This is a genomic window from Streptomyces sp. PTL18, assembly GCF_059510295.1.
Window position 1 is genome coordinate 1 of record NZ_JCAJZO010000023.1, and the last position, 112,501, is coordinate 112,501.

A 112,501-nucleotide genomic window follows, 5' to 3' on the forward strand; every position below is an offset into this window, starting at 1 on the left:
CGGGCCGATCCGTCCGGGCCGATCCGTCCGGGCCGATCCGTCCGGGCCGATCCGTCCGGGCCGTGCCGCCGGACGCGACCGGGCGGGCGGCCCCCTGCAGCGTTCTCGCGACGCAACGCTGTGAGACGGCGCACCCGGCTCACGTTTCGCTCCTGTCCTGTGGCCCCTACTCCGCCGGCTGCACCCCGGCCCGCAGCAGGCCGTACGTGTACGCGTCCTCCAGGGCCTGCCACGACGCCGCGATCACGTTGTCCGCCACGCCCACCGTGGACCATTCGCCCTTGCCGTCCGATGTGGAGATCAGGACGCGGGTCGTGGACTGGGTGCCGTGCTTGCCCTCCAGGATGCGGACCTTGTAGTCGACCAGGTCCAGGGCGGCCAGCTGCGGATAGATCTTCTCCAAGGCCACGCGCAGGGCGCGGTCCAGGGCGTTGACCGGGCCGTTGCCCTCCGCCGTGGCCACGATCCGCTCGCTCTTCGCCCACAGCTTCACGGTGGCCTCGTTGGCGTGCGTGCCGTCCGGGCGGTCCTCCACGATCGCCCGCCAGGACTCCGTGCGGAAGTAGCGCAGCGGCTTGCCCGCCACCTCCTCGCGCAGCAGGATTTCGAACGACGCGTCCGCCGCCTCGTAGGTGTATCCCTTGAGTTCGCGTTCCTTGACGCGCTCGACCACCCGGCCCACCAGCTCGCGGTCGCCGCCCAGGTCGATGCCCAGTTCCTTGCCCTTGAGCTCCACCGACGCCCGGCCCGCCATGTCGGAGACCAGCATCCGCATGGTGTTGCCCACCAGTTCCGGGTCGATGTGCTGGTACAGGTCCGGGTCGACCTTGATGGCCGAGGCGTGCAGGCCCGCCTTGTGGGCGAAGGCCGAGACGCCCACGTACGGCTGGTGGGTGGAGGGGGTGAGGTTCACGACCTCCGCGATCGCGTGCGAGATCCGCGTCATCTCGCGCAGTCTGCCCTCCGGCAGGACCTTCTTGCCGTACTTCAGCTCCAGCGCCGCCACCACCGGGAACAGGTTGGCGTTGCCCACCCGCTCGCCGTACCCGTTCGCCGTGCACTGCACGTGTGTGGCGCCCGCGTCCACCGCCGCGAGGGTGTTCGCGACCGCGCAGCCCGTGTCGTCCTGGGCGTGGATGCCGAGGCGGGCGCCCGTGTCCGCGAGGACCGTCGAGACCACGGCGTGGACCTGGGCCGGAAGCATGCCGCCGTTGGTGTCGCAGAGGATGACCACGTCCGCGCCCGCCTCGGCCGCCGTACGCACCACCGACTTGGCGTACCCGGCGTTCGCCCGGTAGCCGTCGAAGAAGTGCTCGCAGTCGACGAAGACCCGCCGACCCTGCGCCCGCAGGTGGGACACCGTGTCGCGGATCATCTCCAGGTTCTCGTCGAGCGTCGTGCGCAGTGCCAGTTCGACATGGCGGTCGTGGGACTTCGCGACCAGCGTGATCACCGGAGCCCCCGAGTCCAGCAGCGCCTTGACCTGCGGGTCCTCCGCGGCCTTGCCGCCCGCACGGCGCGTCGCGCCGAAGGCGACCAGTTGGGCGTGCCGGAAGTCGATCTCCTGCCGGGCGCGCGCGAAGAACTCGGTGTCCCGCGGGTTCGCGCCGGGCCAGCCGCCCTCGATGAAGCCCACGCCGAAGTCGTCCAGGTGCCGTGCGATGGCCAGCTTGTCCGCGACGGTGAGGTTGATCCCCTCGCGCTGCGCGCCGTCGCGCAGCGTCGTGTCGAAGACGTGGAACGAGTCGTCGAGCTCGCTGGTTGCCGTCTCGGTCATGGTCTCAAGGCTCCTGTTTTGGATCTCGGTCTTACCGGATAGACCGGTTCCACCGTCCCCCCATACTCCCTCGCGCTCCGCGCCCGGCTGCAGGTGGGCCAGGAAACGAAAAAACCCCTCGCGGGTGCGAGAGGTCTGCGCGCGGGTCGAGGACGACGATGGCCACCCGTACCTGGTCGTACGTGGCGGTCACTGCGGACCGGCGCGCCTGCTGCCAATAATCATGGCGAACGAGAGCACGGGGGCAGTCTGGCACAATCCGCCCCCACGCTCACCGCTGTCTCAGGATGCGGTCGTCAGGGAGGAGGACTCCGCGCCGGCCGCCGTCCTGTCCATGGCGAGAGAGCCGCACCGGACGCGCGGTCCGGGGCGGCTCCTGGCACCTGAGAGATGGGGTGGGTGTCAGCCCAGCTTGTGCATCCAGCCGTGCGCGTCCTTGCGCGTGCCCCGCTGGATGTCGAGCAGCGCCTCGCGGAGCTTCAGCGTGACCTCGCCCGGCTCGCCGCCCGACTGCTTCCACTCGGCGGTGGCGCGCTTGACCGTGCCGACCGGGGTGATGACCGCGGCGGTGCCGCAGGCGAACACCTCGGTGAGGGTGCCGCTCTCGGAGTCGGCCTGCCACTGGTCGATGGAGATCCGGCCCTCCTCGGCCTCGTAGCCGAGGTCCCGGGCGACCGTCAGCAGGGAGTCACGGGTGACGCCCTCCAGGATGGAGCCGGTCAGCTTCGGAGTGACGATCTTGTTGCCGTACACGAAGTACAGGTTCATGCCGCCGAGCTCCTCGACCCACTTGTGCTCCACGGCATCGAGGTAGCAGACCTGGTCGCAGCCCTTGGCGGCGGCCTCGGCCTGGGCGAGCAGCGAGGCCGCGTAGTTGCCGCCGGTCTTGGCGTCGCCCATACCGCCGGGGACGGCGCGGACCCGGTCCTCGGAGGCCCAGATGGAGACGGGCTTCACACCGCCCGGGAAGTAGGCGCCGGCCGGGGAGGCGATCACCAGGAACAGGTACTCGTTGGCGGGCTTGACGCCCAGGCCGACCTCGGTGGCGATCATGAAGGGACGCAGGTAGAGGGACTCCTCGCCACCGTGCGCCGGCACCCACGCCTTGTCCTGCCGGACGAGGACGTCGCACGCCTCGATGAAGGTCTCGACCGGCAGCTCGGGCATCGCGAGGCGCTTGGCGGAACGCTGGAAGCGCAGGGCGTTCATCTCCGGCCGGAAGGTGGCGACGGAGCCGTCGGGCTGGCGGTAGGCCTTGAGACCCTCGAAGATCTCCTGCGCGTAGTGCAGGACGTTGGTGGCCGGGTCGAGGGAGATCGGCGCGTACGGGACGAGCTGGCCGTCGTGCCAGCCCCGCCCCTCGGTCCACCTGATCGTCACCATGTGGTCGGTGAAGTGGCGGCCGAACCCGGGGTGGGCCAGCATCGCCTCGCGCTCCGCGTCGGAGAGCGGGTTGGAGGAGGGCTTCAGCTCGATGGTGGGCGTCGTCATGTGTGGTTGTCCTTCACCGGTTGTCGTGACGGGCCGCGCTCACCCCGCACCGGCAGTGGCCGGTGCTAGGACGTCCGAGCATTCCCTCAATCCGCGGCTCCGCGTTCGATTATGGCAAGCGGGCGAGGGATGGGGGCACCCCCACGCTTTTCAGGCCGCGGGGGAGAAACGGGGTGAATACGGCTCCAGGGGTGGCCCAGGAGTGGGTTCGATGGTGGCACCCGGCGGGGGCATGCGAAAGCCGCCGGGTGCGGTGGCGACCCGGCGGCCTTGACTCAGGGGTGTGAGTGGCGGCGGGTCAGCCGGCTACTCGTGCGGCGAGCGCGTCGCCGATCTCGTCGGTGCTGCGGGCGGGCCTGCCCGCGCGCTCGGCGAGGTCGGCGGAGACGGCCTCCTCGATGCGGGCGGCCTCGGTCTCGTAGCCGAGGTGACGCAGCAGGAGGGCGACCGACACGACGGTGGCCGAGGGATCGGCCTTGCCCTGGCCCGCGATGTCGGGCGCGGAGCCGTGCACAGGCTCGAACATCGACGGGAACTCGCCGGACGGGTTGATGTTGCCGGAGGCGGCGACCCCGATGCCGCCGGAGATGGCGGCGGCGAGGTCGGTGATGATGTCGCCGAAGAGGTTGTCGGTGACGATCACGTCGAAGCGCTCGGGTTGGGTGACCAGGTAGATCGTCGCCGCGTCGACGTGCATGTACTCGGTGGTGACCTCGGGGAACTCCTCGGCCACCTTGTTGAAGATGTTCGTCCACAGGTGACCCGCGAACGTGAGCACGTTGTTCTTGTGGACCAGGGCCAGCTTCTTGCGCGGGCGCGCCTGGGCGCGGGCGAAGGCGTCCCGGACCACGCGCTCGACACCGAAGGCGGTGTTCACGGACACCTCGGTGGCGACCTCGTGGGGGGTGCCCTTGCGGATGGTGCCGCCGTTGCCCGTGTAGGGGCCCTCGGTACCCTCGCGGACGACGACGAAGTCGATCTCGGGCTGGCCGGCCAGCGGGGTCGCGACGCCCGGGAGCAGCTTGGAGGGCCGCAGGTTGACGTGGTGGTCGAAGGCGAAGCGGAGCCTGAGCAGGAAGCCGCGCTCCAGTACGCCGGACGGCACCGACGGGTCGCCGATGGCGCCGAGCAGGATCGCGTCGTGCTGCTTGAGCTGCTCCAGGTCGGCCTCGGTGAGGGTTTCGCCGGTGGCGTGGTAGCGCCGGGCGCCGAAGTCGTACTCCTTGGTCTCCAGCTTCACGTCCTGCGGAAGGACGGCGGAGAGGACCTTCAGTCCCTGGGTCACGACCTCCTGGCCGATGCCGTCACCGGGAATCACTGCGAGACTCATGCTGCGAGACATGACGGCACCGTACTCCTTGTCCCATGTGATGACACGGGGCGTCCGGGATACGGACACCGCCAACGTCGAGATGCGGCGCGGCAGATGGCGCGGGGCGCACGGCCGCGCCGCATCTCGTGCGGGTGCGGCTCCCGGCCCATGGGTGCGGCCTCATGGGTGAGGGTGCGGACCGTCCGAGTGAGGGGCTTCGGGGGCGCGGGGCGGCTCAGTGTCCGGTCGCGCCGCCGTTGTCCCTGCGGTCGAGGGCGCGCTGGAGCGCGGCGGCTGCGTTCTTGCGGTCGGAATCGCTCGTACGGGAAAGGTGACGGACTCGGCGGCGGGCGGTCGTCTCGGCCATGGGGGATCGACTCCTTCGTGATCCGGGAGTGCGGAAAAGGGGTTACGAGACGCCGGGGGGCGGGGAGCGGTGCCGCAGGGGTTGCCTGCACGGGGCCCGGCTCACGACCGCCATTCGCTTGATCGAGCGAGACGTTCGGCTCCTACAAAAGTAAGTGAGGAAGGGGCGTCTGTCTCCACAATTACTCGGACTTCCTACTATCTGAGACGGCGTACCCGGTCCCACGGTGGCGACCTGCGGAGACCGCCGACGGGAGGCAGAGCGTCAGATCACGTCCCCCTCGCGGCCTCAGAGCACGTCCCCCTCCCGCCAGTCGAAGACCAGCTTGCGCTTGAAGTCCAGGTCGCCCCCGGCGGCGGGGCGCACATAGGTGCAGTCCTCGTCGTCACGCAGGCGGACGACACCGCGGGGTCCGAGGCCGCACAGACGGCCGCGCCACAGCCGCCAGCCGCGCGCGGCGTAGAGGGGGGCGCCGTCGTCGCTGGCGGAGAGCGCGCCTAGGTCGTAGGCGCGGTCGACGATCCGCTCGACCTCGGCCATGACCCGCCCGCCCAGCCCCTGGCGCCGCACATCGGCGCGGACGCCGACGCCCTCGACGTACCCGACGCGCAGCCAGCGCTTGCGGTAGCGGGCGCGCCGCTGGATGACGGACCCGTGCGCGGCGAGCCCCCGCTCGTCGGTGACGAGCACGTGCATCCCGCCGAGTGCGTGCTCCCAGTCGTCATCGTCGTAGTCGCCGTCGAACGCGGCATCGAGCAGCGCGCGCACGGCCCGGAGCTCGACGGGGTCGAGGTCGGCGGTATGGGCGGTACGGACTCCGGCTGTCACGGGGTCAGTATCACTCCTCCCCTCGCGTTCTCCTGGCCGACGCCCCTTGCGGCTCGGCGCTCGTCGGCCGGCTGACCGGTGCGGCCCGGGACACACGCGAACGGGCCGGGTCCGTACGGGGACCCGGCCCGGTGCGGCCGTCGCGGGCGTCAGCCCATGTGGGGGTACGTGTAGTCCGTCGGCGGGACCAGCGTCTCCTTGATCGCGCGGGTCAGGGTCCAGCGCAGCAGGTTCTGCGGGGCGCCCGCCTTGTCGTTGGTGCCGGAGGCGCGGCCGCCGCCGAAGGGCTGCTGGCCGACCACGGCGCCGGTCGACTTGTCGTTGATGTAGAAGTTGCCGGCCGCGTAGCGCAGCTTCTCGGCCGTGCGGGCCGCCGCCGCGCGGTCGTTCGCGATGACCGAGCCGGTCAGCGCGTAGTCCGAGACCGACTCCATCTGGGTCAGCATCTCGTCGTACTTGTCGTCCTCATAGACGTGGACCGCGAGGATCGGGCCGAAGTACTCGGTGCGGAACACCTCGTTCTCCGGGTCGCTGCACTCGATGACGGTCGGGCGCACGAAGTAGCCGACCGAGTCGTCGTAGGAGCCGCCCGCGACGATCGTGCAGGCCGGGTCCTGCTTGGCGCGGTCGATCGCGGCCTTGTTCTTCGCGAAGGCGCGCTCGTCGATGACGGCGCCGATGAAGTGCGACAGGTCGGTGACGTCACCCATGCTGATGCTGTCGACCTCGGCCGCGAACCGCTCCTTGAAGCCGTCGTTCCAGATCGACGCCGGGATGTAGGCGCGGGAGGTGGCGCTGCACTTCTGGCCCTGGTACTCGAAGGCGCCCCGGGTGAGCGCCGTCTTCAGCACCGCCCGGTCGGCCGACGGGTGGGCCACGACGAAGTCCTTGCCGCCGGTCTCACCGACCAGGCGCGGGTAGGAGCGGTACTTCTCGATGTTGTCGCCGACCGTCTTCCACAGGTACTGGAACGTCTTGGTGGACCCGGTGAAGTGGATGCCCGCGAGGTCCCGGTGCTCCAGGGCGACCTTGGAGACCTCGACGCCGTCGCCGGTGAGGAGGTTGATGACACCCTTGGGCAGGCCCGCCTCCTCCAGGAGCTGCATGAGCAGGACGGCCGCGTGGGTCTGGGTCGGGGACGGCTTCCACACCACGACGTTGCCCATCAGCGCCGGGGCCGTCGGCAGGTTGCCCGCGATCGCGGAGAAGTTGAACGGGGTGATCGCGTAGACGAAGCCCTCCAGCGGGCGGTGGTCGAGGCGGTTCCACACGCCCGGGGAGTTGGCCGGGGGCTGCTCGGCCAGGATCCGGCGCGCGTAGTGGACGTTGAAGCGCCAGAAGTCGACCAGTTCGCACGGGGTGTCGATCTCGGCCTGCTGGGCGGTCTTGGACTGGCCGAGCATGGTGGAGGCGGCCAGCGTCTCGCGCCACGGGCCGGCCAGCAGCTCGGCGGCGCGCAGGATGATCGCCGCGCGGTCGTCGAAGGACATCGCGCGCCACGCGGGCGCGGCGGCGAGAGCCGCGTCGACGGCGTCCTGGGCGTCCGCCTGCGTGGCGTTGCGGTAGGTGCCGAGGACGGCCTTGTGGTTGTGCGGCTGCACGACCTGGAACTCCTCGCCGCCGCCCATGCGCCGGACGCCGCCGATGGTGCAGGGCAGGTCGATCGGGTTCTCGGCCAGCTCCTTGAGCTTGGCCTCCAGGCGGGCGCGCTCGGGCGAGCCGGGGACGTAGCCGTGCACCGGCTCGTTGACGGGGGTGGGGACCTGGGTCACAGCGTCCATGGGTTCCGTAACTCCTTGACGTGAGCGGTGTTGCGAGCGGGGTGCGGGCTCAGCCCTTGGTGACCATCGAGCGGACGAAGAAGCGCAGGTTCGCCGGCTTCTCCGCCAGGCGGCGCATGAAGTAGCCGTACCAGTCGGTGCCGTACGCGGTGTAGACGCGCATGCGGTGGCCCTCGGCGGCCAGGCGCAGGTGCTCCTCGCTGCGGATGCCGTACAGCATCTGGAACTCGTACTCGCCCGTCTTGCGCCCGGCGCGGTGGGCCAGTTCCTGGGCGATGGAGATCAGGCGCGGGTCGTGGGAGCCGATCATCGGGTATCCCTCGCCCTCCATGAGGGTCTTCAGGATGCGGACGTACGCCTTGTCGGTCTCGTGCTTGTCCTGGTACGCGACCGACGCGGGCTCCTTGTACGCCCCCTTCACGATACGGACGCGGCTGCCGCTCGCGGCAAGGCGGCGGGCGTCTGCCTCGGTGCGGTAGAGGTAGGCCTGGATCACACAGCCCGTCTGCGGGAAGTCCTTCCGCAGCTCCTCGTGGATGGCGAACATCGAGTCGAGGGTGGTGTGGTCCTCCGCGTCCAGCGTGACCGTCGTACCGATCGAGGCGGCCGCCTCGACGACCGGGCGGACGTTCTTGAGGGCCAGCTCGTGTCCGTCCTCCAGCGCCTGGCCGAACATCGACAGCTTCACCGACATCTCGGCGCGGGTGCCCAGCTCCAGGGGCTCCAGTCGGTCGATCAGCCGCAGGTAGGCGTCGCGCGCGGCCGCGGCCTGCTCGGGGGTCGTGATGTCCTCGCCGACGACGTCCATCGTCAGCTCCAGTCCCCTGCCGGTGAGGTCCTGGATGATCGGCACGACCTCGTCGACCGTCTCGCCCGGGATGAAGCGGTCGACGACCTGCTTGGTCACCGGGGCCGCCGAGATCAGGCGTCGCATCCGGTCGCTGCGCGACGCGGCGAGAATCACGGGACCCAGCACGGGGCACCTCCACAGAGCGGACAGGAGGCCGCGACCCGACCATGCGGGTACGGCACGGAGAACCACCGTGAAACCTAAGGATCCCTCCGATCGTCGGCCATCGACAGCTGTCACGCATCCGCGCCCTGGATCTCAGACAGATGTATGAGCCGGGTGGGAAAATGGGGGAGAATGCCCGTGTGGCGGACGTTTTCAAGGCAGGGCGCGGCGAGTACCAGGAGCTCGTCGACGAGATCTCCGCACTGCTCGGCGCCCCGGCGACCCTGGAGAACCGGGACTTCGAGCTGATCGCGTTCGCCGTGTACGACAGCGAGGGCGACTTCGACGAGGCCTCCCTCGACCCCGTGCGCACCCGCTCCATCCTCACGCGCCGCTCCACGGCGGCGGTGCGGAAGTGGTTCGAGGGCTTCGGCATCGCGCGCGCCGCCGGGCCGGTGCGGATTCCGCCCACTCCGGAGGCGGGCGTGTACCGGGGAAGGATCTGCCTTCCGGTACGCCATCGGGGTGTCGTCCTGGGCTATGTGTGGCTGCTGGCCGACGAGCCGGGCCCGTCCGAGGCGCAGCTCTCGGCCGCGATGGAGATCGCGGCGCGGATCGGCGACCTGCTCGCGGAGGAGGCGCAGGCGGGCGCGGAGGTGACGCGTGAGCTGCGCGCGGTGCTGACCGCGGAGCGCGGCTGGCCGCAGGACATGGCGGTGGCCGAGCTGCGGACGGCACTGGGCGCGCGCGGCGAGGGCCTGCACACGGTGGTCTGCATCGCGCCCTGGCCCTCGGCCGACCCGGACGACGCACCCTCGGCCCGGACGATCCCGGCGGCGACCGCGCTGTCCACGGTGCCGTGGGGCAGCACCGGTCAGAGCCTGGCGCTGCTGGTGCGGCTGCGCTCGGCGGACGTACTGGCCCCGGCGCTGACGGCGGCCACCCGGCTGCTGCGGGAGGCGGGAGCCGGGGGCGCGGGCTCCGCGGCAGGTGTGGCAGGCGCCCGGCACGGCCTCGCCGAGCTGGGCGCGGCCTGGCAGGAGGCCGCGGGTGCGGCCCGCGCGGCCCTGGCGGAGCCCCGGCTCGGCCCGGTCGCCCGGTGGTCGGCCATCGGACCCTACCGCCTGCTGACGTCCCTCCCGGCACAGGCGGCCCACGACCCCGCCGTCAGCGTCCTGCTGACCCCCGCCCACCGCGAACTGGCCCGCACGGCCGAGGTGTTCCTGGACTGCGCCGGCCAGGCGGGCCGCACGGCCGCCGAACTGGGCATCCACCGGCAGACCCTCTACTACCGCCTCTCCCGCGTCGAACAGCTCACCGGCCTGGACCTGGACGACGGGGAGGACCGGCTGTTGCTGCACATGGCGCTCAAGGGCGCGCGACTCTAGGTCCTCCAGGTCACGCCGATCCCGTCCCGTCAGTTCTCCGCCGCCCCCGCGATCAACCGGCGCAGCCCCTCGGTGAGCCTTCTGCATCGGTCGCCGTCTCCGGGGTCGAAGAGCCGCTGCACCATGAGTCCCTGCAGGAGGGTCCGGTAGAAGCGGCCCTCGGTGTCGAGGGTCTCCTGGTCGAGGTCCACCGGCTCCGGCCCACGAAACGCTGGACGGCGCACTCCCGGTGGCCCGCGGGTGCCGGGCCGGACGGAAGCGGAGCCGCCCGCCGCGGCACGGGAGGCGTTCGGCACCGGGATGCACGAAGCGGCGATCGCCGGGGCGGTGGACCTGGTGGGGGGCGGCGGCACTGGCGGCGCCGAGCCTGCGCCGGATCCACGTCCGCGACGCCGAGGAGTGATCGCGGCGCGAATCGGGCAGGTCGCCCGGCCCTCCTCCCACGCCACCGGACATGCGGGTCACGCATCCGGCGGTGCACCGAAGCAATCGCCCATGCCGGGCGCACGACGAGTCGGGGCCGGCCACCGTGGGTGGCCGGCCCCGACAGTCGTGTGCGCCGGTCTCAGGCCAGGTTCACCGAGCGGGCGGACGTCGCGCCGATCTCCTCGGCCACCTCCGTCAGCACGTTCTGCGGCACCGTGTCGTCGACCGTGAGGACCGCGAGGGCCTCGCCACCGGCGATGTCGCGGGCCACCTGCATGCCCGCGATGTTGATGCCGGCCTCGCCGAGGATGCGGCCCAGGGTGCCGACGACGCCCGGGCGGTCGGTGTAGCGCAGGACGATCATGTGGTCCGCCAGTGCCAGGTCCACGTCGTAGTCGCCCACCGCCACGATCTTCTGGTGGTGCTTGGGGCCGGCCAGCGTGCCGGACACGGAGACCTCCTCACCGTCGGCGAGGGTGCCGCGGACGGTGACCACGTTGCGGTGGTCCGTGGCCTCGGAGCTGGTGGTCAGACGCACCTCGACACCCCGCTCCTGGGCGAACAGCGGGGCGTTGACGTACGACACCGTCTCGTCCACGACGTCCTCGAAGACGCCCTTGAGCGCGGACAGTTCGAGCACCTTGACGTCGTGCTGGGTGATCTCGCCGTACACCTCGACGTCGAGCCGGACCGCGACCTCGCCCGCGAGCGCGGTGAAGATGCGGCCGAGCTTCTCGGCGAGCGGCAGACCCGGCTTGACGTCCTCGGCGATGACACCGCCCTGGACGTTCACCGCGTCCGGCACCAGCTCACCGGCGAGCGCGAGGCGCACCGACTTGGCGACCGCGATGCCCGCCTTCTCCTGCGCCTCGTCGGTGGAGGCGCCGAGGTGCGGGGTGCAGACGACCTGGTCGAGCTCGAACAGCGGGGAGTCCGTGCACGGCTCCTTCGCGTACACGTCCAGGCCCGCACCCGCGACACGGCCCTCCTTGAGCGCCGAGTACAGCGCCTCCTCGTCGACGATCCCGCCGCGCGCGGCGTTGATGACGCGCACGCTCGGCTTGACCTTGTGCAGCGCCTCGGCGCCGATCAGGCCGACCGTCTCGGGGGTCTTCGGCAGGTGGACGGTGATGAAGTCGGAGACCTCGAGCAGCTCGTCCAGGGTCAGCACCTTCACGCCCATCTGCGCGGCCCGGGCAGGCTGGACGTACGGGTCGTAGGCGACGACCTTCATGCCGAACGCGGACATGCGCTGCGCGACCAGCGCACCGATGCGGCCGAGGCCGACGACGCCCAGCGTCTTCTCGGCCAGCTCGACGCCGGTGTACTTGCTGCGCTTCCACTCGCCGTTCTTCAGCGCGGCGTTGGCCTGCGGGATGTTGCGGGCGGTGGAGACGATCAGGCCGCAGGCCAGCTCGGCCGCCGTCACGATGTTCGAGGTGGGCGCGTTGACGACCATCACGCCGGCCTTGGTGGCGGCGGAGACGTCCACGTTGTCCAGGCCGACGCCGGCTCGCGCGACGACCTTCAGCTTCCTCGCGGCGGCGATGGCCTCGGCGTCGACCTTCGTCGCGGAGCGGATCAGGATGGCGTCGACGTCGGCGATCGCGGGCAGCAGCTCCGCGCGGTCGGCGCCGTTGCAGTGGCGGATCTCGAAGTCGGGGCCGAGGGCGTCGACGGTCGCGGGCGACAGCTCTTCAGCGATGAGTACGACGGGTTTCGAGCTCACGTGAGTCCTCACATGTCCAATGCGGACGGCCGTCCCGACGGCCGCTGGCGGTGGAGGGGGCTTGCCGCGTGGAAGACGCACGACGCTGTGGGCCTGACGCGATTGTTGTGCAGCAGTCTAGTGGCGCGGCAGGGGGCGTATTGCGCCTGAGCGGAAGGATCACCCGGACGTGGCCTGCCGGTGTGGACACCAACAATAGTGCGGCGGTGCCCCCCGGCAGAGGGCACCGCCGCAGCGGAGATCAGGCCTCCTCGTTGACCCACGACATGAGCTTGCGCAGCTGCTTGCCGGTGGTCTCCAGCAGGTGCTCGGAGTCCTGCTGCTTGTACTCGTTGTACTTCTTCAGACCGCCGTGGTACTCGTCCATCCAGGCCTGGGCGAAGGAGCCGTCCTGGATCTCGGCGAGGACCTTCTTCATCTCGGCCTTGGTGGCGTCGGTGATGATGCGCGGGCCGGTGACGTAGTCGCCCCACTCGGCGGTCTCGGAGATCGACCAGCGCATCTTCTCCAGGCCGCCCTCGTACATGAGGTCCACGATCAGCTTCAGCTCGTGCAGGCACTCGAAGTAGGCGATCTCCGGCTGGTAGCCGGCCTCGGTCAGGGTCTCGAAGCCCGCCTTGACCAGGGCCGCGGTGCCACCGCAGAGGACGGCCTGCTCACCGAACAGGTCGGTCTCGGTCTCCTCGGTGAACGTCGTCTTGATGACGCCGGCGCGGGTGCCGCCGATGCCCTTGGCGTACGACAGCGCCAGCGCGAACGCGTTGCCCGAGGCGTCCTGCTCGACGGCCGCGATGCACGGAACGCCGCGGCCCTCCTCGTACTGGCGGCGGACCAGGTGGCCCGGGCCCTTCGGGGCGACCATGCAGACGTCGACGCCGGCCGGGGGCTTGATGAAGCCGAACCGGATGTTGAAGCCGTGGCCGAAGAACAGCGCGTCGCCGTCCTTCAGGTTCGGGGCGATGGACTCCTCGTAGACCTGGGCCTGGATCGGGTCCGGCACCAGGATCATGATGACGTCCGCCTCGGCGGCGGCCTCGGACGGGGTCACCACGCGCAGGCCCTGCTCCTCGGCCTTCGCCTTGGACTTCGAGCCCTCGTGCAGACCGACACGGACGTCGACACCCGAGTCGCGCAGCGACAGCGCGTGGGCGTGGCCCTGGCTGCCGTAGCCGATGACCGCGACCTTGCGGCCCTGGATGATGGACAGGTCGGCGTCAGCGTCGTAGAACAGCTCGGCCACTTTGGGTTCTCTCCTTGAGTGCAGGTTTGCTCCCACCGTATGACGGCGGGCGGAAGGCAGGTTTCGGGGTCTCGGAATACGGGCGGCCGGTACTCCCCGGCCGCCCGGACACCTTCTTACGCCGACCGGTCGAGGGCGCGCAGCGACCGGTCCGTGATCGAACGGGCGCCGCGGCCGATCGCGATCGTGCCGGACTGGACGAGCTCCTTGATGCCGTACGGCTCCAGCATCTTGAGCATCGCCGACAGCTTGTCGCTGGACCCGGTGGCCTCGATGGTGACGGCCTCCGGGGAGACGTCGACGGTCTTGGCGCGGAACAGCTGGACGATCTCGACGATCTGGGAGCGCGTCTCGTTGTCGGCGCGCACCTTCACCAGAACGAGTTCGCGCTGAACGGCCTGAGCCGGCTCCAGCTCGACGATCTTCAGCACGTTGACGAGCTTGTTGAGCTGCTTGGTGACCTGCTCCAGGGGCAGATCCTCGACGTTCACCACGATGGTGATGCGGGAGATGTCGGGGTGCTCGGTGACACCGACCGCGAGCGAGTCGATGTTGAAGCCGCGGCGGGAGAAGAGGGCGGCGATCCGGGCCAGGATGCCGGGGGTGTTCTCCACCAGGACGGAGAGGGTGTGCTTGGACATGGTTCTCGACTCAGCTCTCTCTCAGTCGTCCTCGTTGTCGCCGAAGTCGGGGCGGACGTCCCGGGCGGCCATGATCTCGTCGTTGGAGGTGCCGGCGGCGACCATCGGCCACACCATCGCGTCCTCGTGGACGATGAAGTCGACGACGACGGGGCGGTCGTTGACGGAGTTCGCCTCTTCGATGGCCTTGTCCAGGTCGTCCGGGGACTCGCAGCGGATCGCGTAGCAGCCCATCGCCTCCGACAGCTTCACGAAGTCGGGGACGCGGGTGCCCTTGGCCTGCGGGTCGATGTCCTCCGGGCCGGAGTGCAGCACCGTGTTGGAGTACCGCTGGTTGTAGAAGAGGGTCTGCCACTGGCGGACCATCCCGAGGGCGCCGTTGTTGATGACGGCGACCTTGATCGGGATGTTGTTCAGGGCGCAGGTGGTCAGTTCCTGATTGGTCATCTGGAAGCAGCCGTCACCGTCGATCGCCCAGACCGTGCGGTCCGGAGCGCCGGCCTTCGCTCCCATCGCGGCGGGAACCGCGTAGCCCATGGTTCCGGCGCCGCCGGAGTTGAGCCAGGTCGCGGGCTTCTCGTACCGGACGAAGTGCGCGGCCCACATCTGGTGCTGGCCGACGCCCGCGGCGAAGATCGTGTCCTGCGGTGCGAGCTGCCCGATGCGCTCGATGACCTGCTGCGGGGAGAGCGTGCCGTTCTGCGGCAGGTCGTAGCCGAGCGGGTAGGTCTCGCGCCAGCGGTTGAGGTCGTTCCACCAGGCGGTGTAGTCGCCCTGGTGGCCCTCGCCGTGCTCCTTCTGGACGGCCAGGATCAGGTCGGCGATGACCTCGCGGGCGTCGCCCACGATCGGCACGTCAGCGGCGCGGTTCTTGCCGATCTCGGCGGGGTCGATGTCGGCGTGGACGATCTTGGCGTAGGGAGCGAAGCTGTCCAGCTTGCCGGTGACGCGGTCGTCGAAGCGGGCGCCGAGGGCGACGATCAGGTCGGCCTTCTGCAGCGCGGTGACGGCGGCCACCGCGCCGTGCATGCCGGGCATGCCCAGGTGCTGCGGGTGGCTGTCGGGGAACGCGCCGAGCGCCATCAGGGTGGTGGTGACGGGCGCCCCGGTGAGCTCCGCGAGGACCTTCAGCTCGGCGGTGGCCTGTGCCTTGAGCACGCCGCCGCCGACGTAGAGGACAGGCCGCCTGGCGGCGGTGATCAGCTTGGCGGCCTCACGGATCTGCTTGGCGTGCGGCTTGGTCACCGGGCGGTAGCCGGGCAGGTCCATCACCGGCGGCCAGGAGAAGGTGGTCTGCGCCTGGAGGGCGTCCTTGGCGATGTCGACCAGGACCGGGCCAGGGCGGCCGGTGGAGGCGATGTGGAAGGCCTGCGCGATCACCCGCGGGATGTCCTCCGCCTTGGTGACCAGGAAGTTGTGCTTGGTGATCGGCATGGTGATGCCGACGATGTCCGCCTCCTGGAAGGCGTCGGTGCCGATCGCCTTCGACGCGACCTGGCCGGTGATCGCGACCATCGGCACCGAGTCCATGTGGGCGTCGGCGATCGGGGTGACCAGGTTGGTGGCGCCGGGGCCCGAGGTCGCCATGCAGACGCCGACCTTGCCGGTGGCCTGGGCGTAGCCGGTGGCCGCGTGGCCGGCGCCCTGCTCGTGCCGCACCAGCACGTGGCGCACCCGCGTGGAGTCCATCAGCGGGTCGTAGGCCGGAAGGATCGCACCACCCGGAATGCCGAATACCGTGTCGGCGCCGACCTCCTCGAGAGAGCGGATGAGGGACTGCGCACCCGTGACGTGCTCGGGCGCGGACTGCTGTCCTCCGGATCGGGGCCGCGGCTGCGGGTGAGGGGCCCCGGTGGCCTGCTCGGTCATCGGCATTCTCTTCTCGATGCTGAGGGTTGTGGCGAGGTTCGGGCGTTGCCCGGCTGGTGCCGTGCAACAAAAAAACCCCTCGTGCCATGAGGCAAGCGAGGGGAGCGCGCCGGGTGTGGTCGCTGGGTGTTCCGGTTCATCTCCGGTGGGTCCCAGCTCAGCCGACGCGCTGTCCAAGTACGAGAATTCGGGTGCGCATGGCACAGACCCTCCCCCCGGCACGCCATGACTGTCAAGTGGGTGGGACGGGAGTCTCATTATGTGAGCGTAGTGCCGTCCCGCCTCCGAAAACGGCAGGCACGCCAACGCCGACGCGCCCCTCCGGCTCTCTCGGGGCACCCACGAAGGCGGGTTCCGCCGGGCCGTGCGGCAGCGGGTAGTGGCCGGAGGTGAGCGCACGGCGCAGCCGGTACTCGTCCAGCGCTCCCGAGAATGCCATGCCCTGACCGTGCGTGCAGCCCATGGCGCGCAGAGCGACGACCTGCTCGGGCAGGTCCACCCCGTCGGCGACGGAGCTGAGGCCCAGGTCACCGGCGATTCGGAGCAGTCCACTGGTGATCTTGTACAGCCGGGCGGACTCGACGACCCCTTCGACGAGGTTCCGGTCCAGCTTCAGGACGTCGACGGGGAGCCGCCGCAGCGCTGTGAGAGCCGCGTAGCCGCTGCCGAGTCCGTCCAGGGCGATACGGACGCCGATCCGGCGCAGAGTGCCGAGTCTGCGTTCCAGCTCCTCCAGGGAGATGCGCGGGTCCAGGCCGGACAGCTCGATCACCAGGGCGCCGGAAGCCAGACCGTGCCGGGTGAGCAGGGCCTCGATGGAGCCGAGGGGCAGGGAGCGGTCGAGCAGCCGGCGGGCGCTCACCCGGACGGCGACGGGTACGGCGAGCCCGCCGGCGGCGCGCTCGACGGCCTGCCGTACGGCCTCCTCGAGGATCCAGCGGCCCAGCTCGGCGGCCTTGTCGCTGTCCTCCGGGACCCGCAGGAACTCGTCGGGGGTGAAGAGCACGCCCTGAGAAGACCGCCAGCGCGCCCGGGCGCTGACGGACGCGATCCGGCCGTCCTCGAGCGACACCACGGGTTGGTGCAGCAGGGTGAACTCACCGCCGTCGAGCGCGGCCCGCAGCCGGGTCGCCAGCTCGGCCTTGCGGACCACGTCCTGCTGCATCTGGGGCTTGTACAGCTCGACACGGCCCTTGCCGGCGGCCTTGGCGCGGTACATGGCCAGGTCGGCGTTGCGCAGCAGCTCACCGGCGCCGAGACCCGGTTCGGCGAAGGCCACGCCGATGGAGGCGGCCACCCGGACATCGTTGCCGTCGATCTCGTACGGCTGGGAGAGGGTGACCCTGAGTCGGTCGGCGAGCTCCAGGATGTGCCTCTCGCGCGCGGTGCGGTCCCGGGTGCCGTCGCCGACGATGAGGGCCGCGAACTCGTCACCGCCGAGGCGCGCGGCCGTGTCGCCCTGCCGCACCGACTCCTGGAGCCTGCGGGCGGCGTGGACGAGCAGCTCGTCGCCGGCCTGGTGCCCGATGGTGTCGTTGACGGCCTTGAACCCGTCGAGGTCGATGAACAGGACGGCGGTCCCGCGGTCGGTGGAGCGGCGGCCGGACAGGGCCTGCTGGACGCGCTTGGTGAACAGGGCGCGGTTGGGCAGGTCGGTGAGCGGGTCGTGCTCGGCGCTGTGCTGCAGCTGGGCCTGCAGCCGCACCCGCTCGGTCACGTCCCGGCTGTTGAAGATCAGGCCGCCCTGGTGGCGGTTGACGGTGGACTCCACGTTGAGCCAGCCGCCGTCGCCTGAGCGGAAACGGCACTCGATGCGGGTGGTCGGTTCCTCGGTGTGGCTGGCGGCGAGGAAGCGCCGCACCTCGTGCACGACGCAGCCCAGGTCCTCGGGGTGGATGAGCGCGGCGAGTTCGGTTCCGACGAGCCCCTCGGCGGGCCGGCCGTAGACGCCGGCGGCGGCCGGGGAGACGTACTGCAGGGTGCCGTCGGGTGCGGCGATCATGATGACGTCGCTCGAGCCCTGCACCAGGGAGCGGAAGTGGTTCTCCTTCTGTGCCAGTTCCTGGGTGAGGGTGATGTTGTCGAGCAGCATGATGCCCTGGCGCACGACGAGGGCCAGGACGACGGCGCCGGCGGTGATGAGCACCACGCGGTCGACGCTGTGACCGTTGAGGACGTTGTAGAGGATTCCCAGCGTGCAGACGGCGGCGGCCAGGTAGGGCGTGAGGGCGGCCAGCGATCCGGCGATCGGGCGCGGGGGCCGGTACCGGTCGTGGTCGGCGTCCGGCGGGGGCGCGGCCGGGTACCGGTCGTGGGCCGGACCCTGCGGGAGCCCGGGGGCCGGGTCCTGGCCCCGGTACCCCTCCTCGTGGCCGGTGACGCGGGGTTCGTCGCCCTGCCGCCGCTCCGGGACGTGTTCGTGGACCACGTGTGTGTGCTCGCCGTCCGGCACCGGGCCGGGCCGGGCGCCGACCCAGGGGGCGTAGGCGAGGAGCAGCGAGCCGGAGAACCAGCCCGCGTCCAGCAGCTGGCCCGAGTGGTAGCTGCTGTGCAGCAGCGGAGAGGTGAACAGGGCGTCGCACAGCACGGTCAGGGCGAGGGCGCCGATGGCGGTGTTGACCGCGGAGCGGTGCACCGCCGAGCGCCTGAGGTGCAGTGCGATCACCATGCTGATCAGGGCGATGTCCAGCAGCGGGTACGCGAGCGACAGCGCGGTGTGCGCCACGCTCGGCCCGTCGAACTTCGCCGCCTGGGCGAGCGCGAGGCTCCACGACAGCGTCAGCAGCGAGCCGCCGATCAGCCACGCGTCGAGCGCCAGGCATACCCAACCCGCCTTGGTGACGGGCCTTTTGGCGAGCACGAGCAGTCCTACGATCGCGGGTGGAGCGAAGCAGAGGAAGAACAGGTCGGCACAGCTGGGCGAGGGGACGGGGCGGTCGAGGACGACCTCGTACCAGCCCCAGACGCCGTTGCCCAGCGCGGCCATGGCGGAGGAGAGCGCGAACAGCAGCCAGGCGGAGCGAAAGCGGCTGCGTCGGGTGCGGGCGTACAGCAGGCACGAGACCGACGCGGTGCCGGCCGCAGCGCTCAGCCCGAAGTCACCCATGACCAGCGCGAGGCCTTTGGAGCCCCAGTCGACCGCGGAACCGACCGCGTATCCCGCGCAGACCAGGGCCAGGACGAGTTGCGGAGCCGCGTTCACCCGGCCGTCCGGTGCCGGCCGGCGGGCCGGCAGCACTCCCGGGGACCTCACCGGTCGCTCCCGGTCCGTGGCGCCGGGTGCCGGTGGGCCCGGTGCGCCGGGTGGGCGTGCCTCTTGCGGTCGCCGCGGCCGGGAGGGTGGCCGTGCCTGCCGTGGTGACGACGGCCGCCGTGGGCACTGTGACCGCGTCTGCACGTCGCGGTCCGCCAGGGTCGTCGCCCGCGGCGCGTCGGATCGTTCGTCCATAGGCCGTGCATCGCCCGTCGCCCCCCTCGTGTGTCTGAAAGTTCCGTCCCCGGCGCCGAACGGTGCGCGGCGCAGCCCCTGTCGGGGACGATACACCAGGTTCGTCACTCAGGGACATAGTCCCTCTACTCTCCGTGACGACCAGGGGGAATGCCGGTACGTACCGCGTTCGGGGGATTGCGGAGCGTACCGGAAGCGGATGGGGAGTGCGCCGGAGGCGGTGTGCGCGCCGGTGGTGCGACCGCCGGCGGGCGCGTGCACGGTGGCGGCGATGGCCGGAAAGTGCTGCCGTACCGGCCGTGCGCGAGGCCGGTGCCGGCCCCTCTCCCACCGCGTGCGGCGCCGGTTCAGCCGCCGGTCGTCAGGACGACGTGCTCCAGCGGTTCTCCCTGCGCGAAACGGTTCAGCTGAGAGCTGAGGAGACGCTTGGCACGGGGCCAGAAGGCCGAGGTGGGGCCGCCGACATGAGGGCTGATGAGCACGCCCGGCGCATGCCACAGCGGGTGCCCCTCGGGCAGGGGTTCGGGGTCGGTGACGTCCAGGGCGGCGCTGATACGGCCGGACTCCAGCTCGGCCAGCAGTGCCTTGGTGTCGACGACCCCGCCGCGCGACACGTTGACGAGCAGCGCCCCGTCCTTCATCCGGGCCAGGAACTCCGCGTCGACCAGGCCTTTCGTGTCCTCGGTGAGCGGGGTGACCAGGACGACGACGTCGGCGTCGGGAAGAAGTTCCGACAATCGGGAGAGAGGATGCACAAGGCCGCGCGCTGTGTTGCGCTCGCGGCGCGCGACGCGCGCCACCCGCGCCACCTCGAAGGGTGCGAGCCGGTCCTCGATGGCGGCGCCGATCGCGCCGTAGCCGACGATGAGCACGGACCTGTCCGCGAGCGCGGGGTGGAACCCGCTCTGCCAGTGCTCCTCCGCTTGAGCCCGTACGAAGCCGGGGATGCCGCGCAGCGAGGCGAGGATCAGGGTGAGCGCCAGTTCGGCCGTGCTCGCCTCGTGCACTCCGCGCGCGTTGCACAGGCGCACGCCCGGCACGACGGACGGCAGGTGGGCGGTGATGTCGTCGACGCCTGCCGTCAGCGTCTGGATGACCCGCAGGTTCCGCATCCGCTCCAGGGGCCGGACCTTGACGTCCTGGCGCTTCATGTACGGAACGGCGTAGAAGACGCAGTCGGCGGGGTCGGCGGGGAAGTCCTGCTCCCCGTCCCAGTAGCGGTAGTCCAGGCCCCCGGGCAGGCCCTGTATCTCGTCGGTGCGGAACGGAAGCCAAACGTCGTCGGTCATGGTCAGAAGGCTATGCCAAGGATCCGGTGTCGCATTGGTTAGTTTGGGGTCCCAGCAAAGGAGGGCACGGCCAGGTGGAGCGCAGGACGATCGGCGCGGCAACGCTCGAAGTGGGGGCCGTGGGACTCGGGTGCATGCCGATGAGCTGGGGGTACTGCACCTCCCGGCAGCGGGGCGAGGAGTCGTTGCGGACGGTGCACCGGGCGCTCGACCTGGGGATGACGCTGCTGGACACCGCCGACATGTACGGGCCGTTCACCAACGAGCTGCTGGTGGGCCGGGTGCTGAAGGAGCGGCGCGCCGAGGCCTTCGTGTCGACCAAGGTGGGGCTGCTGGCGGGCGAGCAGCACATCGTGGCGAACGGCCGTCCGGGGTATGTGAGACGGGCCTGCGACGCGTCGCTGCGCCGCCTGCAGACGGACGTCATCGACCTCTACCAGCTGCACCGCGCGGATCCGGAGGTCCCCGTCGAGGAGACCTGGGGCGCGATGGCGGAGCTGGTGCGGGCGGGCAAGGTGCGGGCGCTGGGGCTGTGCGCGGTGGGGGTGCGCGGCGGACGGCGGACCGGGACGCGGCTGTACGACGGAACGATCCGGCAGCTGGAGCGGGTGCAGCAGGTGTTCCCGGTGAGCGCGGTGGAGGCGGAGCTGTCGGTGTGGTCGCCCCAGGCTGTGGACACGCTGCTGCCGTGGTGTGCGGCGCGCGGCGTGGGCTTCCTCGCGGCGATGCCGCTCGGCAACGGCTTCCTGACGGGCACCCTGACGCCGGGCGAGGGTTTCGAACCGGACGACCTGCGCGCCCGGCACCCCCGTTTCACAGCGGAGATGATGGCGGCGAACCAGCCCATCGTGGCGGGCCTGCGCCGGGTGGCGCACCGCCACGGCGACGCCGTCACCCCGGCTCAGGTGGCCCTGTCGTGGGTGCTGTCCCAGGGCGCCCACGTGATCCCGGTCCCGGGCGCCAAACAGCGGCGGTGGGTGACGGAGAACGCGGCGGCCTCCGTCCTGCGGCTGGCCCAGGAGGACCTGACGGAACTGGCGGGACTGCCCGTCGCGCGGGGATCATGGGACTGAGCGCGTGGCCGGAACGTGACGGCCGGTGGAGCGAGGTCCGGCGAGGCGGAACCCCCGGCGTTCCGGAGACGTAGGTGAGGGAGGAAAGGCCCGTGGCGGAGGGACCCGGATGCTGCGACGTCGAGTGGTGACGGCCGTGGTGGCCGCGACCGCGCTGCTGGCGGTCGGCTGCTCCTCCGGTGGGGGCGGCACGCCGGGCGGTGGCGAGAGTTCCTCGTCCCGCGCCGCGTCGCCGTCGTCCTCCGGAGGGACCGTCGAAGAGACACCGCCGGCCAAGGGGTCGGTGCGGGTGGTGCGTACCGTCGCCGACCACCTGAAGACGCCCTGGGGCCTGGCTCCGCTGCCGGGCGGCGGGCTCCTGGTCTCCTCCCGGGACGACGGGACGATCACCCGGGTCGACGACAGGACCGGCAAGAAGACCGTCCTCGGCGCGGTGCCCGGTGTCGCCGCCGAAGGCGAGGGCGGTCTGCTGGGCATCGCGCTCTCCCCCGACTACGCCCAGGACCACCTGGTGTACGCCTACCTGACGACCGACTCCGACAACCGCATCGTGCGCATGCTGTACGACCCGCGAAAGCCGGCCGGTGAGCAGCTCGGCGCGCCGGACACCGTCTTCAAGGGCATCCCCAAGGGCCTCGTCCACAACGGCGGCCGTATCGCGTTCGGCCCCGACGGCATGCTGTACGCGGGCACCGGCGAGTCGGGGGACCGGGGTCTCTCCCAGGACCGGAACTCGCTGGGCGGCAAGATCCTGCGCATGACCCCGGACGGCGAGCCCGCCCCCGGCAACCCCTTCGGGAACTCGGTGGTCTACTCGTACGGGCACCGCAATGTGGAGGGTCTGGCCTGGGACGGCAAGCAGCGGCTGTACGCCTCCGAGTTCGGCCAGGACACCTGGGACGAGCTGAACGCGATCAAGCCGGGCGGCAACTACGGCTGGCCGGACGCCGAGGGCAGGTCGAGCGATCCGAAGTTCCAGAACCCGGTCGCACAGTGGCACACCGACGAAGCCTCCCCCAGCGGCATCGCCTACGCCGAGGGCTCGATCTGGATGGCCGGTCTGCGCGGTCAGCGGCTGTGGCGCATCCCGCTGAAGGGCACCGAGACCTCGGCGCCGCCGCAGGCCTTCCTCACCGGCGCCTACGGCCGGCTGCGTACCGTGGTCGCGGCCGGCGGCGACAAGCTGTGGCTGACGACGAGCAACACGGACGGCCGGGGCAAGCCGTCGCCGACCGACGACCGGATCCTGGAGCTGGAGGTGTCGTAGGCGGGCTGCCCGGCTCACTTCCGGTCCGGCTCCGGGGCGGATCCCTGGTCGGCTTCCGGGCCGGATTCCGGGCCGGCGGGAGCCGGCTTCGGCAGGCGGATGACCACGGTGCCCGACGCCAGGTCGATCGGGCCGTGGCCCGGATCGCCGTCCGTGACGTCCACCCGGGTCAGTTCCAGCCGCTTCTGCTCATCGTGGGTGTGTTTGCGGCCCGGTGCGAACAGTTCCTCGAACATGTTGAACACGGCGCCTCCCTGGGCCGAATGCCCGCCAGCCTAAGCCTCAGCCCGCGGCCTGGACAGGGGGCGCCTCCGCCGGGAACAACCGCAGCCGGTGCGCCAGCGCCGCCGCCTCTCCCCGCCCCCCTACGCCCAGCTTCGCCAGGATGTTGGAGACGTGGACGCTGGCCGTCTTCGGGGAGATGAACAGCTCCTCGGCTATCTGCCGGTTGCTGCGGCCGACCGCGACCAGGCGGAGCACGTCCCGCTCCCGGTTGGTCAGCCCCAGGGACTCGGCCGGGTCGAGTGCGGCGGGCTCCGGGGCGCGGGTCAGGGCGAGGCGGGCGCGCCGGGCGAGCAGGGCGACCGCCTCGGCGAGCGGCCGGGCACCGAGGTGGTCGGCCACCGCCCCGGCCATCCGCAGCAGCTCGGCGGCCCGCTCACGAGCGTCCTCGTCGCCGCCCGGGGCCAGCAGGGACTCTGCGAGCCGGTGCCGGACCCGGGCCAGGTCGTAAGGGCGGTCCAGGGCCTCGAAGGCGGTCACGGCCTCCGCCCAGGCATCCGGTGCGCCACGGCCCTCGGCGCGCAGCACTTCCGCGCGGACCCAGAAGGCGTACGCCTGCCACACCGGCACGTTCGCGGCGAGTGTCTTCGCGGTGTCGCGGATCCGCTCCAGCATCTCGGCGCGGTCCGGCTCGGCGGCGGGCAGCCCGATCGCGTCGGCCTCGGCGATGGCGGCGGCGAGCAGCAGCGGCCAGCCGTAGCGCTGCGTCCCGGGCGGAAAGCCTCTGGAGAGTGCGGCGGTCAGCGCGGCGCGGGCGTCGGCGATCCGGCCCTCGCCGGCGGCGATCCCGATGGTGACGTGCTCCAGCCTCAGCTCGTGCTGCGGCATGCTGTCGTGCGTGCCCAGGTACGCGCGGGCGGCGGCGAGTTGCCGTCCTGCCTCGGCCAGGTCGCCGCGGGCGAGAGCGAGGTGCGCGTGGATGGTGGCGCGGAAGGCGCGGGGCTTGGCGCTCTGGCCGACGCGCTCGGAGTTGGTTCCGGCCTCGGCGGCCTCCTCCCAGTGGCCCAGGAAGTAGAGGGATTCGCCGAGGTTGCCCCACACCCAGGCCTCGGAGTCCGTCAGCCCCAGCTTCCGGGTGACCTCCAGGCCCTCGCGGAGTACCTCGACGGCCTCCCGGGAGCGGCCGATGCCCTCCAGGTGGGACGGCAGGTTCACATGCAGGCGGCCCCTCACATAGGCCTCGCCCAGGGCGGCCGCCTGCTCCTTGACCTGGTACATCTCCGCGAGCCCGGCGTCGATGTCACCCGCGTCGACCATGAGGCCGCCCAGGGTGAGGCGGGCGTTGAGCTCGATGTCGCGGGCGCCGACCATGCGCGCGTACTCCACGGCACGCTCGGCGGCCGGAAAGGCGTCCGGGCCGGGCTCGTGCAGCATCGACCAGCCGGCGACCGTGGCGAGCACCTCGGCGTGCACCTCGGAGGGCGGCAGCCCCCGAACCAGCTCCTGGGCGGTGGCGAGCTCCTTCCAGCCGTCGCCGCGGCCCGTGTTCTGCACGAGGCGGGAGCGCTGCACCCAGAACCAGGCGGCGCGAAGGGGGTCGGGGTCCTCCTCCAGCAGGCGCAGGGCCCGCTTGGTGATCTTCAGGGCGCGATCCCGCTCCCCGCACAGCCGGCCCGCCACGGCCGCCTCTGCCATCAGGTCGAGGTAGCGCAGGGGTGTGGTCGCCGGGTCGCAGCCGCAGGGAGGGTAGACCTCCGCGTGGTCCACGGGCCGCAGGGCCGCCCGTACGTCCTCGGGGGCGAGGTCCCACAGCTCCATCGCCCGCTCCAGCAGCCGCAGTTGCTCGCAGTGGGCGTGCCGGCAGCGGGCCTCCACCGCGGCGTCGAGGACGGCGGGCAGGGCCTTGGCGGCGTCGTGCGCGTGGTACCAGTAGCTGGCCAGGCGGGTGGCGCGCTGGTCGGCGGGGACGAGGGTGGGGTCGGCCTCCAGGGCCTCGGCGTAGCGCCGGTTGAGACGGGAGCGCTCGCCGGGGAGCAGGTCGTCGCTGACGGCCTCGCGGACCAGGGAGTGGCGGAAGCGGTAGCCGTCGCCGTCGGGGGTGGCGAGGAGGATGTTGGCGCCGACGGCGGCGCGCAGGGCCTCGATGAGGTCGTCCTCGGCGAGTGAGGCGACGGCCGCGAGGAGGCGGTACTCGACGGTGGAGCCGCCCTCGGCGACGGTCCGGGCGACCCGCTGAGCGGTCTCGGGCAGCGCTTCGACCCGGACGAGGAGGAGGTCGCGCAGGGAGTCGGTCAGGCCGGTGCAGCGGCCGTCCTGGGCGGCCACCGCCAGTTCCTCCACGAAGAAGGCGTTGCCGTCGGAGCGCGCGAAGATGTCGTCGACCTGGACGGGGTCGGGGTCGGCGGCGAGGATGCCGGTGATCTGCCGTTCGACCTCGGTGCGGTTGAACCGGCCCAGCTCGATGCGGCGGACGGTGCGCAGGCGGTCGAGTTCGGCGAGGAGGGGGCGCAGCGGGTGGCGGCGGTGGATGTCGTCGGAGCGGTAGGTGGCGACGACGACCAGACGGCCGCTGCGCAGCGTACGCAGGAGGTAGGCGAGCAGGTGGCGGGTGGAGGCGTCCGCCCAGTGCAGGTCCTCCAGGGCGAGGACGACGGTGCGGCGGGCGGCCATCCGCTCCAACAGGCGGGCGGTGAGTTCGAAGAGGCGGGCCATGCCCTCCTCGTCGTCCCGCGGGCCGCGGCGGGCCTCGCCGAGTTCGGGCAGCAGCCGAGCGAGCTCGTCCTCCTGGCCGGCGGCGGCCTCGGCCAGTTCCTCGGGAAGCTGTCGGCGCAGGGCGCGCAGGGCGGCGGAGAACGGCGCGAAGGGCAGCCCGTCGGCGCCGATCTCCACGCAGCCGCCGAGCGCGACGACCGCCTCCCGGCGGGCCGCGGCCGCGGAGAACTCCTCCAGCAGCCGGGTCTTGCCGACGCCCGCCTCGCCCCCGACGAGCAGTGCCTGGGGCTCCCCGGCTCCGGCGCGGGCGAACGCGTCGTGCAGCGCCCCCAACTCCTCACCGCGACCGACGAAAACGGGGCTGACGGACCTGGTCTCCACGCCCCCGAGCATGTCACGAGCCACTGACGGCGCGGCACCGATTATTCGCACCGGTGACGTGGCGGCGGCCGCCCCCGGTGATCGAGGGACGGCCGCTGTGGTCGGTCGGTCGGGGTCGGCGTGCGCCGGCAGTGCGGGGCGCGCGCCGGCGTACCCCCGCGGCCGCGTGTTCACGCCGCGCGGGTGAACATGCTGCGGCCCCGGCGGGGGCTTTGGGAGCGCGCCTGGCGGGCCGCTTCGGCGGGGGACTTGCCGTCACCCCGGGCCGCGCGCGCCAGACGGTAGTTGTCGGCCTCGCGGATCAGTTCGGCCGAACGGATCTTGTGCAGCTCGTACATGAACATTCGCTTCCCCCTGGGGAGTTCAGGTGTGGCATCGCTTACCGCACTGCCTCAACCTTCGTTTCCGAGGGGGGTTCGCCGCATCGGGAAGGTTCCGCATCTTCCGGCCGGACAGAGGCCTTAGATGCGAAGAAGGGGCCTTAGGGACCGGCGAAACGGCCGGAGATGTCCCTAAGCCCCCTTGCGGACCGGGTCCCTCAGCCGGCGGACGGCAGCCCGAGCAGGATGTCCGTGTACTTCAGCACGGCCAGGAGCAGGCCGACGACACCCAGGGCGACACCGCCCCACGCGACCGACTTGATCCACGCCGCCTGCGGCCTTCCGGGCGCCCCGAACGCCGGGCGGGCCAGCACCACGACGCCCACGATCAGCGCGGCCAGCGCGAACAGGCCGCCCCACAGCGCGGTGGCGTGCCAGGCGTCGCCGTAGACCGCCTTGATCTGCTTGGCGACGCTCGCCTGGGACGAGGTCCGCAGCTGGCCGACGAGCTGCTGACGCGCTCCGGCCACGGTGCCGAGCCAGCTGCCGCTGAGCGAGATCAGGCCGAGCGCGGCCGAGACGACCGCCCCGGCGCCCTGGCCGACGCCTGAGGCGCCCTCCGCAGCGGCTTCCTCGGCGGCCACCGTCGCTTCCGTGGCCCCGCCGGCCTCCGTCGCCGCGTCGGCCTCGGTGGCCGCGTCGGCCTCGGTGACCTCCGCCCCGTCCTGGTCGTTCGTCACTTCGGCGCCGCTCACGGCCCCGGCCTCGTCCACTGTCTTGGTTTCCATGCCTCGCACCGTACGGACGCTGTCTGAAAGGTCTCTTAATGCTCGTCTACTGGTGATCGTCGCGGTCGGCGCGCCCGTGTGCCGAGCGCCACTCAGGGGCGAGCACCGACCAGACCTCGATGTCCTGACGCACACCCCGGTGCGGGTACGCCTCGCGGAGCACCCCTTCCCGGGTCATGCCGAGCCGTCGCGCCACATTGATGCTCGGTTCGTTGGCGGACGACGCGTACCACTCCACACGGTGCATGCCGCGCTCGTCAAACGCCCAGTCGACGAGCACCCGCGCCCCACGGGTGACAAGACCCCGGCCGGCGGCCGCGGGCTCCAGCCAGCAACCGAGCTCGCAGCTGCCGGCCGCGGCGTCGAAGACGCGGAAGAGAAGTCCGCCGACCAGCTTGCGCTCCAGCCACAGGCCGTGCAGGAAGCCGCTGTCGGCGGCGCGCTTGCCGGCGTAGGACGTGAGGATCTCCCGGGCGGAGCCGACGTCGGTGGCGTCCTCCCCGAACCGGATGTGCCGGGTGATGAACTCCCGCCCGCGGTCGAGGTGCGCGAGGAACTCCTCGGCGTGCCACGGCTCCAGGGGCCGCAGCTCGGCTCCGTCGTCACCCAGGGATATCGCGTACATCCTGCTCCTGCTCCTTCAGCAGCACGTCGACCAGGGCGTCCTCCTCCGGACGCCGCCCCGGAATCGTCGCACGGCACTCCGGCGGTTCGATGCTGATCCGCGGCAGCCGGCGTTCCAGCCAGGGGGGCAGCCACCAGTTGGCGGCGCCGAGGAGGTGCATCAGGGCGGGGACGAGCAGGGTGCGCAGGACGAAGGCGTCCAGGGCGACGGCGGAGGCGAGGGCGATACCGAACATGGCGATCACCCGGTCGCCGCCGAGCACGAAGGACAGGAAGACGGAGATCATGATGACGGCGGCCGAGTTGATCACCCGGCTGGTCTCGGCGAGTCCGATGCGTACGGCACGGCGGTTGTCGCCGGTCTCCAGCCACTCCTCGTAGATGCGGCTGACCAGGAACACCTGGTAGTCCATGGACAGTCCGAAGAGCACCGAGACCATGATCACGGGGAGGAAGGGCTCGATCGGACCGGCGCTGCCGAGGCCCAGCAGCTCGCTCCCCCAGCCCCACTGGAAGATCGCGACGACGACTCCGAAGGCGGCGGCGACGGCGGCGAGGTTCATCGCGGCGGCCTTCAGCGGGATGGCGAAGGACCGGAAGGCCAGCAGGAGCAGGACACAGCCCAGGCCGATCACCACGCTCACGAACAGCGGCAGCTTGCCGACGATCACGCTCGCGAAGTCGTCGTAGCCGGCCGTCACCCCGCCCACGTACAGATCGAGGCCGGTGCCCTTCTCGGCGCGCGGCAGCACGTCGGAGCGCAGCCGCTGCACCAGATCGCTGGTCTGCTGGGACTGCGGGGCGGAGTCGGGTACGACGGTGAGGTACGCCGTGGTGCCGCTGCCGTTGTACGTCACCGGCGTCACGGCGGCGACGCCCCTGGTGGCGGCCAGTGTGGAGTCGAGATTGTCGAGGACGAGCCTGTCCTCGGCACCGCCGACCTTGCCGACCAGGGTCAGCGGGCCGTTGACGCCGGGCCCGAAGCCCTCAGCAAGGAGGTCGTACGCCTGCCGGGTGGTCGACGACTTCGGGTCGTTGCCCTGGTCGGAGGTGCCCAGGTGGAGGGAGAGCGTGGGCAGCGCGAGCAGGGCCATGACGGCCAGGGCGACGGCGCCGAGCTTCTTCGGGTGCCGTTCCACGAACGCGGACCAGCGGGCGGACAGCCCGGTCGGCAGCTCGGGCTCGGGCCCGTGCTCGTAGAGCCTGCGCCGCTCGCGCCTGCTGAGGGCGCGCGGGCCGATGAAGGACAGCAGGGCGGGCAGCAGGGTCACGGAGGCCGCGACGGTGAGCAGCACGGTCAGGCAGGCGGCGACCGCGACGCCGTTGAGGAAGCCGAGCCGGAGGATCAGCATGCCCAGCAGCGCGATGCAGACGGTGGCGCCCGCGAAGACGACGGCCCGGCCGGTGGTGTGCACGGCGTTCACGGCGGCCTCGGTCACCGGGACGCCGCGTTTGAGGCTGCGACGGTGCCTGGTGACGATGAACAGCGCGTAGTCGATGCCGACGCCGAGCCCGATCAGCAGGCCGAGCATGGGCGCGAAGTCGGCGACGGTCATCGCGTGCCCGAGCAGTTCGATACCGAAGTTGGCGGTGCCCACGCCGATCAGCGCGGTGGCGATGGGCAGCAGGGAGGCGGCGAGGGAGCCGAAGGCCAGGAAGAGGACCACGGCGGCGACGGCCACGCCGACGGCCTCGGCGAGGTGCCCGCTCCGAACCTCGGTGAGCGAGACGGCGCTGCCGCCGAGTTCCACCTGGAGCCCGCGGGTCTCGGCGGCCTTGGCGGTGCTGACGACGGCCTGGGCCTCGCCCTTCGTGATGTCCTGGGCCTCGTGGGCGAAGGTCACCGTGGCGTACGCGGTGTGGCCGTCGCGGCTGATGGCGTCGCCGCGGTCGCCCTCGTAGGGGTTGCTGACGGAGGCGACGCCGTGCAGGTCCGCGATGCGGTCCAGGGTGCGGGTCATCGTCTGCTGGACGTCGGTGTCGCGCACACTGCCGCCGGAGGTGTGCCAGACGACGGTGTCGCTGTCGCCGCCGAGCTGCGGGAAGTCCTTCTGGATCAACCGGTAGGCGCGGTCGGACTCGGTACCGGGGGCGCCGTAGTTGTTCGAGTACGCGGAGCCCGTGACGGCTGCCGCCGTGGTGACGCCGGCGAAGGCGATCAGCCACAGCAGAACGGTGAGAAGGCGATGGCGGACACACCAACGTGCAAGGGCTGCCACGGATCGTGCTCCCTGGGGGTGTTTCGTGGATCTTTGCCCGGGGACAGCCGCTGATGGAACTGAACATCCCGCAAAGAACTCATGAGCAATCCCCCATACTTTCGCAGCCGGAAAAGATCGTTTGTCACTTTCGTGGGGTTACTCACAGGAATGGGACCCACGTCACAGGACAATCCCTGCAACTCTGTCGCCCCATAAGGTTTTGGTAAGCGAACGAAGGGGCAGCACACCGGGTTCGGTGTGCTGCCCCTCGGGAGCGTTCCGCGCTGTCCGTCAGCCGCGATGTCCGTCAGCTCTCGCCGACGCCCAGCTTCTGAAGGATCAGCTCCTTGACGCGAGCGGCGTCGGCCTGGCCGCGGGTGGCCTTCATGACGGCACCGACCAGAGCGCCGACCGCGGCCACCTTGCCGCCGCGGATCTTGTCCGCGACGGCCGGGTTTCCGGCGATGGCCTCGTCGACGGCGGCGGTCAGGGCGCCCTCGTCGGAGACGACCTGCAGACCGCGCTTCTCGACGACCTCGTCCGGGGTGCCCTCGCCCGCGAGGACGCCCTCGATGACCTGGCGCGCCAGCTTGTCGTTGAGGTCGCCCGACTCCACGAGCTTGGTCACGCGCGCGACCTGCTCAGGGGTGATGGGCAGTTCGTCCAGGGGCTTGCCGGACTCGTTGGCGTTGCGGGCCAGCTCGCCCATCCACCACTTGCGCGCGGCGGCCGCGTCGGCGCCCGCGTCGATGGTGGTGACGATCAGGTCCAGCGCGCCGGCGTTGAGGATCGCCTGCATGTCGGTCGCCGAGACGTCCCACTCCTCGCGCAGCCGGTTGCGGCGCACCAGCGGCAGCTCGGGCAGTGAGGCGCGCAGTTCCTCGACCCATTCGCGCGGCGGCGCGACGGGCACCAGGTCCGGCTCGGGGAAGTACCGGTAGTCCTCGGCCTCCTCCTTGGTGCGGCCCGAGGTGGTCGTGCCGGTGTCCTCGTGGAAGTGGCGGGTCTCCTGAGTCACCGTGCCGCCGCTGCGCAGCACGGCGGCGTGGCGCTGGATCTCGTAGCGGCAGGCGCGCTCGACGGACCGCAGCGAGTTGACGTTCTTGGTCTCGCTGCGGGTGCCGAACTTCTCGGAGCCCTTCGGCATCAGCGACAGGTTCACGTCACAGCGCATCTGGCCCATCTCCATGCGGGCCTCGGACACGCCGAGCGCCCGGATGAGCTCGCGCAGCTCACGGACGTATGCCTTCGCCACCTCGGGCGCGCGCTCGCCGGCGCCGACGATCGGCTTGGTGACGATCTCGATGAGCGGGATGCCGGCGCGGTTGTAGTCCAGCAGGGAGTGGGACGCGCCGTGGATACGGCCGGTGGCGCCGCCGACGTGCGTCGACTTGCCGGTGTCCTCCTCCATGTGGGCGCGCTCGATCTCCACGCGGAAGGTGGTGCCGTCCTCCAGCTGGACGTCGAGATAGCCGTTGAAGGCGATCGGCTCGTCGTACTGGGAGGTCTGGAAGTTCTTCGGCATGTCCGGATAGAAGTAGTTCTTCCGGGCGAAGCGGCACCACTCGGCGATCTCGCAGTTCAGCGCGAGACCGATCCTGATCGCGGACTCCACGCCGGTCGCGTTGACGACCGGGAGGGAGCCGGGCAGGCCGAGGCAGGTGGGGCAGGTCTGGGTGTTCGGCTCGGCGCCGAGCGCCGTGGAACAGCCGCAGAACATCTTGGTCCTGGTGCCGAGTTCGACATGGACCTCGAGGCCCATGACGGGGTCGTACGACGCCAGAGCGTCCTCGTACGACACCAGGTCGGTCATGGTGGTCACGGTGAAACTTCCCTCTCAGCCCAGCAGGACGTCGTCGTCGCCCAGCCGCTTGAGCTCGCGGACGAGGATGGCGAGTCCGGTGACGATGGCGGCGGCGGACACGGCGGCGTCGATCAGGCGCAGCGTGTCGTGCTCCGTACGGGCCTTCTTGGCCTGCTTCAGGACACTGACCGCGCCGAACGCGGTGGTGGCCATGGACAGGTACGTACCGGACTTGGACTTCTTGAAGCCCTTGGCCTTGGACAGTGCCTTGCTCACAGCGACGGAGCCTCCTCGAGAAGCGGGTGCCCCCACTTTTCCACGAAGGCGGCCTCGACGGCGGCGCCGACCTTGTAGAGGCGGTCGTCCTTCATCGCCGGGGCGATGATCTGCAGGCCCACCGGGAGGTTGTCCTCCGGGGCGAGACCGCAGGGCAGCGACATGGCGGCGTTGCCGGCCAGGTTGACCGGGATGGTGCACAGGTCCGCGAGGTACATCGCCATCGGGTCGTCGGCGCGCTCGCCGATCGGGAAGGCGGTGGTGGGCGTGGTGGGCGACACGATCACGTCCACCTTCTCGAACGACTGCTCGAAGTCGCGGGTGATGAGCGTGCGGACCTTCTGGGCGGAGCCGTAGTACGCGTCGTAGTAGCCGCTCGACAGGGCGTACGTGCCCAGCATGATGCGGCGCTTGACCTCGGGGCCGAAGCCCTCCGCACGGGTCAGCGAGGTGACCTCCTCGGCGGAGTGCGTGCCGTCGTCGCCGGAACGCAGGCCGTAGCGCAGGCCGTCGAAGCGGGCGAGGTTGCTGGAACACTCGCTCGGCGCGATCAGGTAGTAGGCCGCCAGCGCCAGGTCGAAGGACGGGCAGTCCAGCTCGACGATCTCGGCGCCGAGCTCCTTCAGGAGCGCGACGGACTCGTCGAAGCGCTGCAGGACACCCGCCTGGTAGCCCTCGCCGCGGAACTGCCGGACGACACCGACGCGCATGCCCGCCACGGAGCCGCTCAGGGCGGCCTCGACGACCGGCGGGACCGGGGCGTCGACGGAGGTGGAGTCCAGCGGGTCGTGGCCGGCGATCACCTCGTGCAGCAGGGCCGCGTCCAGGACCGTACGGGCACAGGGGCCGCCCTGGTCGAGGGAGCTGGAGAAGGCGACCATGCCGTAGCGGGAGACACCGCCGTAGGTCGGCTTGACGCCGACCGTGCCGGTGACGGCCGCGGGCTGGCGGATGGAGCCGCCGGTGTCGGTGCCGATGGCGAGGGGCGCCTGGAAGGAGGCGAGCGCGGCGCTCGAGCCACCGCCGGAACCGCCGGGGATGCGGGTGAGGTCCCACGGGTTCCCCGTCGGCCCGAACGCGCTGTTCTCGGTGGAGGACCCCATGGCGAACTCGTCCATGTTGGTCTTGCCGAGGATGACGACGTCCGCTTCCTTGAGCCTCTTGGTGAGGGTGGCGTCGTACGGCGGGATCCAGCCCTCGAGGATCTTGGAGCCGACGGTGGTCGGGATGCCCTCGGTGGTGAAGATGTCCTTCAGCGCGAGCGGTACACCGGCGAGCGGGCCGAGCTTCTCGCCGCGCTCCCGCTTCTCGTCGACGGCTCGGGCCTGGGCGAGCGCGCCCTCGCGGTCGACGTGCAGGAAGGCGTGCACCTTCTCGTCGACGGCCTCGATCCGGGCGAGGTGGGCCTCGGTGACCTCCACCGCGGTCAGCTCGCCGGAGGCGATCTTCGCGGCGGTCTCGGCGGCGGTGAGCCTGATGATGCTGTTCTTGTCCGTCATGGCGGGCTACTCCTCCCCCAGGATCTGCGGCACCTTGAAACGCTGCTGCTCCTGGGCCGGGGCGCCGGACAGCGCCTGCTCGGGGGTGAGCGACGGACGGACCTCGTCCTGGCGCATGACGTTCGTCAGCGGCAGCGGGTGAGAGGTCGGCGGTACGTCTTGGTCGGCGACCTCGCTGACGCGGGCGACCGCGCCGATGATGTCGTCGAGCTGGCCTGCGAAGTGGTCGAGCTCTTCGGGCTTCAGCTCCAGACGCGCCAGCCGGGCGAGGTGGGCGACCTCCTCGCGCGTGATGCCAGGCATGCAGCGATCCTCTGGGGTGAGTGTGTGTGCTTTGGCCCAATCCTATGGGGCGGGGGCCGGTCGCCGTGAAACGGTTTGCCGGGCCGGCCCCCAGCCTCGGCGCCCGGGAAGGGCGCCCACCCCTCAGTCTCGGCGTGCTTCCCAGGCGTCGCTGCGCAGGAAGTGGTTGTCATAGAGGTCCTGCACCTCCAGCAGACTCTCCGGGGTGGCCTCGCCGAGGGCGATGCGCCGCAGATGACGGAAGTACTCGAAGCGCTCGACGCCCGGGGTGAGGACGATGAGCAGGTCGGCGTCCGCACCCCGTACGGCGGCGAAGGCGTGCGGCCTGCCGGGCGGGACGATGACGAGGTCGCCGGGTCCGGCAGTGAGGACCTCCTCCCCGGAGAGGATGTCGGCGGCACCGTCGAGCAGGAAGAACATCTCGGCGGAGCGGTCGTGCCAGTGGGGCTTGGCGCCGTCGGCGCCGCACTTGAGTGTGACGCGCTGGGTGGACAGGGCACCTCCGGTCGCGCTGCTGTCCGCGAGCAGACGGATGGTGGAAGGCGCGCGGCCGACGACTTCGGCCTCGGCCTCGCGAACGATCACGGGCTCCTCGAACTTCGGCACGAACAGCGACATCGGTGGCCCCCTGGTGTCGGTATCGGCGTGATCAGACGGCGAAGAGCAGGCCGGCACTGATCAGTACAACGACTGCGGTGGCGAAGTGGATCCCGAAGGCCGCGGACTTCTTGCCGCCGTGGCGCAGGACTGTCAGCGTGTCGACGAGCGGGGCTGGTCACGCTGATGCGCGGCGGACGCCTGCCGGCCGAGGCCCATGAACGCCGGCTGGCCCTGCTGGTCGGGCACTTCTGGGCGGGGATCAGCTGATCACGGCCCCCGTCGGGTCGGCCGAGCCACCCGGCACCGTCCGCGGCTCACACCAGCCCAGCCACCCGGCACCGTCCGCGGCTCACGTCAGCCCAGCCACCCGGCACCGTCCGCGGCTCACGTCAGCCCAGCCGCCCGGGATCGTCCGCGGTGGCCGCGGGCAGCGCGGCCCTGGGGCGCTGCCACCCCCGCACTCCACGGGCCCGCAGCCACGTCGTCGTCTCCTCCGCCGGCATCGCCGCCGCGACCAGCCACCCCTGCACCGCGTCGCAGCCCAGGTCCCGCAGCCGCTCCCATGTCTCGTCGTCCTCGACACCCTCCGCGACGACGAGCAGGCCCAGGGAGTGCGCGAGGTCCACCGTGCAGCGCACGATCGCGGCGTCCTCCGCGTCCACCGCGAGCCGCGCCACGAACGACCTGTCGATCTTCAGCTCGCTCACCGGCAGCCGGCGCAGATGCACGAGCGAGGAGTAGCCCGTGCCGAAGTCGTCCAGCGACATCTTCACCCCGTGCCCGGCCAGCCCCGCCAGGGTGTCCGCGGCCCGCTGGGGTTCCTCCAGGAGCACATGCTCGGTGATCTCCAGCTGGAGCGCCCCCGCCGGGACCCCGTGCCGCGCCAGGCGTGCCGCGACCGCCCCCGCGAACCCCGGCGTGTGGACGTCCCGCGGCGAGACGTTGACCGCGACCGGCACCCGAAGCCCCTGCGCCCGCCACCGCGCCACCTGCTCGAGCGCCGTCTCCAGCACGTACTCCGTCAGGTGCGGCATCAGCCCGGAGGACTCCGCGATCGCGATGAACTCGTCCGGCGGCACCTTCCCGCGCTCGGGATGCACCCAGCGCACGAGCGCCTCGAGCCCGGCGACCTGCCCGTCGAACCGCACCTTCGGCTGGTAGTGCAACTGCACCTCGTGGGCGTCCAGCGCGCGCCGCAGATCCCCCAGCAGCCCGAGGCGGTCGGGTGTGTTCGAGTCCCGCTTGGACTCGTACACCTCCACCCCCGTGCGGTCCCGCTTCGCCTGGTACATCGCGACGTCCGCCCGTCGCAGCAGCCCTTCCGCGTCCAGCGCGTGATCGGGGAAGACGGCGACCCCGGCGCTGGCCTCCAGGACGAGCGTGAGCCCGTCGAGGTCGAGCGGGGAGCCGAGTGCGGCGACCAGGTTGCGGGCCGCCCTCGACGCGGACGTCGTGGAGTCCGCGACCGGTAGTAACACCGCGAACTCGTCGCCGCCGAGTCGCGCGGCCTCGGCCCCGCGCGGCAGCGCCAGCCGCAGCCGCTCGGCTATCTGCAGCAGCAGCCGGTCGCCGGCGAGATGGCCGAGCGTGTCGTTCACGGACCGGAAGCGGTCGAGGTCGATCAGCATCAGGGCGGCCCGTGCCCCGATCCGCCCGGCGTCGTCGAGGGCCGCCCAGGTGCGCTCCAGCAGCCACTGCCGGTTGGGCAGCCCGGTGAGCCGGTCGCGCAGCTGCTCCTCGGCACGGGCCCGGGCTATCCACAGGGTGGAGTCCAGGGCGATGAGCGGAACGGCGAACAGCGGCAGCAGGACCGGCACCGCGTCGGCCACGACACAGACCAGTGGGGCGATGCCGAGCAGCGCGACGGCGACGAGTCCCTGGCGGACCAGGGCGGTGCGGGCGACCGTGGGCAGCCCGCCGGTGCGCGGCGCGTGCAGACACCACAGCAGCAGCCGGGTCACGGCGAGGTAGGCGGTGACGACGAGGGCGACCTGCGGGGCGGCGGAGACGGTCCAGGTGTCCGGGTTCCAGGGCGTCTCCACGGTCGGGACGCGCCCGAAGGCGGCCAGGACGAGGGCTGCGGCGCCGATGCCGAGGAGGTCGACCGCGCCGTGCAGGACGCCCTGCCGCCAGCGGCCCGGCCGCGCTGCGCCGACCAGGACGACGACGGTGAGACTGACCATCCCGGCGGGCACCCAGCCGTACAGCAGCAGGACGGCCAGGGTGAGGGCGGCGCCCGAGCCCGTGCCGCCCCACCAGCGGGAGCGGCCGAGCATGACCAGGTGGCCGACGATGATGCCGGTGAGCAGGGCCAGGGACCAGCCCACGGCACCGGACGGGAACAGCGCGTGGTGCTCGCCGAACGCGCGGTAGAAGCCGGCGCCGAGGACCAGCCCGGCGGCCGCGACGACCACCGTGGGCAGCGCGGGCCACGACATGTGCCGCTCGCGGTCCTGGCCGGGCAGCCCGGAGGACCGCCCGCCGGCGAACGCGCCGGTGCCCGGCTGCAGGGCCGGCAGCGGGGTGGTGCCCGGGGTGCTCCCCGCCGGGACCGCGGCGCCGGGGCCGGAAGGCGCCCCCGGCAGGGCCCGTGGCGCGGCACGCGGGCCGCCCGTGCCGGCGTGTCCGGACGGCCGTACGATCCGGCGCCCCGCCCGCCAGGCGCCGGACACCCGGCGCAGGCGCAGCCGTGAGTCCGGGGCGGCGCTCTTGGTCGGTTCCATTCCCGTCCCTCTCACAGCCGGTGCCCTCGCCACGCGGCCCGATTGCCCGACGAACCGTCAACGGCACCGCGACTGAAAACCCACCACGCGTCCGGGCACGGCAGGCGCACAACTCAACAGTAGGCCGCAGAAGGCTTTCACGGGCAGCGGTCGCCGACGGTTGCCCGAATGCGCCCCGGCCACCCGTATGCATCTGGTATGCGCCGAACGGGTGAGCTTCAACCGCTACTCCCCGGTCGGAAGGGCGACTTCCGCGGCTGCTTCCGGTCCGCGTTCCAACAGGACGGCGAAACCGTCCTCGTCCAGCACGGGCACCTTCAGCTGCACGGCCTTGTCGTACTTCGACCCGGGATTCTCGCCCACCACCACGAACGCCGTCTTCTTGGAGACGGAACCGGTCACTTTCGCGCCACGGCTCTGCAACGCCTCCTTGGCGCCGTCCCGTGTGTACTGCCCGAGCGTTCCGGTGACGACCACCGTGAGCCCCTCCAGCGGACGCGGCCCCTCGTCCTCACCGGAGCCCTCCTCCTCCATCCGGACGCCCGCGGCCTTCCACTTGCGGAGGATGTCGCGGTGCCAGTCCTCGGCGAACCACTGCTTGAGGGAGGCGGCGATGATGGGCCCGACCCCGTCGGTGGCGGCCAGCTCCTCCTCGCTCGCCTGGTCGATGCGGTCGATCGACCGGAACTCGCGGGCCAGCGCCTCGGCGGCCACCGGCCCGACGTGACGGATGGACAGGCCGGTGAGGATGCGGGCGAGCGGGCGCTGCCTGGCCGCCGCGATGTTCTCCAGCATCGCGAGCGCGTTCTTCTTCGGCTCGCCCTGCTGGTTGGCGAAGACCGTGACGATCTTCTCCTCGCCGGTCTTGGGGTCACGCTTGGGCAGACCGCTGTCCTGGTCGAGGACGTACGCCTTGATGGGCAGCAACTGCTCGACGGAGAGGTCGAACAGGTCGCCCTCGTCCTTCAGCGGAGGCTCGGCCGGCTCCAGGGGCCGGGTGAGCGCGGCGGCGGCCACGTACCCGAAGTGCTCGATGTCCAGCGCCTTGCGGCCCGCCAGGTAGAAAAGACGCTCGCGCAACTGAGCCGGGCAGGAGCGTGCGTTCGGGCAGCGGAGGTCGACGTCGCCCTCCTTCATGGGCCGCAGCGGTGTGCCGCACTCGGGGCACTCGGACGGCATCACGAACTCCCGCTCGGTGCCGTCACGCAGGTCGACGACCGGGCCGAGGATCTCCGGGATGACGTCACCGGCCTTGCGCAGCACCACCGTGTCGCCGATGAGCACGCCCTTGGCCTTGACCACGTCCTGGTTGTGCAGGGTGGCGAACTCCACCTCCGAGCCGGCCACCGTGACCGGCTCGACCTGGGCGTACGGCGTGACGCGGCCCGTACGGCCCACACCCACGCGGATGTTGACGAGCTTGGTGTTGACCTCCTCCGGCGCGTACTTGTACGCGATCGCCCAGCGCGGGGCGCGGGAGGTGGAGCCGAGGCGGCCCTGGAGCGGGATCTCGTCGAGCTTGACGACGACTCCGTCGATCTCGTGCTCCACGGAGTGGCGGTTCTCTCCGAAGTAGGCGATGAACCGCCGCACGCCGTCGAGGTCGTCGACCACCTTGTTGTGCCGGGCGGTGGGCAGGCCCCAGGACTTCAGCAGGTCGTACGCCTCGGAGAGGCGGGTGAGGCCGTCCCTGGAGCCCTTCAGCGCGCCGATGCCGTGGACCACCATGTGCAGCGGGCGGGTGGCCGTGACGCGCGGGTCCTTCTGGCGCAGGGAACCCGCCGCCGCGTTGCGCGGGTTGGCGAAGGGCTTGTCGCCGCCCGCCACCAGGCGGGCGTTGAGCTCCTCGAACTTCTCCATCGGGAAGTAGACCTCGCCGCGGATCTCCACGAGGTCGGGGACGTGGTCGCCGTCGAGGCGGTCCGGGATCTCCGCGATCGTACGGACGTTCGGAGTGATGTCCTCGCCGGTGCGGCCGTCGCCGCGGGTCGCCGCGCGCGTGAGGCGGCCGTGCTCGTACGTCAGATTGACCGCGAGACCGTCGACCTTCAGCTCGCACAGGAAGTGGTACGCGGAGGTGCCGACCTCCTTGGCGACGCGGTCGGCCCAGGCGGCGAGCTCGTCGTCGTCGAACGCGTTGTCCAGGGAGAGCATGCGTTCGCGGTGCTGGACGGCCGTGAACTCCGTCTCGTACGCCCCCGCGACCTTCTGGGTGGGCGAGTCGGGGGTGCGCAGCTCGGGATACTGCTCCTCCAGTGCCTCGAGCGAGCGCAGGAGCCGGTCGAACTCCGCGTCGCTGATGACGGGAGCGTCCTTCACGTAGTACCGGAAGCGGTGCTCCTCGATCTGCTCGGCGAGCTGCGCGTGCTGCTCCCGGGCCTCGGCGGGCACCGTCGTCTCCGCTTGCTTGTCGCCGGCCACCGTGTCGTCCTCCCGTTACTCTGGGTCGTCCGCGAGGGATCTCGCCGCCCGGACGCAGTGCGCGAGCGCCTTGCGCGCGTAGTCCGCGGAGGCGCCCGCGAGCCCACACGTCGGCGTGACCGTGACCGCGTCCGCGAGAAGCCCCGGACTCAGCCCCAGCCTGCGCCACAGCGTCCTGACACCCATGACGCTACCGGCAGGGTCTGACAATGGGCCGTCCGCGGACGGCACGACCCCGGCGAACAGCCGTGTACCCCCTTCCACGGCCTCCCCGATCACCTCGTCGTCACGCTCGGTGAGCAGCGAGAAGTCGAAGGAGACCGCGGCGGCGCGAGCGCGGCGCAGCAGGGCGAACGGGACGTCCGGAGCGCAGGAGTGCACCACGACCGGGCCGTCCGCGTGCACGCCGATCACGTCACGCAGCGTGGCCTCGACGATCTGCCGGTCCACGGCCCGGTGGGTGCGGTAGCCGCTCGCGGTCCCCACCTGCCCGCGCAGGACCGCGGTGAGGGACGGCTCGTCGAGCTGGAGGACGAGCCGGGCGCCGGGGACGCGGCGCCGCACCTCGTCGAGATGGAGCCGAAGGCCCTCGGCGAGCGAGCCGGCGAGGTCGCGGCAGGCGCCGAGGTCGGACAGTGCCGCCTCGCCGTTCTTCAGCTCCAACGCGGCGGCGAGCGTCCACGGGCCGACCGCCTGCACCTTCAGCGGTCCCTCGTAGCCCTGCGTGAACTCCTCCAGAGCGTCGAGGTCCTCCCCGAGCCAGGAACGGGCCCGCCGGGTGTCCCTCCCCGGCCGGTCCCCGAACCGCCAGCCGCTGGGCTCCACGCGCGCGTACAGGTCGACGAGCATCCCGGCGGTCCGCCCGACCATGTCCGCGCCGGGCCCCCGCGCCGGCAGCTCGGCCAGGAACGGAAAGTCCTCGAAGCTCCCGGTGACGGTCCTCGCCGCCTCCCGGGCGTCCCCACCGGGCATGGACCCGACGCCGGTGGCGGCACCAAAGGTGAACTGGCTGTCTTCACTCACCCCGGCAGCCTATGCAACCGCGCGGCGCGCTCACCGCCCCGGCCGCACCGTCAGGTCGTTGACCTCCGCGTCCCCCGGCAGGTCCAGGCACATCAGGACCGTCGTCGCCACCGACTCGGGGTCGATCCACCGCGAGGGGTCGTACTGCTTGCCCTCCTGCTGGTGGACCTTGGCCTGCATCGGGCTCGCCGTGCGGCCGGGGTAGACCGAGGTGACCCGGACGCCGTTTCCGTGCTCCTCCGCGCGCAGGGAGTCCGCGAGGGCCTTCAGGCCGTGCTTGGAGGCCGCGTACGCCGACCACTCCGCGTGGGCTGTCAGGCCCGCCCCGGAGTTCACGAACACCACGTGGCCGCGTGCGGCGCGCAGCTGGGGCAGGAGGAGGCGGGTCAGCTCGGCGGGCGCGACCAGGTTGACGTTCAGCTGGTGGTGCCAGGACTTCGGGGTCAGCTCGCCCACCCGGCCCAGGTCGACCACGCCCGCGATGTGCAGCACGGAGTCCACCCGGTCCGGCAGGCTCTGGTGCGAGAGGGCCCAGGACAGCCTGTCCGGCTCCGCGAGGTCCCCCACCAGGGTCTCGGCCCCGGGGAACTGCGCCGCCAGTTCCTTCGCCCGCCCCGCGTCGCGCGCGTGCAGCACGAGCTCGTCCCCGCGCGCGTGCAGACGGCGGGCCACGGCCGCGCCGATGCCGGAGCCCGCACCGGTGATCACATGAGTAGCCATGCCCGCCATGCTCGCACCACCGCGCTACCGGATACCGAGCGACTCCTCGAGGTACGCCAGCGCCCCGACCGGCTCCTCGGCGAAGAACACCAGGTCCATGAGGGGCCTCGGCAGGAAACCCTCGTCCTCCATGCGCCGGAACTGCTCCTTCAGGCCGTCGTAGAAGCCCGCGGTGTTCAGCAGGACCACCGGTTTGTCGGTGTGCCCGTGCTTCTTCAGCTCCAGGATCTCGGTCGCCTCGTCCAGCGTCCCGGTCCCGCCGACCATGATCACGACACCGTCGGCCTTCTCCAGCAGCAGTTTCTTCCGCTCGGCGAGGTCCCTGGCGACCACCATCTCGTCGACGCCCGCCCTCGCCTTGTGCGAGAGGAACTCCACGGAGACACCCACCAGCCGCCCGCCTGCCTCGTGGACCCCGTCCGCGACCACCTTCATCAGTCCGACGTCGGAGCCGCCCCACACCAGGCTGTGCCCGCCCTTGCCGAGCAGTCCGGCGAACTCCCGGGCGGGGCGCGTGTAGGTCTCGGAGAGGTCGGCGGCGGAGAGGAAGACGCAGATGTTCATGCCGACCACCGTACGCGGGAAGAACCGGGACGCCGTGAGCGCTTTCCCGGTATGGCCGAAGGACACACGATCACCATCGAGCAGGGCGACCGGCACGTGCGCGTGGTGCACGACGGACAGGTCCTGGCGGAGAGCGACCGCGCCCTCGAACTGCGCGAGACCGGCTGTCCCGTGCGGTACTACATCCCCGTCGAGGACGTCCGCACGGACCTCCTGTCCCCCTCCGGCACCCGTACGGTCTGCCCCTTCAAGGGAACGGCGTCGTACTGGTCGCTGCCGGGCGCGCCGGACCTCGTCTGGGCGTATCCGGACCCCGAACCGGACGTCGCCCGGATCAAGGACCACCTCTGCTTCTACGAAGTGGAGGTGTCGTGACCGACCGGCGGCGTGGTCTGCGGCAGTCTCACAGTCATGGACAAGCAGACCATCTCGCGCGACGGCACCCCCATCGCCTACGAACGCACCGGTGAGGGCCCGGCGGTCGTCCTCGTGAGCGGTGCGATGTCCACGGGCGCCACGATGGCGCCCCTGGCCGCGCGCCTCTCGGACCGCTTCAGCGTCATCGTGTACGACCGCCGGGGCCGCGGCGCGAGCGGCGACACGACCCCGTACGCGGTGGACCGCGAGGTCGAGGACCTGGCGGCGCTCGTCGAGGCCGCCGGTGGCGAGGCGTCGCTGTACGGCGTCTCCTCGGGCGGCGCGCTCGTGCTGCGGGCGGCCGCCGACGGACTGCCGGTGTGTCAGGCCGCCGTGTACGAGGTGCCGTTCGCGGACTACGGTCAGGGCGGCGCCGAGGAGCGCGCGCAGTACACGCGGAGTCTGGCCGAGGCGCTCGCGGCCGGGCGCTCCGGGGACGCGGTGGAGCTGTTCCTGAGGCTCACGGGCCTGGCCGAGGCGGTGATCGCGACCGCCCGCCAGTCCCCCATGTGGGCGGACATGGAGGCGATCGCACACACCCTCGCCTACGACGACGCCGTGATGGGCGACGGCCTTCTGCCCCGGGACCGGCTGGCCTCGATCACGGTCCCGGTCCTGGCCGTCGCGGGCGACGCGAGCCCCGAGTGGCTGCGCAGGGCGGCCGAGGCGATCGCCGAGGCGGCGCCCCGAGGCACACACCGCACGCTGCGGGACCAGACCCACATGGTGGACCCCGAGGTGCTCGCGCCGGTGCTGGCGGGGTTCTTCGGCCGGTAGCCGCCGGTGTACGCCGCGGCTACGCGACCGCGGTGGTCGCCCGGACCGTGGACGCGATCGTCGCCGAACCCACCACGCGGGTGCCGTCGTACAGGACGATGGCCTGGCCGGGGGCCACGCCGCGGACCGGCTCGGTGAAGCGGACCCGCAGTTCGCCGTCGGCCGGTTCCGCCGTCACCTCGGTCTCGCCGCCGTGGGCGCGGAGCTGGGCGGTGTAGGTGCCGGGGCCGGCCGGGGCCGTGCCGCACCAGCGGGGCTTGACGGCGGTCAGGGCGGCGACGTCCAGGGCGGACGCGGGGCCGACGGTGACCGTGTTCGTCACCGGGGAGATGTCCAGGACGTAGCGCGGCTTGCCGTCCGGGGCCGGGGTGCCGATCCTGAGGCCCTTGCGCTGGCCGATCGTGAAGCCGTACGCGCCGTCGTGCGTGCCCAGCCTGGCGCCGGACTCGTCGACGATGTCGCCCTCCGCCCTGCCGAGCCGGCGGGCCAGGAAGCCCTGGGTGTCGCCGTCGGCGATGAAGCAGATGTCGTGCGAGTCCGGCTTCTTGGCGACCGCGAGGCCGCGGCGCTCGGCCTCCGCCCGGATCTCGTCCTTGGTGGTGAGCGTGTCGCCGAGCGGGAACATGGCGTGCGCGAGCTGCTTGTCGTCGAGCACGCCGAGGACGTACGACTGGTCCTTCGCCATGTCGGAGGCGCGGTGCAGCTCGCGGGTGCCGTCGGGCAGGGTCACGATCTTCGCGTAGTGGCCGGTGCAGACCGCGTCGAAGCCCAGCGCCAGCGCCTTGTCGAGCAGCGCCGCGAACTTGATCTTCTCGTTGCAGCGCAGGCACGGGTTCGGGGTGCGTCCGGCCTCGTACTCGGCGACGAAGTCCTCGACGACGTCCTCGCGGAACCTCTCGGCGAGGTCCCAGACGTAGAAGGGGATGCCGATGACGTCCGCGGCGCGGCGGGCGTCGCGCGAGTCCTCGATGGTGCAACAGCCGCGCGCGCCCGTGCGGAAGGACTGCGGGTTCGCGGACAGCGCGAGGTGGACGCCGGTCACGTCGTGGCCCGCCTCGGCGGCGCGGGCGGCGGCGACGGCGGAGTCGACCCCGCCGGACATGGCGGCGAGGACGCGGAGGGGGCGCTGCGGGGTGTCAGTCATAGCCCTTCAAGGGTACGGGGCCGCGGGAACCGGTGCCGGGGAGTATCCGTTGACGATCACAGCGGGGATCACATGGGGGATCGCATGACGGACAGGGACGGCGATCGGCGGCTCGGGCGGCGGGCGCTGGTCCTCGGCGGCACGGCGGCCGCCGTGGGCACGGCCGTGCTGGCGCGGCGGGAACTGGCACACCTGTGGGGGCGGCTGCCCGGTGTCGAGAAGCCGCGGGTGGAGGGCGCGGTCGACTTCTTGGGCGCCCGGTGGGTGGCCGCCTCGCCGGCGAACCTGCGGCGCGCGGACCGGCCGGACGACTACGCCATAGACCGGGTGGTCGTCCATGTCACCCAGGGCGGCTACCGCAGCACGGTGAAGGCGTTCCAGGACCCCGGGCACGGTGCGGCGGCGCACTACGTAGTGCGCCGGGACGGCCGCGTCACGCAGATGGTCCGCGAGCTGGACGTGGCGTTCCACGCCGGCAACCGGGAGTACAACGAGCGCAGCGTCGGCATCGAGCACGAGGGCTTCGTGGAGCAGGCGTCGTCCTTCACCGACGCGATGTACGCGACGTCGGCACGGCTCACGGCCGCGGTCTGCGGGCGGTACGGGATACCCGTCGACCGTGAGCACATCATCGGGCACGTCCAGGTGCCGGGGACGGACCACACGGATCCGGGGCCGCACTGGGACTGGGAGCGGTACATGGGGCTCGTACGGCGTCGGCGGACGGCGCGGGCCCGGTAGGGCTCCAAGGATCCGGGTCAGGTCAGCCCCGCGGAGCGGGCACGCTCCACCGCCGGGCCGATCGCCTTCGCGACCGCCTCCACGTCGGCCTCCGTGGACGTGTGTCCGAACGAGAAGCGCAGGGTGCCGCGGGCCAGGTCCGGGTCGGCGCCGGTGGCGAGCAGGACATGGCTCGGCTGGGCCACCCCTGCGGTGCAGGCGGAGCCCGTGGAGCACTCGATGCCCTGGGCGTCCAGCAGCAGGAGCAGGGAGTCGCCCTCGCAGCCGGGGAAGGTGAAGTGGGCGTTGGCCGGGAGCCGGTCCACCGGGTCGCCGCCCAGGATCGCGTCCGGGACCGCCTTGCGGACCTGCTCGATCAGGTCGTCGCGCAGGGCACCGATCTCGCGGGCGAACCACTCGCGCTGCTCGGCGGCGAGCCGTCCGGCGACCGCGAAGGAGGCGACGGCGGGTACGTCCAGGGTGCCGGAGCGCACATGGCGTTCCTGGCCGCCGCCGTGCAGTACCGGGACGGGGCTGTACTGGCGGCCGAGGACCAGCGCGCCGATGCCGTACGGGCCGCCGATCTTGTGGCCCGAGACCGCCATCGCGGCGAGGCCCGAGGCTTCGAAGTCGACGGGGACCTGGCCGAAGGCCTGGACGGCGTCGGCATGCAGGGGGACGTCGAACTCGCCTGCGACCTGGGCCAGTTCGCGGACCGGCATGACGGTGCCGATCTCGTTGTTGGCCCACATCACGGTGGCGAGGGCCACGTTGTCGGGGTCGCGGGCGATGGCCTCGCGCAGGACCTCGGGGTGGACACGGCCGTAGGAGTCGACGGGCAGGTACTCGACGGTGGCGCCCTCGTGTTCGCCGAGCCAGTGGAGGGCGTCCAGGACGGCGTGGTGTTCCACGGGGCTCGCGAGGATCCGGGTGCGGGCCGCGTCAGCGGCGCGGCGGGCCCAGAACAGGCCCTTCACGGCGAGGTTGTCGGCCTCGGTGCCGCCGGAGGTGAAAACCACCTCGCTGGGGCGGGCGCCGAGGGCCTCTGCGAGGGTCTCGCGGGCCTCTTCGACGGTTCGCCTGGCGCGGCGGCCCGATGCGTGCAGCGAGGAGGCGTTGCCCGTGACGCCGAGGTGCGCGGTCAGTGCCTCTACCGCCTCGGGGAGCATCGGGGTGGTCGCGGCGTGGTCGAGGTATGCCATGGTGCGGCCAATTCTAGGCCCCGCCGTTTTCCCGGGCCGGTGCGGCCGGGCCTCGCCGCAGCCGGCGTCGCGGTCGCGGTGGTCAGAAGCTCCAGGACACCGTGTGGTCCAGTTGCATGAACGTCACCAGCAGCAGCAGGTCCGCCACGCCCAGGCCGAGGCCGAGCAGAGCGCGGCCCCGGCGGGTGGTGCCGCGCCACAGGGCCGCCGCGGCCAGAACGATGGCGATCGGGCCCAGCACGACGTTCAGGACGAGCAGGCCGAGCAGGCCGAGGACGAAGGACGCCACGGCCATGCCGTTCGCGTCGCGCGTCCCGACGCGGCCGGCCCGAGCGGCGGTGTCCGCGCCGCGTGCGGTGGTTGCCTTGGTTCGTGCGGCGGTGAGTTGCATGACGGTCAGCTCCCGGGAGTCGAAGGGCGTACGGCGGTTCAGTGGGCCGACGTGTGGCGGCGCCCGTGCCGCTCACGGACCGCGAAGACCACGAGCCAGACGGCGATGACGGCCGCGGCGACGAGGGTGAAGGAGAGCGGGGCGTGGGCCACGGTGCCCAGGACGGTGCCCAGCAGCAGGAGTGCGGCGACGAGGAACAGCATGGGACGAGATCCCCCTCCGGGATGTCTCTCGTGACGATTCGGTGAACGGTTGTAGTTACAGTTGTTCACTGACTTCCCAGTCTAGCGCGTCCCATGGCTTTGCAATTCCAGAGAACAGTTGTTAACTGCATGGCATGAGTCACACCCTCGGCCTCCGGCAGGTCCAGAAGCAGAAGACCCGGCAGGCGCTGCTGGACGCGGCGCTCGGCCTGCTGGAGGAGCAGAGTCTGAGCAGCCTGGGCCTGCGCGAGGTCACCCGCGCGGTCGGCGTCGCCCCGACCGCCTTCTACCGGCACTTCCGGTCGACCGCGGATCTCGGTGTGGAGCTGGTCGAGCAGGCCCTCGGCAGCCTCCACCCGATGATCGGGTCCACCGTCTCCCCGACCGGAGACAGCGACGAACGCATCGAGCGGGCCGTCGGCCTGATCGCCCGTCATGTGGACGCGTACCCCGCACACGTACGGTTCATCGCTCGTGAACGGCACGGCGGTGTCCAGCCGGTGCGCGAGGCGATACGCCGTCAGCTCGCCCGGTTCGCCGAGGAGGTCAAGGTCGCGCTGGCGGAGCACCCCGAGTCGACGGGGTGGAGCGAGGAGGACCTGCTGATGCTCGCCGGCCTGTACGTCGACCAGATGCTGGTGACGGCTTCCCAGTTCCTGGAGGCCATGGAGGGCGGCGCCGACGAGCGGGAGAGGGTGGCCCGGCTCGCCACGCAGCGGATGCGGCTGATCAGCATCGGCCGCGTCCACTGGAAGGAGTGACGACGCGACGCCGATCGCGCGCGACGACCACGGGCGGCGCGTCCGTCTCCCGAGCGCGACGACCGCGCGCCGGCCCGTCCGCACCGCAGGCCGACGGGGCCAGGGGCGAGAGCACCGGCACAGCCACCACGGGAACGAGACGCGCACGCTTCATGACCTGTGCATGCGCTGCGGGGTTCAGCGCTCGCGCCCGTACAGTTCCATGACGGAGGCCGCCGCCCGCGCCAGTTCCTCGCGGGCCTCGGGCGGTGCGAGGACCTCCAACCGGTCGGCGAAGACCAGCAGTTGGCGCACCTCCAGGACGAACCCGTACGACAGCCGGGCGGTCACCCAGGGGCTCTCACCGTCGTCCTCCGGCAGGGCGACCAGCGCCGAGGCGGCCAGCCGCTGGAACATGTCCAGAGAGTCCCGCCGTACCCGGACCGTCACCTCGAAGCCGTCCGGCCGCTCCTCGGCCGGCTGGACGCGGCGGTACGCGTGCCGTGGGGGGAGACGCCGGGGCGCAACGCGCTGTCCGGGTACGTGATGGAGTGCGTGGCCCACACCTGGGATCTCTGGCAGGCCCTGGGCCGGCCCGGCGAGCTGGACCCCGAACTGGCTCGGTTCGCGCTCGCGGTGGCCCGGCTCGTCCTTCCGGACGCGGAACGGGGCGACGATCTGCCGTTCGCGTCGGCGGTTCCGGTCCCCGAGGAGGCGGACGCCTACGTGCGCCTGGCGGCGTGGCTCGGCCGTCGGCCGCTCGACGCGTAGCACGGCGGGTGCGGCGGGGACGGGGATCGCCCCGCCGCCCTCACCCGCTCCACCCCCAGGAGCTCCGCGCCCGCGGTCAGCCCAGCCTGACCCGTGCCAGCTGGCGGGACTGGGCGACCAGGCGGTCGTCGGCGTCCCAGACCTCCGCGTCCTCCTCCAGGAAGCCGCCGGCGAGGTTGCGTGTGGTGATCGATACGCGCAGCGGGCCGGGGGCCGGGCGGGACCGTACGTGTGCCGTCAGCTCGACCGTCGGCACCCAGCCGGAGATTCCCAGCTCGAAGGCGGTGGGCGGCAGTGCGTCCACCGTGAGCAGCAGGGACAGGGGGTCGGCGTCCCGGCCGTCGGCGAGGCCGAACCAGGCCCGCATCTCACCCCTCCCGGACGGCGCGCCGAGCGCCCAGCCCAGGGTCGCGGGATCCAGCTTGAGCATCAGCCGTTCGGTGATGGCCGAGCTGCCGGGGATCGGCGCCGGAGCGTCCTGCGGGCCGAAGCACTGCTCCAGGGGCGGCATGGCGGGCGGCCGCGCGCTCGTACGGACGTCGTCGGGGAGGGAGTCCAGGTCGCCGTACGAGGCGAGGACGCGGATGCGCTCCACCTCGCGGCCCTCGTCGTCGTACTGGAAGAGGGACGCCTGGCCCGTGGAGAGCGTGCGGCCGGTCCGTACCGGCTCCGTGCGCACGACGGCCGGGCCCGGCTGGGACGCCGTCAGGTAGTGCGCCGAGATCGTGAACGGGTCCCGGTGCGGCAGGGCGTCGGCCAGGGCGCGGCCCAGGACGGCCAGCAGATAGCCGCCGTTGACGGCGCTGATGATCGTCCAGCCGTCGGAGAGGTCGATGTCGTAGACGCCGGGTTCCCGTCGGGCGACCGCGGTGTCGCGGTCGAACTCGCTGTCGCCGATCGTGGCCCGCGCGGCCGGTGCTGTCACTGCTTCTGGCATGCCAGAACGGTACAACAGGAAATTACTAAGCAGTAGCTTTGAGTCTGTGGATTCATGGCGCGACGCCGGGCCTCCAATGCACTTTTCGGCCATTCCTCGGTGAGGTTCCGGCAATTTTTCGGTAAGTGTCCGCACTCGTCCGTGACCGATCCCCGACTGCGTCCCTCTCAGAAGACGTACAGCCAGTTTCGCCCGTTCACAGGAAGAGCCGCCTAGCCGATGAGCCTGACCGGGACGCCGTTCCTCATCACGTCGATCGTCCTGTTGGCGATCGCCCTCATCCTGCCGCTGTTCCTGTGGTCGCGGCTGCGGGGCCCCATGCTGCTGCGCCAGGCCGTGCGGGTGCTCATGCTGGTGTTCGCACAGGCCACGGCGGTCACCCTCGTCTTCGTCCTGGTGAACAACGCCAACAGCCTCTACGACAACTGGTCCGACCTGTTCGGCACGGGCAACCATGTGCAGCAGGCCGCCGACCTCGGCAAGGACGGCACCGGCGGCATCCAGATCAAGGCCCTGCCCAAGGTCAAACAGTCGTTCACCCAGGCCGACGGCCCGGGCATGCACGCGGCCGGCGGGGTACAGGTCACCCAGCTCAAGGGCCGGGTCTCCGGCGTCGACGCAGAGGTCTACGTGTGGCTGCCGCCGCAGTACGACGACCCCGCCTACAAGGACAGGAAGTTCCCCGTCGTGGAGCTGCTGTCCGGCTACCCCGGCTCGGCCAAGGCCTGGTTCGGCTCGCTGAAGGTGCACGAGCAGTTGCTGCCGCTGATGAAGAGCGGGCAGGTGGAGCCGTTCATCCTGGTGTCGCCGCGCACCAACCTCATCGCCAAGGTCGACACCGGCTGCGCGAACGTCCCGGGCGCCGTGAACGCCGACACCTGGCTCAGCATCGACGTGCCCAAGATGATCACGGACAACTTCCGCGCCCAGCCCGCCCCGGACGGCTGGGCTGCAGCCGGGTACTCCGCGGGGGCGCACTGCGCCGCGAAACTCGTGGTCGCGCACCCCGACCGCTACCGGGCCGCGATCAGCCTGTCCGGCTACAACGACCCGATCGGCGAGCGCAACTCGCTGGCCGCGCGGACCGTCGCGCTGCGCCGGGCGAACAACCCCTACTTCCTCCTCAAGGGCTACCGCACCCCGCCCCGGATCTCGCTCTACCTGTCCGGCGAGGACGGCGACGGCTACCAGGCGGCCGCCGCGCTGCAGGCGATCGCGAAACCGCCGACGCTGGTGCGCGCGGTGCTGATCCCGCGCAGCGCCGGCGGGCACAGCATGGCCCTGTGGCGGCCGCAGATCCCGACGGTCTTCACCTGGCTGAGCCAGCAGATGACCGGCCAGGCCACGGGGAGTCTTCCTCAGCCACATTGGACCGCCGGTTCCAGGCGCGCGGAGCTCGCCAGTGGTACTTCAGGGCCATCAGGCGTAGTACGAAGGCGGTGACGACCGCGAGCCCCGAGGTCAGCGGGGTGAGCGCGCCGAAGCGTATGCAGAGCACCACCATGGTGGCCCCGACGATCGCCGGGACCGCGTAGAGGTCGCGGTCCCAGCGGAGCAGCGAGGGCACCTCGTTGGCGAGGACGTCGCGCAGGACACCGCCGCCCACCGCCGTCGCGAGGCCGAGGACGGCGGACGCGGTCAGGCCGAGTCCGTGGTCGTACGCCTTGGTCGTCCCCGCGACGCAGAACAGACCGAGGCCGGCCGCGTCGAAGACGTTGACGGCGACCTGGATGCGCTCCACCTGCGGGTGCAGGAAGACCACCAGGAGAGCGGCGAGCAGCGGGGTCAGGAAGTACCCCAGGTCAGTGAAGGCGGCCGGCGGCACGGCGCCGATGACCACGTCCCGGAACAGCCCTCCGCCCAGCGCGGTGACCTCGGCGAGCACCGCGATGCCGAACACGTCGAAGTTCTTGCGGACGGCCAGCAGGGCACCCGAGATCGCGAAGACGAAGATGCCGACGAGATCCAGCGTGTGCTGGACGGAGGGGCTGAACAATTGCTGGAGCACCCTTACATTCTCACCCATCCGCAAGGATGCACCTTACAAACCAAGGCAAATTCTGGATTGCGCCAAAGTTACAGTGCCGGCTTGCCCGTGGTGAAGATCCACTTCTGAAACAGGTCGTCGAGCCGCCGACCCGAGACCTTCTCCGCGAGACGGATGAAGTCGGCGGTGTCGGCGTTGCCGTAGCGGTGCAGCCGGGTCCAGGCGGGCAGCAGCCTGAAGAACGCCGTGTCACCGATGCGCTCGCGCAGCGCCTGGAGCGTCATCGCGCCGCGTTGGTACACCGCGGAGGCGAACATGGTGTCGCGCTGCGGGTCGGCCACCTTCACCTGCCAGAACGCGTTGTCGGCGGGACGGGCGTCGTACGCCGCGACGAAGGAGTCGTGCGCCGAGCGGGTGCCCTTGTGCTCGGCCCACAGCCACTGGGCGTAGGTCGCGAAGCCCTCGTTGAGCCAGATGTCCTTCCAGCGCTCCACCGAGACCGAGTCGCCGAACCACTGGTGGGCCAGCTCGTGCACGATCGTCGTCTCGTTGCGGACGGCCGAGTACGCGGGCTTCGACTGGACCTCCAGGGAGAAGCCGGCCTCGGGCATGTCGTCGACGACGGCGCCGGTCTCCTCGAAGGGGTAGGGGCCGAACACCTGCGACCAGTAGTCGGTGGCCTCGGCGGTGACCGCGTACACGTCGACGCTGTTGCTGTTCTTCAGGACGGGGTCGACGGCCACGTAGATCGGGATCCCGGACGGCGTCTTCCCGGTCCGCACGTCGAACTTCCCGATGGTCGCCGTCGCCAGGTAGGTCGCCATCGGCTTGGACTCGCGCCAGCGGGTGACGGTCTGGCCGCCCTTGTCGTACGTCGATATGAGCCGCCCGTTGGAGACCGCGGTCAGGCCCTTGGGCGCCTTGATCCGGATGTCGTAGGTGGCCTTGTCGGAGGGATGGTCGCTCGACGGGAACCAGGTGGAGGCGGCGTTGGGCTCGCAGGCGACGAAGACGCCGTCGGCGGTCTTCATCCATCCGTACTTGGAGCCGAACACGATGGGACCGCCCAGGGGCTGCGGGATGCCGCCGTAGGTGACGGCGACCGTGAAGTTCCGGCCCTTGGGCAGTACGCCGCGCGGGGTGATCCGGATCTCGTCGCCCTGACGCGTGAACTGCGCCCGTCTGCCGTTCACCTCGACCTTCGTGACCTGAAGCTGCTGCAGGTCCAGGTCGAAGGAGGTGAGGCTCTGGGTGGCACGGGCCGTGATCGTCGTACGGCCGTCGAGGCGGCCGGTGTCCGGGGCGTACGCCACGTCGAGGGCGTAGTGGCGGGCGTCGAAGCCGCCGTTGCCGAGCTGCGGGAAGTAGGAGTCCCCGATGCCGTCGGACCCCGGTGCCGGGGCGGAGGACGCCGCGACGGCGAGGAAGGAGGCCGCCGTGGTGGCCAGAACACCTAAGCGCGCCGAACGTGCCGAACGGGAGAGTGCCATGGAGTCGTCCCTTCGAGCGTGCGTCGATCAGTCGATCGGACGGTCACGCCAGACTCTGCACTCTCCCGTTCGGTCATGTGCATGACTTTGCCAACTTGTCATGCCTTACTTGTCGGTTGACTCCTGACGGTCCGCTGTCGCGGGCCTGTCGGAAGCGGGCTCCTCGGAGGACGCCTCGCCTGCGGTGTCGGCCGAGGACTCCTCGCCCGCCGGCTCGGAAGGCTCCTCGGCGGAGGCCGCCTCCGCCGCCTCCATGGCTTCGACGGACTCGGCGGGCTCCTCGGTCACGGCCGGTGTACCGGAGGCCTCGGTCTCGGCCCCGGCCTCCGAGGCCACGGCCGCCGACGTCTCCGCCGACTCCGCCAGGACCTCGTCGGCCACCAGCTTCGCCGCCTCCTTGGCGTCGGAGAGCAGCACGGTGTCCTGCGGGGCCTGGTCCTCGAAGTTCTCCGGGTGGTGGCAGGCCACCCGCTGCCCCGGCTTGAGCTCCAGCAGCTGCGGCTCGGTGGTCCGGCAGATCTCGGTCGCCTTCCAGCACCGGGTGTGGAAGCGGCAGCCGCTCGGCGGCGCGATCGGCGAGGGGACGTCGCCCGTGAGCAGGATGCGCTCGCTCTTGGTGTTCTTCCGCTTCGGGTCCGGGATCGGCACCGCGGACATCAGCGCCTTGGTGTACGGGTGCATCGGCGCCTTGTACAGCGACTCCCGGTCGGCGAGCTCCACGATCTTGCCGAGGTACATCACCGCGATCCGGTCCGAGACGTGCCGGACGACCGACAGGTCGTGCGCGATGATCACATACGTCAGGCCCAGCTCCTGCTGGAGGTCGTCCAGCAGGTTGACGACCTGCGCCTGGATCGACACGTCGAGCGCGGAGACGGGCTCGTCGGCCACGACCAGCTTCGGGCTGAGCGCGAGCGCGCGGGCGATGCCGATGCGCTGACGCTGACCGCCGGAGAACTCGTGCGGATAGCGGTTGTAGTGCTCGGGGCTGAGACCGACCACCGACAGCAGCCGCTGCACTTCCTTCTTGATGCCGCCCTCGGGCGTGACGCCCTGGAGCCGGAAGGGAGCGCCGACGATGGTGCCGATGGTGTGGCGCGGGTTCAGCGACGAGTACGGGTCCTGGAAGATCATCTGGACATCGCGGCGCAGCGGGCGCATCCCGCCGACGCCGAGGTGCGTGATGTCCTTGCCCTCGAACTCGACCGTGCCGTCGGTGGGTTCGAGCAGCCGGGTGATCAGCCGGCCCATCGTCGACTTCCCGCAGCCCGACTCGCCCACGACGCCCAGGGTCTCGCCCTTGCGCACCTCGAAGTCGATGCCGTCCACGGCGCGCACCGCCCCGACCTGCCGCTGCAGCAGGCCCTTGCGGATCGGGAAGTGCTTCTGAAGTCCGGTCACCTTCAGCAGGATCTCGCCGTCGGAGACCGCGGTGTCCTCGGTGGTGGTGGCACCGTCACTCTGCGCGGGGATGCTCACTTTTTCGTCGCTCACAGCTTCGGCGCAATCTCTTCGGTCCAGATACGCTCCCGCTGCTCCTGCGTCATGTGGCAGGCCGCCCAGTGTCCGCTGCCGACCTCGGTCAGCTCGGGGCGGACCGTGCGGGTGACGTTGTCCTTCGGGATGTCCGCGTACGGGCAGCGCGGGTTGAAGGCGCATCCGGACGGGACGTTGATGAGGGAGGGCGGGGAGCCCTTGATCGGGATGAGCCGGTCGGTCTCCTCCCGGTCCAGCCGCGGCATCGAGCCGAGCAGGCCCCAGGTGTAGGGGTGGCGGGGCGCGGAGAAGACCTCCTCGGCCGGCCCGCGCTCCACGCACCGGCCGCCGTACATGACCAGCAGGTCGTCGGCCATCTCGGCGACCACGCCGAGGTCGTGCGTGATCATGATGACCGCGGAGCCGAACTCCTTCTGCAGGTCCCGGATCAGGTCCAGGATCTGCGCCTGCACGGTGACGTCCAGGGCGGTGGTCGGCTCGTCGGCGATGAGCAGCTCGGGGTTGTTCACCAGCGCCATCGCGATCATCGCCCGCTGGCGCATACCGCCGGAGAACTCGTGCGGGTAGCTGTCGACGCGCTTGGCCGGCTCCGGGATGCCCACGCGGTCCAGCATCTCGATCGCCCGCTGCTTGGCGACCTTCTTGCTGACCTTGTGGTGGACCCGGTAGGCCTCGATGATCTGCGTCCCGACCGTGTAGTAGGGGTGCATCGCGGACAGCGGGTCCTGGAAGATCATCGCCATCTTGCGGCCACGCATCCGCCGGACGTCGTCCGGGTCGGCGGCGATCAGTTCCTGGCCGTCCAGCCATACCTCGCCGGAGACCCGGGCGTTGGCCGAACGGTGCAGGCCCATCACGCCGAGCGAGGTGACGGACTTGCCGGAACCGGACTCACCGACGATGCCCAGGGTCTTGCCCCGCTGGACGTCGAAGCTGACGCCGTCCACCGACTTGACCAGGCCGTCGTCGGTGTTGAAGTGGATGCGCAGATCGCGTACGGAGAGGAACGCGTCGTCGGCGTCGGAGGGGGCGGAGCCGGCCGGTTCGCCGAGCGCCGCCTTTTCGAGCTTGCTCACGAGTACCTCACGCGGGGGTCGATGGCTGCGTACACCAGGTCGACGACGAGGTTGCAGAAGACGATGAAGAACGCGGCGACCAGGGTCACGGCCATCACGATGGGCAGGTCGTTGTCCTTGATGGCCTGGATGGAGTACGCGCCGACGCCCTGCAGGGAGAAGACGGTCTCGGTGAGCACCGCGGTACCGATGAGGGTGCCGAAGTCCATGCCGAAGATGGTCACGATCGGGGTGAGCGTGGAACGCAGCCCGTGCTTGGTGACGACGACGGACTCCTTGAGGCCCTTGGCACGTGCCGTCCGGATGTAGTCCTCGCTCATCGTCTCCAGCATGCCCGCCCGGGTGAGCCGGGCGTAGGTGGCGGAGAAGAGGAACGCGAGGCTGACCCAGGGCAGCAGCAGATGCCAGGCCCAGTCGGCCGGGTTCTGGGTGAACGGCACGTAGTCCGTGCTGTCCCAGATGGGCCACTGGTAGACGAACAGGGCGTTGATCACCTGGCCGGTGAAGAAGATCGGGAGCGAGACGCCGGCGAGCGCGATGAACATCGAGATGCGGTCCACCGGCTTGCCCTTGCGCAGCGCCGAGATGACGCCCGTCGTCACGCCGAAGATCAGCCAGATGACGGCCGCACCGACGGCCAGCGAGAAGGAGACCGGGATGCGCTGCTGGAGCTGGGGCCACACTTCGATGTGACTCTTGAAGGAGTACCCGAAGCAGGGGGCGCTGCAGTGCGTCGCATCGGGGCCGAACTTGTAGTCGGCGCCCACGAACAGGCCCTTGATGTAGTCCCAGTACTGAACGTAGATGGGCTGGTCGAGACCCAGGTTGTGCTTGATCGCGGCGACGGACGCGGGGTTGGCGTCCTTGCCGACGTACTGGGTGGCCAGCTGGGTGGCTGTCTGGCCGCCCAGACGGGGGACCAGGAAGAAGATGGCGAAGGTGACTGCGCTGACCACCAGCAGCAGTACCAATGCGCCGAAGACGCGTCGGATGATGTACGCAGCCACAGCTGTGCGGCTCCGGGTGGCCGGGGCGGGGGTTGTCCGCCCCGGCCACCCGGTGCCTTCACCTGCCTTTCAGGGGTATCCGGCCTGCTGTTACTTCGAGGAGCTCAGTAGCAGGTAGTCGTACATGCCGAGGTACGCCTGCGTGACCGTGACGTTGGTCGCGGACGTGGGCCTGATCAGCAGGTTCTTGCGGTAGACCAGCGGGACGACCGAGGCGTTGTCGGCGACCATCTTGTCGATGTCGCCCCAGGCCTTGGTGCGGGCCGCGGAGTCGGTGTTGCCGATGGCCGCCTTCAGAGCGGCGTTGATCTGCGGGTCGTTCAGCTCCATCAGGTTGTTGCCGCCCGAGGGCTTGATGGCGCTGCCGTCGATGATCTGGTCGAGGAAGCCGTAGCCGGTCGGCCAGTCGGCGCCCCACGCCATCATCATCATGCCGAGCTTGTGCTGGTGGACGTAGCTCGGGACACCGGCGAAGTTGGAGAAGTACTTGCCGGACGGGAACTGCTTGATGTCGACCGTGATGCCGGCGGCCTTCAGGGAGTTCTGGATGGCCGTGGCCATCGCGATCTCGGAAGGACGGTCGGAACGGGCCGTCAGCGTGGTGGAGAAGCCGTTCGGCTTGCCGCACAGCTTCAGCTCGGCCTTGGCCTTGGCGACGTCACCCTTGTTACCGGCGGTCGGGTACTCGTCGAACTTCGTGTAGCCGTTGACGGACGGCGGCAGCAGCGTGGTGGCCACGTCGCCCTTCGGCGAACCGCCCATGGCGTCGATCACCGACTGCTTGTCGACCGCCCACTGCACGGCCTTGCGGCAGTGCACGTTGTCGAACGGCGCGACGTGCAGGTTCAGCGCCATGTAACCGGTGGCGCCGGCGTAGGAGTTGTCCGTCAGCTTGGCGTACTTGCCGCTCAGGACCTTCGGCTGGGTCTGCGGCTGCACACCGGCGCCGGAGATGTCGGCCGTGATCTTGTCAGCCAGCAGGTCGTTGTCGATCGAGACCGGGTTGACCTTGAACTTGACCTGGATCTTGTCCGGCAGCGCCTTGCGGATCGGGTCCGTCTTCGGGTCCCAGTTCGGGTTGCGGACGAGGGTGGCGCTGGCGCCCTCCTCGTACGACGAGAACTTGTAGGGGCCGGAGGACACGATGTGCTGCACGTACTTCGCACCGTCGTCCTTCGCCTGCGGCACGGGGGCCGTCTGGGAGAAGGTCGCCAGGTAGTCGAAGTCAGCGAACGGCTGGTTCAGGTGGAAGACGATCGTGCGGTCGTCCGGGGTGGCGATGGAGTCCAGGCCCTTCTTGTCCTTGTACGGGCCCTTGTACTTGTCACCGCCCTCCAGGTACGCCTTGAAGTACGTCGGGCCGTTGGACAGGGCCTCGGGCGCGAAGTTGGAGCGCTCGATGGCGTACTTGACGTCCTTGGACGTGATCGGGGTCCCGTCCTCGAACTTCAGGCCCGAACGCAGGTGGTAGGTCCAGGTCTTGGCGTCGGCGCTGGGCTTGCCGAGCGAGTCCGCGAGGTCGGGGACGACGGTGAGGCCGTCCTTGCCCGCGGCCGGCTTGAACGTGACGAGCGTACGCGCGTAGAGGCGCGAGAAGTTCTGCACGAAGCCGTAGTACGTGTTGCCCGGGTCCAGGGAGTCCGGCACGTCCGAGTCCTCAAGAGTGACCGTCCCTCCCTTCTTGCTCGACGCGTTCACGATGGAGGTCAGCGCCGCGTCCTTCTTGGCGTTGCCACCACCACTGCTGTTGTCGCCGCCCCCGCCGCCGCATGCGGCGGCACCCAGGGAGAGCGCCAGGACCGACGCCGCGGCGGCGGTCGCCCTTCTCGTCTTCACGTGAGGAAAGCCCCCTCTATCGATGGATCACTTGCTGCGAGGGTCGAGTGCGTCACGCAGCCCGTCACCCAGCAGATTGAAGGCCAGGACGGTGATGAAGATCGCCAGTCCGGGCACGAACATGTACTGCGGATCCGCGGTGTAGAGATCCACGGCGTTGCTGAGCATTCCGCCCCAGGAGGCCTGCGGCGGAGCGATGCCGACTCCGAGGAAGCTCAGCGCAGCCTCGAAGAGGATGTTCGTCGGGATGATCAGCGTCGAGTAGACCAGGATCGGAGCGACGAGGTTGGGGAGCAGCTCCCGGAACAGGATGTACGGACCCCGCGCTCCGAGGCTGTGGGCGGCGTCGACGAACTCCCGCCTCCGCAGGCTCAGTGTCTGCGCGCGCACGATACGGCCGATGTACGGCCAACTGAAGAAGCCGATCACGAAGATCAGCACGCAGATACGCAGCGGCAGGCCGTTGAGTCCGAAGAAGCCGTCCTGCACCGAGGCGGAGATGGCGATGGCGAACAGCAGCAGCGGGAAGGCGAGGAACGTGTCCATCAGCCTGCTGACGATGCTGTCGATCCAGCCTCCGTAGTACCCCGCCACGACGCCCAGCACCGTGCCGATCGCCACCGCCAGCACGGTGGCGCCACCCGCGACCAGCAGCGAGACCCACGAACCGTCGATGATGCGGGCGAGCATGTCACGGCCGTACTGCGGATCGACGCCGAGCGGGTGGTCCCAGCTCATGCCGCCCCAGCCACCCTTGGGGGCCAGCAGCGCCGGGTCGATCAGGTTCTGGTTGAACTTGTCGGGGTCAAGCCCGAAGGCCCATTCGATTGGCTTGGCGAACACCGCCATCAGGACGAGCAGGATGACGACGACGCCACCCGCCACGGCCACCTTGTCCCGCTTGAACCGAGTCCAGGCGATCTGGCTGAGTGAGCGCCCTTCGATCTGACTCTTCTTGACCCCGGCGAGCACGGACTCGGGCGGCGCCCCCGCCTCTGCCCCGGTGGTCTCGATCGGTGCGGTCACAGTTGACCTGACCCCTCTCGCCGGTGGTGACCGGCCTTTGCCCGCCGCTGTGGGCGGCTTGGTTCACTTACCTACTGCGCGGCGGCCGCAGATGGTGACGGCCCAACCGTTCAGGAGCCTCTGCTTGGTGCGATCACAGGATCGACCGCCTCGCGCCTGGGAGGCGAGTCTTCAACGCCTTCGCGATCAACCGCCAGATCTGACAGTGAAAGGATGCATAAACGTGATGCGGACTGGGGAGATCCGTTATCCGGACAGCTCGTAGCGCGGTGCGGACACCATCAAACTGGGACATACCGCGCGATAGAGGAGTGAATCACCCTCATCTACGCGCGAAGAAGTGATCCGGATACCGAACCCGGTCTTCCGCCCGGGAAGCACTCGCGTCAGTACACCCCGCGCGCCGGCGGATAGCCGTAACCGCCCGCCGCGGGGGCCGCTGCCGGAGCGTGGGCTTCGCGGTCGTAGAACGGGCGGGCGTTGACGCGCAGCCACATCGCCACCGGGTCGTACGCGTCGGACAGCGCGACCGTCGTCACCGGCAGGCCCTCGGGGACGGCCGTGACGGACTGCTGCATCATCGCGCGCACCGCGTCGACGGCGGGCGGCGAGGCGTCGTACACGTCCAGTCCGATCGCCAGGTAGGGGGCGCCGAGAGACGGTTGCACCCAGGCGCGGCGCAGGGAGCGCACGGCGGGGGTGCGGTGGGCGTTCTGCGTGAGCAGGGCGTAGAACTGCGGGATCTCGATGGCCGGTTCGGACAGCCTCAGGGGGCCCGCGGGGTGGCACTCCAGGCCGGTGGCGATGCGGCGCAGGTCCAACCAGGGGATGCCGACGCCGCCGCCGGGAGCATGCGGGTTGAGCCACAGGCCGTAGTGACCGGGGTAGAGGGCGCGGGCCACGTCGGCGCCGTCGATCACCTCGTAGGAGCGACTCCAGCCGCTGGCCGAGAGTTCCTGCGCGGAGGTGACGCAGGGTGCGTAGCCGTGGCCGTCCACTTCCATGGTCGCGTACTGGGCGTCGGGCGAGCCGGCCTGGCCGTGCCACAGCAGCATCCAGACCCTGCCGGTGGACGGGGTCGCGAGCGCGCGCAGGAGCGCCTCGTAGGCGTCGTAACGCCCGGGCGTCACCTGGCGCAGCATGTGCTCGACGCTGGCGCTGGCGCTCGCGCTCACCTGTCGTACCGCCTCTTCTGGAAGTTGCCCGCGTTGGGGAACAGCTTAAGCGCCCACCGGCTCGGGGCCCGCTGCCATGCGGCGGGTGCGGTCGCCGGCGGTCGGCCGCTCCCCGCCCTCTCGGCTTCGCCCGGACGAGGGGACCTCCGTCGCGGCGCAGCCGCACCCCGGCACGGCCCCGCGCCCCCTGCCGGGCGCCCCTCAGTAGCCCTGCTGGTAGAAGGGCCGGACCTTCTCCTTCATCCAGTCCGCCACCGGGTCCTGGGCCACGTCCAGGAGGACCAGGTTGACCGGCCACCTGACCGCCACCCTGGCCAGGGCGCGGCCCAGGGCGTCCAGCGGGAGGGCGCGCAGGTCGCCCTCCTGCGGGGAGAGCTCCACGCCGATGAACATCACCGGGTCGGCCGTCTCGACGGTGGCGAGACAGCGGCGTGCCGTGAGGACCACGCCGGCCGCCGTGAACTCGGCGGACGCGGCGGCGAGGAAGTCCACGGGGTCGTCCTGCCAGTCGGGTTCGAACAGGCGGACGCGGCCACCGGTCGTGGGGCCGTCCAGCGGGGTGCGTCCGACGCGGCACAGCTCGGCCACCGCCTCCGGAGGCAGGGGTATCCCCACCACACCGCCCGGGTTGACCACGATGCCGACCTGCGGGGGCAGCCCGCGGGCGAACTCGACGGCGGGCGCGATGGTGTACGCCATGTGGCCGCCGGCGACGTGGCGGAACTGCTCCTCCGAACTGAACACCGGGACGTACGCCTGACCCTCGATCTCCGCCGTGGGCAGGTCGAGGGGGCCGCTGTGCGGGCCTCCGCCGTTCGGCAGCGGCACCCACAGGTGGCTGCGGCCGAGCACCTCGACGATCCGGCCGCCCGCCGAGGGGATGCCGAGCGAGGCGGAGAGCACCTCCTCCAGCTCGTTGCCCGGCCATCCGCCGTGCGGATGGGGGTGCGCCTGTGCGGGGAAGTCCGCGGGAAGGTCCGCCGGGAAGTCCATCTGCCTACCGCCTGCCGATTACCACTGGTGTGGCGAAAAGGCTAACGGGTGTGCGGGCAGCGCGATTCATTCCGCTCCTTCCGCCCGGACCGCGAAGTCGATCCGGCGCAGCACGTCCGCCGCGTCCCGGTCGAGCAGGACCGCCGAACCGCAGCCCTTCGGAAGCAGGCCCCGCTCGACGGAGCCCAGCAGCCGGCGGGTGGCGCGGCGGTGGCGCAGGAAGGCGTACCGGGAGACGCCCCGGCCCCGCTCGCGCTGGCCGTCCAGGGCCGTGTCGGGGGTGACGTCGAGCAGGAGCAGGTGGAGCGTGCCGCCGCGGCGCCCGGCCGCGCGGACCAGCCAGGTGCGCACCCAGGTCTGGGTGCCGCAGTCGTGCACGACGACCCCGGTGCCGGCGCGCACGGCGCTTCGCAGGGCCGCGTAGTGGGCGAGGCGGACCAGGGGCCGGTACACCGCGTACGGCAGGAAGCGGGCCACACGCGCGTCCCAGCGGTCGCGGGTGTCCTGGGAGTCGATGCGGGCGCCGGCCACCGCGCGCCGCATAAGGGTGGACTTGCCGCTGCCGGGCAGGCCGGTGACCACGACGAGGTCGTGGGCGCCGAAGGTGAGCCCGTACGGGCTGCGGCCCCTGCGGTCGCGCAGGTCGCGGACCACCGGCGCCGGCGCCGGCGCGCCGGCCTCCCGGGCCGGGGCGACGGGCTGCCGGGGTACCGCGATGCCCGTGGTGGCGTACGCCGTCGTCCTGTTCACCGTGATCGTCCTCCCTTGCGGTCAGGAAGTCCCGTCCCCACCGAGCGTAAAGAGAAGGTAATGGACGATTCTCGTGGTGGCGTTCGCGTACGGCCACAAGCCGGTTACAAGTGCCGCCCTGCCGGGATCGGGCGCGGCGTGCAATGATGTGCGCGCCAACTGCATACCGGCCGCTTGAATCCGCGCGGGAGAGTTCCGGGGACGTACGGCTTGCGTACGTGGGCCCGGGCGCCGAAGGAGCAAGTCCCTCCCTTGAATCTCTCAGGCCCCGATACCGCGCGGGCGAGGCACATCTGGAAAGCGGGCCGCCTCCCGGTGGCTCCACCCAAGGTGCAAGCCGTGACGCCCCGCCGCGCGGGCGATCACGGCGAACCTCTCAGGTTCCGATGACAGATGGGGAGGACCGTCCTCGCCTCCCCCATGCCCGGCTGCGCTCGCGTGGGGGGACCCCACGTCTTGGGAGCACAACCGATGAGCAGTAGCCCCCTGCGCCGTACCGCGCTCGATGCCCTGCATCGTTCGCTCGGCGCGACGATGACCGACTTCGCCGGCTGGGACATGCCCCTCAGGTACGGCTCCGAGCGCGACGAGCACGTCGCCGTCCGTACCAGGGCAGGGCTGTTCGACCTCTCGCACATGGGCGAGATCACGGTGACCGGGCCGGAGGCGGACCGGTTCCTCAACCACGCGCTCGTCGGCGACATCGCCTCCGTCCGTGTGGGCCGCGCCCGCTACACCATGATCTGCCAGGAGGACGGCGGCATCCTGGACGACCTGATCGTCTACCGGCTCGCCGACACCGAGTACATGGTCGTCGCCAACGCCTCCAACGCCCAGGTGGTGCTGGACGCGCTGACCGAGCGGGCCGCGGGCTTCGCCGCCGCGGTGCGCGACGACCGGGACGCCTATGCGCTGATCGCCGTCCAGGGCCCCCAGTCCCCCGGCATCCTGAAGTCGCTCACCGACGCCGAGCTGGACGGCCTGAAGTACTACGCCGGCCTTCCCGGCACGGTCGCGGGCGTCCCCGCCCTCATCGCGCGCACCGGCTACACCGGCGAGGACGGCTTCGAACTGTTCGTCGCGCCCGAGCACGCCGAGAAGCTGTGGCAGGCGCTGACCGAGGCGGGCGCGCCCGTCGGCCTGGCCCCCTGCGGGCTGTCCTGCCGGGACACCCTGCGCCTGGAGGCGGGCATGCCGCTGTACGGGCACGAGCTGGGCACCGCGCTGACGCCCTTCGACGCCGGGCTCGGCCGGGTGGTGAAGTTCGAGAAGGAGGGCGACTTCGTAGGGCGTGCCGCGCTGGAGGCAGCCGCGTCCCGTGCCCGGGAGAACCCGCCGCGCGTCCTCGTCGGCCTGGTCGCCGAGGGCCGTCGCGTTCCGCGCGCCGGGTACCCGGTCGTCGCGGGCGGCGAGGTGATCGGCGAGGTCACCTCCGGGGCGCCCTCCCCCACGCTGGGCAGGCCGATCGCGATGGCGTACGTCGACGCCGCGCACTCGGCGCCGGGCACCCCCGGGGTCGGGGTGGACATCCGGGGCAGCCACGAGCCGCACGAGGTCGTGGCGCTGCCGTTCTACAAGCGCCAGAAGTAGGCACTCGACGGGCAGGTGACGTGACCGCGCGCGCCCCCGCCGTGCTCGCGCACGTCTCCAGCAGCACTCCCTTCACCACCACTCCCCCGCGTACAGGAGAATTCAGGCCATGAGCAACCCCCAGCAGCTGCGCTACAGCAAGGAGCACGAGTGGCTGTCGGACGCCGAGGACGGCGTCGCGACGGTCGGCATCACGGAGCACGCGGCCAACGCGCTCGGCGATGTCGTGTTCGTCCAGCTCCCGGAGGTCGGTGACACGGTGACCGCGGGCGAGACCTGCGGTGAGCTGGAGTCGACCAAGTCGGTCAGCGACCTCTACTCCCCGGTCGGCGGCGAGGTCACGGAGGTCAACGAGGACGTGGTCAACGACCCGTCGCTGGTGAACTCCGAGCCCTTCGAGGGCGGCTGGCTGTTCAAGGTACGCGTGTCCGAGGAGCCGGCCGACCTGCTGTCCGCCGACGAGTACGACACCCACATCGCCGGCTGAGGAGCACCTGGTCAGATGACCCTTCTGAACACGCCCCTGCACGAGCTCGACCCGGACGTCGCCGCCGCCGTCGACGCCGAGCTGCACCGCCAGCAGTCCACCCTGGAGATGATCGCCTCCGAGAACTTCGCCCCGCTGGCGGTCATGGAGGCGCAGGGCTCGGTCCTCACCAACAAGTACGCCGAGGGCTACCCCGGCCGCCGCTACTACGGCGGCTGCGAGCACGTCGACGTCACCGAGCAGATCGCCATCGACCGGATCAAGGAGCTGTTCGGCGCGGAGTACGCCAACGTGCAGCCCCACTCCGGGGCCTCCGCCAACCAGGCCGCGCTGTTCGCGCTGGCGCAGCCCGGTGACACGATCCTCGGCCTGGACCTGGCGCACGGCGGCCACCTGACCCACGGGATGCGGCTGAACTTCTCCGGCAAGCAGTTCGACGTGGTCGCCTACCACGTGGACGCCACCGGCCTGGTCGACATGGCCGAGGTCGAGCGGCTCGCCAAGGAGCACCGCCCGAAGGTGATCATCGCCGGCTGGTCGGCCTACCCGCGCCGGCTGGACTTCGCCGAGTTCCGCCGGATCGCGGACGAGGTCGAGGCCTACCTGTGGGTCGACATGGCGCACTTCGCGGGCCTGGTCGCCGCCGGTCTCCACCCCAACCCGGTCGAGTACGCGGACGTGGTCACCTCCACGACCCACAAGACCCTCGGCGGCCCCCGCGGCGGCATCATCCTCGCCAGGAAGGAGTTCGCGAAGAAGCTGAACTCGTCCGTCTTCCCGGGCTTCCAGGGCGGCCCCCTGGAGCACGTGATCGCAGCCAAGGCGGTCTCCTTCAAGATCGCCGCGTCGGAGGAGTTCCGGGAGCGCCAGCGGCGTACGGTGGAGGGTGCGAGGATCCTCGCCGAGCGGCTGACGGCGGCGGACGCCCGCGAGGCCGGCGTGAACGTCCTGACCGGCGGTACGGACGTGCACCTGATCCTGGTCGACCTGCGCGACTCCGAGCTGGACGGGCAGCAGGCCGAGGACCGCCTGCACGAGGTCGGCATCACGGTCAACCGCAACGCGGTCCCGAACGACCCGCGCCCCCCGATGGTCACCTCCGGCCTCCGGATCGGCACGCCCGCCCTCGCGAGCCGCGGCTTCACGGCCGAGGACTTCGCCGAGGTCGCCGACGTGATCGCCGAGACGCTGAAGCCGTCCTACGACGCGGAGGCGCTCAAGGCCCGGGTGAAGGCCCTGGCAGAAAAGCACCCGCTGTACCCGGGTTTGAGCAAGTAAGTCCCCGGTGGGGCACCCTGGGGAGGGTGCCCCACCACCCCCTGTCTTGAGGAGTGACCGTGGCCATCTCGGTCTTCGACCTGTTCTCGATCGGCATCGGCCCGTCCAGCTCCCACACGGTCGGCCCGATGCGCGCGGCACGCATGTTCGCACGGCGACTGCGCAACGAGGGCCTGCTGCCCTCCGTCGCGTCGGTGCGGACGGAGCTGTACGGCTCGCTGGGCGCGACCGGGCACGGCCACGGCACCCCGAAGGCGGTGCTGCTCGGCCTGGAAGGCGCCTCGCCGCGCACGGTGGACGTGGAGACGGCGGACGCCCGGGTGGAGGCGATCAGGACCGGGGGCCGGATCAAGCTCCTGGGCGAACACGAGATCGCGTTCGACTTCGACACGGATCTCGTGCTGCACCGCCGCAAGGCGCTCCCGTACCACGCCAACGGCATGACGGTCTGGGCGTACGACGGCACGGGCGCCGAGCTGCTGTCGAAGACGTACTACTCGGTCGGCGGCGGCTTCGTCGTGGACGAGGACGCGGTCGGCGCGGACCGCATCATGCCGGACGACACGGTCCTGAAGTACCCCTTCCGCACCGCCGACGAGCTGCTCCGCCTCACGACGGAGACGGGCCTGTCGATCTCCTCTCTCATGCTGGAGAACGAGCGGGCGTGGCGCACCGAGGACGAGATACGCGCCGGGCTGCTGGAGATCTGGCGCGTGATGCGGGAGTGCGTCCGGCGCGGCATGTCCCGCGAGGGCATCCTCCCGGGTGGTCTGAAGGTGCGCCGCCGCGCGGCCGTCACGGCCCGCCAGCTGCGCGCCGAGGGAGAGCCGTTGGCGCACGCGATGGAGTGGATCACGCTCTACGCGATGGCGGTGAACGAGGAGAACGCGGCCGGTGGCCGGGTCGTCACCGCCCCCACGAACGGCGCCGCGGGCATCATCCCGGCGGTACTGCACTACTACATGAACTTCGTACCGGGCGCCGACGAGGACGGCGTGGTCCGCTTCCTGCTCGCCGCGGGCGCGATCGGCATGCTCTTCAAGGAGAACGCGTCCATCTCCGGCGCGGAGGTCGGCTGCCAGGGCGAGGTCGGCTCGGCCTGCTCCATGGCGGCCGGCGCGCTGGCGGAGGTGCTCGGCGGCACCCCCGAGCAGGTGGAGAACGCGGCCGAGATCGGCATGGAGCACAACCTCGGCCTGACCTGCGACCCGGTCGGCGGTCTGGTCCAGATCCCGTGCATCGAGCGCAACGGCATGGCGGCGGTGAAGGCGGTCACGGCGGCCCGCATGGCGATGCGCGGCGACGGCTCCCACAAGGTCTCCCTCGACAAGGTCATCAAGACCATGAAGGAGACCGGCGCGGACATGTCCGTCAAGTACAAGGAGACGGCGCGCGGCGGGCTGGCCGTCAACATCATCGAGTGCTGAGGATGTAGGCCCCGACCAGCGCGTTCGTGTCTTTCGGCGCTGTCGGGGCCTTCCCTGCTTACGCCGCGAAAAGTCCCCGAAAAAGTCCCCGGGACAGGCGTGAAAGTCCCCGAAAAGTCCCCAGGATGTCCCGGCTAAACGCTCTTCATCATCGGGGTTGGGTAGGGGGCGCCTCCCGGCCGACCCTGCCGCCCTCGGACCGTCTCGGGGCGTAGAGCGGTTCCCTGTACATCAGGTGGCGGGACCTGCGCATTACGAGACCATGAGCGATCGTGTTGCCTGGCACCTCGTCGTGCTGCGTGGTGACGTTTTTCCTGATCAGAGCACGTGCGACAGGTTGGCCTGTGCCACCCCGTGATGCATGGTCCAAAGGCGTCTGTCCACCGGCTGTCCACCGCCCGATGCCCCTCAGCCCGCGCTGTTGTCGGCAAGAGGTGTGCGCGAGGCTCCGACAGGGGATTCGAACCACTCGGGGCACCGGAGACCGGTGCACTGGCGGTTCTCTCGGCAGACCGCCCGGTCTCAGCTCCAGAGGTGCGCAGAGCGTCGCGCCCCGACCAGGCTCGCGTGCGATGCCCCCACGGTGGGAGCGAGCGGAGCGGTGGCCCTTGATCAACACTGCTGGGCTTCGTACCCTCGCTCGATGGGACATGACGACCTTCCGGCCCTTGAACTCGCCTTCCCCGGTCCGGAACGTGACCGTGGTGTGGCGGCGATCCTGAGCGGACAGAAGACCGCGCTCACGGGTCTCCTGGAGATTTACGAGCACGCCGGGGAGGCAGTGCCGATGACCGGTCAGCGATTCTCGGTGCTTGATTCCGAGGGGCGCCCGGCCGTCACGATCGAGGTCGTCGACGTGCGCGTCGTTCCCATGAAGGAGATCGACGACGACTTCGCGCGAGCCGAGGGACGCGGCTACTCCGACGTGGCCGAGTGGCGGGCAGCCCACGAAGAGTTCTTCCGGAGCGATGGCGTGAGCGAGTACCTGGGACGCACCCCGGTCATTGATGACCACACTCTTGTCGTTGCGGAACGCTTCCGAGTGGTCGAGCCCGACGGCTCGGGAGGTCCGTGAGCCGGGCCCGACTCGATGAGAGTCCGGGACCAACCGGACAGACCCTGTGGCTGCTGGGAACGGCTGCTGGTCAAAGCCACTCGTTGATGGCTGCGACCAGCACGGTTGCCTCGTAACGGACGGCGAGCTTGTCATATCGCGTGGCGACGGCTCGGTGGCGCTCAAGCCGGTTGATCCCGCATTCCACCGTGTGGCGCCCTTTGTGGTCGGCCTTGTCGAACTGGGGCGGCCGGCCGCCTCGTGAGCCGAGCTTCTTGCGGTTGCGGATCTGGTCGGACTTCTCCGGAATGCGGCACGCGACGCCTTGTTTGCGCAGGTAGGCGCGGTTCGCGCGAGTGCCGCAGGCCTTATCGGCACGGACCCGGTCGGGCTTGGTGCGGGGCCGGCCGGGGCCGATGCGGGGCACCCGGTGCCCTTCAATACAGGCTGGAACTGCGTGCTGTCGTGCCTCTGGCCGGCGTGGTCGAGCAGGGACAGAGGCTTCCGTCCTTGCTCGACCGCGAGGTGCAGCTTGGTGGTCAGTCCCCCGCGCGAGCGTCCGAGGCCGTGGTCGTCGGGCTCAGTGTCGACTCCACCAGGAGGCTCACGAGTTCGATTCGACCGCCGGACGAGGGTTGTAGGTGCTGATCTCGATGAGGTTGCCGTCCGGGTCGCGCAGGTAGGTACTGGTGATGGGTCCTTGGGCGCCGGTTCGCGGCACGGGGCCTTCCAGCACGGGCACTCCGCAGGCGGTCAGATGGGCCAGGATCTGTTCCTGCGGGATGTCGGTGACCAGGCACAGGTCTGCGCTGCCAGGGGTGGGGTGCGTGGCGTGCGGGAGGAGTTCGCTGCCGGCCTGATGGAGGTTGATCTTGCTGGCGCCGAAGGCCAGTGCGCGGCGTCCCTCCCCGAAGGTGACCGGGCGCATGCCCAGGACGCGTTCGTAGAAGTCGACGGTCCGTTCGATGTCGGCGACGGTCAGCACCAGGTGGTCCAGGCCGGTGATCCGGATCCTCGGCCCCGGTTCGAGGGAATACCGGCCCAACTGCCGTTCGCAGGCGTCCCATGCCAGGGCGGAGAGCAGGTCCCGTGAGCGGGTGAACAGCCGGTGCAGGGTGGGGCCGTGGCGCTCGGCGAGGTCGGGATTGTGCGCGAGCGCGTCGAGTTCGTTGGCCGCGGTGATCTCGACGAAGGCGCGCACGTCCAGCGGCGATGGGGTGTGCTCCCGGCCGGTGAAGCGGTCGCGGAAGACCGCCGGTCGCCCGCTCGCCAACCGGGGATACACGACTGCGCGGTCACAGCTGGCGTAGAGGTGGACCAGTGCCTCGGCCCGTTCGCCGATCAGCTCGGCGAGAAGCGCGCGCTCGTCGGTGCCCATCAGGGCGTGGTCGAACCCGTCGGTTCCGTACATCGCGTGACACAGTCCGGCGGCCTGCAGGTCCGGACCGGCGCCCCACTCCGCCAGCAGGCGTGCGACGCGGTTCAGGTGGTCCAGGAGCGTACCGCCGGGATGCTTTGTCTCGCCGGCGCGGCGGGCGCGCAGGAGGGCCTGGACAGCGGGCCAGGCCGCCGCAGGGTCACGGTCGCTTCCTGTTGAGCCGCCGTCGGATGGGACGGATCGCCGCATCGGGTTCAGGCCTCCGGGGTCGTCAGGCGTGTGACCTCTGCCACCAGTCGGGCCGTGACCGGGGTCTCGACCTGGTGGGCGGCCCCGGCGCGGAGAACTGCTCCGCCGATGGCATCGACTTCGAGGGGGCGTCCGGCCTCGGCGTCACGCTGCATGGAGGACTTCATGGTGTCCGGGACGCGGTCGAAGAAGGAGAGCACGGTCTCGGTCGTCACCTGTGCGCCGGCAGCCCGGGCCACGGCGGTGATCTCGTCGAGCACGGCGAGCAGTTCCGGACGTAGGTCGCCGCGGATGGTTCCGACGTCCGCGCGGTGTCGGGTGGTCAGCAGGGCGAGCGGGGCGAGGAAGGCGAGCTTGTCCCAGAGCATCGCCGTCTCGTCGCTTCGCAGGGTCACGCCGAGACCGGCGTGCCGCAATCGGCCCGCGAACTCGTCGAGATGAGCGGCAAGTTCGACGTTGGCGAAGGGACTGGTGTGGTGGATGCGCCCCGGTGCGGTGCGCGTTGCTTCGACCTTGATCGTGCCGGCGGCGACCTCGGCCGCGGGGTAGCGCTCGCGCAGCAGGCGGAGGTGGTCGAGGCCGTTGAGCAACGGGATCACGACCGCATTGCCGAGGACGGCGGCCGGGACGCGGTCGAGCGCCTCGTCCAGGGAGGTCTGCTTGACCGTCACAAAAACGGCGTCCACCGCCTCTCGCAACCGGGTGTCCGCCTCCACCACCGCGGTGAAGTCCCCGTACCGGGCGCTCTCCACGCGCAGGCCGCCCTGGCTCAGTGCGGTGGCGGTCGCCTCGCCGGCCAGGCAGATGACGCGGTGCCCGTCACGGGCGAGGAGCGCACCGATCAGGCCTCCGACACCACCCGGTCCGAGGACGGCCACCGTCAGCGGGGTTGTGTTCATCTGAGCTCCTGTCGTCCTTGGGAGACCCGTTCAGCCGGGCTGAGGCCGACGGGAGCCAACGGGAGGAGTGGCGCGTGGACCACGGCATCTCCCCTCGGCGCGAAACGGGTCGACACCCGCCGGCCGCTCACCGCACCGCGTCCGGAACGGGTGAGCGTCGGGCGGGTTGCCGCCCTGGGCAGTAATGATCAAGCGCCCCACGACCCAAGTCAATCAACGGATTTACTGGCATCACTCCAAGCGATACCTTGGGTCGACGTGACTCTCGACGATCTCCGCGTCTTCGCCGCGGTCTGCCGGGCCGGCTCGCTGAGCGCGGCGGCCCGTGACCTTTCCTGCACGCAGTCCGCGGTCAGCCAGCACGTGAAGCGGCTGGAGCGGGAGTTGGGCCTGAGCCTGCTGGAACGGCACACACGGGGCGTGGTGCCCACGCCGGCCGGACACACGCTGAACGCGGCGGTCACCGAGGGCCTGGGCAGCATCGACCACGCACTTCGCCGACTCGAAGAAGCCGCGCGCGCGGAAGGCGGATCGGTACGGGTCACGACGGGAGCCACGACCATCCGGCACTTCATGTCCGCGGCCGTCGTCGACTTCCGGCGGCAGTTTCCCCGCGCCAGCCTCGAGTTCCAGACCGAGACCTCCAGCCGCGGCTGCTTCGACGCGCTCGCCGCCGGCCGCGCCGACCTCGCCTGGATCACCCTGGGGCCCACAGATCGCGCCATCGAGCAACGCCCCGTCGTCGAAATCCCCTGGGCCCTCGCCGTTTCGGCGTCCGACCCGCTCGCGGCCAAGGCCCGCGTCGAACCGGCCGACCTGCAGGACGCCCGGCTCATCGGGCTTCCGCAGAACTCCACCTCCCGCCTGCAACTCGGCGCCTGGCTCGCGGAAGCCGGGATCCGGCCGGTCTTCGACACCAGCGTCACCGACTGGGACACCGCGATCCTGCTGGCCGAACTGGGACTGGGCCTCGCCGTCGTCCCGGCCCTGCCCGCCTGGAGCGGCCCCGGACACCCCGACCTGCGACTGATCCCCGTCCCCGCGCTCCCCGCCCTCACCGCGGGCTGGGCGGTACGCCGCTGGGACGCCCTCTCCCCGCTGGCCCGCGCGTTCGCCGAGGTCGTCGCGCACCACTGCGGCAAGCAGACCGTTCGGGAATAGCCGCCGGCCACGACGCGCCGTCAGTCCCTTTCGTCAGGGATGCGCGCGCCCCCAGCCCGGTTCCGGCGGGAGCGGCCACATCGGTGGTGTCGGCAGGTGCGGTTCCGACCGGAGGCCTTCGTCCGGGCCGCGGCCGGCGAGCCAGGCGAGGAGCGTGTGGCCGGGGCCGGTCGCGGTGGGGCCGGTGGGTGCGAGGGTCCAGGAGCGGTCGAGGTCGGTCGCTTCGAAGCGAGCCACTGGGAAGTTGCGTGCGGCCAGAGTGGCGATGGTCTCGTCGAGTGCCCAGGTGACGTAGCCGGTGGGCCAGTCGGCGGTGGTGTAACCGAGCTTCAGGTCGATGTGGTGGGTTTCGAGTTCGCGCCGGGCACGGTGGAGGGTGTACCAGGCGGGGTGTCGCCATCCCGCGAGGGCGGTGACCAGGGTGGGCCGGCGGTCGGAGGACATCGCTGCGGCCTCGTCGAGCAGTCGGGCCAGGCTGCCGCGCAGGTCCGCGACGAGTTCGGCGGCGCCGCGCCCGGCGCCGTCCCGCAGCGCGTGGTCCAGGGTGGCGGCGTCGGCCCGTGCTCCGGGTTCGATGCCGGTGCGAGCCAGGGCAAGCAGCCATCGGTAGACGTCGGCGCTACGCGCCAAGTGCGTGATGACGTGCCAACGGCTCCATCCGGGAAGCACGGATGGCTCGCGGGCAGTCACGTCCGTAAGGACGTCGAGGCCGGCAGCCAGGCGCGCGGCCGAGCTGCGGACGTCGTGGAGGAGAGCGGCGATGTCGGCCGGATCGAGGTCGGTACTGGTGGTCATGGGCCGGTGGGTTACGGCCGGCCGGTCAGCAGGTGGCCGATGGTCGCGATGCCCTCGGCGATGGCTCGTTCGCCTACGTTGCCGAAGCCAAGGACGAGTTGCGCCGGCGCGGTGGCCTGTGAGGCCCGGTGGGCGCTCATGCCGTAGAGGCCGACGGACCGTTCGCGGGCGGCGGTGACGATGTGGTGTTCGTCGGCGCCCGCGGGCAGGTGGGCGACGGCGTGGAAGCCGGCGGCGAGGCCGGTGACCGGCAGTTCGGGGGCGTGTTCGGCGAGCGCGGCGAGCAGGACGGTGCGGCGGGCGGCGTAGGTGGCGCGCATGCGGCGTAGGTGGCGGTCGAAGCGGCCGGACTCGATCAGTCTGGCCAGGGCGAGTTGGTCGAGTGTGGGCGTGCCGCGGTCGCTGCGGTGCTTTTGCTCGGCGATCGGTCCGGCCAGTTGGGGCGGGCAGACGATCCAGCCGATGCGCAGGGCGGGGGCGAGGGACTTGCTGACGGTGCCGATGGAGATCACCCGGTCTGCGGCCAGTCCCTGGAGGGCGCCGACGGGCTCGCGGTCGTAGCGGAATTCGGCGTCGTAGTCGTCCTCGATGATGACCGCGTCACGGTCGCGGGCCCACTCGACGAGGGCCAGTCGGCGCTCGGGGGCGAGGGCGACCCCGGTCGGCCACTGGTGGGCGGGGGTGACGACGACGGCGCGGGCGGCGGTCGCGGCCAGCGCCCGCACGTCGATGCCCTGCTCGTCCACCGGGACGGGGATCGCACGCATGCCCGCCGTGGCGGCTGCGGCGGTGACGGTGCCGGGTGAGCCTGGGGCCTCGAAGGCCACGGTGTGCGCACCCGCGTCCGCGAGGGAGCGGAGCGTCAGGCCGAGGCCCTGTGCGTAGCCGTTGCAGACGACGATGTGCTGCGGGTCGGTCGCCGCGGCGCGCACCCGGCGCAGGTACCCGGTCAGGACCTCGCGCAGGGCCGCGTCGCCGCGCGGGTCGCCGTAGTCGAACTGGGCGGTCGGCATGGTGCGGGCCGCCTCGCGCAGGGCCCACAGCCAGTCCTGGACCGGGAAGGAGCCGAGATCCGGTACGCCGCAGCGGAAGTCGGCCACCAGGCGCGACGCGGCGGTACTCGGTTGCGGGATACCGGGCGGTACGGCGGCGCCGGTCGCCACCCGGGTGGCGGACCCGGGACGGGTGGTCAAGTATCCCTCGGCCTGGAGCTGGGCGTAGCACTCCTGGACCAGGCCGCGGGAGACGCCGAGCGACCGGGCGAGATCACGGGAGGACGGCAGGCGTTCGCCGACCTGCAGGCGGCCGGTGCGGATCGCGTCCCGCAGCCCGTGCTGTAGTTGGGCGTGCAGCGGTCGGCCGCTGGTCCGGTCGACGGTCAGCAGCAGCTCGGGCGGGGAACTGGACCACTCCGGCGGCATGGAAGTGGAGCTTACCGGCGATCCGGTCGCGCTCTTAGCGTCCAGCTGTGACCGAAACGCTCGACACCACCTCCCCCACGACCACCACGCGCCCGACTCTGCTGACACGGCCGCTGCTGCTGCGCTTCGTGTCCATCCTGGGCGCCTCGACCAGCTTCTACCTGCTGCTGTCCGTCGTCCCGCGCTACGCCTCGGCCGGAGACCGGGGCGGAGGCGGCGGCGCGGCAGGACTGGCCACCGGAGCGCTGATGCTGGCGACGGTGCTGGGTGAACCAGCCACCCCCCTCCTGGTCCGCCGCTGCGGCTACCGCGTCGTACTGGCCGTCGGCCTGGCCCTGATGGGCGCACCCGCGCTGGCGCTCGGGTTCTCCCGGAACCTCGGGTGGATCGTCGCGATGTGCCTCCTGCGCGGACTCGGCTTCGCGTTCACTGTGGTCGCGGGCGGCGCGCTGACCGCCTCCCTCATCCCGGCCGAACGGCGCGGCGAAGGGCTGGCGCTGGTCGGCATCGTCAGCGGACTCCCTTCGCTGCTGGGCCTGCCGATCGGGGTGTGGTTGGCCGCACACGCGGGCTACGGCGTCGTCTTCACGGCCGGCGCAGTGACCGCGTTCGCCGCGATTCCCGCAGTGCCCGGCCTGCCCGACCGGATCCGCGCCTCCGGGCGGCCGATCGGCATCACCGAGGCGCTCCGCACGGCCGAACTGTTGCGCCCCGCCGTGGTCTTCGCGGTCACGGCGCTCGCGGCAGGGATTGTCGTTACTTTCCTGCCGCTGGCTGTCCCTGTGTCGGCCACGGGCCTGGTCGCGGCGGCACTGTTCGTCCAGCCCGCGGCGGCCACGCTGGCCCGCTGGCTCGCCGGGCGTCACGGAGACCGGCACGGCTCCGCCGGGCTCGTATTGCCGGGTCTGCTGCTGTCCGCGCTCGGCACCGCGCTCATGGCGCTGACCGGCCATCCGGTGGCTGTGATCATTGCCGTCGGTCTGTTCGGCATCGGCTTCGGCGTTGCCCAGAACGCCACGCTCACGCTGATGTACGCGCGGGTCTCCGCCGCCGGCTACGGCACGGTCAGCGCGCTGTGGAACTTCGCCTACGACGCCGGCATGGGCGTCGGCGCCGTCTCCTTCGGCTGGCTCGCTGCCGGAACTGGCTACCCGTGGGCGTTCGCGCTGACCGCCCTGGCCATGCTCGGTGCCCTCGTCCCTGCCCTGACCGACCGCAACGCCGATCACCCGAAGCGTCGTGCCGGCCGCTGACTCACCACACCCGTCGCGACCACCACGCTGGAGTCCCCGTGCAGCATTTCGTCCGTCCGCCCGGCAGTCCACCCGTCAACGGCTACAGCCACGCTGTGGCGTTCACCGGGCCCATGGTCGCGGTCTCCGGCCAGGTACCCCTGGACGCCGAAGGCGGAGTCGTAGGTGAGTCCGATCCCGCCGCCCAGATCCGGCAGGTCTTCCTGAACCTCGCCACGGCACTCCATGCTGCGGGAGCCCGCCTCCAGGACGTGGTCAAGCTGACCGTCTACCTGACCGACCTGGCCGACCTGGACGCCTTCCGCCGGATCCGCGACGAGCATCTGGACCCAGGCCGCCCGCCAGCCTGCTCCCTGGTGAAGGTCGCCGGACTCGTCCACCCGGCGTTCCGTGTCGAGATCGACGCATTTGCCGTCCTCCCTGCCGACACGTGACATCGAACCGGAGCAAGTTCAGTCCGCCAACGCGGGCAACCGCTCGACCAAGCGCCGCCAGGGCGCGGCAAGGTCGAAGCCAGTGAGTTCCTACGACCGCTCCTTGCCATCAGCATGGAGCCAAGCGCTGGACCGAACTCGCCTGAGCGGTCGATCCCCGTGCGGACACCGCGCGCCCTCTCAGGTCCTTGTCGTGCGGAGTCGAGGTGGGTGGGTGATCGGCGGGCGGGTTCACCGCAGGTCCGGAGCGCCGATCTGAAGGTGCTCGGCGCCGAAGTTGCGTACCAGTCCGGGCCGAAGGTGATCGAGGGCCAGCCAGAATCCACGCGCCTCTCGGGGTGGCGGCAGGCGTCTGCCGGCTATTTACCACGAGGCCGGCATGCCGGCAGTCCAGCCGTCCGGCCCGACCGGCGCGGAGTGGATGATGTTCCTCCAGGGGCTACCGCACGGTAACCACCTCCTTCTACGCTTCCGCCAACTCGGCGACCATGAAGGGGAGTTGGCCCATGCGTGTGGTGAGACGGCTGGCGGCGCTGCTGGGTGCCGCCGCGATGCTGGTGGTGGTCCCGGGGAACGCCCGGGCGGCGTCGCCCACGTTCGCGGACGCGACCGCGATCGGGACGCACAACGCGTACGAGAAGGACAAGTACCCGTACTTCGCCCAGGCCCTCGACTCGGGGGCCTCACTTCTGGAACTGGACGTCTACACCGACAGCATCAGCAAGCGCTGGCGGGTCAGCCACAGCAACCCGTTCGGCGACGACAACAACTGCGAGGCCGCGAAGACCCCGGGCGAGCTGTACAGCAAGAGCCGCAACCAGGACCTCGGCAGCTGTCTCGACAACATCGCGGCCTGGCACCAGCTGCACCCCGACCACCGGCCGATCGTCTTCAAGGTGGAGATGAAGGTCGGCTTCAACAACAAGCGCGGCCTGGGGCCCGACGCGTTCGACGCGCTGGTCGCCTCGAAGCTCGGCAACATCGTCTACAAGCCGTCCGACCTGCTCGGCTCCACCTACTCCACGCCCGACGCGGCCGCGAAGGCGAACGCCTGGCCGTCCCGGGACGCCCTCAAGGGCAAGGTCGTCTTCGAACTCATCCCCGGCACGGTCGAGAGGAAGAACCCGTTCGACCACTACTGGACCGACCAGGAGTACGGCGACCACCTGCGCGACCTGTACGCCGCCGGGACCCTCTCCAAGGCAGAGGCCTTCCCCGCGGTTCTCGGAGCGGCCTCCGGCGACCCGCGCACCGGCCGCTACGACGCTTCCATCCGCCCGTGGTTCGTGTTCTTCGACGGAGACGCGGCGACGTACGTCAACAACGGCTACGACACCTCCTGGTACGACTCGAACCACTACGTCCTGATCATGACCGACGCGGCCGGCGTCGCCCCGGCGATCTCGTCCACCGATCCGACGGACGCCGAGGTGGCGGCACGCCTGTCGCTGCTCGCCCACGACCACGCCAGTGTGATCACCTCGGACTGGGCGGCGAAGTCGGCGTCGGTCCTCAGTTCGGTGGCCGACCGGGGCTGACATCCGAACACAAGGGGCATACCACCCGTACGAAGGTGACAGCAGGCGTCGAGCCTTCGACGCCTGCTCCCCCCACCACCTCTTCAGGGAGCCCCCATGCTGCGAGGCATCGACGTCAGCGCGTACCAGTCCTCCGCGTACGACACGGGCGGCCTCTCCTTCGTCTTCATCAAGGCGACGGAGGGGCGTTCGTATGTGAACCCGAAACTCTCCGCCCAGACGAAGACCGCCCGGGACGCCGGCTGCGTGGTCGGCTTCTACCACTTCCTGTGGCCGGGTGACATCACCGCCCAGGCCGAGTACTTCGTCGGCAGGACTCCGGAGAGGGCGGGCGACCTGCTGGCCGTGGACTGGGAGACGACCGGCGACGGGACCCACGCGAGCAACGCGGAGAAGGACGCCTTCATCCGCAAGGTGAAGCAGCTGCGCCCGGACAACCGCGTCCTCCTCTACACCAACCGCCACTTCTGGCTGACCGTCGACACCACGTCCTACGCGGGGGACGGCCTGTGGATCGCGGACTACGTCACCGCGGGCAAGCCCCGCATCAAGGCCCCGTGGCGCTTCCACCAGTACAGCTCGGACCCGGTGGACCGGAGCGTGGCGAACTTCTCCAGCAAGGCGGCGCTCAGTAAGTGGGCGCAGGCCGCCTGACCTCACCCACCGCCTGCGGGCCCGGCGGAAAGCCGCGGGGCGCTCGTGCGACGCCTGTTCCGGGCACGCCCGCCTCCCACGCGGGAGCCGGCTTCGGCCTGCCGCTCACGCCGGAGTGCCGGGACGGGCGCCGGAACGTTATGGGCCGGCCGCCGCACGGCGAAGGGGCGCCGGCCCGCAAGGACCGGCGCCCCCCTGGCACGTCACTTGTTGAGGTGCGCCCAGAACTCGTCGAACGACAGCACCTTGTCACCGTTGAGGTCACGGGACTTGATGATGGCCTCGGCCACCGCTTCGGTGACGTTCCAGTCGCCCTCCTGAGCCAGGGCGGACTTGAACTCGGCGGCGGTGATGAACCCGTCACCGTTCGCGTCGATCCGCGCGAAGTGCTTGCGTGCTTCCTCGATGTCCGCCACCGGTCCGCCCCTTTGTGTCGCGTTTCTTCTGTCTTGCTGTCGTACTGACGCAGGTCAGATTAACGGGCCGCGCGAGCCCTCAGTGCCGCGACCACCCAGGCGAACTCCTCGTCGGGCGACGGCAGGGGCTCGAGGCCGTTCACGACGGCCGTCAACTCGCGGTAGCGGGCGAGTCGGTCGTTCGCGACCGCCGTCAGACGCTCCAGTACGGCGGCTCGGTCCCCGTCGCCGAGCAGCTGGCGCAACACGTCCTCGGCCTCCGGCGCCTCGGGGGCGACGCCCTCGCGCAGCGCCTGGCCCGCCGACTGCACCAGGCGGCTCATGAACCACAGGGACGTCCCCGCCGGGGCGTCCGGTCCCCGGTCCGCAGCGTTGAACTCGACCATCCTCCGCATGTGTGCGCGGAATTCCGGGTCCTGGATCAGCTCCGCGAGCTCGACCCAGGCGTCGACCTGCTCGGGCGTGGGGTCGTCGGGCAGGTTCGCCGCGGCGAACCGGAGCCGCTTGCGGATGTCGGGGTCCGCCGTGTCGAGACCGTCGAAGATCTCCGCCATGAAGTCGTCGATGATCCGTTTCCGCTCGGCCGCCGAAAGCCGCGCCAGTTTGTTCACCAAGGTCATCTCCTCCGCACTCGGTCCCCGTCGCGCCACCGTCGACAGCACCGCCCTGGTCACCTTCAGCGCCCTGATCTGCGCGTCCAGGGCCACCACGTGCGCGGCCGCCACCTCCGCGACCGTCCGCTCGCCCGCCAGCACCCCGCGCACGTCGGCCAGACCGAGGCCCAGGTCGCGCAGGGTGCGGACCAGCTCGAGGCGCGCCACGGACGCGGCGTCGTACAGCCGGTAGCCGCCCGTGGAGCGGGCCACCGGGGGCAGCACGCCCTCGTCCGACCAGTAGCGGATGGTGCGCACGGTCAGCCCGGTGGCGCGGGCCAGGTCGCCGATGGTGAAAAGGCCGATGCCGTCGTCGGTCACGTCTGCGAGTCTGGGCCTTCCAGTGGGTGGAGACTCAAGGAGCGTACGGCGGGAGACCCTGCCCGGGCATCCCGGAAGCGGCGGCACGGGGCCTCTTCCCGCCGCCGGACGGCCGGTCGACCGTCGTGCCGCAGCCCTCCCCGCGGGATGCGGGGGTCCTTGCCTTCACCGCGCGCTCCGCCGTGTTCACGGACGAGGACCCGCGACGGGTGCGGGAGACGTTGCGGCGTGTCGACCGCGGCTCCCTGGCCGGGCGCACTGAACGCCCGGTTCCCGGCCGCCCTCATGGAGCGGACGGGGCTCCGGGCCGAGACCATCGACGCGCTCCTCGTCGGAGGAGGTACGGCAGCGGGGGCGGGGCGGCGGCCGGCGGGTGCGGCCCGGCGGTTGGCCGACGAGCCGGTGTGGGCACAGATCGCGCCGGGGAACGCCCGCAGCCTGCGGGCGTTCCACTCGGCGGACCACGTGCCGGTCGGCGCGGAGGCGCTGCTCCTCGCCGCCGTGGGCGGGCGGCGTCAGCGGAAGACGCCGGTGTGGCCGAGCGAGTAGCGGCCCGGCTGGGGGTAGACGGCGAGTCCGTGCGGGCCGCTGCCCACCCTGATCCGGGCCAGTTGACGGCCGGTCTTCGTGTCGATGGCGTACACCTCGGAGTTGTAGCGCCCGGACAGCCACAGCACCTTGCCGTCCGACGAGACGCCCCCCATGTCGGGGCTGCCGCCGTTCGGCAGGCGCCACTTCTTCGTCAGCCGGTTCTGCTGGAAGTCGAAGACGGAGATGCTGCCCTCGCCCCGGTTGGAGATGTACATCTCGCGGGAGTCGCGGCTGACGTAGAGCCCGTGGGCACCCCTGCCGGTGGGCAGGAAGGACGGCTTGGCGAAGGTGTCGCCGTCCAGGATCCAAAGGCCGTCGGCGACCATGTCGGCGATGTAGAACTTCTTGCCGTCCGGGGAGAGCTTGACGTCCTGCGGCATGGCACCGCGGTGCGGCAGCTTCTGCTGGCCGATCACCTTCATCTTCTCGGTGTCGACCTTGAGCAGTTCGCCGCTGAACTCGCAGGACACGATGAAGTAGCGCCCGTCGAGCGAGAAGTCGGCGTGGTTGACGCCGTAACAGCTCACCGGGACGGCCTTCTTCACCTTCATGGTGTGCGCGTCCCGGAAGACCAGCTGGCGGTCCTTGGACGCCATCACCACCGCGTACTTGCCGTCCGGTGTGAAGTACAGGTTGTACGGATCGTGCACGGCGACCGGCTCGCCCGCCTCGCCGGTCCTCGGGTCGATGGGGGTCAGGGAGTTCCCGAGGTCGTTGTTGACCCACAGCGTCTTCAGGTCCCAGGACGGCACCACGTGCTGGGGCTGGCGGCCGACCCGGATGGTCTCCATGACCTTGTACGTCTTCGGGTCGATGACGGAGACCGTGTTGGAGTTGGTGTTGGGTACGTACACCCGGGACGGGAAGTCCTTGACCACCGGGGAGAGCTGCCCCGGGCGGTCGGCGGCGTAGACGTCCTTCGGGTCGAGCACGGGCGGCATGCCCGGCAGCGTTTTGAGGGCCTCGGGCTGGGCGCGCCGGGGGGCCTTGGAGGCGGTGTCCTCGTCCTTCCTGTGGGAGGCTCCGCTGCTGCAGCCGGCCAGCACGGCGAGGGCAGCGCCGGCGATCAGTACGCGCGAGACGGTCGTGGGATGCATCAGCTCAGCAGCTCCGTGGTGGTCACCGCGGCGAGGCCGCGGTCTTTGAGTGCGTGCAGGATGTCGGGGAGGGCGGTGACCGTGTCCGGGTACCCGAAGTGCAGGCTCACCACCGATCCGTTGCGGATCTCGTCGGTGACCTTGCGGGTGACGGCGGCGGCGCCCGGTGAGGTGTAGTCGAGCGAGTCGACGTCGTACGACAGGATGTGCGGGTAGCCGGCGCGGCGGGCCAGGCGTTCGACGAGCGGGGTGGCGCGCCGGGCCCGGGACGGGCGGAACCAGGCGCCGATGCCTCCGGTGAGGTGCCGCAGCCGCTCGGCGCATCCCTTGATCTCGGCGAACGCCTGCTGCTCGGACATGGTGTTGATGCCGAGGTGGCGCTGGGTGTGGTTGCCGAGGTCGTGACCGCCCCGGAGGATGCGGCCGGCCACCTCGGGGTGCTGGTCGAGCCAGGTGCCGACCGCGAGGACGGTGACCTTGGCGCCCGCCTTCTCGGCCGTGTCGAGGATCGATGTGGCGTAGGAGGGGTCGCCCTGGCCGTGGAAGGTCAGGGCGACCCGCGGGCGGTTGCGTGGACCGTTGGCGATCTGGGCGGGCTGCCCCGGGAAGGAGCCCGGAACGGGCGCGACGACCGGGAGGCGTGATCCGGTGGCGGAGGGCGTACCGGTGGCGCGGGACGGGAGGGACCGGTGGACGACGGTGTCGCCGGGGGAACAGGCGGCGGCGAGGGCACCGGCGGCGGCGAGCCCCGCTCCCGCGCGCAGCGCCGCGCGGCGGCCGGGCACCGTGGGGGCGGTGTCCGTCTCGGGGTCGGACGAGGAGGGAGGGACGGGCGTGGTCACTCTCCCCATTTAAGGACGGGTTGCCGGAGAAAGCGATGATTTGACCTTTTCCTGGAGGGGGCGGGTCGCGGTCACCGGTCGGGGACCCGCATCTCGAACCAGGTGCTCTTGCCGCGGGGCAGCAGGTCGACCCCCCAGCGGTCGGCGAGTTTGTCGACGAGGAACAGACCGCGGCCGCTGACGTCCAGTTCGTGTACGGGCATCAGGCAGGGCAGTCCGCGGGAGGGGTCTCGGAGCTCAACGCGGATCCAGCCGCGGCGGCGCCGCATCCGTAACCCGAAGACGCGTGCGCCGGTGTGCCGTACGGCGTTGCCGACGAGTTCGGAGACGAGCAGGACCGCGTCCTCGGTCGTGCGGGGACCGAGCCCCCAGTGGCGCAGGATCACGACCTGGGCCAGCCGGCGCGCGGTGGCCGCGGATTCGGGCCGCGACGGCAGCGGCACATCGGCCTCGGCGGGGTTTCCGAACAACTCCAGCGCCTTGAGCGCCTGTTCGTCCTCGACCGCAGGCGACCAGCGTGCCGCGGTGGCACTCCCGTGCCGCCGCGATGGCTCCATACCCTCCAGCCCCGCCATGGACCCATCATGACCGTCCGGAGGGGGGCCCGGGGTCGTTACGACGGAATACGCCCCCCGGAAGCACACATTCTCTACCATTCGACCGGCATACGCCAAGCGCAATCGGAGGGCGGACACACCCCAACCGGCCTGCGGAAACGGGCGAGTCGGGGGCAATCGCCGGGCAACGTCGGCGCCCCGGCCTTAAGGTTGTCTTAAGGCTTCCATAATCCGCCCCATCGGGGGGACACGGAACGGGGCACCGCGTCAACCACAAGGGCGGCGGCGTAAATTGGTGAACAATTCTCAGTTTCACCGCCCGCCCAGTGGTCCTCAGACGAACTTCGCCTTGCCCGGCCCCTCCTCCACGAAGCTGCGCATCCCGCGCTCGCGGTCCTCGGTCGCGAACAGGCCCGCGAACCAGGTGCGTTCGACCGCGAGACCGGTGTCGATGTCCGTCTCGAGACCCGTGTCGATCGACTCCTTGGCGGCGCGCAGCGCGATCGCCGGGCCCTGGGCGAGCCTCGCGGCCCAGGCGTGCGCCTCGGCGTACACCTGGTCGGCCGGGACGACCCGGTCGACCAGGCCCAGCGTCAGCGCCTCGTCGGCCTTCACCTGGCGCCCCGTGAAGATCAGGTCCTTGGCCTTGGACGGGCCGATGAGCCGGGCCAGCCGCTGTGTGCCGCCCGCGCCCGGGATCAGGCCGAGCAGGATCTCCGGCTGACCCAGCTTGGCGTTCTCGCCGGCGATGCGGTAGTCCGCGCACAGCGCCAGCTCGCAGCCGCCGCCCAGGGCGTAGCCGGTGACGGCGGCGACGACGGGCTTGGGGATGCGGGCGACGGCGGTGAAGGAGTCCTGCAGGGCGCGGGAGCGCAGGACCATCGCGGTGTGGTCCATCACCTGCATCTCCTTGATATCCGCGCCCGCGGCGAACACCTTCTCCCCGCCGTAGAGGACGACGGCGCGTACGTCGTCGCGGCGCGTGACCTCCTCGGCGAGCTCCTTGAGCCGGTCCTGGGTGGCGACGTCCAGCGCGTTCATCGGCGGGCGGTCCAGACGGAGGGTGCCCACACCCTCGGAGACTTCGAGATGCACAGTCATGGGACGAGGTTAACGGGCACTAACGACAGCGGGCCCGGTGTGCTCGCTCACAGCGGCGCACCGGGCCCGGTCACTGCGGACCGGCGCTACTCGATCCACCGGTCCCAGGGCAGGTTCCATCCGTTGAGCCCGTTGTCGGGTGCGACCGTGGCGTCGCGGGAGTTCTTCACGACGACGACGTCACCGACCATCGAGTGGTCGTAGAACCAGGCAGCCGCCACCGAGCTGTCGTAGCCGCCCTTCACATCGCGCAGCCCCACACAGCCGTGGCTGGCGTTGTAGTTGCCGAAGGCGTCGCCGCTCCAGTAGTTGCCGTGGACGAACGTGCCGGAGTCGGTCAGGCGCTGGGCGTGCGGCACGTCCTTGATGTCGTACTCGCCGCCGTAGCCGACCGTTTCGCTGTCCATCCGGGTCACCACCAGGCGCTCGCTGATGACCATCTGGCCGTTCCAGGTGTCGTAGCCGGGCTTGCCGGCGGTGACCGGGAGGGTCCTGACGACCTTGCCGTCCCGCTTGACGACCATCGTGTGCGCCTTGGCGTCCACGGTGGAGACCTGGCTGCGGCCGATGGTGAAGCTCACGGTCTTCGCCTGCTCGCCGTAGACGCCGGGGCGGCCCTCGACGCCGTCGAGGTTCAGGTTCACGGTGACCTTGGTGCCGGGCTTCCAGTACTCCTTGGGCCGGAAGTCGAGGCGGTCGTTGCCGAACCAGTGGCCGCGGACCTCCACGGCGGGCTCGGTGCTGACGGTGATGGCCTTCCGGACGTCGGCCGGGTGGGTGATGCCCCGGGAGAACCGGATGGAGAACGGCATGCCGACGCCGACGGTGGAGCCGTCGTCCGGCGTGTAGGTGCCGACGAAGGTGTTCTTGGGAGTGAGCGTGGTGAACGAGGACTCCGCGGCGGAGGTCAGGCCCGAGGCGTCCTTGGCGACCGCGTGGACCTTGTACGTGGTGGCCGAGGCGAGATGGGTCGACGGGGTCCAGGAGGCGCCCCCGCCGGTGATGGCTCCGGCGACCTCGTGCCCCTTCGGGTCCTCGACCTCGACCTGCGTGAGCCGGCCCCTGGCCGCGGTCACCTTGAGCGCGCCGCTGGTGTCCACCCCCTTGGCGCCGTCCTTCGGCGCTATGGTGACGACGGCCTGCGACTGCTTGGCCGCCGCCTCGCCGGAGTCCCCGCCCTTGGCGCCACCGCCTCCTCCCCCGCCGCACGCGGTGGCGGTCAGCAGGAGGGCACCGAGGACCAGCGCCGGCAGCCCCTTGCGTCGCCGCACCTCTCCACGGATCGTTCGACTCCCGGGCGCCACAGCCGGAGCCGCGAGACCCTGTGTCCCTCTCACGCGGCCGTCGGCCGCCTCCCCCGATATCGGTCGCCCGCTCACGTTCCCTCTCCCCTCGCACGGCCCGATCCCCTCAGGCCCCCCACTGCCGCGCGTCGCGCACGCGCACCGCGTCAATCAATCACACGCCGCGGCCCGAAGACTCCCCGCGAATGTCACTGTTCAGTCCCGACTTCGTACCGCGCGCAGGTGCACCGGCAGCCGCCGCATGCGCCCCCTGACGTGCCGATGTGCCGGACCGTCACCCTCTCAGGCGATCGAGGACGACATCTTCGTTCCACAGCACTTGATGCTTGAGATCCGCCCGAGGTTGCGTCGCGGTGGCCCGAAAGCGTGAGCGAAAGTCCGCTTCGGTCCGCGAGGCGCCGAACGCTCCCGACCCGCACCCGTCCGCCCGGCGCCGGTCGACGGCTCCGCCCGCCGTCCGGCGATCTCAACCACCCCGCGCCTGACGGAAACGTGAGTGCGAGCCGCGCACTGGGCAGAACAGGGGGGAGAACGACGGGACAAGGAGCCGCGGCCGGGACGCCGTGCACCCGTTTTCCGTCGTTCCGCGAGCCGCGGGAGGCGTGTACGTGTCCAGCGCAGCCGAGCAGAAGGCAGTGCAGGAGGAGCGGGCGGGCGAGGGACGGTCCGCGCGCTCGGCCGCCGCGCTCGACGGCAGGCGGCGCCCGGTGCCCACGGTGCCCGTGTGGCCGGGTGCGCCGACCCCGCTCGGGGCGCGCTTCCGGGCCGGGCCGGACGGGGTCGTGGGCACCAACTTCGCGCTGTGGGCGGGGGGCGCGGAGTCGGTCGAGCTGTGCCTGTTCGACGGGCCGGGTCCCGAGAGCCGGGAGACCCGGATCCGGCTGAGCGAACTGACGCATGAGATATGGCACGGATTCGTCCCGGGCGTGATGCCGGGGCAACGCTACGGCTACCGGGTGCACGGCCGCTGGGACCCGTGGACCGGCGCCCGCTGGAACCCGGCGAAGCTGCTCCTCGACCCGTACGCGCGTGCGGTCGACGGGGAGTTCACCCTGCCGCCGGAGGTCTACGGGCATGTGCGGGACTGGCCCGACCAGCGCATCGCCGACACCGTGCGGGACAACCGCGACTCCGCGCCGTACATCCCCAAGGGCGTCGTGGTGCACGACGACGACGACTGGGCGGACGACCGCCGCCCGAAGACGCCGTGGGCGGACTCGGTGATCTACGAGCTGCACGTGCGCGGGTTCACGCGTCTGCACCCCGGCATCCCCGAGGAACTGCGCGGCACCTACGCCGGCCTGGCGCACCCGGCGGCGCTCGAGCACCTGGTGAAGCTGGGCGTCACAGCGGTCGAACTGCTGCCCGTGCACCAGTTCGCGCACGAGGACCACCTGCTGCGCCGCGGCCTTCGGAACTACTGGGGCTACAACTCCGTCGGCTACTTCGCCCCGCACGCCGCCTACGCCTCCACCGGCACGGCCGGCCAGCAGGTCGGCGAGTTCAAGCGCATGGTGAAGGCGCTGCACGCGGCCGGGATCGAGGTGATCCTCGACGTGGTGTACAACCACACCGCGGAGGCGGGCGAGCTGGGCCCGACGCTGTCGCTCAAGGGCATCGACAACCGCGGCTACTACCGGTTGCAGTCCGACGCGCGCCGCTACGCGGACTACACCGGCTGCGGCAACACCCTGCACGTGGTGCAGCCGCAGGTGCTGCGCCTGATCACCGACTCGCTGCGCTACTGGGTGACGGAGATGGGCGTGGACGGCTTCCGCTTCGACCTGGCGGCGGCGCTCGCGCGGTCCATGCACGACGTCGACATGCTCTCCCCGTTCCTCGCGGTCATCGCCCAGGACCCGGTGCTGCGGCGGGTGAAGCTGATCGCGGAGCCGTGGGACGTGGGCTCGGGCGGCTACCAGGTCGGCGCGTTCCCCCCGCTGTGGACGGAGTGGAACGACCGCTACCGGGGTGCCGTACGGGACTTCTGGCGGGGTGCGCTGCCGGACGTGCGGGACCTGGGCTACCGCCTGTCGGGCTCCAGCGACCTGTACGCCTGGGGCGGGCGCCGCCCGTACGCGTCGGTCAACTTCGTCACGGCGCACGACGGTTTCACCCTGCGCGACCTGGTGTCGTACGAACGCAAGCACAACGAGGCCAACGGCGAGGGCAACCGCGACGGCTCCGACGACAACCGCTCCTGGAACTGCGGCGCGGAGGGCGACACCGACGACGCGCGGATACGCGCGCTGCGGCGCCGCCAGCTGCGGAACCTGCTGACGACCCTCCTGCTGTCGACGGGCGTGCCGATGCTGGTGGCGGGCGACGAGATGGGCCGCTCCCAGCGCGGCAACAACAACGCCTACTGCCAGGACAACGAGATCGGCTGGGTGGACTGGGGATTGCGGGCCGATCCCGGCTGGCGGGCGCTGTTCGACCTGACGTCGCGTCTGATAGCGCTGCGCCACCGCCATCCGGTGCTGCGCCGCCGGGCGTTCTTCTCCGGGCGGCCGCAGGCGGCGGACGGCCTCAGGGACCTGGCGTGGTTCACGCCGCGCGGGGCGGAGATGACGGAGCGCGACTGGTACGCGCCCGCCTCGACGCTCGGCATGTATCTGTCCGGCCGGGACATACCGGGCCGGGACGCCCGGGGCGCGCCCGTGGTGGACGACAGCTTCCTCGCGGTGCTGCACGCGGGGGACCGGCCGGTGAGCTTCGTGCTGCCGGGTCCGCCCTGGGCCGAGCGGTACGAGGTGGTCGTGGACACCTCGCGGGAGGAGCAGGCCCAGGCGCCGGGAACGGAGTACCGGGCGGGCGCGACGCTGACGGTGCCGGCTCGGGCGGTGCTGCTGCTGAAGGTCGCCGGCTGAGGGGCCCTCGCACTGTGAACGCCCGATGAGGTCGCGTGGTCCGGTGCACGGTGCCGGACCGCGCGGCCCGGGCGGGCACAGCGCAAGGGCCCCTGAGAGCCCGGCTCCGCGACCGGGCCGGGCGCATCGGCCGTCCCGCCCCAAGGCGCATCGGCCGATCGGCTGACCGGGTGGTACGACCGCCTGGCCGTCACGGTCGTACCACCCCGAACACCCGGGTCGTAGGACGAGCCGCGGATCCGGGCCGAACCGAAACTCGGTGGGCAGTGTCAGTGCCGATCCGTAGGCTCGCTCGTGATGTCGACGACACGTGCAACCACCGGGGACCGTTCCGCCGTCCGCACTCTGCTGCGTCTGTGGCCGTATGTGCGTCCGGTGCGGCTACGGCTGTTCACCGCGGCGTTCGTCGCGATCGTCGCCTCCTGCCTGGGTCTGGTGATCCCGCTCGTCCTGAAGTGGATGGTGGACGGTCCCGTCGCCGACCGGGACCCGGCCGGGGTGTGGCTGGGTGCGTTGTACCTGCTGCTGCTCGGGATCGGCGAGGCCGGGCTGTTCGGGTTGCGGCGATGGCTGGTCGCTCGGCCTCTGTCGCACGTCGAGGCGGAGATGCGGACCGGACTGTACCGGCATCTGCAGCGGCTGCCGGTCGCCTTCCACGACCGGTGGCCGTCGGGGCAGTTGCTGTCCCGGGGCACGACGGATCTGATGCTGCTGCGTCAGTTCCTCGCGTTCCCGTTGACGTTCCTCCTGGTGAACGGCGTGACCATTCTGGTGGGCGTGGTCATCATGCTGCTCCAGGACTTCACCCTCGGACTGGTCGTCCTGGGGCCCGGCATCCCGGTGATCGCGATGTGCGCCGTCTTCGAGCGGCGGTACGCGCTGGTGGCGCGACGGGCGCAGGACCAGGTGGGCGACCTGACGACCGTGGTCGAGGAGAGCGTGCTCGGCATCCGGATCATCAAGGGATTCGGGCGGCACCGCAGCCAGGCCCGGGCATTCCGGGAGCTGTCGCGGACGCTGCGCGGGACGGAGCTGGCGAAGGCGCGGCTGCTGGCGGCGATCTGGGCGGTCATCGTCACGCTGCCGGAGGTGGCCCTCGGGGCGGCTCTGGTCGTCGGGGCGGTGCGGGTCGCGGACGGCGCTTTGTCGGCGGGAACCCTGGTGGCCTTTCTCTCCACGGCTCTCGCACTGCGGTGGCCCGTGGAGTCCATCGGCTTCCTGCTGGCGATGAGCCAGGAGGCGGCGACGGCCACGGAGCGGTACTTCGAGGTGCTGGACGAGGAGCCGGAGGCAGACCCGGCTGCGGGCAGCCGTGCCGCTGGGACGGCACGGGTGGGCGCTGGGGGTACCTCCCAGGCCGTCGGGGCTCCGGGGGAGGCACCCCGTACCGCCGAGGTGCGGCACCAACCCCCGGCCGGCACCGGGCAGCCCGCAGGCCTGCGGTTCGACAACGTCTCCTTCCGCCACCCCGACGCGCCGCCAGGCTCCCCGCCCGTCCTCACCGGCATCGACCTCCACATCCGCCCCGGTGAAACCATGGCCCTGGTGGGAGCCACCGGCAGCGGCAAGACCACCCTCACCGCGCTCATCCCCCGTCTGTACGAGGTGACGTCCGGCCGGATCACCCTCGACGGCGTCGACATCGCCACCCTGCCCCGCCGCACACTGCGCGAACTCGTGGCCGTCGCCTTCGAGGAGCCCACGCTCTTCTCCACCACCGTCGCCGCCAACGTCCTCATGGGCGCCTCCGGCACCGCAGGCGACAGGGAGCTGGACCGCGCACTCGCCGTCGCCCAGGCCGACTTCGTCCACGCCCTCCCGCAGGGCACCCGCACCCAGGTCGGCGAGCAGGGCCTCAGCCTCTCCGGCGGCCAGCGGCAGCGCCTCGCGCTGGCCCGAGCCGTCGTCGGCACCCCCCGGTTCCTCGTCCTCGACGACCCCCTGTCCGCCCTCGACGTGCACACCGAGGCCGCCGTCGAGGCCGCCCTGCGCCGCGTGCTCGACGGCACGACCGCCCTGGTGGTGGCCCACCGACCCTCCACGGTCCTGCTCGCCGACCGCGTCGCCCTGCTCTCCGGCGGCCGTGTCGCCGCTGTCGGCACCCATCAGGAACTGCTGCGCAGCAACGCGGAGTACGCCCATCTGATGTCCGGAGACCCCGCCCGCTCCCGGGACAGCGAGGAGGCCCGATGACGGCTCCCACGGCGACCGCGCCGAACGACGAGGAACAGGACCGGAAGGGATCCGCCGCCCCGGACCCCGCCGTCTCCGGCGACCCCTTCGACCGCGACGCCCTGCCCACACCTCCGGGTGCCACCGCCGCGCTGCTGCGCTCGCTGCTCGCCCCGCTCAGGGCCCGTACCGCCCTGACCTGCGTCCTGCTGCTGCTCCAGCAGGCGGCGGTGCAGGTGGGCCCGCTGCTGGTGGCGTACGCCATCGACCGCGCCGTACCGGCGGTGCGGCACGGCGACCACGGCCCGCTGATCGCGGTGGCGGCCGGCTACCTGCTGTCGGCCGCCGCCTCCGGCGTCCTGCAGTACGCGTTCATCGTGGCCTCCGCCCGCGTCAACCAGGACGTGCTGCTCGATCTGCGCGGCCGTATCTTCCGCCACGCGCAGGCGCTGAGCATCGACTTCCACGAGCGCTACACCTCCGGCCGGCTGATCTCCCGTTCCACGACGGACGTCGAGTCGCTGCGCGAGCTGCTCAGCGAGGGGCTTCAGGAACTGGTCACGGTCGTCCTGTCGTTCGTCTACATCTCGGCGATGCTGCTCTGGCTGGACCCGGGACTCGGCGCCGTCGCGGTGGCCTCCCTGGTACCGCTGTACGGGCTGGTGCGGCTCTACCGGCGCCGGGCGGGACGGGTCTTCCGCAGGCGGTCGACCGCGATCGCCGCGGTGATCGTGAAGTTCGCGGAGACGATGAACGGCATCCGTCCGGTGCGCGCGTTCCGCCGGGAGGAGGCCAACGACGCCGACTTCCGTGTCCTGAACCGGCACCACGAGCGGACCAACGGCGACGCCCTGCTGGAGATGGCCCGCTATGTCACCGGCTCCCGTCTGGTGGCCAACACGGCGGTGGCCGGAATCGTGCTGTGGGGCGCGTACCGGGTGGCGGAGGGCTCCCTCGCGCTGGGTGTGCTGGCGGCGGCGGTGCTCTATCTGCGGCGGCTGTACGACCCCATCGACCGGCTCGGCATGTTCCTGAACTCCTACCAGTCGGCCGCGGCCTCGCTGGAGAAGATCGCGGGGCTGCTGGCACAGAGGCCGTCCGTGCCGGAGTCGGCCCACCCCAGCGAGCTTCCGCCGCTGAAGGGCGGCCGGCCGGGCCGCGAGGTGGTCTTCGAGGACGTCCGGTTCGCGTACCGCACGGGCGGCGAGGTGCTGCCGCGCTTCTCGCTGACCCTGCCGGCCGGGCAGACGGTGGCGGTGGTCGGGGCGACCGGCGCGGGCAAGTCGACACTGGCCAAGCTGCTGGCCCGCTTCTACGACCCCACCGACGGCCGGGTCCTGCTGGACGGCGTGGACCTGCGCGACCTCGCCCTGCCCGACCTCAGACGGGGGGTAGTGATGGTGACCCAGGAGGCGTTCCTGTTCTCCGGGACGGTCGCGGAGAACATCGCGATCGGCCGCCCGGACGCGACCCGCGAGGACATGGAGCGGGCGGCGAAGGCGATCGGGGCCCACGACTTCATCGCCGCGCTGCCGGAGGGCTACGACACCGACGTGCGCAAGCGTGGCGGCCGCATCTCGGCCGGTCAGCGGCAACTCGTGGCGTTCGCCCGGGCGTTGCTCGCCGACCCTGCGGTGCTGATCCTCGACGAGGCGACCAGCTCCCTCGACGTGCCCGGCGAACGGGCCGTGCAGCGGGCGATGGAGACGGTGCTGCGGGGCCGTACGGCCGTGGTGATCGCGCACCGGCTGTCGACGGTGGAGATCGCCGACCGGGTGCTCGTGATGGAGGGCGGCCGCATCGTCGAGGACGGCAGCCCGGCCGAACTGAGCGCGGGGGCGGGACGGTTCGCGGATCTGCACCGGGCCTGGCGGGACAGCCTGGCCTGAACCCGAACGGGACGACGGGCACGGGGAGACGGGGAGACGGGGAGACGGGGACGGATGATCGACGCGTACGAGGATCCAGGGACGCCCGAGTGCCGTGGCGGCGCCCGTTACCTGTGGTGGCTGGTGACCCGGCAGCCGGGGCGGTCGGTCGCCGGGGCGCTGCTCGGCAGCGTCTGGATGGTGCTGCTGGCGGCGACGCCGTATCTGATGGCCCGTGCGGTCGACGAGGGTCTTCGGCGGGGTGACATGGGCGCCCTCGCCTGGTGGTCGACGGCACTGTTCGTGGTCGGGGCGTTCAACGCCTGGCTGAGCGTCATGCGCCACCGCGTGATGACGCGGGTGCGGATGGACGCCAACTTCCGCACGGTGAAGGTGGTCGTGGGGCACGCGGTCCGGCTGGGGGCCGCGCTGCCGCGGCGGGCCGGGGCCGGTGAGGTGGTCACCATCGGTGTGAGCGACGTCCAGACGATCGCCGGCGCACTGACGGTCGTGGGTCCCGGTGTCGGCGCGGTCGTCGCCTACCTGGTGGTCGCCGGGCTGCTGCTGTCGGTCTCCGTGCGGCTCGCCGCGGTGGTGCTGCTCGGGGTGCCGGTGATCGCGCTGATCGTCGGACCGTTGATGCGGCGCCTGCAGGACACGGAGGCGGAGTACCGGGAGCGGCAGGGCGTGCTCACCGCCCGGATCGGCGACCTCGCGGGCGGGCTGCGGGTCCTCAACGGCCTCGGGGGCAAGGGGCTGTTCGCGGAGGCCTTCCGCCGGGACTCCCGGCGGCTGCGGGAGCAGGGATACCGGGTGGGGTCGGTGACCAGCTGGATGCAGGCGCTCGGGGTGGGGCTGCCGACGCTGTTCCTCGCCGTGGTGACCTGGCTCGCGGCACGGCTGGCCGCCCGGGGGGAGATCACGGTGGGCGAGCTGGTGGCGGTGTACGGGTATGTCGCCGTGATCGTGCGGCCGGTGGCCTTCTTCATCGAGTGGGGTTACCAGGTCGGCCGGGGTGTGGTGGCCGCACGCCGCGTCGTACGCCTGCTGCGGCTGGAGCCGGAGCCGGACGGCGGCACCTGCGAGGCGCCCTCGGAACCGTCCGTGCTGCACGACCCGGAGTCCGGGGTGCGCGTGCCGCCGGGGCGGCTGACCGCCCTGGCCGGGGCGCGACCCGCGGACACCGCAGCCGTGGTCGACCGTCTGGGCCGCTACGTCCCCTCCGAGGCGACCTGGGGCGGGGTACGGCTGAACGACATCCCGCTGCCGCAGGTTCGGGAGCGGATCCTGGTCGCCGACAACGAGGCCGACCTGTTCGCCGGGACGCTGCGCGAGCTGGTCGCGGGCGCCCGGGAGGCGAGGGACACCGACGAGGCGGCGATCCGGCGGGCGGTGCACGCCGCTGTCGCCGACGACATCGTGCAGGGCCTGCCGGACGGGCTCGGCTCGGCGGTCGACGCGCAGGGACGCAACCTGTCCGGCGGGCAGCGGCAGCGCGTCCGGCTCGTGCGGGCGCTGCTCGCCGACCCGGAGGTGCTCTTGGCCGTCGAACCCACGTCGGCGCTGGACGCGCACACCGAGGCGGCGGTCGCGGAGCGGCTGCGGGAGGCGCGCGAGGGCCGTACCACCGTGGTGACCACCACCTCCCCGCTGGTCCTGGACCGCGCGGACACCGTCCACTACCTGGTCGACGGCAAGGTCGCGGCCACCGGGAGCCACCGGCGGCTGCTCGAGGCGGAGCCGGGCTACCGGGCGCTGGTGGCGCGGGACACCGACACCGCCGATGCCGGGGAGGTCGTGGCGTGAGCCGGGGACAGCTGCCCGTCGCCGGACCGGTCGACGTACGCCGGGCCGCCGTACGGCTGGTGCGGGCCGACGGTCGGGCCTTCGCCGCCGCCGTGGCCCTGAACGCGGCGGCCTCCGGGGCCGGGCTGGCCGGGCCGTGGTTGCTCGGGCGGATCGTCGACCAGGTGCGGGCCGGGAGCGGCGTCGGTGCCGTGGACCGGTTGGCGCTCGGCATCCTGCTGTGCTCGCTGGCGCAGCTGCTGCTGTCGCGCTGGGCCCGGTACGTGGGGCACCGCTTCGGGGAGCGGACCCTTGCCCGGGTACGGGAGGACTTCGTCGACCGGGTCCTCGCGCTGCCCGCGTCGGTGGTGGAGCGGGCCGGCACCGGGGACCTGACGGCGCGCGGCACCGCCGACGTGGCGACCGTGGGCACCACACTGCGCGACGCCGGCCCGGAGCTGTTGATCAACACCGTGCAGGCGCTGTTCCTGTTGGGCGCGGTCTTCGTGCTCGACCCGCTGCTCGGCGCGATCGGCGTGTTCGGCCTGATCCCCATCTGGTGCGTGCTGCGCTGGTATCTGCGCCGTGCACGTGACGGCTACCTCGCCGAGGGCGAGGCGAACTCCCAGGTCGCGGAGGTCCTGGCGGCGACGGCGTCCGGGGCGCGCACGGTGGAGGCGTTCCGGCTGCAGGAGCGGCGGGTCGCGACGAGCCGGGACGCGCTGGACGTCTCCCTGCGCCGGCGCCTGTACACGCTGTCCCTGCGGTCGGTGTTCTTCCCGGTGGTGGAGGTCTCCTACGTCCTCCCGGTGGCCGGGGTGCTACTGGCCGGCGGGGTGCTGCACGCGCACGGGGTGATGAGTCTGGGCTCGGTGGTGGCCGCCGCGGTGTATCTGCAGCAGTTCAGCTCGCCGCTGGACGAGATCCTGATGCGCATCGAGCAGCTGCAGAGCAGCGGCGCGTCCTTCGCGCGCGTGGAGGGGCTCGCCCGGGCCCCGCAGGCGGACCCGGAGGGCACGCCGGCCGTCCCGGCGGACGACCGGATCGACGTGACGGAGGTGCGCTACGCCTACGACCGCGGGGGCGAGGTGCTGCACGGGGTCGACCTGACCGTACGACCCGGGGAACGGCTGGCGGTGGTCGGCCCCTCCGGTGCCGGCAAGACCACCCTGAGCCGCCTGCTGGCCGGCATCGACGCGCCGACCGGGGGCTCGGTGACGGTGGGCGGCGTGCCCGTCTGCGCCCTCGGTCCGGAGCGGCTGCGCCGCCAGGTCGTCCTCGTCACCCAGGAGCACCATGTCTTCCTCGGCACGGTCCGCGACAACCTGCGGGTCGCCGAACCGTCCGCGAAGGACGTGCAGTTGTGGGCGGCGCTCGGCGCGGTGGGCGCCGACGACTGGGTGCGGGAGCTGCCGGACGGTCTGGACACCGGGCTGGGGCCGACCGGTTGCCGCACGGACGGCTCACAGGCCCAGCAACTGGCCCTGGCCCGGGTGGTGCTGGCCGACCCGCACACGCTGATCCTCGACGAGGCGACGGCTCTACTGGACCCGACGACGGCCCGCCACACCGAGCGCGCGCTGGCGGCGGTCCTCGAGGGCCGCACGGTCATCGCGATCGCCCACCGCCTCCACACGGCCCATGACGCGGACCGGGTGGCGGTGATGGAGAACGGCCGCCTGACCGAACTGGGCACACACGAGGACCTGGTGACGGCGGACGGGGCCTACGCGGCGTTGTGGCGGACGTGGCACGGCGGGGGTGCGTAGGGCGACGGGTACAGGTTCGTCCCTCTTGACGGCACCGTCTTCGGTCTGGAAGTGCCGACTGAGAACGGACCAGGAGCGCACCTCGCCGTACTTGACCGGTGGCCGGGTTCGGGCGGGCCATGGTGCGTGATCGGATCGGCCAGGCGGCCGCTCGGCTCGAGGCGGACGCCGACCGTACCGCGGGGCTGCCGGGCGATCTCCCAACAGCGGCAACGCGTGCGGGCAGGACGAGTACTCCGCGAGTCAGTCCGAGATGGCAAGCTCTCATCTTGTACTGTGCAACGGCCTGTTTGTCGCGGAGGGGGCGCTGTGGCGATCGAGCTGCCTGGTGAGGTGGTGTCGTTCCTCAACTTCATCGGCATCAACTGGCCGGTGGTGAACGAGGACAAGGTACGCGAGTTCGCCTCCCATGTGCGAGAGTTCGCGCGCAACGTGGACGACACGCATCAGGACTGCACCGGGACGATCAAGAAGCTCGGGGAGTCCTATGAGGGTGCCTCATATGAGGCGCTACTGGCCAAGTGGGCTCAGCTGTCGAACAGTCACATGACTGAGCTGGTACAGGCTTCCCATGCAGTGGCCACCGCGCTGGACGTGGCGGCGGATGTGATTGTGGCGATGAAGACCGAGGCGATCGCGGAACTGGTAGTGATGGCCGCGGCGTTCGTGGCCGACCAGGCAGCCGCGGTGGCGACCCTCGGTGCGGCGGAGGCAGCGGTGGTGCTGATCGAGGAGGCAGCGAAGAAGCTGGTGAACTTCCTCGAGCAGCAGCTGGAGCAGTACGTCATTGCTGAGGTGATCGAGGCAGCGGTTACCCCCCTGACAGAGGTGGTGGGGCGGGCGGTGTCGGGACTGGTGTTCCAGACGGTGGAGTCAGCCCTCGGGGTCTCCGATGGTGGTGCGGCGGGGACCGGGTTCCGGATCCAGCCGGCGGAGCTCGAGGCGCATGCTGAGATCATGCATGGCCACGCTGAGACGGTGGCCAGGCACGCGCAAGCGTTCCAGACAAAGATCGCGGCGGTGAGCTTCGAGTGACCAACCGAATAGTCAAAGCCCTCGAGGATGGCGCCGAGAAGGTCGGCAGGACCCTCGGTGAGGACGCGAGCAAAGCGGTCAAGGACCTCTACCATTCGACCGGCCACAACCTGAAGAAGGTGGCTCGCAACACCCGGGAGACGGACGCCAAGCACGCCGAGCAGCTCGCGAAGATCCTGCGAGGAGGCAAGGAGGATCTGCCCCGTGAGCCCCATGCGGGTGGGGCCGGCCGTGAACGCGACGGCAGGACCGGTGGTGGTGGTCGTCCCGGGGGCTCGGAGGCTGCCCCGAAGCATCTGAGGGAAGGCTCCGGGGAGCCACGCGACACCGCTAAGCCTGTCGCCTCCCGGCAAACGCGCAGTGATCCCGTTGACATCGCTTCGGGCGAGATGGTGCTGACACAGCAGGATGTCGCTCTCGACGGCGCCTTTCCGTTGCTGCTCACCCGCACCCACGTCTCTTCGTACCGGGTGGGCCGCTGGTTCGGCCCTTCGTGGGCCTCCACTCTCGACCAGCGGATCGAACTCGATGCGGAGGGCGCCCTGTTCGCCGCTGAAGACGGCATGGTGCTGCACTACCCGGTGCCCCGTCCCGGTGACCCGGTGCTTCCGCTTGAGGGGCCTCGCCATCCGCTGCGGCAAGACACTACAGCCGGCACAACCTTCGTGATCAGTGACCCGCAAACGGGGGTGACCAGGTACTTCGCTGCTCCTGACGGTGCGCAACCCGATGCCTCCGGTGTGTTGAGCCTGCCTCTGGTCGCGCTCAGTGACCGCAATGGCCACCGCATCGACATCCTGTACGCCGCCTCCGGGGAACCCGTTGAGGTGCGCCACTCCGGCGGTTATCGCATCGCGGTGGAGACCAGCGGTCTGCGCGTCACTGGCCTCCGACTACTCGCCGTCGGCACTGGCTACCGCACAAAGGTCACGTCCACCGAGCCTGGCGCCGAGGGTCTACCCCTGGTGCGCTTCAGTTATGACAGCAGCGGAAACCTCGCGGAGGTGATCAATTCTTCCGGCCTGCCGATGAGTTTCACCTACGACAAGCATGCGCGGATCACGACCTGGACCGATCGGAATCAGCGCCGGTACCGCTATCTGTACGACCGCTCGGGCCGGTGCGTACAGACACGCGGCGAGGACGGCTTCCTTGATGCTGTTTTCTCCTACAACACGGAGCAGCGGACCACCACCGTCACGGACTCGCTGGGCCACAGGACCGTCTACCGCTTCAATGAGCTCGGCCAGACCGTCGCCGAGACGGACGCCCTGGGCCACACCGTCCGACGGACCTGGGACCGGTACGACCGCCCGCTCAGCCGTACCGACGCGCTGGGCCGCACGGTGTCTTTCGAGTACGACTCCGACGGCAATCTCGCCGCGGTCACTCGGCCGGACAGGAGCCGGACCACCCTCCTCCACAACGACCTCCACCTGCCGGTACAGCACACCGGCCCGGACGGAGCCACGTGGTCGTACGCCTACGACGAGCGCGGCAATCCCACGGAGGTCACCGAACCCTCCGGCGCAGTCACCCACTACCGCTACGACGAGCACGGAGGTCTCACCGAGATCATCGAACCCACCGGAGGCACCACTCTCGTCCGCTGCGATGCCGCCGGGCTGCCGCTGCAGGTCACCAATCCTCTCGGCGGGACGGAAACCATCGTCCGCGACGTCTTCGGGCGCCCCGCGGTCATCACCGATTCCGCCGGAGGCACCACCCTCACCACCTGGACGGTGGAGGGCCTGCTGCTGTCTCGTACAGGGACGGACGGGGCGGTCGAGAGCTGGGAATGGGACGGCGAAGGGAACCTGCTGCGCCACACGAATCCAGTCGGCGCGGTGACTACCCACACCTACACCCATTTCGACCTCCCGGCCTCCCGGGTGGAACCGGACGGCAGCCGGTACACCTTCGGGTACGACACCGAGCTGAGGCTCCTGCAGGTGACCAATCCCCAGGGGCTCACGTGGCACTACAGCTACGACGTCGTCGGCAACCCACTCTCGGAGACCGACTTCGACGACCGCACTCTGCGGTACGACCACGATGCAGCGGGACAGTTGACCTCCCGGACCACCGCCCTCGGCCATCGCATCACCTACAGCCGCGACGTTCTGGGCCGGGTCGTGTCCAAAGACGTCGACGGCGTGGTCACCTCCTACACCTTCGACGCGGTCGGCCGGTTGACTTCGGCACGCGGTCCCGGCAGCACGGTGGAGCGTCGCTACACCTCGGATGGGACGGTCCTGGAGACAGTCGACGGCCGCACCCTGACAGTGCGGTACGACAGTGAGGGACGACGCATCAGCAGGAGCACCCCCACTGGGGTGGAGAGCCACTGGGCCTACGACAAGGTCGGCAATCCACTGGGCCTCGGCTTCGCGGGCGAGGACCTGTCCTTCACGCGCGACGCGGCCGGGAGGGAAATCTCCCGCCGCTGGCGTGCCGAATGGAGCCTGCGCCAGACCTGGGATCCCGCCCACCGGCTGACCTCCCAGCTGATCGAGGTGCAGACACCGGATGGCACGGACACAGCCGGTGCACCCGCTCCCCGTCTCGTCCAGCGCCGCGCGTACTCCTACCGCCCCGACGGCGGGCTCATCGGCATCGACGATGCGCTCTCCGGCCCTCGGACTCTCACACTCGACCTCGCCGGCCGTGTCACCGCAGTAACCGCCAAGGGCTGGCGCGAGTCGTACGCCTACGACGTCGCCGGGATCCTCACCGACGCCCGTTGGCCGGGTTCACCTGCCACCGCCGATGCCCTGGGCCCGCGTTCCTACCACGGAACCGAACTAACCCAGGCTGGCTCGGTGTCCTACGCCTATGACGCCGCCGGGCGGGTCGTGGCGCGGTGCAAGACCCCGGGGTCCGGAGTTCCCCGCACCTGGCACTACACGTGGGACGCCGAAGACCGCCTGACTGCCGTTGCCACTCCCGACGGGCAACAGTGGCAGTACACCTACGATCCGTTCGGCCGCCGCACCGCCAAGCTGCGCATGGCCGAGGACGGCACCACCGTCCTGGAACGCACCGACTTCACCTGGGACGGCCCCACCCTCTGCGAGCAGACCACGCGCGCACCCCACCTGCTCGGGCCTTACACCATCAGCTGGGAGCACGACGGGCACCGCCCACTCGCCCAGGCAGAGACCATCACCTCCGGTGCCGACATCTCGCAACAGGAGGCTGACCGTCGCTTCTTCGCAATCGTCACGGATGTGGTGGGAAGACCTACGGAGTTGGTCGACCGCTCCGGCGCAGTCGCATGGAGGGCGACTACCTCCCTCTGGGGCTCCACCACCTGGCCCGCTGGCAGTACCAGCTACACCCCGCTGCGCTTCCCCGGACAGTACTTCGACCCCGAGTCCCGCCTCCACTACAACGTCCACCGCTACTACGATCCGGAAACCGCCCGCTACACCTCCCCGGATCCCCTCGGACTGGCCGCGTCCCCCAACCCGTCGGATTACGTCGTCAATCCGAACACCTGGTTGGACCCGCTCGGCCTCACCCCCGAATCCTGCGAAACCGTCCGCGTCTACCGCAAGGAGAAATGGGATTTCCGGGGAAAGCCGGGAAACAGCTACCGCGTCGAGGTCGACGGGCACGGGAACGTCACCGTCAACCGGGCACCCAACAGGCGAAACCCGGAGGGCACCAGCCTGTACGTCAACATGAGCGGCGACCGGAGACATACCGACCACTACCAGACCGACGCTGGCGGCCGCATACAATCCTTCCTGGTGCCCAGGGGCTACCTGGAACGCGTACGCGCCAGTGCCCTCCCGCAGAGCCAGCGCGAGTTCGAGGCGCGGGGCGGAGTACTGCCGGAGGGCACCACCTGGAAAGAGTACAAGAAGAACTTCCCCGAAATTTCCGATCCCACGATGGGTCCCGACCTCTACGGAATACCGGGCAGTCACCTGTCCGACCTGGAGCGTAATATCATTCCGGGCAGTGGCATATCGGAGGAATACCGTCCGGAGGGATGGCAGGCCCAGAAGGACGGAAAACCGATCTCCTGGGATGAACAGCAGCAGGAGTGGACCCACGAGCGGGAGCAGGAACACAACCAGGCAGCCGCAGGAGATAGCGCACGGCGAAGAAAGCGCTGACCGGGATATGACTCACGAAGGGCAGAGGAATGGATGAAGACGAGTTTTTGGACGACGAGGACGAAGCACTGCTCGACGAGCGCGACAGGATCGACGCCCGTCCCGAGGCAGAGTCCGCCCCACCGGCGCTCAGCCGCTTTCAGGTGGAGGTCGACGGCTCGGTGCAGGAGTATGCACAGCGCCTGCGGGCCGTCCTCGGCGCTGCCCTGGACCATGTCCTCGCCGAGGCCGCGATCGATGTCCAGACGGAACCCCGGGAGGTGCCCGGGTGGTTCGCCGCGGTCTGCACCGGGCGGGGCGGGGAACAGGACATCCCCGACTTCGCCCGACGGGGCAGCGAGCGGTACGTCGCAGCCGGCCACGGCGCAGGCTGGGACCTGCAGGGCTGGCTGGACCGGTTCGACCCCGACCTGGGGATCGAGCGGTGGTCCTGGTGGGACCTCACCCAGGCCGGCGACCACACCCTCTCCCTCTGGGTGGACGCCGCGGGCGAGGACTTCTTCTCCTGCGACGAACTGCGTTGGGCCGCCTACAGCTCCGGCGCCCGGTCCGTGACCGGTCCTGCCTTGCTCCGCAAGGAGGCATGGTCGGCCGAGCCCTCGCTCTGACCACCGACCGCACCTCTGGCCCTGCGGTATCCGACGATCACGGAGTCTCCGATGACCACGCCTCCCCTGCGGCAGATTCGTGCTGCCCATGACGACCACAGCCTGACCGTCTACCAGGCGTACCCCGCTGCCATCGCCGATGCAGCCCTGACTGGAGGCACGTTCCTGCCCCCGTTCAAGCGCGAGCGTATGACGTGGATCAAGCCGTCCTTCCGCTGGATGATGTACCGGTCCGGCTGGGGCACCAAGCCTGGACAGGAGCGTGTGCTGGCCGTCCGCATCAGCCGCGCGGGCTTCGAGTGGGCCCTGGGCCACGCCTGCCTCAGCCACTACGACCGCAACCACCATGCCTCCGCCGGGGAGTGGAAAGCAGCGCTGGCAGCCAGTCCGGTGCGCATCCAGTGGGACCCCGAGCGTTCCACCACTCTTGCCCCACTGCCCTACCGGGCCATCCAGATCGGTCTGTCCCGCCAAGCGGTCCACCACTACATCGACGACTGGATCCTCGGTATCACGGAAGTCACCGCCCTCGCCCACGAGACCCACGCTCTGGTACGCGCCGGGCATCCCGACCTGGCTGACGCCAAGATCCCCCCGGAAATCCCCTACCCCCTGCCGGACAACCTGGCACGGCTGATCGGTGTCACCGCCACCACACAAGGATCGGCTCGAGAAACGGAGAAGCTCCCGCAATCGGGTGACTCCTTCGACGCAGGCGCACGGCCCGCCCGCCCGGCAGGACCAGGCACACCAGCGCCGTGATCAGTGCCCCGTGCCCACTAGCCAGTGCAGCAACAGGCAACGTTCGCATGTGATGCCGCCCCGCAGCCGAGACCCCACGATGCGCTACTGCCTCGACATGGAGCGTGGCTACGTGATCCTCATGTCCTTCGACGGACAAGCTCGTGGAATACCTACGGGCCCGCGACCGGTACGGTTTCGCGCAGCCGGACAGCTGGTGGTCGATGGTCTTCGAGCAGGACGGCTGAGCTCGCGGCGAGCGCACGGAGCGCGGCCGGGGCGCGCGGACGAGGGGCAAACAAACGAGCACGTGCGACCGCCCACACCGGCACCGCGGTAAAGGGATCGGGCCCTCCTTCACACCAACGGGACCGCCCAAAGCGAGATGCGTGTCTCCGCGCCGACGACGAACTGCCGCCACGGCGGCCAGTGCTCGAAGTTGCCCGTCTCGGGCAGCCCTACGAAGTGCCACAGGCCGAGATCTGGACCGGACCCTCGCCGACCTCGTCGAGTTCCTGTACCGCTTCGCGCCAGGCACCAACCACCTCGAACACGCCGCACCGCAGGACCGCGGCCCTACAGAGACCGCCCGCCGCGTACTCGACTACAGCAGCACTCCGGTGGTGCCCATGACCGTCCTGGTCGAGCAGTACCGGCGCGAGATCAGCACGGGCCTCGCCCGCCACGTTCTCCCGGTACGGCACTTCGTCCTCCACGCCGACCAGGACACCCTCCGCGGGCGCATCGAGGCGGACACTCCGGTGCCGTCCCCGTTCCGCCTCGGACACCTCGAGCCTTACGCCGAGGCGGCCCGCACGTGGCTGCACGGCGAGGCCGAGGTCATCGACACCACGCACCTCAGGCCTGCCCGGGCCGCCCTGCGGATCGCCGAGGCCGTGAGGAGTCGATCAACGCCGCGCGGATCCCGGGCAGCTCGCTGAACAGTCCGTATACCGAACATGACCAACCGGCCAACGAACGATTTCCGGCCAATTTATTGACGCGATCCTGACAATCTCATCGCCCTCTGCCACGCTTCCCACGACGCCCGCACAGCAACCCCACAGTTCCGACCGCCGTGCCGGCCGAGACATCCTTCACGCACTGCGCACCCGCACCTGGTTCCGCGTTCCCCTGTTCTGCCCGGACGGCCCACCCTCCGTCCGGTCTCCCCTGGCCTCGTGATCCGCGGCCACGCAGAAGGAGTCAGTGTTGAGAAGCAGTTCCTCTCGCAGACGCACCTCCCACACCCCCGCCCGCCGCGCCGCCGCCGTCGCGCTCGTCGGCGTCTCCGCGCTGCTCGCCGCCGCCGTGCAGTCGGGCGCCGCGAGCGCCGCCCCGGCCGGACCCGCCGCCGGAAGGTTCAACCCCGCCCACGCGGCCCTGAAGCTCTCCCCGTCGCAGCGGGCCGAGCTGATCCGCGACGCCGACGCGGCGAAGGCGCACACCGCCCGGGAGATCGGCCTCGGCGCCCAGGAGAAGCTGGTCGTCAAGGACGTCGTCAAGGACGGCGACGGCACGCTCCACACCCGTTACGAGCGCACCTACGCCGGTCTTCCCGTCCTGGGCGGCGACCTGGTCGTCGACACCGGCAGGTCGGGGGCGCCCGAGAAGGTCGCCAAGGCCACCCGGGCCGCCATCAAGGTCGCCTCGCTCACCCCCGCGATCGCTCCCGCGAAGGCGGAGAAGCAGGCGCTGTCCGCGGCCCGGGCGGCGGGCTCGAACAAGACCGCCGCGGACCAGGCACCCCGCAAGGTGATCTGGGCGGCGAGCGGCAGGCCGGTACTGGCGTACGAGACGGTCATCGGCGGCTTCCAGGACGACGGCACCCCCAACGAACTGCACGTCATCACCGACGCCGCCACCGGCAAGGAGCTCTACCGCTACCAGGGTGTCGAGACCGGCATCGGCAACACCCAGTACAGCGGCCAGGTCACGCTGACCACCACGCAGTCGGGGTCGACGTACACGCTGAACGACGGCTCGCGCGGCGGCCACAAGACGTACAACCTCAACCGCGGCACGTCCGGCACCGGCACGCTGTTCTCGCAGTCGAGCGACACCTGGGGCAACGGCAGCACCTCCAACGCCGCGACCGCGGGCGCCGACGCGCACTACGGCGCGGCCGTCACCTGGGACTTCTACAAGAACACCTTCGGCCGAAGCGGCATCAGGAACGACGGCAAGGCGGCCTACTCCCGCGTCCACTACGGCAACTCGTACGTGAACGCCTTCTGGGACGACAGCTGCTTCTGCATGACCTACGGCGACGGCTCGGGCAACGCCGACCCGCTGACCTCGCTGGACGTCGCCGGGCACGAGATGAGCCACGGCGTCACCTCCAACACCGCGGGCCTCGACTACAGCGGCGAGTCCGGCGGCCTGAACGAGGCCACCAGCGACATCATGGGCACCGGCGTGGAGTTCTACGCCAACAACGCCTCCGACCCCGGTGACTACCTCATCGGCGAGAAGATCGACATCAACGGCGACGGCACCCCGCTGCGCTACATGGACAAGCCCAGCAAGGACGGCGGCTCCGCCGACAGCTGGTACTCGGGCGTGGGCAACCTCGACGTCCACTACTCGTCGGGCGTGGCCAACCACTTCTTCTACCTGCTGTCCGAGGGCAGCGGCGCGAAGGTCATCAACGGCGTCAGCTACAACTCGCCCACCGCGGACGGACTTCCGGTCACCGGCATCGGCCGGGACAAGGCGCTGCAGATCTGGTACCGGGCGCTCACCACGAAGTTCACCTCGACCACCAACTACGCCGGCGCCCGCACCGGCACGCTCGCCGCGGCGGGTGAGCTGTACGGCACCTCCAGCGCCGAGTACAAGGCGGTGCAGGACGCGTGGGCGGCGGTCGCGGTCGGCTCGCGCTCCGGCGGTGGCGGCGGTGGCGGCGGCTCCACCTACGAGAACACGACCCCGGTGTCCATTCCGGACAACGGGCCCGCGGTCACCTCGTCGATCACCGTCTCCGGCAGGACCGGAAACGCGCCAGGCAACCTCCAGGTGACCGTCGACATCACCCACACCTGGCGCGGCGACCTCGTGATCGATCTGATCGGCCCCTCGGGCACCTCGTACCGCCTGAAGAACTTCAGCTCCTCCGACTCGGCGGACGACGTCAAGGCGACCTACACGGTCAACGCCTCCTCCGAAACGGCCAACGGGACCTGGAAGTTGAGGGTCCAGGACCAGGCGACGTACGACGTCGGCACGCTCAACAGCTGGAAGCTGACCTTCCCGTAGACCGCGCCCCCGAGCAGCGCGGATCGGGCGCCGCCACCGAGGGGGCGACCTCGGGGCGGCGCCCGTTCACCTTCCCGCAATGTTCACCTGCGAGTCGACTTTCGGCCAACATCACTTCGAAGTCCTGACATGTACGCGACCACATGTCACGCTTCCACCGCTGCCGCACATGCACCGCAACTTCACCACCGATCCGGCCGGTGACCCCACTCCGGCCGGACTCCCCCACAGAAGGAGCTTGTGTGACTCCCCGCTACGCGCGTCACCAGCGCCCCACGCTGGCCATCGCCACCGCCGTCGCCGCCGGAGCCCTGCTGACCACGGGCCTGAGCGCGAACGCCTCGGCCCAGGCCCGGGCTGCTTCCGCCGGCACGGCGCCCCTCGCCGCCGCCCCGACGTATCTGTCCACCGCGGCCCGCACCTCGCTCATCGCGAAGGCCGAGGAGAACATCGCCGAGACGGCCCGGCAGATAGGCCTCGGCGCCAAGGAGAAGCTGGTCGTCAAGGACGTCGTCAAGGACCTCGACGGCACGGTCCACACGCGCTACGAGCGCACCTACGCCGGCCTTCCGGTCCTCGGCGGGGACCTCGTCGTCCACACCTCGAAGTCCGGCAGGACCGAGGGCGTGACCAGAGCGACCGGCACCGCCGTCAAGGTGGCCTCGCTCAAGCCGCGGATCACCGCCGCCAAGGCGGAGAAGCTGGCGGTGTCCGCCGCCCGGACGCTCGGCTCCGCCAAGAGCACCGCGGACGGCGCCCGCAAGGTCATCTGGGCCGGCTCGGGCAAGCCCGTCCTCGCCTACGAGACGATCGTCGGCGGCCTCCAGGACGACGGCACCCCGAACCAGCTCCACGTCATCACCGACGCCGCGACCGGCAAGAAGCTCTTCCAGTACCAGGGCATCGAGAACGCGACCGGCACCGGCAAGAGCCTGTACTCCGGCACCGTCGGCCTGACCACCAACCGGTCGGGGTCGAGGTACCAGCTGTACGACACCACGCGCGGCGGGCACAAGACCTACAACCTGGCCCACAAGACGTCCGGCACCGGCACACTGTTCACCGACGCCGACAACGTCTGGGGCACCGGCACGGCCTCCAGCTCCTCCACCGACCAGACGGCCGCCGTGGACGCCGCCTACGGCGCCCAGGTCACCTGGGACTTCTACAAGAACACGTTCGGCCGCAGCGGCATCGCCGACGACGGCAAGGCGGCCTACTCCCGCGTCCACTACGGCAACTCGTACGTGAACGCCTTCTGGGACGACAGCTGCTTCTGCATGACCTACGGCGACGGCTCCGGGAACACCCACCCGCTGACCTCCCTCGACGTGGCGGGTCACGAGATGAGCCACGGCGTCACCTCCAACACCGCGGGCCTCGACTACAGCGGCGAGTCCGGCGGCCTGAACGAGGCCACCAGCGACATCATGGGCACCGGCGTGGAGTTCTACGCCAACAACGCCTCCGACCCCGGTGACTACCTCATCGGCGAGAAGATCGACATCAACGGCGACGGCACCCCGCTGCGCTACATGGACAAGCCCAGCAAGGACGGCGGCTCCGCCGACTACTGGTCCTCGTCCGTCGGCAACCTCGACGTCCACTACTCGTCGGGCGTGGCCAACCACTTCTTCTACCTGCTGTCCGAGGGCAGCGGCGCGAAGACGGTCAACGGCGTCAGCTACAACTCGCCGACGTACAACGGCTCCGCGGTCACCGGCATCGGCCGCGCCAAGGCGCTGCAGATCTGGTACAAGGCGCTGACGACGTACTTCACGTCCACGACCGACTACAAGTCCGCCCGCGCGGGCACGCTCTCGGCCGCGGCGGCGCTCTACGGCTCCGGCAGCACCGAGTACAAGGCGGTCGCGGCGGCCTGGTCCGCGGTCAACGTGAACTAGTACTCACGCACGACACGGCGGCCCCCGGCGGGAAGGTCTCGCCGGGGACCGCCCTAGGCTGGGGCCCATGTCCTTCACCTACGAGGATGTCGGCGCCACCCGTGAGCCCGGCCACTGCCCCGAGGGCTTCCGCCCGCTGAACGTCCGTGCCCGCATCGGCGAGGGCGAAGGGGTGTTCCACCGTGCCGTCGAGGCACTCCTGACCTGGGAGCTGCACCGGGCGATGGGCGTCGGCGTCTCGGCCACCGAGGACAGGGCGGCCCCCGGAGTGGAGGTCACCCTCACCCTCGCTGGCATGATCAAGGCCCCGTGCCGCGTGGTCTGGGCGCTGGAGGAACCCCGCCGCGCCGGGTGGGCGTACGGCACGCTGCCGGGCCACCCGGAGAGCGGCGAGGAGTCCTTCGTGGTGGACCGCACGGGCGACGGCACGGTCTGGCTGACGATCACGGGCTTCAGCCGCCCGGCCAAGTGGTACACCTGGGCGGGCGGCCCGGCCGCACGGGGGTTCCAGCACGCGTACGCACGACGGTGCGGGGCGGTGCTGCGACGGCTGTGCTCGGAGGAGGCGTGACCGCGGCGATGGGGTGAGCCCTCACCTCATCAGCACCCCGGCCCCCTCCCCCGTCCCCTCCGACGGCACCGCCACCAGCCCCAGCTCCGCGCTCGACGCGAGCAGCCGGTGCGACGGCAGGATCCGGACCGTGTAGCCGAACGGGCCCGTGCGGTCCAGGGACAGGGGCCCCTCGTACAGCCAGCGTCCCTCCGTGTCCGGACCGCCCGCCGATTTCAGGGGGACCGCCGACGCGTCCTCCAGGCGGTCCTCCATGTCCACGCGGCCCGCCACCGCCTGCACCTCCACGTCGTCGGGGCCGAGGTCGGCGAGGCCGACCCGGACGCGGAGCGCGAGCGTGGTGCCCAGTTCCGCCGTCTGAGTGGTCGCCGACGTCTCGACGTGGTCGACCGTGACGGAGGGCCAGGCGGAGCGCACCCGTGCCTTCCAGCCCGCCAGCTCCCGCGCCGCCTGCGGTGACATCGCGCGGTGCGCGTGGGCCGCCGGGGTGTACAGGCGCTCGACGTATTCGCGGACCATCCGTCCGGCCAGTACCTTCGGCCCCAGGTTCATGAGGGTCTGGCGGACCATCGCGATCCAGCGGTCCGGCAGTCCGCCCCGGCCCCGCTCGTAGAAGCGCGGAGCCACCCGCTGCTCCAGCAGCTCGTACAGCGCCGCGGCCTCGAGGTCGTCGCGCCGGTCCTCGTCCGTTCCGGCGCCGTCGGCGGTGGGGATCGCCCAGCCGAAGTCCGGCTGGAACCACTCGTCCCACCAGCCGTCGAGGACCGACAGGTTGAGGCAGCCGTTGAGCGCGGCCTTCATCCCGCTGGTCCCGCACGCCTCCAGCGGGCGCAGTGGGTTGTTCAGCCACACGTCACAGCCGGGATAGAGCTTCTGCGCCATCGCCATGCCGTAGTCGGGGAGGAACACGATGCGGTGGCGTACGCGCGGGTCGTCCGCGAACCGCACCAGCTCCTGGATCAGGCGCTTCCCGCCGTCGTCGGCCGGGTGCGCCTTGCCCGCCACCACGATCTGGACGGGACGCTCGGGGTGCAGCAACAGCTCCATCAGGCGGTCCGGGTCGCGCAGCATCAGCGTCAGGCGCTTGTAGGAGGGCACGCGGCGTGCGAAGCCGATCGTCAGGACGTCGGGGTCCAGGACGCCGTCGATCCAGCCCAGCTCCGCCGTTCCGGCGCCGCGCTGCCGCCAGGACGCGTACAGCCGTTCGCGGACCTCCAGGACCAGTTGCTCGCGCAGCACCCGGCGCAGGTCCCAGATGTCCTGGTCGGGGATCTCCGCGATCGCGTCCCAGCGCTCGCGCCCGCCCACCGTCATGGCGTCCTCGGTGCGCTCGGCGCCGATCTGCCGCGCGCCGAGCCGGAACACCTCCGGCGCCACCCAGGTCGGCGCGTGCACCCCGTTCGTCACGGACGTGATCGGCACCTCGTCGGCGTCGAAGCCCGGCCACAGGCCCGAGAACATCTCCCGGCTGACGTTGCCGTGGAGGAGGGAGACCCCGTTGGCCCGCTGGCCGAGGCGCAGGCCCATCACGGCCATGTTGAAGAGGTTCGGTTCGCCGCCCCGGTAGGTCTCCATGCCGAGCCGCAGGATGCGTTCCACGTCGATGGCCGGGAGTTCGGCGCCCGGGCCGAAGTGGCGGGCCACCAACTCCCGGTCGAAGCGGTCGATGCCGGCCGGGACGGGCGTGTGGGTGGTGAAGACGGTCCCCGCCCGCACCGCCTCCAGGGCCGGGTCGAAGTCGAGGCCCGTCTCGCACAGTTCCGCGATCCGCTCCAGGCCGAGGAAGCCGGCGTGCCCCTCGTTGGTGTGGAACACCTCCGGCTCGGGGTGCCCGGTCAGCCGGCAGTACGTGCGCACCGCGCGCACCCCGCCGATGCCGAGCAGCATCTCCTGGAGCAGCCGGTGCTCGCTGCCGCCGCCGTACAGCCGGTCGGTGACGCCCCGCTCGCCGTGGTCGTTCTCCTCCACGTCGGAGTCGAGCATCAGCAGCGGCACCCGGCCCACCTGGGCCAGCCAGACGCGGGCCTTCAGACGGCGGCCGCCGGGCAGAGCGAGACAGACCTGGGCGGGCGTGCCGTCGGGTTCGCTCAGCGTGGTGAGCGGCAGTTCGTGGGGGTCGAGCACCGGGTAGTGCTCCTGCTGCCAGCCGTCCCGGGAGAGCGTCTGTCGGAAGTAGCCGTGCCGGTACAGCAGGCCCACGCCGATCAGCGGGGCGCCGAGGTCGCTGGCCGCCTTCAGATGGTCCCCGGCGAGGATGCCGAGGCCGCCGGAGTACTGGGGCAGCGCCGCCGTGATGCCGAACTCGGGCGAGAAGTAGGCGATGGCGGCGGGAAGGTCGGAGGACTGGTCCTGGGACTGGTACCAGCGGTCGCCGGTGACGTAGTCGTGCAGATCGTCGGCGGCCGCGGTGAGGCGGCGCAGGAAGCGGCGGTCCTCGGCGAGCTCGGCGAGCCGGGCGGGCGGCACGCTCCCCAGCAGCCGCACCGGGTCGCCGCCCGAGGCGGCCCACCGCTCGGGGTCGACGGACTGGAAGAGTTCACGGGTCTCCGCATGCCACGACCAGCGCAGATTGCGCGCCAGGTCGCTCAGCGGCTGGAGGGCTTCGGGGAGGACGGGACGTACGGTGAACCTGCGGATGGCCTTCACGAATTCCACCTTCACGGAGGACGTACGTAGCGTCTCCGACGGTACGCTGCGCGCCGCTGTGAGGGCGACGGCGTCTGTGTGGTTACCGCCGAGTTCGTAGGCACCCGGGAGTGCAGCGGCCGTCGCCGGGGGTTCCGCCCCCGGACCCCCGATCGGCCTGAACGGCCTCGTTCTCACATGCCGGACGGGCTGGTTTCGCCTGGACCGGTCAGCGGCCTGAACGCCGTCCCGCCCGGTCCGGGCCGTCCAAAAAACAACACAACTTTTACACGTCCCTCATCCCCGATATGGCCGATTCCCCACGCATAGGCCACCTTGTGGCGGTTCGCACCCGCACGAGAGGCTTCAGATGGCGTACCGGTGGTGAACTGCGCTCCGGCCGCGCCGAGTTGGGAGGGGAGCTCGAGTCATGGCACGGATGAGAAGCGCGCGCCTGCGCTGGGCGGGCGGTCTGACCGCCGTCGCCACGGTCGCGGCGCTCACGGCCGTCGCACAGCCCGCGCAGGCCGCCCCGGAGGGAACCGTCCTCGGCGCCGGCGCCCCCGGAGCCGTCGGCGGGAGCTACATCGTGACGCTCAGGGGGGGAACTCAGGCCCTGTCGGCCGCAGGCAAGGGCATCGCCGGGAAGTACGGGGCGAAAATCAGCCAGACCTATGGCAGCGTACTCAACGGCTACGCGGTGACCGCCGACGCACGGCAGGCCGGGCGCCTCGCGGCGGACTCCCGCGTGGCCTCGGTCGTCCAGGACACCCGGGTCACGCTCGACCACTACCAGAAGAACCCGCCCTCATGGGCCCTGGACCGGATCGACCAGCCGAACCTGCCGCTCGACCAGGGCTACACCTGGCCCGAACCGGGGGGAGCGGGCGTGACGGCGTACGTCATCGACACCGGCATCCGCATCTCGCACAAGGACTTCGGCGGCCGGGCGAGCTACGGCTGGGACTTCGTGGACAACGACGCGACCGCCCAGGACGGCAACGGGCACGGCACGCACGTGGCGGGCACCGTCGCGGGCACCACCTACGGGGTGGCCAAGCAGGCCCGGGTGGTCGCGGTGCGTGTCCTCGACGACAACGGCTCCGGTACCACCGCGCAGGTCATCGCGGGCATCGACTGGGTGACCAAGCATGCCAGAAGGCCCGCGGTGGCCAATCTGAGTCTGGGCGGCTACGCGAACGCCCAGCTGGACGCGGCCGTGCGCAAGTCCATCGCCTCCGGTGTCACCTACGCGGTCGCCGCCGGCAACGACGGGCTCGCGGCCGGCCTGTACTCGCCGGCCCGCGTCGATCAGGCCATCACGGTCGGCGCCAGCGACCGGAGGGACGCCCGGGCGAGCTTCTCCAACTGGGGTCCGAGTCTGGACCTGTTCGCCCCCGGCGTGGCGATCACCTCGGACTCCGACGCGAGCGACACCGCCACCGCCACCCTCTCCGGCACGTCGATGGCGACACCGCACGTCACAGGCGCCGCCGCCCTCTATCTGGCCCGCCACCCCAAGGCCACCCCGGCGCAGGTGAGCCAGGCCCTCGTACGGCGGGCCGTCTCGGGGAAGATCGAGGGAGCGGGCATCGGGTCGCCCGACAAGCTGCTCCAGGTCGCCCATCCTTGACCCCGGGTTAACCGGACACGCGTACTCTGACCGGCCTCGCCCCTTGTCACGGGCGGGGCCGGTCCACTTCGCTGTCCTCAATGCGGCCGGTCTTGAACGTAGACATACGCGTGAGTAGTTAACAAAGTGCCGGAATGCCCACCCGTACTGCGGGAAGGCTCCTCCGGTAACACTGCCGGCCCACCTTCCGACACCCCATCCGCCCGGACATGTTGACGCGGACAGGAGCGGTCATGCCCCCGACGCACCACCCGCCGGCACCGCCGGCACCTGGCACCATCCCGCCACGGCGCCCCGACGCCGGTCCCCCCGCCCAGCGGACACCCGCCCCGGACGCGCGGCCGAGCCCGGTGCAGGACACCGGTCCCGTCCTCGGACGCATCCCCGTCCTCGACGTACGCCCCCTCGTCCTCGGCGGCCGGCGCCCTGCCAAGGCCGTGGTGGGCGAGGAGTTCGAGATCTCCGCGACGGTGTTCCGCGAGGGCCACGACGCCGTCGCCGCGAACGTCGTCCTCACCGACGCCGGGGGCCGCCCAGGGCCCTGGACGCCGATGCGTGAACTGGCCCCCGGCACGGACCGCTGGGGCGCCACCGTCTCCCTGCCGAGCGAGGGCCGCTGGACCTACGCCGTGGAGGCGTGGGGCGATCCGGTCACCACGTGGCGCCACCATGCGCGGATCAAGGTCCCGGCCGGTATGGACACCGAACTCGTCCTGGAGGAGGGCGCACGGCTGTACGAGCGCGCGGCCGACGGCATCCCGGAAGGTGGGGACGGACGAGAGGTGCTGCTCGCTGCGGCCGAGGCCCTGCGCGACACCGGCCGCCCGGCCGCCT

General features: G+C 71.0%; 92 protein-coding genes, 4 pseudogenes and 2 riboswitches. Of the genes and pseudogenes, 36 read left to right on the top strand and 60 right to left on the bottom strand.

The annotated features are described in order from the left end of the window. Positions 1–166: 166 nt before the first annotated feature. The 7 genes from cimA to AC5WS8_RS30970 form a co-directional block, all read right to left on the bottom strand. Positions 167–1,777: a citramalate synthase gene (gene cimA, locus AC5WS8_RS30940; RefSeq protein WP_496106809.1), complete on the bottom strand. Its 1,611-nt coding sequence runs from the start codon at positions 1,775–1,777 to the stop codon at positions 167–169. 402 nt (positions 1,778–2,179) lie between these two features. Beyond that, entirely contained in the window at positions 2,180–3,268 is a 1,089-nt protein-coding gene (locus AC5WS8_RS30945; RefSeq protein ID WP_496106810.1) for a branched-chain amino acid aminotransferase, read from the bottom strand. Positions 3,269–3,566: 298 nt separating this feature from the next. Further along, positions 3,567–4,610, bottom strand: coding sequence for a 3-isopropylmalate dehydrogenase (locus tag AC5WS8_RS30950; RefSeq protein ID WP_496106811.1), 1,044 nt, complete (start codon positions 4,608–4,610; stop codon positions 3,567–3,569). 205 nt (positions 4,611–4,815) lie between these two features. Then, the gene (locus tag AC5WS8_RS30955) at positions 4,816–4,947 is read right to left on the bottom strand and encodes a hypothetical protein (protein WP_365548567.1); all 132 of its coding nucleotides are present in this window, start codon (positions 4,945–4,947) and stop codon (positions 4,816–4,818) included. Between the two features lie 288 nt (positions 4,948–5,235). Continuing rightward, a complete protein-coding gene (locus AC5WS8_RS30960) occupies positions 5,236–5,775 on the bottom strand; it encodes a GNAT family N-acetyltransferase (RefSeq protein WP_496106812.1) in 540 nt (179 codons plus the stop codon). A 149-nt stretch (positions 5,776–5,924) separates the two neighbouring features. Further along, positions 5,925–7,556 (bottom strand): L-glutamate gamma-semialdehyde dehydrogenase, encoded by a 1,632-nt coding sequence (gene pruA, locus AC5WS8_RS30965; RefSeq protein ID WP_496106813.1) that lies wholly within the window; start codon positions 7,554–7,556, stop codon positions 5,925–5,927. Between the two features lie 49 nt (positions 7,557–7,605). Next, a complete protein-coding gene (locus tag AC5WS8_RS30970) occupies positions 7,606–8,532 on the bottom strand; it encodes a proline dehydrogenase family protein (RefSeq protein WP_496106814.1) in 927 nt (308 codons plus the stop codon). Positions 8,533–8,693: 161 nt separating this feature from the next. Between AC5WS8_RS30970 and AC5WS8_RS30975 the strand changes: the two genes are divergently transcribed. Beyond that, positions 8,694–9,899, top strand: a complete 1,206-nt coding sequence (locus AC5WS8_RS30975) for a PucR family transcriptional regulator (RefSeq protein ID WP_496106815.1) — start codon at positions 8,694–8,696, stop codon at positions 9,897–9,899. Positions 9,900–9,928: 29 nt separating this feature from the next. Here the strand turns inward: AC5WS8_RS30975 and AC5WS8_RS30980 are convergent, their stop codons facing one another. From AC5WS8_RS30980 to AC5WS8_RS31010, 7 genes are all read right to left on the bottom strand, one after another. Next, positions 9,929–10,090, bottom strand: coding sequence for a hypothetical protein (locus AC5WS8_RS30980; protein ID WP_496106816.1), 162 nt, complete (start codon positions 10,088–10,090; stop codon positions 9,929–9,931). Positions 10,091–10,464: 374 nt separating this feature from the next. Further along, positions 10,465–12,054, bottom strand: a complete 1,590-nt coding sequence (gene serA, locus AC5WS8_RS30985) for a phosphoglycerate dehydrogenase (RefSeq protein ID WP_496106817.1) — start codon at positions 12,052–12,054, stop codon at positions 10,465–10,467. A 241-nt stretch (positions 12,055–12,295) separates the two neighbouring features. Further along, positions 12,296–13,294, bottom strand: coding sequence for a ketol-acid reductoisomerase (gene ilvC, locus AC5WS8_RS30990; RefSeq protein ID WP_468251877.1), 999 nt, complete (start codon positions 13,292–13,294; stop codon positions 12,296–12,298). 116 nt (positions 13,295–13,410) lie between these two features. After that, complete coding sequence (ilvN, locus tag AC5WS8_RS30995) at positions 13,411–13,935, bottom strand: acetolactate synthase small subunit (RefSeq protein ID WP_059128941.1); 525 nt, start codon at positions 13,933–13,935, stop codon at positions 13,411–13,413. A 21-nt stretch (positions 13,936–13,956) separates the two neighbouring features. Continuing rightward, positions 13,957–15,804 carry an acetolactate synthase large subunit gene (locus AC5WS8_RS31000; RefSeq protein WP_496106818.1) on the bottom strand — a complete coding sequence of 616 codons (1,848 nt, stop codon included), beginning with the start codon at positions 15,802–15,804 and terminating at the stop codon, positions 13,957–13,959. Positions 15,805–16,036: 232 nt separating this feature from the next. After that, on the bottom strand, positions 16,037–19,252 hold the full coding sequence (locus AC5WS8_RS31005; RefSeq protein ID WP_496106819.1) for an EAL domain-containing protein: 3,216 nt from the start codon (positions 19,250–19,252) through the stop codon (positions 16,037–16,039). Positions 19,253–19,599: 347 nt separating this feature from the next. Then, positions 19,600–20,541 (bottom strand): 2-hydroxyacid dehydrogenase, encoded by a 942-nt coding sequence (locus AC5WS8_RS31010; RefSeq protein ID WP_496106820.1) that lies wholly within the window; start codon positions 20,539–20,541, stop codon positions 19,600–19,602. A 74-nt stretch (positions 20,542–20,615) separates the two neighbouring features. Here AC5WS8_RS31010 and AC5WS8_RS31015 point away from each other — a divergent pair, with 74 nt between their 5' ends. Next, complete coding sequence (locus AC5WS8_RS31015) at positions 20,616–21,614, top strand: aldo/keto reductase (protein WP_496106821.1); 999 nt, start codon at positions 20,616–20,618, stop codon at positions 21,612–21,614. A 109-nt stretch (positions 21,615–21,723) separates the two neighbouring features. Beyond that, positions 21,724–22,881, top strand: a complete 1,158-nt coding sequence (locus tag AC5WS8_RS31020; protein ID WP_496106822.1) for a PQQ-dependent sugar dehydrogenase — start codon at positions 21,724–21,726, stop codon at positions 22,879–22,881. A gap of 14 nt (positions 22,882–22,895) precedes the next feature. On the opposite strand, the gene AC5WS8_RS31025 is transcribed toward AC5WS8_RS31020, so the two are convergent. From AC5WS8_RS31025 to AC5WS8_RS31080, 12 genes and pseudogenes are all read right to left on the bottom strand, one after another. Next, a complete protein-coding gene (locus AC5WS8_RS31025) occupies positions 22,896–23,117 on the bottom strand; it encodes a DUF6191 domain-containing protein (protein ID WP_496106888.1) in 222 nt (73 codons plus the stop codon). Positions 23,118–23,163: 46 nt separating this feature from the next. Further along, positions 23,164–26,208: a helix-turn-helix transcriptional regulator gene (locus AC5WS8_RS31030; RefSeq protein ID WP_496106823.1), complete on the bottom strand. Its 3,045-nt coding sequence runs from the start codon at positions 26,206–26,208 to the stop codon at positions 23,164–23,166. A gap of 158 nt (positions 26,209–26,366) precedes the next feature. Beyond that, entirely contained in the window at positions 26,367–26,534 is a 168-nt protein-coding gene (locus tag AC5WS8_RS31035; RefSeq protein WP_496106824.1) for a hypothetical protein, read from the bottom strand. Positions 26,535–26,734: 200 nt separating this feature from the next. Then, complete coding sequence (locus tag AC5WS8_RS31040; RefSeq protein WP_496106825.1) at positions 26,735–27,304, bottom strand: hypothetical protein; 570 nt, start codon at positions 27,302–27,304, stop codon at positions 26,735–26,737. A gap of 46 nt (positions 27,305–27,350) precedes the next feature. After that, positions 27,351–27,929, bottom strand: coding sequence for a GNAT family N-acetyltransferase (locus tag AC5WS8_RS31045; RefSeq protein ID WP_496106826.1), 579 nt, complete (start codon positions 27,927–27,929; stop codon positions 27,351–27,353). After that, the gene (locus tag AC5WS8_RS31050) at positions 27,907–30,147 is read right to left on the bottom strand and encodes an MMPL family transporter (RefSeq protein ID WP_496106827.1); all 2,241 of its coding nucleotides are present in this window, start codon (positions 30,145–30,147) and stop codon (positions 27,907–27,909) included. The genes AC5WS8_RS31045 and AC5WS8_RS31050 overlap by 23 nt, the downstream gene beginning before the upstream one ends. Before the next feature lie 289 nt (positions 30,148–30,436). Then, a complete protein-coding gene (gene gatB / locus AC5WS8_RS31055; RefSeq protein WP_496106828.1) occupies positions 30,437–31,951 on the bottom strand; it encodes an Asp-tRNA(Asn)/Glu-tRNA(Gln) amidotransferase subunit GatB in 1,515 nt (504 codons plus the stop codon). Between the two features lie 15 nt (positions 31,952–31,966). Beyond that, positions 31,967–32,209, bottom strand: a complete 243-nt coding sequence (locus tag AC5WS8_RS31060) for a hypothetical protein (RefSeq protein WP_496106829.1) — start codon at positions 32,207–32,209, stop codon at positions 31,967–31,969. Beyond that, on the bottom strand, positions 32,206–33,708 hold the full coding sequence (gene gatA / locus AC5WS8_RS31065) for an Asp-tRNA(Asn)/Glu-tRNA(Gln) amidotransferase subunit GatA (RefSeq protein ID WP_496106830.1): 1,503 nt from the start codon (positions 33,706–33,708) through the stop codon (positions 32,206–32,208). The genes AC5WS8_RS31060 and gatA overlap by 4 nt, the downstream gene beginning before the upstream one ends. A gap of 6 nt (positions 33,709–33,714) precedes the next feature. Further along, positions 33,715–34,011 carry an Asp-tRNA(Asn)/Glu-tRNA(Gln) amidotransferase subunit GatC gene (gene gatC / locus AC5WS8_RS31070; protein WP_359193738.1) on the bottom strand — a complete coding sequence of 99 codons (297 nt, stop codon included), beginning with the start codon at positions 34,009–34,011 and terminating at the stop codon, positions 33,715–33,717. Positions 34,012–34,134: 123 nt separating this feature from the next. Then, positions 34,135–34,629 (bottom strand): cupin domain-containing protein, encoded by a 495-nt coding sequence (locus AC5WS8_RS31075; RefSeq protein ID WP_496106831.1) that lies wholly within the window; start codon positions 34,627–34,629, stop codon positions 34,135–34,137. A gap of 31 nt (positions 34,630–34,660) precedes the next feature. Continuing rightward, a pseudogene (locus AC5WS8_RS31080) lies at positions 34,661–34,780 on the bottom strand (DUF4267 domain-containing protein); the annotation flags it as partial. Between AC5WS8_RS31080 and AC5WS8_RS31085 the strand changes: the two are divergent. Continuing rightward, a pseudogene (locus AC5WS8_RS31085) lies at positions 34,780–34,878 on the top strand (TetR family transcriptional regulator); the annotation flags it as partial. The pseudogenes AC5WS8_RS31080 and AC5WS8_RS31085 sit on opposite strands and share 1 nt — an antisense overlap. A 122-nt stretch (positions 34,879–35,000) precedes the next feature. Here the strand turns inward: AC5WS8_RS31085 and AC5WS8_RS31090 are convergent. From AC5WS8_RS31090 to AC5WS8_RS31110, 5 genes are all read right to left on the bottom strand, one after another. Further along, entirely contained in the window at positions 35,001–37,334 is a 2,334-nt protein-coding gene (locus AC5WS8_RS31090) for a putative bifunctional diguanylate cyclase/phosphodiesterase (RefSeq protein ID WP_496106832.1), read from the bottom strand. 225 nt (positions 37,335–37,559) lie between these two features. Continuing rightward, the gene (gene ligA, locus AC5WS8_RS31095; RefSeq protein WP_496106833.1) at positions 37,560–39,755 is read right to left on the bottom strand and encodes an NAD-dependent DNA ligase LigA; all 2,196 of its coding nucleotides are present in this window, start codon (positions 39,753–39,755) and stop codon (positions 37,560–37,562) included. A 15-nt stretch (positions 39,756–39,770) separates the two neighbouring features. Further along, positions 39,771–40,778, bottom strand: coding sequence for a methionine synthase (locus AC5WS8_RS31100; RefSeq protein ID WP_496106834.1), 1,008 nt, complete (start codon positions 40,776–40,778; stop codon positions 39,771–39,773). Between the two features lie 30 nt (positions 40,779–40,808). Then, positions 40,809–41,507 (bottom strand): SDR family oxidoreductase, encoded by a 699-nt coding sequence (locus tag AC5WS8_RS31105; protein ID WP_496106835.1) that lies wholly within the window; start codon positions 41,505–41,507, stop codon positions 40,809–40,811. A gap of 15 nt (positions 41,508–41,522) precedes the next feature. Then, a complete protein-coding gene (locus AC5WS8_RS31110; RefSeq protein ID WP_496106836.1) occupies positions 41,523–42,062 on the bottom strand; it encodes an LOG family protein in 540 nt (179 codons plus the stop codon). Between the two features lie 51 nt (positions 42,063–42,113). On the opposite strand from AC5WS8_RS31110, the gene AC5WS8_RS31115 reads away from it, so the two are divergent. Together AC5WS8_RS31115 and AC5WS8_RS31120 are read left to right on the top strand one after the other, a co-directional pair. Continuing rightward, a complete protein-coding gene (locus AC5WS8_RS31115; RefSeq protein WP_496106837.1) occupies positions 42,114–42,437 on the top strand; it encodes a DUF427 domain-containing protein in 324 nt (107 codons plus the stop codon). 36 nt (positions 42,438–42,473) lie between these two features. Beyond that, entirely contained in the window at positions 42,474–43,256 is a 783-nt protein-coding gene (locus AC5WS8_RS31120; RefSeq protein WP_496106838.1) for an alpha/beta fold hydrolase, read from the top strand. 19 nt (positions 43,257–43,275) lie between these two features. On the opposite strand, the gene mnmA is transcribed toward AC5WS8_RS31120, so the two are convergent. Further along, positions 43,276–44,400, bottom strand: a complete 1,125-nt coding sequence (gene mnmA / locus AC5WS8_RS31125) for a tRNA 2-thiouridine(34) synthase MnmA (RefSeq protein WP_496106839.1) — start codon at positions 44,398–44,400, stop codon at positions 43,276–43,278. 84 nt (positions 44,401–44,484) lie between these two features. Between mnmA and AC5WS8_RS31130 the strand changes: the two genes are divergently transcribed. Then, a complete protein-coding gene (locus tag AC5WS8_RS31130) occupies positions 44,485–45,141 on the top strand; it encodes an N-acetylmuramoyl-L-alanine amidase (RefSeq protein ID WP_496106840.1) in 657 nt (218 codons plus the stop codon). A 17-nt stretch (positions 45,142–45,158) separates the two neighbouring features. Here AC5WS8_RS31130 and AC5WS8_RS31135 read toward each other — a convergent pair whose 3' ends face one another. From AC5WS8_RS31135 to AC5WS8_RS31145, 3 genes are all read right to left on the bottom strand, one after another. Further along, entirely contained in the window at positions 45,159–46,322 is a 1,164-nt protein-coding gene (locus AC5WS8_RS31135; protein WP_496106841.1) for a cysteine desulfurase family protein, read from the bottom strand. 82 nt (positions 46,323–46,404) lie between these two features. After that, a complete protein-coding gene (locus AC5WS8_RS31140) occupies positions 46,405–46,617 on the bottom strand; it encodes a DUF4190 domain-containing protein (protein ID WP_496106889.1) in 213 nt (70 codons plus the stop codon). A 134-nt stretch (positions 46,618–46,751) separates the two neighbouring features. Next, a complete protein-coding gene (locus AC5WS8_RS31145; RefSeq protein WP_496106842.1) occupies positions 46,752–46,916 on the bottom strand; it encodes a hypothetical protein in 165 nt (54 codons plus the stop codon). A 134-nt stretch (positions 46,917–47,050) separates the two neighbouring features. On the opposite strand from AC5WS8_RS31145, the gene AC5WS8_RS31150 reads away from it, so the two are divergent. Next, complete coding sequence (locus AC5WS8_RS31150; protein WP_496106843.1) at positions 47,051–47,677, top strand: TetR family transcriptional regulator; 627 nt, start codon at positions 47,051–47,053, stop codon at positions 47,675–47,677. 177 nt (positions 47,678–47,854) lie between these two features. On the opposite strand, the gene AC5WS8_RS31155 is transcribed toward AC5WS8_RS31150, so the two are convergent. Further along, positions 47,855–48,220: a WCX domain-containing protein gene (locus AC5WS8_RS31155; protein WP_496106890.1), complete on the bottom strand. Its 366-nt coding sequence runs from the start codon at positions 48,218–48,220 to the stop codon at positions 47,855–47,857. Here AC5WS8_RS31155 and AC5WS8_RS31160 point away from each other — a divergent pair. Further along, a complete protein-coding gene (locus AC5WS8_RS31160; RefSeq protein WP_496106891.1) occupies positions 48,137–48,427 on the top strand; it encodes a TIGR03086 family metal-binding protein in 291 nt (96 codons plus the stop codon). The two genes, AC5WS8_RS31155 and AC5WS8_RS31160, sit on opposite strands and share 84 nt — an antisense overlap. Positions 48,428–48,503: 76 nt before the next feature. On the opposite strand, the gene AC5WS8_RS31165 is transcribed toward AC5WS8_RS31160, so the two are convergent. Beyond that, positions 48,504–49,364, bottom strand: a complete 861-nt coding sequence (locus AC5WS8_RS31165; RefSeq protein WP_496106844.1) for a thioesterase family protein — start codon at positions 49,362–49,364, stop codon at positions 48,504–48,506. A 558-nt stretch (positions 49,365–49,922) separates the two neighbouring features. Between AC5WS8_RS31165 and AC5WS8_RS31170 the strand changes: the two are divergent. Further along, positions 49,923–50,381, top strand: a pseudogene (locus AC5WS8_RS31170) (alpha/beta hydrolase); the annotation flags it as partial. 292 nt (positions 50,382–50,673) lie between these two features. On the opposite strand, the gene AC5WS8_RS31175 reads toward AC5WS8_RS31170, so the two are convergent. The 10 genes from AC5WS8_RS31175 to AC5WS8_RS31220 form a co-directional block, all read right to left on the bottom strand. Continuing rightward, positions 50,674–51,372, bottom strand: coding sequence for a trimeric intracellular cation channel family protein (locus AC5WS8_RS31175; RefSeq protein WP_496106892.1), 699 nt, complete (start codon positions 51,370–51,372; stop codon positions 50,674–50,676). A gap of 68 nt (positions 51,373–51,440) precedes the next feature. Next, positions 51,441–52,841, bottom strand: coding sequence for a M1 family metallopeptidase (locus AC5WS8_RS31180; protein ID WP_496106845.1), 1,401 nt, complete (start codon positions 52,839–52,841; stop codon positions 51,441–51,443). Between the two features lie 105 nt (positions 52,842–52,946). Beyond that, positions 52,947–54,320 carry an ABC transporter ATP-binding protein gene (locus AC5WS8_RS31185; RefSeq protein ID WP_496106893.1) on the bottom strand — a complete coding sequence of 458 codons (1,374 nt, stop codon included), beginning with the start codon at positions 54,318–54,320 and terminating at the stop codon, positions 52,947–52,949. Positions 54,321–54,331: 11 nt separating this feature from the next. Continuing rightward, on the bottom strand, positions 54,332–55,414 hold the full coding sequence (locus AC5WS8_RS31190) for an ABC transporter ATP-binding protein (RefSeq protein ID WP_496106846.1): 1,083 nt from the start codon (positions 55,412–55,414) through the stop codon (positions 54,332–54,334). After that, entirely contained in the window at positions 55,411–56,421 is a 1,011-nt protein-coding gene (locus AC5WS8_RS31195) for an ABC transporter permease (RefSeq protein WP_496106847.1), read from the bottom strand. The genes AC5WS8_RS31190 and AC5WS8_RS31195 overlap by 4 nt, the downstream gene beginning before the upstream one ends. A 90-nt stretch (positions 56,422–56,511) precedes the next feature. Then, on the bottom strand, positions 56,512–58,257 hold the full coding sequence (locus tag AC5WS8_RS31200; RefSeq protein ID WP_496106848.1) for an ABC transporter substrate-binding protein: 1,746 nt from the start codon (positions 58,255–58,257) through the stop codon (positions 56,512–56,514). Between the two features lie 27 nt (positions 58,258–58,284). Beyond that, positions 58,285–59,283, bottom strand: coding sequence for an ABC transporter permease (locus AC5WS8_RS31205; RefSeq protein WP_496106849.1), 999 nt, complete (start codon positions 59,281–59,283; stop codon positions 58,285–58,287). Positions 59,284–59,669: 386 nt separating this feature from the next. Continuing rightward, complete coding sequence (locus tag AC5WS8_RS31210) at positions 59,670–60,425, bottom strand: enhanced serine sensitivity protein SseB C-terminal domain-containing protein (RefSeq protein ID WP_496106894.1); 756 nt, start codon at positions 60,423–60,425, stop codon at positions 59,670–59,672. Positions 60,426–60,659: 234 nt separating this feature from the next. Then, on the bottom strand, positions 60,660–61,451 hold the full coding sequence (locus tag AC5WS8_RS31215) for an enhanced serine sensitivity protein SseB (protein WP_496106850.1): 792 nt from the start codon (positions 61,449–61,451) through the stop codon (positions 60,660–60,662). Positions 61,452–61,517: 66 nt separating this feature from the next. Continuing rightward, positions 61,518–62,207, bottom strand: coding sequence for an AAA family ATPase (locus AC5WS8_RS31220; RefSeq protein WP_496106895.1), 690 nt, complete (start codon positions 62,205–62,207; stop codon positions 61,518–61,520). A gap of 169 nt (positions 62,208–62,376) precedes the next feature. Next, positions 62,377–62,488, top strand: a riboswitch (glycine riboswitch). Beyond that, positions 62,489–62,604: riboswitch (glycine riboswitch) on the top strand. Positions 62,605–62,672: 68 nt separating this feature from the next. On the opposite strand from AC5WS8_RS31220, the gene gcvT reads away from it, so the two are divergent. The 5 genes from gcvT (at position 62,673) to AC5WS8_RS31245 (ending at position 68,058) form a co-directional block, all read left to right on the top strand. Next, complete coding sequence (gene gcvT, locus AC5WS8_RS31225; protein WP_496106851.1) at positions 62,673–63,791, top strand: glycine cleavage system aminomethyltransferase GcvT; 1,119 nt, start codon at positions 62,673–62,675, stop codon at positions 63,789–63,791. A gap of 109 nt (positions 63,792–63,900) precedes the next feature. Then, positions 63,901–64,278, top strand: coding sequence for a glycine cleavage system protein GcvH (gene gcvH / locus AC5WS8_RS31230; RefSeq protein ID WP_496106852.1), 378 nt, complete (start codon positions 63,901–63,903; stop codon positions 64,276–64,278). Positions 64,279–64,293: 15 nt separating this feature from the next. After that, positions 64,294–65,556, top strand: a complete 1,263-nt coding sequence (gene glyA / locus AC5WS8_RS31235; protein ID WP_496106853.1) for a serine hydroxymethyltransferase — start codon at positions 64,294–64,296, stop codon at positions 65,554–65,556. Between the two features lie 59 nt (positions 65,557–65,615). Continuing rightward, a complete protein-coding gene (locus AC5WS8_RS31240; RefSeq protein ID WP_496106854.1) occupies positions 65,616–66,983 on the top strand; it encodes an L-serine ammonia-lyase in 1,368 nt (455 codons plus the stop codon). Positions 66,984–67,626: 643 nt separating this feature from the next. Next, complete coding sequence (locus AC5WS8_RS31245) at positions 67,627–68,058, top strand: ASCH domain-containing protein (protein WP_496106855.1); 432 nt, start codon at positions 67,627–67,629, stop codon at positions 68,056–68,058. Between the two features lie 70 nt (positions 68,059–68,128). Here AC5WS8_RS31245 and AC5WS8_RS31250 read toward each other — a convergent pair whose 3' ends face one another. The 3 genes from AC5WS8_RS31250 to AC5WS8_RS31260 form a co-directional block, all read right to left on the bottom strand. Continuing rightward, on the bottom strand, positions 68,129–68,464 hold the full coding sequence (locus AC5WS8_RS31250) for a transposase family protein (RefSeq protein WP_496106856.1): 336 nt from the start codon (positions 68,462–68,464) through the stop codon (positions 68,129–68,131). Positions 68,465–68,641: 177 nt separating this feature from the next. Next, the gene (locus AC5WS8_RS31255) at positions 68,642–69,664 is read right to left on the bottom strand and encodes a VOC family protein (RefSeq protein ID WP_496106857.1); all 1,023 of its coding nucleotides are present in this window, start codon (positions 69,662–69,664) and stop codon (positions 68,642–68,644) included. Positions 69,665–69,669: 5 nt separating this feature from the next. Further along, the gene (locus AC5WS8_RS31260) at positions 69,670–70,563 is read right to left on the bottom strand and encodes a ketopantoate reductase family protein (protein ID WP_496106858.1); all 894 of its coding nucleotides are present in this window, start codon (positions 70,561–70,563) and stop codon (positions 69,670–69,672) included. Positions 70,564–70,821: 258 nt separating this feature from the next. Between AC5WS8_RS31260 and AC5WS8_RS31265 the strand changes: the two genes are divergently transcribed. Further along, positions 70,822–71,724: a LysR family transcriptional regulator gene (locus AC5WS8_RS31265; protein WP_496106859.1), complete on the top strand. Its 903-nt coding sequence runs from the start codon at positions 70,822–70,824 to the stop codon at positions 71,722–71,724. A gap of 33 nt (positions 71,725–71,757) precedes the next feature. Here the strand turns inward: AC5WS8_RS31265 and AC5WS8_RS31270 are convergent, their stop codons facing one another. Further along, positions 71,758–72,519, bottom strand: coding sequence for a maleylpyruvate isomerase family mycothiol-dependent enzyme (locus tag AC5WS8_RS31270; RefSeq protein WP_496106860.1), 762 nt, complete (start codon positions 72,517–72,519; stop codon positions 71,758–71,760). Between the two features lie 11 nt (positions 72,520–72,530). Then, positions 72,531–73,940, bottom strand: coding sequence for a MocR-like pyridoxine biosynthesis transcription factor PdxR (gene pdxR, locus AC5WS8_RS31275; protein WP_496106861.1), 1,410 nt, complete (start codon positions 73,938–73,940; stop codon positions 72,531–72,533). 47 nt (positions 73,941–73,987) lie between these two features. On the opposite strand from pdxR, the gene AC5WS8_RS31280 reads away from it, so the two are divergent. The 4 genes from AC5WS8_RS31280 to AC5WS8_RS31295 all read left to right on the top strand — a co-directional run bounded on the left by AC5WS8_RS31280 (position 73,988) and on the right by AC5WS8_RS31295 (position 77,819). Beyond that, positions 73,988–75,193, top strand: coding sequence for an MFS transporter (locus AC5WS8_RS31280; RefSeq protein WP_496106862.1), 1,206 nt, complete (start codon positions 73,988–73,990; stop codon positions 75,191–75,193). A 38-nt stretch (positions 75,194–75,231) separates the two neighbouring features. After that, positions 75,232–75,627, top strand: a complete 396-nt coding sequence (locus AC5WS8_RS31285; RefSeq protein WP_496106863.1) for a RidA family protein — start codon at positions 75,232–75,234, stop codon at positions 75,625–75,627. Between the two features lie 506 nt (positions 75,628–76,133). Further along, positions 76,134–77,165, top strand: coding sequence for a phosphatidylinositol-specific phospholipase C domain-containing protein (locus tag AC5WS8_RS31290; RefSeq protein WP_496106864.1), 1,032 nt, complete (start codon positions 76,134–76,136; stop codon positions 77,163–77,165). 96 nt (positions 77,166–77,261) lie between these two features. Next, complete coding sequence (locus AC5WS8_RS31295) at positions 77,262–77,819, top strand: glycoside hydrolase family 25 protein (RefSeq protein ID WP_496106865.1); 558 nt, start codon at positions 77,262–77,264, stop codon at positions 77,817–77,819. Positions 77,820–78,022: 203 nt separating this feature from the next. Here the strand turns inward: AC5WS8_RS31295 and AC5WS8_RS31300 are convergent, their stop codons facing one another. Together AC5WS8_RS31300 and AC5WS8_RS31305 are read right to left on the bottom strand one after the other, a co-directional pair. After that, a complete protein-coding gene (locus tag AC5WS8_RS31300) occupies positions 78,023–78,235 on the bottom strand; it encodes an EF-hand domain-containing protein (RefSeq protein WP_496106866.1) in 213 nt (70 codons plus the stop codon). A 59-nt stretch (positions 78,236–78,294) separates the two neighbouring features. Then, positions 78,295–79,209 (bottom strand): helix-turn-helix domain-containing protein, encoded by a 915-nt coding sequence (locus AC5WS8_RS31305; RefSeq protein ID WP_496106867.1) that lies wholly within the window; start codon positions 79,207–79,209, stop codon positions 78,295–78,297. 26 nt (positions 79,210–79,235) lie between these two features. On the opposite strand from AC5WS8_RS31305, the pseudogene AC5WS8_RS31310 reads away from it, so the two are divergent. Continuing rightward, positions 79,236–79,758, top strand: a pseudogene (locus AC5WS8_RS31310) (hypothetical protein). On the opposite strand, the gene AC5WS8_RS31315 reads toward AC5WS8_RS31310, so the two are convergent. From AC5WS8_RS31315 to AC5WS8_RS31335, 5 genes are all read right to left on the bottom strand, one after another. Then, entirely contained in the window at positions 79,725–80,897 is a 1,173-nt protein-coding gene (locus AC5WS8_RS31315) for a YncE family protein (protein ID WP_496106868.1), read from the bottom strand. The pseudogene AC5WS8_RS31310 and the gene AC5WS8_RS31315 overlap by 34 nt on opposite strands. Continuing rightward, positions 80,897–81,748, bottom strand: a complete 852-nt coding sequence (locus AC5WS8_RS31320) for a polysaccharide deacetylase family protein (RefSeq protein ID WP_496106869.1) — start codon at positions 81,746–81,748, stop codon at positions 80,897–80,899. The genes AC5WS8_RS31315 and AC5WS8_RS31320 overlap by 1 nt, the downstream gene beginning before the upstream one ends. A gap of 62 nt (positions 81,749–81,810) precedes the next feature. Next, the gene (locus AC5WS8_RS31325; protein ID WP_496106870.1) at positions 81,811–82,314 is read right to left on the bottom strand and encodes an ATP-binding protein; all 504 of its coding nucleotides are present in this window, start codon (positions 82,312–82,314) and stop codon (positions 81,811–81,813) included. Positions 82,315–82,629: 315 nt separating this feature from the next. Further along, positions 82,630–83,397 carry an enoyl-CoA hydratase/isomerase family protein gene (locus AC5WS8_RS31330; protein WP_496106871.1) on the bottom strand — a complete coding sequence of 256 codons (768 nt, stop codon included), beginning with the start codon at positions 83,395–83,397 and terminating at the stop codon, positions 82,630–82,632. 86 nt (positions 83,398–83,483) lie between these two features. Continuing rightward, a complete protein-coding gene (locus tag AC5WS8_RS31335) occupies positions 83,484–84,668 on the bottom strand; it encodes a L,D-transpeptidase (protein ID WP_496106872.1) in 1,185 nt (394 codons plus the stop codon). A 641-nt stretch (positions 84,669–85,309) separates the two neighbouring features. On the opposite strand from AC5WS8_RS31335, the gene glgX reads away from it, so the two are divergent. The 13 genes from glgX to AC5WS8_RS31400 all read left to right on the top strand — a co-directional run bounded on the left by glgX (position 85,310) and on the right by AC5WS8_RS31400 (position 107,409). Further along, on the top strand, positions 85,310–87,571 hold the full coding sequence (gene glgX, locus AC5WS8_RS31340) for a glycogen debranching protein GlgX (RefSeq protein ID WP_496106873.1): 2,262 nt from the start codon (positions 85,310–85,312) through the stop codon (positions 87,569–87,571). A gap of 297 nt (positions 87,572–87,868) precedes the next feature. Next, positions 87,869–89,764 (top strand): ABC transporter ATP-binding protein, encoded by a 1,896-nt coding sequence (locus tag AC5WS8_RS31345; protein WP_496106874.1) that lies wholly within the window; start codon positions 87,869–87,871, stop codon positions 89,762–89,764. Beyond that, on the top strand, positions 89,761–91,632 hold the full coding sequence (locus AC5WS8_RS31350; RefSeq protein ID WP_496106875.1) for an ABC transporter ATP-binding protein: 1,872 nt from the start codon (positions 89,761–89,763) through the stop codon (positions 91,630–91,632). Before AC5WS8_RS31345 ends, AC5WS8_RS31350 begins: the two co-directional genes overlap by 4 nt. 54 nt (positions 91,633–91,686) lie before the next feature. Continuing rightward, complete coding sequence (locus tag AC5WS8_RS31355; RefSeq protein WP_496106876.1) at positions 91,687–93,417, top strand: ABC transporter ATP-binding protein; 1,731 nt, start codon at positions 91,687–91,689, stop codon at positions 93,415–93,417. Beyond that, the gene (locus tag AC5WS8_RS31360; RefSeq protein ID WP_496106877.1) at positions 93,414–95,165 is read left to right on the top strand and encodes an ABC transporter ATP-binding protein; all 1,752 of its coding nucleotides are present in this window, start codon (positions 93,414–93,416) and stop codon (positions 95,163–95,165) included. The genes AC5WS8_RS31355 and AC5WS8_RS31360 overlap by 4 nt, the downstream gene beginning before the upstream one ends. A 309-nt stretch (positions 95,166–95,474) precedes the next feature. Further along, the gene (locus AC5WS8_RS31365) at positions 95,475–96,200 is read left to right on the top strand and encodes a WXG100 family type VII secretion target (protein ID WP_496106878.1); all 726 of its coding nucleotides are present in this window, start codon (positions 95,475–95,477) and stop codon (positions 96,198–96,200) included. After that, positions 96,197–100,327, top strand: a complete 4,131-nt coding sequence (locus AC5WS8_RS31370) for a DUF6531 domain-containing protein (RefSeq protein ID WP_496106879.1) — start codon at positions 96,197–96,199, stop codon at positions 100,325–100,327. The genes AC5WS8_RS31365 and AC5WS8_RS31370 overlap by 4 nt, the downstream gene beginning before the upstream one ends. A gap of 29 nt (positions 100,328–100,356) precedes the next feature. Further along, entirely contained in the window at positions 100,357–100,935 is a 579-nt protein-coding gene (locus AC5WS8_RS31375; protein ID WP_496106880.1) for a hypothetical protein, read from the top strand. Positions 100,936–100,986: 51 nt separating this feature from the next. Beyond that, positions 100,987–101,697 (top strand): DUF4291 domain-containing protein, encoded by a 711-nt coding sequence (locus tag AC5WS8_RS31380; RefSeq protein ID WP_496106881.1) that lies wholly within the window; start codon positions 100,987–100,989, stop codon positions 101,695–101,697. 461 nt (positions 101,698–102,158) lie between these two features. After that, a complete protein-coding gene (locus AC5WS8_RS31385) occupies positions 102,159–102,617 on the top strand; it encodes an ATP-binding protein (protein ID WP_496106896.1) in 459 nt (152 codons plus the stop codon). Positions 102,618–102,888: 271 nt separating this feature from the next. Further along, on the top strand, positions 102,889–104,934 hold the full coding sequence (locus AC5WS8_RS31390) for a M4 family metallopeptidase (RefSeq protein WP_496106882.1): 2,046 nt from the start codon (positions 102,889–102,891) through the stop codon (positions 104,932–104,934). A gap of 242 nt (positions 104,935–105,176) precedes the next feature. Continuing rightward, positions 105,177–106,838: a M4 family metallopeptidase gene (locus AC5WS8_RS31395; protein ID WP_496106883.1), complete on the top strand. Its 1,662-nt coding sequence runs from the start codon at positions 105,177–105,179 to the stop codon at positions 106,836–106,838. 67 nt (positions 106,839–106,905) lie between these two features. After that, the gene (locus tag AC5WS8_RS31400) at positions 106,906–107,409 is read left to right on the top strand and encodes a DUF1990 domain-containing protein (RefSeq protein WP_496106884.1); all 504 of its coding nucleotides are present in this window, start codon (positions 106,906–106,908) and stop codon (positions 107,407–107,409) included. Between the two features lie 21 nt (positions 107,410–107,430). Here the strand turns inward: AC5WS8_RS31400 and AC5WS8_RS31405 are convergent, their stop codons facing one another. Next, complete coding sequence (locus tag AC5WS8_RS31405; protein WP_496106885.1) at positions 107,431–110,055, bottom strand: glycosyltransferase family 1 protein; 2,625 nt, start codon at positions 110,053–110,055, stop codon at positions 107,431–107,433. 409 nt (positions 110,056–110,464) lie between these two features. Here AC5WS8_RS31405 and AC5WS8_RS31410 point away from each other — a divergent pair, with 409 nt between their 5' ends. Next, a complete protein-coding gene (locus AC5WS8_RS31410) occupies positions 110,465–111,667 on the top strand; it encodes a S8 family peptidase (protein ID WP_496106886.1) in 1,203 nt (400 codons plus the stop codon). Between the two features lie 233 nt (positions 111,668–111,900). Next, positions 111,901–112,501 (top strand): maltotransferase domain-containing protein (locus tag AC5WS8_RS31415; protein ID WP_496106887.1); only part of this gene is annotated, 601 nt, incomplete at its 3' end.

Excerpts from the sequence above, each read along its gene's own strand:
- cimA (WP_496106809.1), bottom strand. The coding sequence starts at position 1,777 with ATGACCGAGACGGCAACCAGCGAGCTCGACGACTCGTTCCACGTCTTC.
- AC5WS8_RS30945 (WP_496106810.1), bottom strand. The coding sequence starts at position 3,268 with ATGACGACGCCCACCATCGAGCTGAAGCCCTCCTCCAACCCGCTCTCC.
- AC5WS8_RS30950 (WP_496106811.1), bottom strand. The coding sequence starts at position 4,610 with ATGTCTCGCAGCATGAGTCTCGCAGTGATTCCCGGTGACGGCATCGGC.
- AC5WS8_RS30955 (WP_365548567.1), bottom strand. The coding sequence starts at position 4,947 with ATGGCCGAGACGACCGCCCGCCGCCGAGTCCGTCACCTTTCCCGTACG.
- pruA (WP_496106813.1), bottom strand. The coding sequence starts at position 7,556 with ATGGACGCTGTGACCCAGGTCCCCACCCCCGTCAACGAGCCGGTGCAC.
- AC5WS8_RS30975 (WP_496106815.1), top strand. The coding sequence starts at position 8,694 with ATGGGGGAGAATGCCCGTGTGGCGGACGTTTTCAAGGCAGGGCGCGGC.
- ilvN (WP_059128941.1), bottom strand. The coding sequence starts at position 13,935 with ATGTCCAAGCACACCCTCTCCGTCCTGGTGGAGAACACCCCCGGCATC.
- AC5WS8_RS31000 (WP_496106818.1), bottom strand. The coding sequence starts at position 15,804 with ATGACCGAGCAGGCCACCGGGGCCCCTCACCCGCAGCCGCGGCCCCGA.
- AC5WS8_RS31005 (WP_496106819.1), bottom strand. The coding sequence starts at position 19,252 with ATGGACGAACGATCCGACGCGCCGCGGGCGACGACCCTGGCGGACCGC.
- AC5WS8_RS31010 (WP_496106820.1), bottom strand. The coding sequence starts at position 20,541 with ATGACCGACGACGTTTGGCTTCCGTTCCGCACCGACGAGATACAGGGC.
- AC5WS8_RS31020 (WP_496106822.1), top strand. The coding sequence starts at position 21,724 with ATGCTGCGACGTCGAGTGGTGACGGCCGTGGTGGCCGCGACCGCGCTG.
- AC5WS8_RS31025 (WP_496106888.1), bottom strand. The coding sequence starts at position 23,117 with ATGTTCGAGGAACTGTTCGCACCGGGCCGCAAACACACCCACGATGAG.
- AC5WS8_RS31030 (WP_496106823.1), bottom strand. The coding sequence starts at position 26,208 with ATGCTCGGGGGCGTGGAGACCAGGTCCGTCAGCCCCGTTTTCGTCGGT.
- AC5WS8_RS31035 (WP_496106824.1), bottom strand. The coding sequence starts at position 26,534 with ATGTACGAGCTGCACAAGATCCGTTCGGCCGAACTGATCCGCGAGGCC.
- AC5WS8_RS31040 (WP_496106825.1), bottom strand. The coding sequence starts at position 27,304 with ATGGAAACCAAGACAGTGGACGAGGCCGGGGCCGTGAGCGGCGCCGAA.
- AC5WS8_RS31045 (WP_496106826.1), bottom strand. The coding sequence starts at position 27,929 with ATGTACGCGATATCCCTGGGTGACGACGGAGCCGAGCTGCGGCCCCTG.
- gatA (WP_496106830.1), bottom strand. The coding sequence starts at position 33,708 with ATGACGGACAAGAACAGCATCATCAGGCTCACCGCCGCCGAGACCGCC.
- gatC (WP_359193738.1), bottom strand. The coding sequence starts at position 34,011 with ATGCCTGGCATCACGCGCGAGGAGGTCGCCCACCTCGCCCGGCTGGCG.
- AC5WS8_RS31075 (WP_496106831.1), bottom strand. The coding sequence starts at position 34,629 with ATGTCGCTGTTCGTGCCGAAGTTCGAGGAGCCCGTGATCGTTCGCGAG.
- AC5WS8_RS31090 (WP_496106832.1), bottom strand. The coding sequence starts at position 37,334 with ATGGAACCGACCAAGAGCGCCGCCCCGGACTCACGGCTGCGCCTGCGC.
- AC5WS8_RS31105 (WP_496106835.1), bottom strand. The coding sequence starts at position 41,507 with ATGGCGGGCATGGCTACTCATGTGATCACCGGTGCGGGCTCCGGCATC.
- AC5WS8_RS31110 (WP_496106836.1), bottom strand. The coding sequence starts at position 42,062 with ATGAACATCTGCGTCTTCCTCTCCGCCGCCGACCTCTCCGAGACCTAC.
- AC5WS8_RS31115 (WP_496106837.1), top strand. The coding sequence starts at position 42,114 with ATGGCCGAAGGACACACGATCACCATCGAGCAGGGCGACCGGCACGTG.
- AC5WS8_RS31120 (WP_496106838.1), top strand. The coding sequence starts at position 42,474 with ATGGACAAGCAGACCATCTCGCGCGACGGCACCCCCATCGCCTACGAA.
- mnmA (WP_496106839.1), bottom strand. The coding sequence starts at position 44,400 with ATGACTGACACCCCGCAGCGCCCCCTCCGCGTCCTCGCCGCCATGTCC.
- AC5WS8_RS31130 (WP_496106840.1), top strand. The coding sequence starts at position 44,485 with ATGACGGACAGGGACGGCGATCGGCGGCTCGGGCGGCGGGCGCTGGTC.
- AC5WS8_RS31135 (WP_496106841.1), bottom strand. The coding sequence starts at position 46,322 with ATGGCATACCTCGACCACGCCGCGACCACCCCGATGCTCCCCGAGGCG.
- AC5WS8_RS31140 (WP_496106889.1), bottom strand. The coding sequence starts at position 46,617 with ATGGCCGTGGCGTCCTTCGTCCTCGGCCTGCTCGGCCTGCTCGTCCTG.
- AC5WS8_RS31145 (WP_496106842.1), bottom strand. The coding sequence starts at position 46,916 with ATGCTGTTCCTCGTCGCCGCACTCCTGCTGCTGGGCACCGTCCTGGGC.
- AC5WS8_RS31150 (WP_496106843.1), top strand. The coding sequence starts at position 47,051 with ATGAGTCACACCCTCGGCCTCCGGCAGGTCCAGAAGCAGAAGACCCGG.
- AC5WS8_RS31165 (WP_496106844.1), bottom strand. The coding sequence starts at position 49,364 with ATGCCAGAAGCAGTGACAGCACCGGCCGCGCGGGCCACGATCGGCGAC.
- AC5WS8_RS31180 (WP_496106845.1), bottom strand. The coding sequence starts at position 52,841 with ATGGCACTCTCCCGTTCGGCACGTTCGGCGCGCTTAGGTGTTCTGGCC.
- AC5WS8_RS31210 (WP_496106894.1), bottom strand. The coding sequence starts at position 60,425 with ATGCTGCGCCAGGTGACGCCCGGGCGTTACGACGCCTACGAGGCGCTC.
- AC5WS8_RS31215 (WP_496106850.1), bottom strand. The coding sequence starts at position 61,451 with ATGGACTTCCCGGCGGACCTTCCCGCGGACTTCCCCGCACAGGCGCAC.
- gcvT (WP_496106851.1), top strand. The coding sequence starts at position 62,673 with ATGAGCAGTAGCCCCCTGCGCCGTACCGCGCTCGATGCCCTGCATCGT.
- gcvH (WP_496106852.1), top strand. The coding sequence starts at position 63,901 with ATGAGCAACCCCCAGCAGCTGCGCTACAGCAAGGAGCACGAGTGGCTG.
- glyA (WP_496106853.1), top strand. The coding sequence starts at position 64,294 with ATGACCCTTCTGAACACGCCCCTGCACGAGCTCGACCCGGACGTCGCC.
- AC5WS8_RS31245 (WP_496106855.1), top strand. The coding sequence starts at position 67,627 with ATGGGACATGACGACCTTCCGGCCCTTGAACTCGCCTTCCCCGGTCCG.
- AC5WS8_RS31255 (WP_496106857.1), bottom strand. The coding sequence starts at position 69,664 with ATGCGGCGATCCGTCCCATCCGACGGCGGCTCAACAGGAAGCGACCGT.
- AC5WS8_RS31260 (WP_496106858.1), bottom strand. The coding sequence starts at position 70,563 with ATGAACACAACCCCGCTGACGGTGGCCGTCCTCGGACCGGGTGGTGTC.
- AC5WS8_RS31270 (WP_496106860.1), bottom strand. The coding sequence starts at position 72,519 with ATGACCACCAGTACCGACCTCGATCCGGCCGACATCGCCGCTCTCCTC.
- pdxR (WP_496106861.1), bottom strand. The coding sequence starts at position 73,940 with ATGCCGCCGGAGTGGTCCAGTTCCCCGCCCGAGCTGCTGCTGACCGTC.
- AC5WS8_RS31290 (WP_496106864.1), top strand. The coding sequence starts at position 76,134 with ATGCGTGTGGTGAGACGGCTGGCGGCGCTGCTGGGTGCCGCCGCGATG.
- AC5WS8_RS31295 (WP_496106865.1), top strand. The coding sequence starts at position 77,262 with ATGCTGCGAGGCATCGACGTCAGCGCGTACCAGTCCTCCGCGTACGAC.
- AC5WS8_RS31315 (WP_496106868.1), bottom strand. The coding sequence starts at position 80,897 with ATGCATCCCACGACCGTCTCGCGCGTACTGATCGCCGGCGCTGCCCTC.
- AC5WS8_RS31320 (WP_496106869.1), bottom strand. The coding sequence starts at position 81,748 with ATGGGGAGAGTGACCACGCCCGTCCCTCCCTCCTCGTCCGACCCCGAG.
- AC5WS8_RS31325 (WP_496106870.1), bottom strand. The coding sequence starts at position 82,314 with ATGGCGGGGCTGGAGGGTATGGAGCCATCGCGGCGGCACGGGAGTGCC.
- AC5WS8_RS31330 (WP_496106871.1), bottom strand. The coding sequence starts at position 83,397 with ATGACTGTGCATCTCGAAGTCTCCGAGGGTGTGGGCACCCTCCGTCTG.
- AC5WS8_RS31345 (WP_496106874.1), top strand. The coding sequence starts at position 87,869 with ATGTCGACGACACGTGCAACCACCGGGGACCGTTCCGCCGTCCGCACT.
- AC5WS8_RS31350 (WP_496106875.1), top strand. The coding sequence starts at position 89,761 with ATGACGGCTCCCACGGCGACCGCGCCGAACGACGAGGAACAGGACCGG.
- AC5WS8_RS31355 (WP_496106876.1), top strand. The coding sequence starts at position 91,687 with ATGATCGACGCGTACGAGGATCCAGGGACGCCCGAGTGCCGTGGCGGC.
- AC5WS8_RS31375 (WP_496106880.1), top strand. The coding sequence starts at position 100,357 with ATGGATGAAGACGAGTTTTTGGACGACGAGGACGAAGCACTGCTCGAC.
- AC5WS8_RS31380 (WP_496106881.1), top strand. The coding sequence starts at position 100,987 with ATGACCACGCCTCCCCTGCGGCAGATTCGTGCTGCCCATGACGACCAC.
- AC5WS8_RS31400 (WP_496106884.1), top strand. The coding sequence starts at position 106,906 with ATGTCCTTCACCTACGAGGATGTCGGCGCCACCCGTGAGCCCGGCCAC.
- AC5WS8_RS31410 (WP_496106886.1), top strand. The coding sequence starts at position 110,465 with ATGGCACGGATGAGAAGCGCGCGCCTGCGCTGGGCGGGCGGTCTGACC.